Below are 111,515 nucleotides of genomic sequence, written 5' to 3' on the forward strand. Positions count from 1 at the left end.
GCGCCGACATACGTGGCGCCGAGGAGGATTATTGCTGTGGTCGGGTCCATCCCGTAGGTGAAAGGCAGAAGGAGAGCCAGCGCGATCGACGGAGAGATCCCCGGCAGCGCGCCGCCGACGATGCCCCAGGCCACGCCGGCCAGCGCCGCGAAGACCGCGGGGGTGGTCGTGAGGATGTCCAAGGCGATGGCAAGTCCGTCCATTTGGGTCTCCGGTGCCTCAAAGGCGAAGTCTCGAGGGATGCATCCGGGCGTCCGGCCGGGCCTGCGGTCGCGTCAGCCGATGAGCGAGGGCCAAATCCCCGCAGGAAGAGGGATGTCGAGGAACCTGACGAACAAAAGGTAGTAAGCCACCGCCAGCATGGCGCTGACGCCCAGCGTATACACCCCTGCCCTTGCGCCGATGTAGGCCGACATCACGAAGACAAGGAGCAGGACGCTCAGCAGGTAGCCGAGCAGCGGCAGGACCAGAAGGAAGACGATACCGATCGCCACGACACCGGCAGCCTTGAGATGCTGCGAAAGCGAGAACTCCATGCCGTCCAGCTTCGGTCGGCTGGAGGCCGCGCCTTCGACGCGCCGCGCTGCCCGCAGGTACATCGCCTCGATAGCCAGCGCCCGCAGGATCAGAAGGACGCTGAAGCCCATCATCGCGATGGCGAGCGACCTCGGGAGGGCCGCGGCGTTCACGATGCCGTCGAGCGGGCTGATTGGGATATCGCCGGCAGCCCGCCAGTACCATCCACCGAGCGCCAGAGCGGCGAGGCCGATCCAGACGTCGCGGGGAACACGGAAGCGGGGTGCCGACGACTGTTGCATTTCAGACCTAGGATCAGGGCTTCAGGATGCCGTATTCGATGAGGAAGGCCTTCTGCTCCTCCGCGAACTGCGTCAGGAAAGCCTCGTACTCGTCGGCCGGCATCAGGGTCGGGACAAGGCTTTGGGCCGTGTACCACTCCTTGAATTCCGGATCCTCGAGCACGCGGGCAATGCCTTCGGCCCACAGGTCCTTGATGTCCTGCGGCAAGCCGCGCGGGCCAGCGATGCCGCGGAACTTGGTGACGACGAGGTCGACACCTTCCTCGCGGGCGGTCGGCACGTCCGGGAAATTGTCCAGCCGTTCCTCGGTGTAGGTCGCGAGAAGCCTGATCTCGCCAGCCTCGATCTGTGCCGAAAGCTCCTGAATCTCGCCGATCGCCACGGCGACCGTTTCGTTGAGGACCGAGATCAAAAGCTCGCCGCCGCCGTCATGGGTGATGACCGGGGACGTAACGCCAGTCAGCGCCTTGAACTGCTCCATGACCTGGCGATCAAGAGACCCGGGCGTCGTGACGCCGAAGGGGACGCTGATCGGATTCTCCTTGGCCGCGGCGATTAGGTCGCCGAGCGACTGATAGGGGCTGTCGGACTTCACGAAAACGACCTGGGGATCCATGAAGACGTTCGCGACCCCTCGAGGTCGGTGAAGTCGTACTCGGGGTTCGAGAGCAGCGATGTGTTGATGTAAGTGGGCGTCGTCCCGTAGAAGATCGACCCGTCCGCGGGTGACGTCGCGAGCTTCGCCATTGCGTTGGCGCCCGAGCCGCCGGTGACGTTCTCGACCACGAAGTTCGCTCCCATGGCCTTGCCCAGGAACCCCACCATCTCGCGCAGGAACACGTCGGTTCCGCCGCCGGCGGACGAGTGTGTTACGAGCGTGACGGTATCGTGCGGGTAGTCCTGCGCCGCCGATGCTCCAGCCAAGCCGACTGCGAGTGCGGCCGACAGAGCGGCCGCGCCTGCGAGCCGTCGAATTTCGATACGCATGGGTCCATTCCTCCCTTGTCCCAGCACAGCCAGCAGGACGCGGTGCCAAGGGCAGGACCGGTCCGCATGGCTGTTGCCGCCAAGGATGACGCAAACTAGAAAGATGTCAATCGTCGACAATCTGCAATCGGAGGGCCCGATGACTTGCACCCAGACGACCGCCATCGCGCAGTATATCGCACAGGCTGCGGACCTCCCCCTGCCCGACGATGTCGTCGAGAAGACGCGGCTGCACCTGCTCGACACACTGGCGGCGGTAATCTCTGGCGCGCACCTGCCGGGAGGACTGGCAGGCACAAGGATGGCGCATCGGCTTGGGGGCCCGTCCGATGCCTTGGCCATCGGCGCTGGCAGACTGGTCGCCGCGCCCCATGCCGCATTGGCCAACGCGATGGCGGCGCATGCCGACGAGACCGACGACAGCCATGTCGGCGGCCGCTTTCATCCGGGCTGCGCCATTGTTCCTGCCGCGCTTGCGATGGCCGAGACCGCCGGCCTCGGCGGCACCGCTGTCTTGCGGGCCGTGGCGCTCGGCTACGACGTGGGGGCACGGGCGGTCATGGCCCTCGGCGTCCGCGGGGCAGACACGGCGCGGTTCTCGACCCACACCATCGGGGGCAACTTCGGTGCAACTGCCGCTGCCGCCGCTCTTGCCGGGATCGACACCAGGGGCGCCATGCACGCCCTGTCCTACGCCGTCCAACAGACTTCGGGTGTGCCCTACTGGCGGCGCGACAGCGATCACATCGAGAAGGCCTTCGACTTTGGAGGCGCGGGCGCGCGGAACGGGGTCATGGCCGCGCTGATGGTTCAGGAAGGCTGGACAGCGGTCGAAGGCGTGCTGACCGGAAGCCCGTCCTACCTCTCAGCCTTCGCAGAAGAGCCTCGCCCCGAAGCGCTCAGCGACGGACTTGGATCCCGGTTCGAGATCATGGGCGCCGCGATCAAGAAGTGGTGCGTCGGTTCTCCGATCCAGGCTGCACTCGATTCGCTCATGGCGCTCATCGAAACCCACGGCATCAGACCCGATGATGTCGCCCGCCTGACCGCAATCATGCCGGACGACCGGCTCCACATCGTCGACGACCGCGATATGCCGGACGTCTGTCTCCAGCACCTTCTGGCCATCGGCCTCATCGATCGCGGCGTGGGCTTCTCCGCCGCCCATGACGTGGCTCGCATGATGGACCCAGCCGTTCTCGACCTTCGCAAGCGCATTTTCGCCAGCCTAAGCAGGGATTTGACAGAGGCCCGTCCGCCACGCCAGGCCATCGTCGAGATCGAGACGACGGACGGGCGCAGCCTTCGTCATCATACCCGCGCGGTGCTCGGCACACCGGACAACCCGATGTCGCGGGAAGACGTCGCCGCCAAGGCGCGTGACCTCATGGACCCCATCCTCGGCAGCGACCGCTCAGCGCAGCTCGTCGAAACAGTCCTGGACATCGACCGCCTCGACGACGTGCGCGGCCTCAGGCCGCTGCTGACGCCGGCCTGAGCATCAGGGCATGTACATGCCGCCGCTGACGTGAACCGTCTGGCCGGTCATGAAGCGCGCCTCGGGCATGCAGAGCGACAGAATGACGAAAGCGGCCTCCTCGATCTCACCGTCCCGTCCGACAATTGGACGGCTGGCCATCTCCGGCGACTTGCCGGCCGTGGCCGAGCGCTTCCCGCCGATCTTGCCGGGTGCCACGCAATTGACAGTGATGTTTCTGTCCGCGAACTCCAGAGCCAGCGACTTGGTGAGGCCGACGAGGCCGGCCTTCGCCGTGGCGACATGCGCCCGCTCCTTGGCGCCCACATGCGCCGAGACACCGCCCAGGTTCACGATCGTTCCGCCTCCGCGGCCGACCATGCTGCGTAGCGCCGCGCGACTGCACAGGAAGGCGCCATCCAGGATGACCGCGGTGGTGCCGCGCCAATCGGCGAGAGTCATCTCGAGGAAGGGCGCCTGCGCGCGGATGGCGGCGTTGTTGACGAGGATGTCGACGCCGCCGAACGCATCGCTGGCGGCCTGGAAGATCCGCGAGACGTCTTCTTCCACGGTCACGTCGCCAAGGGCCACGACTGCCCTGGCGCCCAAGCCTCGGACCTCTTCCGCCACCGCCTCGACCTCCTCCCGCGACTGACGGGCGTGGACCAGCACGTCGGCTCCGGCCTGCGCCAGCCCAAGGGCGACCGCGCGCCCGATCCGGCGCGAGGCGCCCGTCACAACGGCAGCTTTCCCGGCAAGCGGCCTGTCGGTCCTGTTCAGCATTCTCGTCCTCCTCGAGAGATTGATCACGTCCCTGACGTTTGACGTCTCGACCGTGCCTTCGTATTGTCAACAATATGCAATGTTGAGACCTGAGGCAAACGTGGACAGGATCGCGAAACGACAGCCGATGGAAGGCTCGGAAGCTCTCGACCTTCTCAAGTCGTCCTCCCTCAGCCAGCTTGTGCAGAGCGAGATTCAGAAGATCATCCTGTCCGGACGCTACAGTGCCGGGGCGAAGCTGAACGAGAAGACGCTGGCGGATCAGCTCGGGGTCAGCCGCGGGCCCGTGCGCGAGGCCTTCCAGGCCCTGCACGCGCGCGGGCTCGTCGAGATGATTCCGAACCGCGGCGTCTTCGTGCAGCGCATCACCCGCCACGACGCCGTCGCGATCTATGACGTCCGGGCCGGCATCTTCGGCACCGCCTGCCGCCTTTTGGCCGAGCGCATCACGGCAGACATGGTCAACGAACTGAACGTCCTTCTTGCACAAATGGAAGTCGCAGGGCAGCGCCGGGACATCGACGCCTATTTCCCGCTGAATATCGAGTTCCACACGGCGATCGTCACGGGCACCGGAAACCAGGTGCTGGCGGACACCTACTTCGGGCTCATCTCGCGCCTGCAGCTGTTCCGCGCCCGCGGCCTCGTCCACGGCGGCGGATTCGAGAGCTCGAACATCGAGCATCGCGCCATCGTCGCAGCTCTCGATGCCCGCGACCCTCATGGTGCCTTCGAGGCAGGCTGGGCGCACGTGCAGGCCGGCAAGGCCCGCATCCTCGCGTCGGACGAGAACACCGCGGGGTCGACGTGACGGCCGACTTGCCGCCGCCGGGTGCGGCACGCGCGGAAGTCTATGCCGCCTGGCTCGCTGGCCTGGCCTGGGCGGATGTTAGCGAGCGGATGCGGCAGGTCGCCCTTCTCGATGTCACCGATGCGCTCGGTCTGTGCGTGGCCGCGCGAGGCGAGCCCTACATGGTGCAGATCGTCGGAGGTTGGGACAGCGAGGGACCCTGCACTGCTCTCGGCCACACACGCCGCCTCGATGCCGCCGGGGCAGCCCTTGCGAACGGCGTCGCTATCCACGGCGAGGATTTCGACGACACTCTCGAAGGGTCGCCGATCCGGGTCGGCGCGATGACGATCCCTGCGGCTCTGGCGGCGGCGGAACGGTTCGGTCTGTCCGGCGAACGTGCCGCCCTGGGAATCGTCGCGGGGCTCGAAACCGTGTGCCGGCTCAATCGGGTCGCGCCGGGCGCCATTCACCGCGCGGGCTTCCATCCGGTGGGCGTGATCGGCGCCATGGGAGCGGCGGCCGCCGCCGGAGTCGCTCTCGGACTCGATGTGCGTCAGCAGACGATGGCCTTCGGGCTTGCGGGGAGCATGGCGTCGGGGATCCTCGAGTATCTGTCAGAGGGCGCCTGGACCAAGCGGCTTCATCCCGGATGGGCTGCGCAATCGGGGCTTCGCGCGGCCGTCCTCGCGCGATCCGGCTTCTTCGCCCCTCGCACAGTATTCGAGGGTCCGCACGGCTTCTTTCATGCCTTCGCACCGTCCGCCGAGCCGGACTTCACACCGCTCGAGACGTCCCTCGGCGACGAATGGTATGCCGAGAGGATCCTGTTCAAGCCCTTCGCCTGCGGGACGATGATCCATCCTTACGTCGATTGCATGCGTCGCCTCGCCGCCAGCGGCGTGCGGGCCGCGGACATCCGAAAGATCACCTGTCCCACCGCCGAAGGTCTGATTCACCGGCTGTGGGAACCGTTGGCGGTCAAGCACCGTCCGCCCTCCGGCTATGCCGCAAAGTTCTCGATGCCCTACTGCATGGCCGTCGGGTTCTTCGACGACGACGCGGGCCTGAGCCAGTTCAGCGATACACGCGCGAGTGATCCCAAGGTTCTCGATCTGGCCGCGAAGATCTCTTACGAGATCGATCCCGCCAACGAGTATCCGCGCAATTACACCGGTCACATCCGGGTCGAGACGACCGACGGCCGACGCATCGCGATCGACCAGCCGCACATGCGCGGCGGCGTCCGCGAACCGCTGACTGCCGAGGAGATCCGCGCGAAGGCGGTGGCCAATTGCCGGCACGGCGGGTGGTCTGTCACGCAGGCCGAGGCGATGCTCGACTGGGTGTCCGGGCTGCCCAGCCAGCCCGACCTGTCCGGCTTCGCCGTGCTGGCCACCTGATGCATTGGAGAAGACGTCATGACTGAGCCCACGCTCTCGGAACGCCTGGCAGAGTGGATCCTCGATTTCGAGATCGACCAGGCGTCGGTTGCCGCGCGGCAGGGAGCGGCGGACACGATCCTCGATACCGTGTGTCTGGCCGTCGCGGCGCTTGACAGCGACTACGGAACTGCCGTCCGAACCGCTTTCTCCGATGAGGGCAAGGCTACGGTCTGGGGTCTTGTAGAGGGCCGGTCCCCTGAAGCCGCGGCCGCAATCAACGGGACCTGCGGCCATGGCGAGGACTACGACAACACGTTTGAAGGCTGCCCCGTCCACACAGGCGTCGTCATCGTCCCTGCCCTCGTCGCCGCGTCCGAGCGCCACGGTCTCGACGCCGCGGACACTGCCCGTGGAATCGTCGTAGGGCTCGAGGTCATGTGTCGCCTGGGCCTCGTGGCGGACAAGTCCGTCCACAAGGCCGGCTTCCATCCGACGGCCGTCCTCGGCGCGATGGCCGCTGCCGCAGGCGTTTCGGCAGCGCTGCGCCTCGAACGCGACGCGATCCGCAACGCGCTCGGGGTCGCCGGATCGATGGCCTCGGGCATCATCGAATACCTTGCCGACGGCAGCTCCACGAAACGCCTGCACCCCGGTTGGGCCGCGCAGTCGGGACTGCGCGCGGCAGCCCTGGGGGCGGCAGGGTTCACGGGACCTGCAACTGTATTCGAGGGAACGCACGGCTTCTTCAACGGCTTCTCCAACCCTCGGGCCACGGACTTCTCGCCCTTCATCGACGGCCTGGGCGAGCGATGGGAATCCGCCCGCCTTGCCTTCAAACCCTTCGCCTGCGGGACGATGACCCAGCCCTACGTGGACTGCGCCATCGACCTTCGGACTCGCGGAATCGCTCCCGAGGACGTGGTGAGCCTGACCTGCGACGTTGGCGAAGGCACGGTCCACCGCCTGTGGGAGCCAACCGAGTCGAAGAAGGCGCCCCCGACGCCCTATGCTGCCAAGTTCTCGGGCCCCTACTGCATCGCCGCGGGCTGGATTTGGGGGGACGCCGGCCTCGCGCAGTTCACCGAAACCGCGGTCCGCGATCCCCGCGCTCTCGATCTGGCCTCGAAGGTGCGCTTCCGCGTCGACCCCGAGAACGAGTATCCCGCAAACTATACCGGGCACATCCGCGCGACGCTTGCGGACGGAAGCCAAGTCGAAGCCTTCGTGCCCTGCATGCGGGGAGGCGCACGCGCGCCCCTCAGCCGCGAGGATCTTTTGGTGAAGGCGCGCGCGAACCTGTCCTTCGCGGGCCGCGACCCGGACCAGGCACAGGCCGTAGCGGATTGGGCGGACAGGCTGATGGCGGGCGGCGGCAAGGTCGAAACGCACGTCCTGAAGCTTTGCTGACCGGAGCGCTTCTTCAGGCGCTGTCTCCTGGCATGGTCGTGGCCGGGATGGCCGTCTGCTTCCTCGCCGGCATCCTCGGAGGCCTCTCCGGCTATGGGGCGGGCCTCCTTGTCACGCTGTTCATCGCTCCGATCATTGGTCCGAAGGCGCTGATCCCCGTCATCTCGGTCCTGATGCTGATCAACAACTTCAGCCGGGTCTGGTTCTATCGCAGCGGGCTTCACGTTCCGACGGTCGCGAAGATCTCGGCAGTTGCATTGCCCATGTCCTGGCTCGGCGCAGAGCTTTACGTCCAGATGGACTCGGCCCAGATCCAGAGCGTGCTCGGCGCCGTCCTTGTTCTGTCGGTGCCCGTGCGGCGACTGATCGACAGGATGAAGATCACGCCCGGACCAGTCGCGGTCTACGGAATCGGCGCGACATTCGGCTTCCTGTCCTCGCTGATCGTCGGAGCCGGAATGCTCATCATGCCCATGCTGATGGGGATCGGCTTCGCAGGTCCGGCCCTCCTGGCGACCGATGCGGCGATCGCCGTCAGCACAAACTTCTTCAAGACCATCGTCTTCGGCGCGCTCGACGCCCTCGACGCCGGACATTTTCTCCTCGCGCTGGCGATGGGTCTCTGCACGGTGCCGGGAACTGCATGTGCCGCCTGGATCGTCCGGCGCACGAGCCTCCACCTGCATACCGCGATCATCGAAACGCTGATCATTTTCGGCGGAACGATGATGCTCTTCGGCTTCCTGGGCTGAGATCATCAGTGTCGACGGCCTGAAAAGGATCGGGGAATGCTGGTCCTCCCCGCGACGGCAGAAGTGTGTAATCACCCCGGAATCCACTCCTTGATCGTCCAAGGGTGCCTCTGCGGTCCTCCTTGGGGGCTGCCGCCGGTGCTGTGCCCCTTCTGCATAACCCCCGAAACAACGGAAAGAACGTGCCAGAGCCAGATCGGGAGAGTGCCTGCGGGAGGCCAAGCGGCGGAGGGAAAGGGACCGGGATCAAACGTCACCTATCACGCGTCACCCTTGGTGTGACTGCCGCAACCGTTTGGATATATGCGCTTTTTATGAGTCTCTAATGGCGCGGCCGTAAGTTCCGCATGGAGACATTACGGGCTCCGGGTCCAAGTACAGGGTCCAACTCTGTATCTGGAGGACCCAAGACATGGGCTTCGAACTCGTCCTCGGCGGCCTCGTTGCCGCAGCGCTCCTCGTGTATATCCTGGCCGTGCTGATGCGGACTGAGCTGCTCCGAGGGGCGCATCATGGCAAGGCAACCGACACAATCCATCTTTGCGGCCGACCTCGTCGGCCCCGCACTGCGGCAGAGCTTCACCAAGCTGCATCCCCGTCTGCTCGTGCGCAACCCGGTCATGTTCACGACCGCGATTGTCGCGCTTCTGGCGACGATCCTGCTCCTTCGGACGGCCGTCACCAAAGGCGACGTCCTCTTCGAAGCGCAGCTCGTCTTCTGGCTCTGGCTCACGGTCCTCTTCGGAAGCTTCGCCGAGGCGCTGGCCGAGGGACGCGGAAATGCTCAGGCGGCGGCACTAAGGTCGACGAAGGCAGAGCTGAGAGGCAAGCGCGTCAGGGGCGACAGCACAAAAGACGTCCTGGCAAGCGAGTTGCGCAAAGACGACGTGGTGCTTGTCGAAACCGGCGACCTGATCCCGGGGGACGGCGAGGTGATCGAGGGCGTGGCCTCGGTCAACGAGGCGGCGATCACCGGCGAGAGCGCCCCGGTGATCCGCGAGGCGGGCGGCGACCGTTCGGCCGTGACTGCGGGCACGCGTGTGATCTCCGACTGGATAAAAGTGAAGGTCACGGCCGAGGCACGTGCGGGCTTTCTCGATCGGATGATCGCGCTCGTCGAGGGCGCGAGCCGGGCCAAGACGCCGAACGAGATCGCGCTCACGGTGCTGCTGACCGGGCTTACGCTGATCTTCCTCGTCGCCGTCGGCACGCTGCCCGCTTTCGCCGCCTATGCGGGCGGTTCCATCGCGGTGCCCGTGCTGATCGCGCTGTTCGTCGCGCTGATTCCGACGACGATCTCGGCGCTGCTGTCAGCCATCGGCATCGCGGGCATGGACAGGCTGATCCGGTTCAACGTGCTGGCCAAGTCTGGCCGCGCGGTGGAGGCGGCGGGCGACATCGACACGCTCTTGCTCGACAAGACCGGGACGATCACGCTCGGTGACCGACAGGCGACCGAGTTCCTGCCCCTGTCGGGCATCCGAGAAACCGAACTCGTCGAGGCGGCGCGGCTGTCGTCGCTCGGCGACGAAACGCCGGAAGGCCGCTCGATCATCGAACTGGCCGGAAACGGCGAAGCCGCCCCGGACGGCTCGGAAGTGGTCGGGTTCACCGCCCAGACCCGGGTGAGCGGTCTCGACATCGGTGACCGCAAGGTCCGCAAGGGCGCGGTCGACGCCGTCCTCAAGCTGCATGCCTTCGAGCCGGCGGCGGTGATTTTGCGTTGATCAAGCGCAGCATTTGCAGGGGATATTCGCCCTTTGTGGTGCCGGATCAGGCTGGCGCAGGTTCAATGAACCGCCGCACGCCTCGTTACCTGGGTTGGGGCGTGGATACGTTTGCGCTCTCCACTCAAGATGAGCACAAGTGCCTCCTCGGAGAAGATCCTCCATCTCGAATCGGGATTTCGACTCTGTTGTTAAGCTGCATAGCATTTGGTCAGAAGCGACTGGGCTTCCGAGGCACATCGTCTCTGAGGCCAACGGCCAATAAGCTCGCCACCAAGTGAAGGCAATAAACGGCGGCTGGCTGTATATCTACAAAATGGCTGAGTCCGGGAGGGACTGACTGCTGCAAGTCGTCCAGCACGCGTTCGAGCAACATTTGCTCGTAGCCAGTAATGACCAGCAAATATGGCAGTGGCTTGTCCCCGCCACGAAGGGACTGTTCGCGCGTCATGGGCGGAGGTGCAGAGGGACTGACAATGAACGCGCTCACCAGGCCTTCCAGACCGTCCATTCCGGGCGCGAAATGCTCGGCAAACCATTCAGCGACTTCGTCTCCAGAACCTGGATCGAAGCGCATCACAACGGCGGATGAACCCAGTCCCAATCCGACGCTCGCACTGATCCGACCGAAGCCCCGGGTCATTCCTCGGAACCTCGGCATCATGCGTTCGGTCCATGGCGAGGGGTCGTTCAGACGACCGAGATATTCCGGCGACGTTGCGACGTCGACGTCATCCACTTCGTAGAGCACCATGTAGCGAGGCGACCCCTTCGAGACCCAGCGGGACACGCCACGGAAACCCGGTACGGAAAGACGCTCACGGACATGTTCTTCCGTGTGCCAGGCATCATGGTCTGCGACGTCGCCCTCGATGTCGTAGAACAGAACCATCAGAGCGTTTGTGCTAAGCGCCATTCAGGGTCTCCCTCGGCTTGACCTTTATTCTTCTTCCGCCGCGCTTCTGTCAGATATAAACGTTTCTGTATGAACTTTCTCAGGTTTGAAACTGACGCCCAGGACGGTGAAACGATCGGGGACGTGGTCTATCGTCGGCTGCGATCCGACATTGTGAACGGTGCACTGAAACCGCTCGAGAAGCTCAAGCTCGACCACATGCGGGACACCTACGGCCTCAGCGTTCCGACGGCGCGGGAAATCCTCAACCGTCTCGTCGTGGAACAGCTCGTCACGGCGGAGGGACAGCGCGGCTTCAGGGTCGCGCCTATAAGCCGGCAAGAGCTGGCCGACCTCGCTGACCTCCGCAAACTCCTTGAGACCAATGCGCTGCGCCGGTCCATTGCCGCAGGCGACCTCGAATGGGAGGGCGCCGTCGTCTCCGCGCACCACAAGCTCTCGACCGTCGAGCAGGAGCTTGGCAAGGGCGCGTCGAGATCGGTGGCTCAATGGGTCCGTTACGACTGGGGCTTCCACCACGCAACGATCGCGGCCTGCGATCAGGTCGTGCTGATGCAGACCCACGCGACGATCTTCGACCGCTACGCGCGCTACCACATGCTCGTCCTCGATTTTCGTTCCGGAGTGGCTGCGGACCACAGGCAACTGCGGGACCACGTTCTGGCGCGCGATGCCGATGCCGCGGAAGCTCTGCTCGTTCAGCACATCGAGCGCGGGATGCAGCATATCCTCGGGACCGGGAAGGTGCCCTAGGCTTTTCGGGCCAGTTCGGCGAGCCGCGTGATGGCAAAGCCGTAGCCGCCGATACCGAACCCTTCGATCTTGGCGGTCGCCGCCTTCGAGACGTAGGACAGGTGACGGAACTCGTCGCGCCGGAAGAGAGGCGAGATGTGGACCTCGATGATCGGCCCGTCGAAGATCAGAAGAGCGTCGAGGATCGCAATCGAGGTCGAGGTGAACCCTGCCGGATTGATCAGGATGCCGGCCGCAGAACCGCGCGCCTTCTTGATCCACGCCATGATCTCGGCTTCCGAGTCGCTCTGGCGAAAATCTATGGTCACACCGCATTCGTCGCCCGTGTGACGACACAGCCTTTCGACGTCCGACAAGGTGTCGTGTCCATAGATCTCGGGCTGCCTTGTTCCCAGCATGTCGAGGTTCGGACCGTTGATGACGAGAATGGTGGGTCTATGCGGCATGTCAGTCTCCGTAAAGTCAGCCGCCGTAGCCGTAGAGCCGCGGCAGAAAGAGGACGAGATCGGGGAGGAACGTGATCATGCCGAGACCGAGGATCATGATCCCGAGGAACGGCAGGAGGTAATAGATCGTCTCCCCGATCGGGGACTTCGTGATGGAGGTCACCACGAAGAGCAGGAGGCCATAGGGAGGAGTGACGAGTCCGATCATCGTGTTCACGACGACGATCACACCGAAATGCACCGGGTCGACACCGAGCGCGACGGCCGTTGGCAGGAAGATGGGCACGATGACCAGAAGAATGGCGTTCGCTTCGAGGAGGCAGCCCAGGACGAGAAGGACGAGATTGACCAACAGAAGGAAGCCGATGCGCGAGAGCTCGGCATCCCCCAGTGCCCCCTGGATTACATTGGGGATCTGTTCGACCGTGACCACGTAGTTGAAGGCCAACGCACCGGCGATGAGAAAGCCGACGCTCGCTGTGGACTTGGCGCTGTGGCGCACGGTCTCATAGGCGGTTCTCAGGCTGACGGAACGATAAAAGACCGTGGAGACAATGAAGGCGTATAACGCCGCGAGGGCCGCCGCTTCGGTCGGGGTGGTGACGCCCCCATAGATGCCAACCAGGAGGATTACCGGCATCAACAGAGCGGGAACGGCCCGCAACGTGAGCATCGGCAGTTCGCGCAGCGGCACGGGGTCGTCGACGGGGTAGTCGTGAACACGTGCCTGCCACGCATTCATCGCCATGAGCAGAACGCCAAGGATCAGCCCTGGTGCGACACCGCCGAGAAACAGGTAGCCGATGGATGTGTCCGAGACGAGCGCGAACAATACCATGGGGATCGACGGCGGAATGATCGGTCCGATGACTGCCGAAGCAGCGGTGATGGCGCCGGCGTAGGCGGCGGGATATTTTCCGTCGCGGGTCATCAGGTTGATGATGATGCGGCCCATTCCGACGGCATCGGCAATGGCCGACCCGGACATTCCCGAGAAGATCAGCGACGAGACGACGTTGACGTGGCCGAGACCCCCTCGAAACCGCCCGACAAGTCCGCGGCAGAAGTTCAGGAGCTTGTCGGACAGGGTGCCGACATTCATCAGATCGGCTGCGAAGATGAAGAGCGGGATCGCCAGAAGCACGTAGGAGCCGTAGAGGCCGTTCAGCATCTGCTCGGCGGCGATGGACATGTCCCGCCCTTGAAGCAGAAGGTAGAGCGTGGACGCGCCCAGCATCGCATGTCCGATCGGAAGGCCGAGGATGGCCGTTGCGACGATCGCGGCGACTGTGACGCCGAACTCCCAGCTCATCCCGCGAGGTCTCTGTCGGACAGGGCGTCGTCTCCTGGCTCTCGTCCTCTGACGGACTGCCAGAAGATCACTAGGTAGCGCAGGATCGAGACCACCATGAAGATGATGAGGACCGAGAAAACCCAGCTGAAAGGGAGGTCGAGATAGGAGGTCTCCTGGATCTTCATGAAGGTCACGAAGTCCCAGTTAGCCGGAAGCGCAATTCCGTAGATTGCGACGAGCGCTGCGGAAAATACCACGCGGAACCAGCGGCGCACCGCGGGGCGGACCGAGCCGTAGATGATGTCGAAGCGAATTTCTTCGTCTTCCGACGTCGACACGGATTGACCCCAGAGGACAATCCACAGCCAGGCGATCACGCAGACTTCGACGGTCCAGCCCACAGGGCTGTCGACGACGTATCGCATGACGACCTGAATGATGAACGAGACGAACATTGCAGCCAGCAGAAAAGCCGGCACCGCGTCGGCCGCAGCGCGGACTGTTCTTTTCCAGCTGGCAAACGGAAAGCTCATGTCGTGGGCCCGCAATGAGAGCGGCGGCAGGCGTTCGACCGGCCCGCCGCCGTCGATGCCTTACTCGGCGAGGGCGTTGATCGCTTCCAGCATGCCGTCGGGCCAGCTTTCGGCAAACTCGCTTTCGAGGTAGCGGGCCTGCGCGTATTCCCTGAAGGCCGCACGGTCAGGCTCGTAAACCTTCAGACCTTCGTCCTTGAAGAACTGAACCAACTCCTCCTCACGCGCGAGATGGCGCTTGGTGCTCTCCTCGATGGCCGTATCTACAGCCGACTGGAGAAGTTCTTGCTGTTCTGGCGTCATGTTGTTCCAGACGTCATTTCCGACAGCCAGAACGTCGAAGCCAACAAGGTGGCCAGTCATCACGATCTGTGACGTCACCTCGTAGAACTTCATGTTGTAGTCGTTGGGCAGTGGGTTGTCCTGGCCGTCGATCGCCCCGGTTTGCAGCGCTGTGTAGACCTCGGCGTAAGCAAGGGGCGTCGGGTTTGCGCCGATGGCTTCGCCCAGAAACTGCCAGGCGTCGCCGCCGGGCATGCGGAGCGTGATGCCGTCTAGGTCTTCGGGCGTCTGCACTTCGAGGTCCGGAACCAGGTTCACCTGCCGAGTGCCGAAATAGACCGGCGCAAGAACGTGAACGCCGATTTCTTCGGCCATCGCGACGAGTTGCTCACCCACCTCGCTGTCGAAGGTCCGCTCGAGATGATCGACGTCGTCGAAGAGGTAGGCGGAGGTGACAATCGACCATGCCGGCAACTGTTCGGCCAGCGTCTGTGGGGCGATCAACCCGACTTCGAGGTTGCCGCGCTGGATCGCAGTAAGCTCCGAGCCTTGCGCCACAAGCGTGGCGCCATTGAACACCTGCAGATCGAACTGGTCCGCAACCGCTTCGGAGATCTTTGCAAAGGCCTCGGCACGGATGTCGTTGTCAGAGACCACAGAGGACAGCCTCAGGACCGGCCTTTCCTGTGCGCTAACGGCGCTAGCACCCAACACCGCACTCATAGCAAGGGCGGCGACCGTGACGGTCCGACGCTTGAACAGTTCCATTTCATCCTCCCAGAGATCGTCTGCTACCGACCCCATCCTTCACGGCACGCGAACTCCGTCAACCAAAACCTAAGGTGTAACGCAGAATATCTTACGTTCCTCGACAGAGGGACGCTCCACTGATCGATGCGAACGGCCCGCAAGCACGTCCGAACGACTTGAGGTCAGCATCAATTCGGTCCGGACGCAGCTTCAGCGCATCTTCGAAGAGACCGGCGTGCGCAGCCAGTCAGGCCTGATCCGAGCACTCCTGACCGTCCAGGCACCCTTGTAGCCGGGCAGACGACGCATCCGTGCTAAACTGGCCTCGTACGAAAAGCATCATACAATCGGAGTTCGGATACACCCGGTGGTCAGGGTCTCTTTGGGGAGCTTCAGTCTCGAGTCCTGATCGCCTCCTTCGGTTGCAAAGGCAACTTGCTGCTGCACGGTAGTCGGGGCCCGGGAACTTCCGTTTCCAACCGCGAATAGCTCCGAGCGGACGCTCGTCCACCTCCAGTTCGACGTCCGCCTCTCTCCCGGACTTCTCAGGCGGCAGGTCGAATGTTCTGGTTCTGACTGAAGAAGTTCCCCGGATCATAGCGTGCCTTTAGAGCCGTCAGCCGATCATAGTTGGACCCAAATGCCGCCCGGATTGCATCCTCTTCACCCGCAGACAGATAATTGAGAAGGTACCCTTCGGACGCGAACGGCTGGATCGCCTCCCAGGCGGACCGCGCCCAAGCGATATGCGACTCGTCTTCCGAAGGGTCGGTCCATTGAGGCATGAAGCCGATGCAGTAGTCGGAGCGCCGCTGCGCGAAGGCGTTTTCGTCCGCGGCCTTCCGCCCCCCTGCACCGCCGTAATATTCTACCAGCAGCCCCGACATCGGCGAGGTCATTCCCTTGGCCTGCTCCTCTACGATGTCGATGACTTCGTCCGGCAAGCCCTCGACGAATGCCGACTTCCAATAGTTCCTGGTGCCCGACGGGAAGGCGCCGTCCAGGATCGATTGCATGGCGGGAAACGGCATTGGCTCCACTGCAACCATCATCGGTTCGTCGAGCTGGGTGAGAGGCTCTATCCGCTTCTTCCCCTCATCCAGATCTGCTCCGCTCCAGCATGGGATGATCGCGGTCCCCGGGGTGCCGTCGGGTGTGCAGATCAGTCCTGCGTACACGGTGAGGTCTTCTGGCGCCGAGGCCATGAACTCCCTGTAACCTCTGAGCACCTTTCCGGCGGCCGCCCGCGGATAGACGATCAGGCCGCCCACGACGGTCGAGACCGGGTGGGCCTGGTAGAGAAACGAGGTGACAATCCCAAAGTTGCCGCCGCCGCCACACAGTGCCCAGTGCAGGTCCGCGTTTTCTTTCGGGTTCGCCGTGCGCACCGTTCCGTCGGCCTGGACGACCTCCATCTCGAGAACGTTGTCGCAGGTCGGACCGTATTTCCGTACCAGCCACCCGACGCCGCCTCCCAGTGTCAGGCCGCCGACGCCCGTTTTCGAGATCACACCGAACGGAACCGCCAGGCCGAACAGATGCGTCTCGCGGTCGACGTCGCCGAGGGTGGCGCCTCCCTGCACCCGGACCGTGCGGCTGCCAGGATCGACGTGAACGCCGCGCATGCGCGACAGGTCTATGACAAGACCATCGTCGCACAGAGCCCGGCCGCCAACGTTGTGCCCGCCGCCACGGACGGCAACGAGCACATCGTTCTCCCGCGCGAAATTCACCGCGGCGACGACATCGGCAGTCCCGCTGCATCTGACGATGAGCCCCGGACGTTTGTCGATGAGGGCATTCCAGATATGCCGGGCGTCTTCATAGGCGGCGTCAGACGGTCCGATCACCTCGCCTCGAATGTCGCCCGCCAGTCTATCGATCGCTTCACGCGGGACGTCCGTTCCAGCGCGGTCCTTGAGTGTCTTGGAAGCCATGTCGCTCTCTCCCCCTCTGTTGCCCGTCACGGCCGAAGAGACAACCTTGCTGCTTCGGCCAGGCGCGGCGATAGGCCAAGATACCATTCTACCATATTTGCAGCTCTCTGTCGCGGGGGCGACGTGCTGTGGTCGTGGCTGTTCTCGTGAGGGCGAGGGGGACGATGCCCTACAGAGCGCTCGCGCCTCTGGTGCTATTCGTGAGGGCGCTTCCTCACGCGGCCACCATCATGAGATCAATCTGTGACACGCGACTTGGAATACCAAGCGTCACGTCGCTTTCGGCCCGGAGCTGCCTGACGGTTCAATATACGGCACGCTCCAAAGCGGCCGCTCAGGCGCCGCGCAGCAGACACCCGCAGCCAGCCCATTCCTGCTGGTCGAGTACAATCACATCGTGAGGGTCAATTAGATCGTGGCCGCCGCCAGGGAGATTCTTTTCCAAGCCCATACTTTCAAAGCATTTTTACGCCCCTCTTATTCCCGCCCCCTGAACTTCACATGGCGGCTTTACGCCCATCAAGCGCAGATATCCAAGACGAAACGGTATCTGGAGGTTTGATACATGGGCTTCGATCTCGTGCTCGGCGGCATCGTTGCCGCAGCGCTCCTTGTCTACCTGCTGGCCGTGCTCCTGCGGCCGGAACGGTTCTGAGGGCGTGGCATGGCACAACACCAAAACACATCGATCTTTTCTGCCGAACTCATCGGGCCAGCGATCCGGGACAGCTTCAACAAGCTCGACCCGCGCCAGCTGATCCGCAACCCGGTGATGTTCACCACGGCGAGTGTCGCACTGCTTGCGACGGTTCTGCTGGTGCGTTCGATCATCTCGGGCGGCGACATTGCTTTCGAGGCGCAGATCGTCTTCTGGCTCTGGCTGACGGTGCTGTTTGGCAATTTCGCCGAAGCACTGGCCGAGGGCCGCGGCAAGGCGCAAGCGGCCTCGCTGCGCTCCACCAAGGCCGAACTGAAGGGAAAGCGGGTCAAGGGCGATACCGTCAAGGTCGTTCCGGCCAGCGAGCTGCGCGCGGGCGACATCGTGCTCGTCGAGACCGGTGATCAGATCCCGGCCGACGGCGAGGTTGTCGAAGGGGTGGCCTCGGTCAACGAAGCCGCGATCACCGGGGAATCCGCACCGGTCGTCCGCGAGTCGGGCGGTGACCGTTCCGCCGTCACGGCAGGCACGCGGGTTATTTCCGACTGGATCAAGGTCAGGGTGACCGCAGAGCCAGGCGAGGGGTTCCTCGACCGGATGATCAGCCTTGTCGAGGGCGCGAGCCGCGCGAAGACCCCGAACGAGGTCGCTCTGACGGTGCTGCTGACCGGCCTGACGCTCATCTTCCTGATCGCGGTCAGCACGCTGCCCGCTTTCGCCGCGTACGCGGGCGGATCCATTTCGATCCCGATCCTCGTGGCGCTGTTCGTGGCGCTGATTCCGACGACCATTTCGGCGCTTCTGTCGGCGATCGGCATCGCGGGCATGGACCGGCTGATCCGCTTCAACGTCCTGGCCAAGTCGGGCCGCGCGGTCGAGGCGGCAGGCGACATCGACACCCTGCTTCTGGACAAGACCGGAACGATTACGCTCGGCGACCGGCAGGCGACTGATTTCCTGCCGCTGTCGGGCGTGCGCGAAGGTGAACTGATCGAGGCGGCGCGCCTGTCCTCACTGGGGGATGAGACCCCCGAAGGCCGCTCCATCGTCGAGTTGGCGGGGGCTGGTGAGACTGCACCTGCGGGTGCGGAAATGGTATCCTTTACCGCGCAGACGCGCGTCAGCGGAATCGACATCGGGGACCGGAAGATCCGCAAGGGCGCGGTCGACGCGATCCTGAAGCTGCATGATTTCGATCAGGGTGCCGTCAGACAGATTCGCACCCTCACCGAAAAGATCGCGCGCACCGGTGGCACACCGCTGGCCGTGGCGGACGGCACCCGGCTTCTCGGGGCCATCGCGCTGAAGGACATCGTCAAGGCGGGCATCAAGGAACGCTTTGCCGAGTTGCGCCGGATGGGCATCCGGACGGTGATGATCACCGGGGACAACCCGCTGACGGCTGCAGCCATCGCGGCGGAATCCGGTGTCGACGACTTCCTCGCCGAGGCGACTCCGGAGGACAAGCTCGAGTTGATCCGCAAGGAGCAATCGGGCGGCAAGCTGGTCGCCATGTGCGGCGACGGGACGAACGACGCGCCCGCTCTGGCGCAATCCGATGTCGGCGTCGCCATGAACACCGGCACCCAGGCCGCGCGCGAGGCAGGCAACATGGTCGACCTCGACAACAACCCCACCAAACTCATCGAGATCGTGGGGATCGGCAAGCAGCTGCTGATGACACGTGGCGCACTGACCACCTTCTCGATCTCGAATGACGTCGCCAAGTATTTCGCCATCCTTCCGGCGATCTTCGTGGCGCTCTATCCGGGCCTCGACGCGCTGAACGTCATGGGGCTGTCCAGTCCGCAGAGCGCAATCCTGTCGGCGATTATCTTCAACGCCGTCATCATCCCGCTGTTGGTCCCACTGGCTCTGCGCGGGGTGACCTACTGCCCGCAGAGCGCATCGCGCCAGCTTGTCCGCAACCTCGGCATCTACGGCCTCGGCGGCCTGATCGTCCCCTTCGTCGGCATCAAGCTGATCGACTTGGTCGTATCCGGCCTCGGCCTCGCGTGAAGGGAGACGCACATGATCATTCTTACCTATGCACTCGGGATTGCGATCTTCGCCGCGCTGATCGGCGTCGTGACCCGGCTTTTCGAGGACTGAACAGATGGAACATGTCTTTATCGTCGCCCTGATCATCGGCGGAACGGCACTCCTGTCGTTACCGCTGGGGGCCTGGATGAAAATGGCCATGGACCCCGCTCCCGGCCAGATGACGGGCTGGACCAGCCTCTTCGGGCGGATCGGCGGCGCCACCGAGGAGCAGGGCTGGAAGCGCTACCTGGTCACGATGCTGATCTTCAACGCCATCATGTTCACAGTGACCTTCACGATCCTCGGGTTGCAGCAATACCTGCCGCTGAACCCGGACGGCATGGGACCACACGATCCGACGCTGGTGTTCAACACGGCGGCGTCCTTCACCACCAACACGAACCTGCAGCACTATTCGGGCGAGGCGTCGATGAGCTACCTCAGCCAGCTTGCAGGGCTGATGTGGCTGCAGTTCGTCTCGGCCGCCACGGGCATCGCGGCGCTGGCCGCGCTGGCGCGCGGCATTGCCGGGCGCGCGAGCCTTGGCAACTTCATGATCGACGTGCAGCGGGCCAGCTTTCTTGTCCTGCTGCCGCTGGCACTGATCGTCGCGATGCTGATGGTGCTTATGGGCATGCCGATGACGCTGCAGGGCTCTGCGGTGGCCACGACGCTCGAGGGGGTGACGCAGACCATCGCGCGCGGCCCCGTCGCGGCGTTCCTGACCATCAAGCAGTTGGGCACCAATGGCGGCGGCTTCTTCGGCCCCAACGCCACGCATCCGCTGGAGAACCCCAGCTTCTGGACCAACGGGTTGGCGATGATCGCTATCATGCTGATCCCGATGGCCTGCGTCTGGATGTTCGGCGGCATCCTTGGCCGGATGAAACACGCCACCGTCATCTTTGCCGTGATGGCGCTGTTCATCCTGGTCAAGATCACGGGTTCGGTGACCTTTGAATCCGCGCCGACCCCGGCCTTTGCCGAACTGCCCGTGTCCACGGACACCGGCAACCTCGAAGGCAAGGAACTGCGCTTCGGCGCCACCGGCGGGCCGCTCTGGGCGGTGCTGACAACCTCCACCTCGAACGGGTCGGTTGGTGCGATGCACGACAGCCTCAACCCGCTGACCGGCCTGATGCCCATGGCGGGCATGTGGCTGAACGCGACCTTCGGCGGCGTCGGCGTCGGGATGATCAACATGTTCCTCTACATCATCGTCGCGGTTTTCGTCGCGGGCATGATGGTCGGGCGCACGCCGGAATACCTCGGCCACAGAATCGAGGCAAAGGAGGTACGGCTGGCCATTCTGGCGCTGTTCTCTCACGCGTTCCTGATCCTTGGGCCCACGGCACTCTTCGCCGCGACATCGCTGGGCCAGGCCACTGTTCAAGACCCGGGCGCGCACGGCTTCTCGGAGATCCTTTACGAGTTCACGTCGGCTGCGGCCAACAACGGCTCGGGCTTTGAGGGCTTGGGCGACGGAACCTGGGCCTGGAATATCGCCACCGGCGTCGTGATGCTGCTGGGCCGTTACCTGCCGATCATCTTGCCGCTCGCCATCGTGGGCAGCCTGATGGCCAAGCGCCGAGCGGCGGAGAGTGCAGGCACCCTCGGCGTCGAGGATGCGACATTCGGCACGATGCTTGGCCTGACAGTCGTCATCTTCGGCGCACTCACCTTCCTTCCGGCGGCGGCCCTTGGCCCGCTTGCCGAACACTTCTCGCTGCCCTGACCGGCGCTGAAAGGAGACAGACCCATGAATGACATCATCTCGGGACTTCGCGTCACGGCCGCCACCATGGCGGTCTGCGTCGCAGGCTACACCACGGTCATCCTAGGCTTCGCGCAGGCGGTGACACCGGCCACCGCCAACGGGTCCTTGATCACGCAGGGCGATGGCAGCGTGATCGGCAGCCGCCTGATCGCGCAGGGTTTTACTTCGCCGGAATACGTCTGGCCGCGCCCATCGGCGGTTGACTATGACGCGGCGGGCGCGGGCGGGTCGAACCTGTCGCCCGCCAATCCCGAACTGGCGGAACGCGCGCTGGCGCTGATCGCGGCCCATGGTCGGGACGGCACCCCGATCCCTGCCGATCTGGTGACCGCCTCGGGCGCGGGGCTTGACCCCCACATCTCGCTTGAGGGTGCGCTGTTTCAGGTGGTCCGCGTGGCCGAGGCGCGCGGGGTCGAGCCTGCAGCCGTCCGGGCGATCATCGACCGGCTGGCCGAGCGGCCCGGGGGGGTCTTCACCCCGGCGCCCATCGTCAACGTACTGGAACTGAACCTCGAACTCGATGCGGAATTGGCAAGTCCCGCGAGCACAGAATAAAACTGTGCCCATGACAGATGACGCCCGCCCCTCGCCCGATGCCCTGCTGCGCGAAGCTGAGCGCGAGGGGCGCGGCACCCTAAAGATCTTTCTCGGCGCCGCCCCCGGTGTCGGGAAAACTTTCGAGATGCTTCTCGAAGGTGCGGAAAAGCTTGAGGCTGGCGCCGATGTGGTCATCGGCATCGTCGAGACCCACGGCCGGAAGGAAACCGAGGCGCTGGTCTCGCCCCTGCCGGTGATCCCCCGCAAATCCATCGACTACAAGGGCCAGACCCTGACCGAGATGGACCTCGACGCGGTCCTGGAGCGCCATCCGGAGATTGTCCTGGTCGACGAACTGGCGCACACCAACGCGCCCGGCAGCAGGCACCCCAAGCGCTGGCAGGATATCGAGGAACTGCTGGCTGCGGGCATCGACGTGATGACCACGGTCAACATCCAGCACGTCGAAAGCCTGAACGACGTCGTGGGCAGCTTCACGCATGTTCGGGTGCGGGAAACCGTGCCCGACAAGGTGTTCGAGAATGCCGAGATCGAACTGATCGACCTGCCGCCCGAAGACCTTATCAAGCGTCTGGATGCCGGAAAGATTTATGTGCCCGAACAAGCCCGCCACGCGCTTGAACACTTCTTTTCCAAGGGCAACCTGCTGGCGCTGCGCGAACTCGCCCTGCGCCATGCCGCGCAATACGTCGATGCGCGCATTCAGGAACACAAGAGCGTCACCGGCAAGGAGAACGGCTACGCCGCTGGGCAGCGCATCCTTGTCGCGATCTCGGAAGCGGCCGGTGGAGAGCAGGTCGTGAGGGCCGCCAAAAGGCTCGCCGATGCCCTGAAGGCGCCGCTCATCGCGCTTTACGTGGAGACACCATCTGCGGCACGGTTCAGCGACGCCGAGAAGACCCAGCTTGCCCGCAACCTGTCACTCGCGGCTTCTCTTGGCGCCAGCTTGCAATCCGTGCCGGCCACCTCGGTTCAGGAGGCCATGCTGGCCCAGTGCAAGGAACTGCGTGCCACGCAGCTGGTCCTCGGCAGATCGCGTGGCAAGGGCAGCTGGTTCGGGCGGCGCGATGGAATCGTTCAGGACATCCTCGACGGGACGACCGGCATCGCCATCCATGTCATCCCGTTTCAGGACACACCGCGCGGGCGAGACTGGCGGCGGCTGTGGCCCCGCGGCAGTTGGACCGGGGACGTGATGGCAATCGGGTCGGTGGGAGCATTGACGCTTGCCGCATTTCTTGCGCAGGGCTGGATCAGTCGCGGCCCGATCGATCTTCTCTACCTCCTGCCCGTCATCTTCAGCGCAAGCTTCTACGGCTTCCGTGCCGGATTGATCGCTGCCATCGCAGCAGGAATCGCCTACAACTTCTTCTTCCTTCCCCCATTCTACACATTCATCATTTACGGCCCGGTGAACATCATCACAGCGGCGCTGCTCGTGGTGGTTGCGATTATTACCGGACAGCTGGCGGCGCGCGCACGGGCTGCCGCCGCCCTTGCGATGCGCAGCGCGCGCGAGAACGCCGGTCTCGCCCGTTTCGCCACGCGCCTCGGCGCCGCAAGCACCACGGAAGAGACGGCACAGCTCATAAGAGATGAGCTGCGGTCGTTGTTGGCGGTGCAGACCATCGTGCTGCACCGCTCCGGGGATAGCGTCGAGATCAGCGCGTTCGGGCAGACAAAGCCGGACCTCACCCCCATCGATCAAGCGGCGGCCGAGTGGGTGATGGAGCATGGAGAGGACGCCGGTTTGGGAACCAACACCCTCACGGCTAGCGAATGGCAGTTCCGTCCCCTCAAGACGTCCCTCGGAACGCTTGCGGTCCTGGGCTTCCGTGGCCCGCCCGGCCGCGACCCCATTCCAACCGAGCGCGCGGCCCTCGCCGAAAGCCTGATCGACCAGGCCGCACTGGCGCACGAGCGCCTGAAGCTGGAAGCCGACATGCGGGACATGGAGGTGGTCCGCCAGCGCGATAGTTTGCGCGCGGCGCTGCTCGCGTCGCTCAGCCACGACCTGCGCACACCCCTGACCGCCGTGACCGCGGCGGCCGAGGCGCTCTCGGCGACAGGTGACGAGGCCGAGCTGGTCGATACGGTGCGCAGCGAGGCCCGCAGGCTGAACCGGTTCCTGTCCGATCTGCTGGACCTGACGCGGATCGAGGAAGGCGCCGTCACGCCCGATCTTGTGCCTACCGATCTGACCGACGTGATCGCCTCGGCGGTCGGCGATTCGGTCAAGACGTTGGCGGGACGAAAGGTGCAGACATCGATCGACCCGAACCTGCCTCTCGTGCGGGCTGACGCGGTTCTGTTGAACCACGCGCTTCTGAACCTCGTCGACAATGCGGCCAAGTATTCGCCGCAGGAGGAACCGATCGAGATTATCGCGCGGATGGGGCGGCGCGGCCCGGTGATCGACGTGCTCGATGGTGGCACCGGCATTCCCCAAGGCAGCGAACAGCGCATTTTCGACCGCTTCGCCCGCGGCGAGACGTCGGATCGTACCGGCGGATCGGGGCTCGGCCTTGCCATCGTCAAGGGCTTCGTGGAGGCGATGGGCTTCACGGTCGAGGCTGCGCGGCGTCCGGGCGGCGGATCGCGCTTCACGATCCGTATCCCGCATGATGCAACGGTGCATGTGTCGATGGAGGACATCGCGTGAGCGGGCACATCCTGATCGTCGACGATGAAATGCCGATCCGCCGCCTACTTCGTGTGGCCATCGAGCGCAGCGGATATGCGACCGTCGAGGCGGATTGCGGGGCGGCCGCGCTCGATGCACTTCGACGGTCTGTGCCGAAGCTCGTGCTTCTGGACCTGGGTCTACCCGACCGCGACGGGCTGGAACTGATCGGGACGTTCCGCGAGAAACTCGTGCCAATCATTGTGCTGACGGCCAGAGAGGCATCAAGCGAAAAAGTCGCGGCCCTTGACCTAGGCGCCGATGACTACGTCACCAAGCCGTTCGACAGCGAGGAGCTCATGGCCCGGATACGGTCGTGCCTGCGCAGGGCAGATCAGAGCCATGGACACCTGCGCAAGCTGACGGTCGGACCCGTCGCTATCGACCTCGATGCTCATGGCGTCTGGAAGAATGGCGCCGAGGTGAAACTCACGCCGAAGGAGTTCATGCTCCTGGCCGTTTTGGCCAGCCATCCGGGCAAAGTCCTGACCCATACGCACCTTCTGCGAGAAGTCTGGGGCCCGGCTCACTCCGACCATGTCGAATATCTACGCGTTACCGTCCGTTCCTTGCGCAAGAAACTCGAGGAAGACCCCTCGGCTCCGAGGCTGATCCAGAATGAGCCGGGGGTCGGGTATCGGCTGCGGGACCCAGGCAGGGCGTAGCATGATTGGGTTCGTGGCACAGTGCATGCACCCACCTTGGCGTTGTTGAAGGGCAATTTCGGTGGCGTAACCGCAGGGGCGTGCCGTCCCTGCGGGCACGAGATCTGAAATCAGGAAAACGCGCGGCACGCGAGACAGCTTCGGGAAGCCACTTTCCGCCAATGCGAGGGGAGCGAACGACAGCAAAGCGGCGGATGCATTTGGTGGCTTCGCTTGGCGACCTCAGCTTTACAAAGCACGCTTTCTGCACATTGCCGCCGGTTGAGGACGGCGGAGTGACTGGCCGCTTTCGTAGGATGCTGCGGGTGCACTGCCGCGGCAGCATCCGTCTGCTCGCCGCCCTTTTTGTCCTTCGTGCGTTGCGCAGCGGAGTCCTGCTTGCCGCCCTTCCACGATCTTCATCTATCGCCCAACGTACGCTGCCGACCGCCCATTCCGGCACTCGACGCCATTCCTGACTTTAGGCGACGCAACCCAGCAACGGTTGGATGCGGTCGCGGCTAGTCTAGCGCCCCTGAAATCGAATTGTTCAGGCTGCCCGCCTAATAAAGCTGACATTTCCTAGGACTACGGACTTCATGACGATTCTCCGTTCGAGGTTTCCGGCGGCCGGATTGGCGCACCGGTGTCCGGAAGTATATCACCAGAGACCTACACCCCAAAACACCGCCGCGTCACACCGCGCGACTCGTCCTTCGTGCCCGCTTCAATCCCTCAAGGAAGAGTTTGCAAGACGGTTGCGAGCAGGAAGATGGTCACGATCGCAAGGTATTTGCTTCGATTCAGTCTCGCCAGGCTCAGGCCGCCTTCTCCGTAGCCGGTGATCTCGACGCAGCCTGACAGCTGCCTCATGGCATCGGAGCGATCAGTTCTACGTAGCTGGGGAGCTTCCAGTGCCGGCAGGCTCACAGCCCTCGGCTTCGCATGCGTGGCAAACATCGCCACCTCTCGTTAACAGGCGGTCTACGCGGTCCTCCAACATGGAGGCCGATAGGCACCGCAACAGGATACACTGGCTCATCCTACCGGCAGTTCTGTCCCCCGGTCAAAGCGGCAGCGGCTTCTTCCTTCACTCGCGCAACAATGTCCCTCACCATCGCAAACCGTCTCGCCGCCCGGGCGGCGTCACAACTTATCCGCGAAGGTTTCAGCCCTTGGCCATGATGGCGGCGGCTTCGGCTGCGAGTTCGGGTCAGTCGTTTTCGAGTTCTCTGTTCAAGCAATGAAGCCACGAGGAGGCGCCACTGACGCCGCCCTGCGCAGAACATGAAAGACACTCGATGGACCTCTTCGTTTTCATTGGACTGACGTCTCCACTGGCGGCCTTTGCAGCCTTTGCGCTGCTGATCCGGATCCTGCGGAAGAGCCGGTTACAGCGTCAGGCCGTTAAGCAGGCGTATTTCAGCATCGAAGGCCTGAGAGCAGGTTCGGAGGTCATTCGACGTCGCAGCCGTGCCCTACTGCTCCACAGAACGTATTCGCGCAACGTCCTCTCCAGGGCTGCCTGACCTCACTCATTCTCCGCGCCCGGCGGCAACCGGATCATCGGTCGTCGACCGTCCGGAGCGGCGTCGATCTCTTTGCCTTCCATTCATAGACCGTCTTGAAGATGATCAGCGGCTCGTTGGCCTCGATACCTTCTGGCATGACCCTGCGCCGCGCCGACGGTGTCAGCCCAAGCTCCGCCATGTAGCGCGCCATCAGTTCCATCTGATTGTTGGCGATCGAGAGCCAGGGCGACTGCTGGACGTAGCCCGAGGGCGTCTTCAGGAGCATCGGCGTCCTCTGGAGCTGCTCCTCGGCCTCGACCCAACGCTCCCGGGCCTGGCAGTAAGCCGCGAAAGCGGGGCGGTCGGCGACGGTGACGATGCCGAGCTTGTGCAGGGGGGCAGCCAGCCTTCGCCATTCCTTGCGGGCGATGGGGCCAAGATGTGCCGGGCAGCGCGGCAGCGCGTCAGGCGAGACCGCGTGGGAGTCGTCCTGACCGACGAACCGCGCGGGTCTTGGCTTCGGACCCCTCATCGCACGATCTCCGCATCCGGTGTCTGCTCGATCACGAGCTGCCGCTCGCGCTCCGCGTCCAGCACGGCGTTCATGACGCGCAGGGTCTCGTCGAAGTTCGCGTCGCTCATGGCCTCGATGCTCGTGTGGGCGACCGCATGCTCAATCCGCTCGGTCTCGTGGATGGTGGTGGCGTCCTGGTCCCGGCTCGGGATGGACCAGAGGGTGGACTGCGTCCGGTCCCCGCTCCAGTGGCCCCTGCCCCCGCACCGCGTACCAGCAGGGCTTGTGCTGCCAGTGGTAATGACCCCGCGAGAGCACGTGCCATTCCTTTGCCCAGATGATCTGGCTCCGGATCTCGAAGTCGCAGGCGAGGAGGCTGTCGGCCACGGTGCCGGCGTGGAGCGCCCCGTGCCAGACGTTTGCCACCTCGCCAGGAAGAGCGCCCAGGCGTCGCGCCAGTCGGCCCTGTGGTCGTTCAGCCCGTACGTTTACTTTCGGAGGCCCGGCGTGGTTACGCCAGTCGGGGTCGCAGTTCACTCCAAACGGAGGATCTGTTGCCGTGAGATGCGGCCGCACGCCATAAGAGACGCTCGACCGTGGCCCTGTCCGTGGCATCGCCGCAGATGAGCCTATGCCTTCCCCAGCACCCAAAGGTCACCCGGACGCGAGACGGGAACCTCTGGCACCTCCGGTGTTGCCTCCTCCCGCGGGTCAGGAGCGCCGTGCTTTAGGAACGCGTCGAGCTCCGCCCCGTCGAAGCCGGGGCCGCCGAGCTCGAGCTCGAGAAGCTCTTGGTCGCAACCAGCCTGTTCGGCGATGCTGACCGTAAGGTCGTTGGCCTCGGGCATGCCGCAGACGTGGAACCTGACCCCGCTGTCTCGGAGGGTGAGCAGAAAGGCTGCGTTGCGGTCCCGACAGTCGAGCTTGGCGAACAGAAACGTCGCCCCGGTCAACTTCGCCAAGGTTAGCGTCTTGGTCAGCTCTGGTCTATCGTTCTTCCGCCCGCCTTCGACCTCGCAGAACTTCAGTACCGCTGCTGCCTGACAGCAGGAATTTCTGGCGCCGTGCGGCAGCGGAATATCGAGCTGGCGTCAAGCTATGCCTACTTTCGCCGAATCACATGATGATGCCCCCGATAGGAGTCGTTCCGGATGATCCTTCCTACGTCGTAGGTGACTTTTTCGGTGGTTGTCTTCCTCTAACCCGCTCCTTGGTGGGTTCCTAGCGAGGCTGATCACCTCAGAGAAGACCCCCTCTCCAGAGGGGGTCTTTTTTATCGCATAGGGCTCAGTGGATGACCTGGAGCCAGGGGTTCAGGGCAGGCGCGTGGAAGAGCATCTGTGGCCCGACCGAGTAGCCCAGGCGTCCCTCGTTGGTCACCGAGAGGAAGTTGTCGGTGATCGGCGATCCGACCGAGATCCCCGGCACGTCGGGCATGGCGCCAGCCGCGAAGGTGGTGAGCAGAGCCCTGAGCGGGTTGCCCCGGATCATCCTGTGAGCCTCTTTCATCGACCTGATCTTGAAAGCCCAGAACCAGGTGAGGCCCGACTAAAACCCGCCTAAAACCCTCGGGAGAATTTCGCAAAGTTCAGCACTCAATTTAAGATTGAACGAGAGAGAAAAATCCTCGCGACGCCGACTGTGATTTCAACTCGAGATTGTCCCAGCCCATTTGCGAGGCCAAACAGGCGAAAGTTCAACTTTAAAACCCTCGTTAGGATCTCAAGTCTATTTTCATCTATAGAGAGCCTAAAGGCCTACGGCGGCGGATTCCGTGCCCAAAATTGCCTTCGATCCGGCCGGCCGGCGGCGGCCAATGCCAGTCCAATTCTGCGCGCCCCGAGACGGGTTTTCCACCGACGCGGCCGTTGTCAGGACGCCGGCAGCTGTGTCCCTGCTCTGGGCGCAGGTGGCCCATGCTTGTCTGCATCCCGGTTGACACCGTTGCGCCTCTGGAGGCCCTATATTTGCGTCCGCAGTGCGCACTCCGCCTAGATTCAGGCGACGCTTCTTCCACAAGTGATCTGGGGGTTCTAACCCGCTCAGACCGACGGCGACCATCGCCCACACCCTGCTGACCCAAGAGTCACGGCGAGCGGCGCAGTCCCGTCAGACCTGGTTCCCAAAGCCGTAGCGGCCGGTCCTCGGCATGTGCGCTTCGGGAATCCATGCGGCTCAGAAACACTATCAGCACTTCGGGAAGGTCGAACCTGAATCGCGGAGGCACCAGACCGTGCTCAACTTACCCAGATCCCCATCCCTGGATCCTTCCGTTACGATCGGCGCGTCCGATCGCCTGCGGCTGGCGTCCCACATGCCCCGTCAGCCGGGAGGGCTTTTCCTCTACGGACTAACGCTGCATGGCATCGAAACGATTCCCGTTGAGGTCGCGACGATCCTCGCCTCGCTGCAAGGCTAATCGGGCAGCGGTCGGGGAGACCTTATTCCTCCCTTTCCAATTCCCGAACCACGCGGAAGCCTCGGCGGGACGATCTTGCGTCCTGTTCGCTCCGCGCGCGATACCCAGGGCGAGCCCTGTTCATCGACAAGATGTAGCTTCCCCCTTTGACCACGCGCCGACATTCAATGCCTTTATCCACCTCGAGGTAGCCGCTCGATGTGCGCCAACCCGGATGACGGCCGGTCCAGCAGGACTGTGTCATTTCCTCCAAGTTGCCAGCCATATGCCGGAACCCCCAGGCGTTGGCGGCATCCAGAGCATCGACTGTAACGGAATGACCGCGCGCCACAAAGGTCCCGCGAGGCAGCCACAGCAAATTGTCATCGGCGGACGCAGAAAAATTCGCCTGGTCGGTCGTGATAGACTCGCCGTGAGGGAAAGGTGTCTGTGTGCCGGCGCGGGCCGCATATTCCCATTCGGCTTCTGTCGGCAAACGGTATGCTTTCGTCCCTACCTTGGCGTTCAGCCATTGGAGGTAAAGCTGAATATCGTTGTAAGACACTCCGTGAACGGGATGGGCGTTCGTCGCCTCCAACTCGGACGCCCTTCGGTGGCAAAACCAGAGTCCGTCTTTATGTTCGCATTTCGAGAAAAGCATGAGACGGTCCGGTTCATACCCCCGCATTCACCATCGGCGACACAGGCTGACCACTCTCCGAAGGTCACCTCGTTCCTCGACATGGCTATGGGCAGGTCGATTTCGACCCGATGCACCGGACCTTCGGAGGTCGAGATGTGCGGGTCGTCCGGGTTCACGGGACGGATGTTCCCGAGCTCCAGGTGCAGGCTCTGCCGGGATTCTCCAGGCGGACCGCCCATGAGAAAATCGCCCAGGGGAAGAACGATCATTTCCGGACAGGCATCGCACTCCTGGAACTGCGCCAGCGGCTCAAGCTGGCTTGGATCAATGCGGGCCTCTTCGGCGGGGATCGGCCCGGGCATGCCGAGAAGCGTCACGAGCATCAGCACGAGAACCGCGTCGCGGCTCTTTCGAACGAAGGCTCGAAACGTCGAAACAGTGCCTTTTCCCACGCGCGCTTCCTCAGACAATCGAGATTGAAAACCCTCGCTCAGGTTGCGGGTTGCGAATGACGCTCTAACCATTGCACTCCTCGCAAAAGCCGCCTGAAATTCGTATAACCTGTTGAAGACATTGGTGGGCGATGAGGGACTCGAACCCCCGACATCCTCGGTGTAAACGAGGCGCTCTACCAACTGAGCTAATCGCCCGCCGTCGCAGGGTTTATCCTCTGACTGCGGGTGGAGCAAGTCAGTCCGCCCTCTCGTCGCGCGCGCCGATCCAGCGGCGGGGACCCGCACCGTTGGCAGCGAGACGGTCCTCGGCGTTGTAGAGCGGGCAATCCTCCAGCGAGAGGCAGCCGCAGCCGATGCAGTAGTGCATCTGCGTACGGAGGCGTGTCAGCATCTCGATCTTTTCGTCGAGGAGATCGGCCCAAGGTTGAGCGGCCTTGGCCCAGTCTGCCTTGCCGACGGCCCTGTCACGCGGGAGGCGATCAAGCACCTCCTTCACCTGCGAAAGCGGTATGCCCGCGGCCTGCGCCACGCGGGCGACCGCGATGCGGCGAAGTTCGCGGCGGTCGTAGCGGCGGTGGTTCGCGGGTGTCCGCCAGCTTCGGATAAGGCCCTCGGCTTCGTAGAAGTGAAGCGTCGAAACCGGGACGCCTGCGCGCTCGGCCATCTCTCCCACACTCAGGTCGTTCGGGTGCATCGCGTCCTCTTCTGCAAACTCGGGGCTTTACCTCAAGTGAACTTGAGGACGTAGGCTGCCTCCGAATCATCAACCTGACAAGGACTGACGTCATGTTCCGCCGCCTCTTCACCGCTCCGCGCCGCACGCCTCCCGAGGTGGCCGAGGAAATCGCCGCGCTCTGCAATGCGGCCAACCTCGACCGCCTGGCCTCCCTGCCCCGCAGCCTGATGCGGGACGTGGGGCTCGATTGCGGCTGCCTCTCCCTGTCCGACCCTGACGTCGGACCCAACCGAGCGAGGTGACGCAGATGCATGACGCCACTCTTCTTCGAAAGGCGGGCCTTCTCTATCTCGCCATCATCTTTCTGGGTCTTGGCGGCGAAGTCCTTGTCCGCGCGCCGCTTGCCGGGATGGCTCCCGAGGCGATGGCTGCGGCGATCCGCGACGGCGCCCTGCCCTTCCGTCTGTCGATCCTGTCGGACGCGGTCATGGTGACTTGCGACGTGGCCCTGGCGGTCGTGCTGTTCCAGCTGTTCCGGTCGACCGACGAAGGGCTGGCGGCAACGGCGGCGGCCCTTCGACTGATTCAGGCGGCGGTGATCGCGGCGAACCTGCCGGTTCAGCACGCGGCGCTCCTCTGGGCGCAGTCGAGCGAGGCCGGGATGGCGGCGCAGGCGATGGCGTCGCACGCGGCAGGCTATGACCTGGGGTTGATCTTCTTCGGGTTCAACAGTCTGATGACCGGCATCTTGATCCTGCGAAGCGGCCTTGTCGGGCGCTGGACCGGGCACATGATCCAGGCGGCGGGCGCGGTCTACCTCGTGGGCAGCAGCCTGCGCATAGTCGCGCCAGCCGCTTCCGAGGCATTCCTGCCCGCCTACCTGATCGCGATTGTGGCCGAGACGGGTTTCGCGGTCGCTCTCCTGCGCGGCGGGTTGCGCCGTCAGTCCGAGAGGCTGGCGTAATAGGACTGAAGCCGCTCGCCCATGTCGCCCAGGGTGGCGCGGCTCCAGATCAGCCAGCGGTCCTTGTTGTCCTTGACCTCGTCGCCCTCGCGGTAGGCGAGAAGCCGTTCGGGCTTGATGAGAGGGCCCGGCATGGTCACGGCGACAAGGTTCGCGCGCCGGCGCCTGACCCACGGCAGGCGCGCCTTGAGGCGGACCCAGGCCTTGAGAGGGAACATGTACTCGGTCGAGAATTTCACCGCGAAGCTCTTCGGCAGGCGCTTGACGTGCGCCTGCGCGGCCCAGGACATGAAACGCTCGTCTGCGATCATGGGGCGGATGCCGAGGCCGCCATGCGCCTCCCACAACTCGCGGAAGTGCGTGGCGATGTAGGTGCATTCGCGCGGGTGGTAGACGACGACCGAAGAGTTGCCGCGCGCATACTTGCGCTTGTCGGTGATCCGCCAGATCAGGCGGGCGAGCGGGCCGAACGGCAAGACGACGCTTTGCAGCATCATGAGCGTCTTTGGGCTGTCCATCATGGCAAAGATGGGCGTGACGTCGCCGAAGACCGCTGTGTCGAGGTCGAGGTAGATTGCAGGAAGGTCGTCGGGAACGAAGCCTGCCTCGAACATCACGAGCTTGGCCTGACAGCCGTCCTTCATCAACTCGGGCTTCAGGAACCACGGATCGAACGGCACGGTCGTCACCGCAGGATGCAGACCCGGGCGGTCGCGGTCCGTGATGAGGACGAAGCGCGGCGGCGTGGCCGCATGACGCAGGACGGCCTCGACGGTGTGGTTGACGATGCCGGGGCCGTATTTCTGGCCCCAGAGGATCATCACGCACTGCCATGTGGGTTGGGTCGTCGCGGCGTCCATCGTCGGGTCCTTGCCGTCGGGTCTGGCCTGTCTATCCGGCGGTCGGAATCGGGGTCAAGGGACCTCGCCGCCCCGAATGCGCGTTGCACCCTTTGATCGCGGTTGCGACGGCCCTTATATTTTGACGTCAGAGCAAGGGAAGACCGATGGCCGGAGGATGGGCGCGCGACGGCGCGGTGAACGATCAGATAGACGCCTCTATCGAGGACGAATTGGTGCGGATGCGCGCGAGGCGTGTCCCCGAGGGCGAAAGTCTGACTCACTGCGCGGAATGCGACGAACCGATCCCCGAGGCGCGTCGGATCGCGCTGCCCGGCGTCAAGCTGTGCATTGACTGTCAGACCGAACGCGATACGCGGCCCGTTTCGAGGGGCGGCATCAATCGACGCGGGTCGAAGGACAGTCAGTTGAAGTAGGGGATTTGTGTCTTGGGTCGCGGGAAGCGTTTCCGCTGCCCGCGATGACGGCCCGAGGCCTGTCAGTGGTGATGTTCGGGAAGCGACTTCAATTCGTCCTTCGTGAACGTCGTCGTCGCGTGAACGGTGCCGTCCTGATCGCGCATGAACGTCAGCCTCTGACCATTCAGGGCGACCGGCTTCGCGCCGATGCCGAGGAAGCCACCGACATCGACGATGACCGTGGATCCCGCTCCGCTGCCGTGAACATGGGACACCGTTCCGAGCGTCTCGTCATCGGTGCCGAGGATCTTGGCGCCTTCGAGATTGTCTTGCGTCCATTCCGTTTCCGACAGGCGTTGATGGTTCGTATGATCCATTATCAGGGTCTCCTCCATTGCTTCACTTTGGCAACGCCGGGACCACATGCGAGTTCCTGACCTGACGGTCGCGCTTGAAGACGCCGCGCCTGACCTGTCCGTGCAAATGACGTAACGCGCCTACCAACGAGCGCCTGAGGCACCGAGGCTGCATTCACGTTGGCAAAATTCACGACCCCGAGACGAATTCCTCGAACAGCTTGAGTGTTTTCTCACTGACGTGGTGCTCGATGCCTTCGGCATCACGCTCTGCTGTTTCAGGATCGAGACCCAGTTTGAGAAGGAAGCGCAGCACGATCTCGTGCCTATGCCGGCATTCTTCCGCCAGCGCGCGACCCTCTTCCGTCAGAAAGACCGATCTGTAACGCGCCCGCGTGACAAGCCCATCTCTTGCAAGCCGATCGAGGGTCTTCGCGACGGTAGGGGGCGTCACACCCATACGCGCCGCGATGTCCACCGGCCTCGCCTCTCCCTGTTCGAGCATCAGATCGGCGATCAGTTCGACATAGTCTTCAGCGACTTCGCTCCGGCGCGCGTCTCGGACCCCCTGGAAGGCTTCAGCGCGGCTTTCTACGGCGCGCGCCTCGACGGGAGAGGCTTTCTCGGAGTTGTCGTCATCCATCGAAATCAGTCTCGCATGCGGCGGATTGACAGGTAAAGGGTGAGCGTGAAATATTAGCCCAGTCTAACTTTATGCGCCACAGCTTGACGTCTTGGCCTCCCCAAAGGAGTTCCGCCTGTGCACAGCGACGCGAAGACCCCTCCTGGCTCCCCTTCGAATGGGCATCTTGCCATCGAGGCTCCGCGCACAATCGAGCCTACGCGCCGAACGTTGCTGGCAGGCGGATTGGCCGCCGCCGGCGGAGCGGCATTCGTCGCGTCCGGTGCAAGATCGCAGACGAGGCACGAGGGAATGGCGCACCCCGAGAGTTCACCGTTCGCGGCACCCATGCCCGGTATGGCGCATGGGAACATGACCATGGTCGGCCTCGTAGATCACGTCCGGAACGGGTTCGACCCGACGCACATGCTGACGGATTGGGACACCGGACAAACCGAGCTGCTTCCTGACGGCCGGACGCTTCGAACCTTCACCGTCGAAGCCATCGACAAGGAGATCGAGATCGCTCCCGGCCTGTTCTTTCCGGCCTGGACCTTCAATGGGCGTGTGCCCGGCCCGGCTCTCCGCGCCCGCGAGGGCGACAGGCTGAGGATCGTGTTCCGCAACCTCGGCTCGCATCCGCACTCCATGCACTTCCACGGAATCCATTCGGCCCGGATGGATGGCGTCCCAGGTGCCGGACTGATCGAACCCGGAGAGGAATTCGTCTACGACTTCGACGCGCGGCCCTTCGGATGCCATCTCTACCACTGCCATGCCCTGCCACTGAAAAGGCACATGCACAAAGGCATGTATGGCCTCTTCGTGATCGACCCCGACCCGTCACGCCATCCCGAGAATGTCGAGGTCGCAGCGTCTCGCGTTCTGGGCAGCCCCGAGAATGCCCGATGGCAGGAAATGGCGATGGTGATGAACGCCTTTGATACGAACTTCGATGGCGGCAACGAGGTCTATGCCTGCAACACGATCGGACAGGCGTACATGAACGTGCCGATTCCCGTCGACAAGTCGCGACCCGTCCGCATCTACCTGCTCAACGTGACTGAGTTCGATCCAATCAACTCGTTTCATCTGCACGCCAATTTCTTCGACTACTACGACACCGGGACGAACCTGACGCCGACCTTGCGCACCGTTGACGTCATCATGCAGTGCCAGGCGCAGCGTGGCATCCTCGAGTTCAGCTTCGCCGACCACGAACCCGGAATGTACATGTTCCACGCCCACCAGTCCGAGTTCACCGAGCTCGGCTGGATCGGAATGTTCGATGTTCGGGACCCCTCGGCATGACAGACCGGTCCGACCCTACGCACCCCGCGACGTTCCGGATTCTCTGGGTCGCGTTCCCGCTGGCGCTCATGCTCGGCGCCTTCGTCTGGATCGCCTCGCTCGATCCGCTGCGCGGCTTCGACAACGGTGCGCCGCCGGTCGAGGCCTTGACCGTCGAGAGAAGTATCCTCGACGAGACTGGCATAAGCCTTCTTGTCCGCGCCGGCGGCTCGGAACCGATGACCGTCGCTCAGGTCATGGTCGACGATGCCTTCTGGACGTTCACGCAGGATCCGCCCGGCCCGGTCGCGCGCGGCGGCGCCGTGTGGCTGCGGATTCCTTATCCTTGGGTTCTGGGAGAGGCGCACCTCGTCAACGTGCTGTCCAGCACGGGCGCGGCCTTCGAGCACGAGATCGCGGTCGCCGTGCCCACACCCAAGGCGTCGCTGGGGCAGATGCGTGGTCAGGCGCTGGTCGGCGCGATCGTCGGACTTCTGCCAGTTGTGCTCGGCCTGATGTTCTTTCCCGCCCTGCGCGGCCTCGGCCAGTCGGGGATGAATATCCTTCTGTCCCTCACCGTCGGTCTCCTCGCGTTCTTGCTCGTCGACATGATCGTTGAGGCGCTGGAGCTTTCGAATGAGGCTGCCGCGTTGTTTCAGGGCGCCGCCATGGTGTGGCTGGTGGCCCTGTCGAGCTTCCTGCTGCTCATGGCCGTGGGTCGGTCGCGCGGTCGACCGGAGGGCATAGCGCTCGCCTACTACATCGCCCTCGGGATCGGATTGCACAACTTCGGCGAGGGTCTCGCGATAGGAGCGGCCTTTGCTGCAGGCTCCGCAGGCCTCGGCACCTTTCTCGTTCTGGGCTTCGCCCTGCACAATGTGACAGAGGGGCTCGGCATCGCCGCGCCCATGCTTCGGTCCCAGCCTACCCTGTGGACCTTCGTACTGCTCACGCTTCTGGCAGGCGGCCCGGCGGTTCTTGGGATGTGGTCGGGCAGCCTCGCCCACGCGCCGCAATGGTCAGCCCTGGCATTGGCGATTGGCGCCGGTGCGATCCTGCAGGTGATCTTCGAGGTCGGCGCCTACCTGATGCGGCAGAACAGCGGGCGCCTCAAATCCGTTCTTGCGCCGTCGGTGCTGGGAGGCTTCCTCGCCGGGCTTGCTTTCATGTACGTCACGGCGGCACTCATCAAGGTTTAGGAACCCAGCCTGATCGGTGCATCGAGCGTCGCCTCGCGATGCACGAACTTCTGCGATTGGCGATCTCTCTGACCGTGTACAAACCTGCCTGACGTTGGTTGCGCAGGTCTGTACATCGCCCGACAGTCGCCGATCACGCAGCGGTTTCTCGCGGTCGCAAGGAGCCCGCTCTACACTCGGATGGACAACATCGAGGAGAAGGGGTCAGTCCTTGTTCTTCTTCAGTGTTCGCGAAACGACGAGATAAAGCACGGCAACGCCGCACAGAAAGGCTGCAATTGCGAGCGGGTTGGTCAGCAGGTCATTCATCGATTGTCCTCCAATTTCAGCTGAGATTGTTCGACGCCTACGAGCGCAAGATGGCTAGAGTGTGGCGAGCCTTGCAGACGCCGAGACCGCATGAAGGCATGTCGCGACTGACCGACGACGTTTGTCGGACGTTCTCGACGGCTTCGCGAAAGGCTTCAACTCAGACGGCCGGAAGATGTCGGTTTCGACTTCGCTTGGCACGACGCAGCTCTGCGACGGGCGAGGTTGTCGAGCATGGCGGCGAGTTTATCTGCGTTTCCTGCGGGCTTAATAGCGACCAATAGCCCATAGGCTTCGTCATCCGGGGCGTCCGTCATTGGCTTCTGCCAAGGCTCCAACTGGGGGGTGCAACCATCGTACAGCAGCTTTGTGCCCCTCCGCTTGTTGATCATTTGTCGCGCCGGTCGGAACAGTCACTGCATGCGGGCGTTCCGGTGATGTCCGTGCGCAGGATCTCTGTTCCCTGAAGAGACGTCCTTGTCCCGCACGGCGTCCTGGGATCAAACGAGAGGTCGATGTGTCGAATGTAGTCATTACAGGGGCGTCGGCCGGGGTTGGACGAGCTCTCGCACGTCGATTTGCGCAGGACGGCTACGACGTGGGGTTGATCGCTCGCGATGCCAGCCGCCTCGATGCGACTGCCGCCGAGGTTGAAGGAATGTCTCGTCGAGCGCTTGCCCTGCCCGCCGACGTGGCAGACGCCCAGGCGCTCACGCAGGCGGCGGAGAGGTTCGAGGCCGAGATAGGACCGATCGACATTTGGGTGAACTGCGCCATGGTCACAGTGCTTGCTCCAGTGGCTGAAACGACGCCCGAGGAGTTCTCTCGCGTCACCGAAGTTACCTATCTCGGAACGGTTCACGGGACCCGCACGGCACTTGCGCTCATGCGGCCGCGCGACCGCGGCCTTATCCTGCAAGTCGGTTCTGCTCTCGCATACCGCTCCATTCCCCTCCAATCCGCCTACTGCGCGGCCAAGTCGGCGATAGTCGGCTTTACGGACAGCCTGAGAAGCGAGTTGATACACGAAGGGTCAAATGTCCAACTGACGGTCGTTCATCTCCCTGCCGTGAACACACCGCAATTCGACTGGGCTCGCAACAAGATGGGGCGGCGTCCGCAACCGGTGCCTCCGATCTTCGATCCCGAGAAAGTCGCCGAGCAAATCGTCCGCGCAGCGCGCCGCCCCGCTCGGGAGTATTGGCTCGGGTTTCCGGCGGCGAAGGCGATCCTGAGCTACGAACTCGCGCCTTGGCTTGGCGACCGTCTGCTCTCGAAACAGGGCTACGACGGCCAGCTTACGGCAGAGGCCGAAGACCCGACCCGCGCCGATAATCTGTTCGACACCGTCCCCGGAGCGTTCTCCGCGCGCGGCCGCTTCGCCGACCGCTCAACCAGCCGACGCCCGCTTCTGATTTCGCCCGCAATGCGCCAGGGCGTTGCGCTGCTTGCGGTCTGCGGGGCGCTAGCGGCTACCTTCGCGCTTGGCGCGTTCCTATTCTGACGTCTCGGGCTGCGGTCTCAGCCAGAGGTATCCGTATGGCTGCAAAGTCAGCTTCGTGCAGTCGACGGACGCGACGTGTACCCCGTCCGACGTGAGCTCGGTCTTGGCATGGCGGACGGAAAGCGCCGTAGCCGGAAGGTCGACGACATGATCCGCAAAGTTCGCCAACACCACCAGGCTACGGCCTCGCCGCGAGTAGCAAAGCCCGAGCACGCTAGGCGGTAAATCCTCGATCAGTCGCCAGTCGCCGCAGCCGACTTCGGGACAGGATCGCCTCGTGCGGATCATCTCCTGGACCTTCTTGAGCAAGGAACCGGGTTCACGCTCGCTTGCTTCGACATTGACGGCGGCAGCCGCGAATGGCCCGTCGCTCACGACGGGCACGACTGTGTCGCCATCTCCTTCACTGAAACCGGCGTTGCGACCCGCCGACCACTGCATTGGAGTCCTGACAGCCCAGCGTTCGTCCAGGGCAAGGTCCTCGCCCATGCCGATCTCGTCTCCGTACCACATCACCGGTGTGCCGGGCAGTCCGTAGAGCAAGGCATGGGCAAGCTCGAGTCGCCGTTGGTCGCCGCCCAGCATCGGCGCAAGACGGCGCCGCACTCCCCTGTCGTAGAGGCGCATCGTGGGATCGGGGCCGAGCACGGAAAACGCCTCCTCGCGCTCTTCCTCCGTCAGTTTGTCGAGCGACAACTCGTCGTGATTGCGCAGGAAGATCGCCCATTGTGCCTGGAACGGCATGCCGTCTGGCCTCGATCGCAGTGCCTCGGCGACGGGCCCGGCATCCTTTCGCACAAAGCCGAGCCAGAGGTACTGGTTCAGGGGAAAATCGAACAGCATGTGCATACGCTCGTCTGCGCCGAACTCGCGACCTCCAAAGTATTCGGGCGTCTTTTCACGCTCCACATTCGCTTCGGCCAACATGATGGACGAAGTGCTGTGCCAGGCGAGGTAATCGTGCATCTCCGAGAGAAGCAGGAGCGGGTCGCGCTCGGGCTCTTCCTTCAGCCCTTTGTATTCGATCAGAAACGGTACCGCGTCGATGCGAAACCCGGACACGCCAAGTTCCAGCCAGAAGCCCATGACCTTCAAGATCTCGGATCGCACCTGGGGGTTGGCGATGTTCAGGTCGGCCTGATGCTCGTAGAAGCGGTGCATGTACCAGCTCTGTGCGGTGCGGTCGTAGGTCCAGACAGCCTCCTGCACGCCTGGGAAAATTACGCCCTTCGAGATGTCGTCAGGCTTCTTCTTCGACCAGACAAACCAGTCGCGATAGGGCGAATTCTGGGATGAGCGCGCAGACTGGAACCAAGGGTGGTCGATCGACACGTGGTTCACCACAAGATCGACGAGGACCCTCATTCCGCGGTCGCGCGCGCCGCGCATGAAGTCTACGAAGTCCCCAAGATGCCCGAGTCGCGGGTCAACCCCGTAGAAGTCGCTGATGTCGTAGCCATTGTCGCGGTTCGGACTGGGATAGAAAGGGTTGAGCCAGATCACGTTGACGCCGAGCGCTTCGAGATAATCAAGACGGCGGACCAGTCCCCCGAAGTCACCGACGCCATCGCCATTGCCGTCCATGAAGGTCTCGACGTCGAGACAATAGGCGACGGCGTTCTTGTACCACAGGTCGATCATATCAAGGATGATAGGACGATGAGCCGGCCTGCAAAGGCGAACCTTCGTCCGCGACTGGGAGCGGCCGTCCGCAAAGCCATTTGCGCCCGCCTCATGTTCTCTTGAGGACAAGAAATCGGAGATTCAGCAGAGTTTCGCCATCACCTAGACGAAGCCTGGCCGACGGGAACGAGGCCCCCTGCCACGGCGTTACGCCTTCACTCGCATTCACAGCTGAAGGACAAACCAAATGGCCAAGGAAAAGACGCTGAGCGACCTGTTCCACGACACCCTGCGGGACATTTACTTCGCGGAGAAGCAGATCCTGAAGGCACTGCCGAAGATGCAGCGTGCCGCGACGAACGAACAGCTTCAGAACGCCTTCGAAAAGCACAAGGAACAGACCGAGGAACACGTCGCACGACTGGAGCAGGTATTCGAGATCATCGGAAAATCTGCTCGGGGCAAGACATGTGAGGCGATCAAGGGCATCATCGACGAGGGTGAGGAGATCATCGACGAGTATAAGGGCACGGCCGCGCTCGATGCCGGGCTCATTTCCGCAGCCCAGGCCGTCGAGCATTACGAGATGACGCGCTACGGCACGCTTAGGAGATGGGCGCAGGAGCTAGGTATGCCCGACGCCGTGAAATTGCTGGACGCCACTTTGAAAGAAGAGTCGCAAACAGATAAGGACCTCACGTCTCTCGCTGAGAAGACGGTGAACCAGGCGGCTCAAACTGCGAAAGCGGCGTGAACTCGGACTGGGACGGAGCGGCCATAACAGGTCGCTCCTCTCACATTGGGCCGGTCAGCAGTGCGCAGGGTCATCGGCCCAAGGGAACCCCGACCGGCGCAGGCCACCCAAGTCCGCCGACACGTAGCCCGGAGGAAGGCTTGCGCTGATCCTGTCAGGGAGACCGAGCTTACAGATCTGCGACTGTCGGATCGTGCGGTCGGCACGACCAGCGCTCGATCCGCCAAGCCGAGTTGCGGTCAGCCCATGCTGCAAGTTCCGCTTGGCCATGCATCATGCACGCCATCAAAGAACCTTCCGCATAGAGCAGCTTCTCTTCCTTGCACTGCCCGTTATCCAACATCAGGCAAGCTATAAAAACGAGTTCAATCACGCCGGACCCCCGCCAAACGACGCACTCTGCGAGAGCCTACATCCGGGTCTCTGCTTGCGACCCGGAAATCTTGTGCAGCAATCGTTCAAGGGCCGCGTCTCCCAGCTTGAACGCGTAACTTGCGTCCGCGACGTGAAGCGGGCGGACTGAGCCTATGTTTGAGAGCGGGAGCGAGCCCTGCAGCGGCGCCTTCCCCACGTCGTAGCGCGTATTGGAGAAACCACGATGAACATCCAGCTTTTGCCGACGTTCCTGTGCGCCTTGACGCTCGCTGCGGTGCATGTCTTCACCCCCAGGCTAACCTGGGTGCGAGCCGTGCCACGAAGCAGATGGCTGTCCCTGGCGGGTGGTGTCGCCGTTGCGTACGTTTTCATGCATCTGCTTCCGGAGCTTGCAGAGCATGAGAGGACGTTGCGAGACGGGGCAGAGCACCCCGGCGCAGTTGTCTACGCACTGTCGCTGGCAGGCCTCGTGACCTTCTACGGCATGGAGCGGCTGATAAGAGGGGCGCGGGAGCGGATGCGGGAAGAGCAACGGGTCGACCGGGCCTCCAGGGGGGTCTTCTGGCTGCACATCTCTTCGTTCGCTGCCTATAATCTCTTGATCGGATACCTGCTGCTACATCGCGAAGAGACGGGATGGACACCGCTGCTGCTGTACTTCACGGCCATGGCGCTGCATTTCTTCACCAACGACTTCGGTCTGCATCAAGACCACGAAGAGCTATATGATCGCGGCGGCCGATGGGTGCTTGCGGCTGCCGTTGTGGTTGGTTGGGCTTTGGGAGCCAGCATAGATGTTCGCGAGATCGCGCTGATTGCGCTCTTCTCGTTTCTCTCGGGTGCGGTCGTGCTCAATGTTCTCAAGGAGGAGCTCCCGGAAGAGCGCAAGAGCCGGTTCCTGCCGTTCCTAGCGGGGGTCGCGGGTTATGGTGCTCTCCTTGTGGCGATCTGATCGCGATCGAAGGGTCACGGCGTGCAACTCTACCGGTGCGACCCTTCCCCTGTCACGCGCGCCCTCGCGGTCTTCACTCCATAGCGCCCTCTCTGCCCGGATCCGGCACAGGAGCGCCGCGCCAGAAGCACCATCGGAATGGGGTCGATCGTTTTGACGTCGCGAGATCATGTTGCGCAGCCCTCGGCCGATGCAAATGTATAGCCGTTCTTGTCGCCCCACTCCGTGTCTGCGTCTGCGGCCCGTTGCCTTTCACACACTGATCCATGTTGTGTCAGGCAGAGCGTCCAGAGAGTAACCTCAGTCAGCGTCTTTGCGGCCTCCGGGAAGGGCGGCTTCCCGACAGACCGCTTCTTCTGTCTCTTTTGCTCCCTGCCCGGATGCTTTTGAGCGACCTGAAACACCAAACCGTCCGCGTGTAAGCTCCGGCACTGTCTGGCGCGGGCGGCCTGCTCAAGGAGAGTGACAATGAAAGACCTGAAGCGTCAGATGATGGATACTGACTCTGCGGAATGGATGCTTTTCCAGGTGCTATCGGCCGTGTACGAAGATTTCCGGGACCTGGAGAAGAGACTTGGCAGACACCTCTCCGCCGACATCGTAACACGAGACGACGGATCAGCGTCGCCTGAAGCGAACGCCCTCACTCGGACGAGCGTTGTTCCAGAGGCTTACCGCCGGCCCCACACCGTCCTTTGACAAATGTCACTTGCGCTCCAAGGCACCTGTTTTCCTCGATCGACGTCGATTGCGGATCAAATTCGCGCCGCCGTTGTTGAAGCAACGACCGGCGGGCGGAACCGCCGACGTGCCAGAAACCGGGGGCCTGCCATGCCGACGACCAGAGATCAGACCGACGTCCTGCTTCAACCAGGCACGACATGCTGGCGCGTGGCGCGCGCCAGCCGTGCCGCTCTGATCGTCGACGCGGCCGCCTATTTTCAGCACCTGCGTGCGGCGCTGACCCGTGCCGAGCGCGCAGTCTACCTGATCGGCTGGGATTTCGACCTTCGCATCGAAATGCTGCCCGGCCAGAGCGACGACGACGGCAATGGGCCTGACGGCTGGCCCAACAAGCTGGGCGAGTTCCTCAAGGCGGTGGTGGACCAACGGCCTGGGCTGCGCCTGCACATCCTCAAGTGGGACGGCGCGATGCTGGCCGAGATCCGCACGCAGGCGTGGGAGACCCTGAGCCTGAAGCTGGCGTCCGACCGCATCCGCTTCGCGCTGGACAGCCACCACCCGGTGGGCGCCTGCCATCACCAGAAGATCGTCGTGATCGACGACCGCCTCGCCTTCTGCGGCGGGATCGACGTGACCACGGGGCGCTGGGACACGCGCAACCATACGCCCGACGACGAACGCCGGACCGACCCGAACGGCTCGCTGCACCAGCCCTGGCACGACGTCACCACCGCGCTCGAGGGCCCGGTTGCCCACGCCCTCGGCGATCTGGCGCGAACTCGCTGGCAGTCGGCCACGGACGAGGCGCTGCCTGCGCCGGAAGGCAGCGGCCCGATGCCTTGGCCGGACGATCTGGAACCTGACATCAGGGATGTCGAGATCGGCATCGCCCGCACCGAGCCGCGCTACCACGGCAGGCCGTTGGTGAACGAGATCGAGGAACTCTACCTCGCCGCGATCCGCGCCGCCCGGAACACGATCTATGTCGAGAGCCAGTATTTTGCTTCCGGCTCGCTCTGCGAGGCGATGGAGGCGCGACTGGCCGAGCCGGGCGGCCCGGAGATCGTGATCGTCAACCCGCAGGCGGCCCAAAGCTTCCTGGAGGACGAGGCGATGCATTCCGTCCGCTCGCGGATGATCGAACGTCTGCGTGAGGCGGACGAGCGAGGCGGTGGCGGGCGCTTCTCCATTCTCTACCCGTCGAACGCGGGGGGCATTCCGATCTACGTTCACGCCAAGGTGTTCGTAATCGACGATCGGCTTCTGAAGATCGGATCAAGCAATATCGACAATCGCTCGATGGGTTTTGACACGGAATGCGACATCGCGGTCGAGGCCACTTCCGAGGCGGAGCGCACCCTGATCCGCAGCTTCACACTCTCGCTGCTGGGCGAGCATCTGAATCTCGAACCGGACGAAGTCCAATCGGCGTGGCGGGAGCAAGGCTCGCTCATCAGCGCGATAGAAACGCTGCGGACGCCTGAGGGGCGGAGCCTCCATCCGATCGAGCCGCAGCCGCTCGACCCGCTTGAGCGGGTGCTGGCGGACAGCCGTATCCTTGATCCCCGGTATTGGCCGCAAAACCGCCCTCGTCCGAAGGAGCGCGCCAAGCACGCTGTCAAACGTGCCATCGAACCCTATCACCTCGAAGCAGCCGGCCTCGGCACGATCCTTCTGGCGGCGGGGGCCGCAGCGCTAGGCATCTGGGTCGGGCGCCGGACGTTGAGGTCCCGACGACCTCCCCTCGCGGCGCCTGCCATCATCACGGATCGGTCCTCCCGTATATCGTGGTCGCGCAAGCCGCACCGTTGAGTGTCCTTCGCGCGGCGTGGGTGGAGGCTAACGATAAGCTTCTGCACTGGGGTATCCGCGTGGGAATGGCAACTCCGGGCCCCCGAACTGATTGGGCCGCAACGCTTTCTTTGCTGAATCGGGGGAGGCGACGAGGCTGCAATCCTTCATTTTCCGGGCATGAGCCGGGCACTTGTGTGGCTTTGACCTCAACCGTTCAGGATCATATCGGCCGCCTTCTCCGCAATCATCACGACTGGTGACGCCGTATTACCCGAGACGATCTTCGGCATGATGGACGCGTCGACCACCCGCAACCCCTCGATGCCCCTCAAGCGCAGCGCGCTGTCCACAACCGCGGCTTCATCGGGGCCCATCCTGCAGGTCCCGACCGGATGGAAGATCGTGGTGGCAATGTCGCCAACAGCCTGTATCAGCTCTTCACGACTTGCGATTTCTGGTCCCGGCAAGACTTCCTGGGGCGTGTATGGCCTCAATGCCTTTGCGGTCATGATGCGCCGCGCCTGTCCGACAGAGGCGACGGCGACCTCTCTGTCCCTCTCTGCGGAGAGGTAGTTCAGGCGTATGTCGGGCTGCACATCGCTCTCGGCGGTCGTGATGTGACACGTTCCCGTACTTTCAGGCCTGAGATTGCAGACCGACACGGTGATAGCCGGAAAGGGGTGCAGCGGGTCTCCAAGCTTGTCGGTCGAAAGAGGCTGGACGTGGTACTCAAGATTGGGCGTCGCCTGCGTTTCGTCCGATCGGGTGAACATCCCGAACTGGCTGGGCGCCATCGAGAGGGGCCCCGAGCGGTTGAAGGCATATTGCACGGCCATCGCGGCCCGCCCCGCCCGGGAGTTGGCCAGTGTATTCAGCGTCGTTGCGTTGCTGACACGAAACACCGTCCGGATCTGGAGGTGATCCTGAAGGTTTTCCCCCACCCCGGGACTATCGTGCAGAACCTCTATGCCCAGGGGCGACAGCACGTCGCCGCGTCCGATCCCCGAGAGTTCGAGGAGCTTGGGCGAATTGATCGACCCTGCCGCGAGCAGCACCTCGCGCCGGGCCCGCGCCTCCATCGTGCGCCCGCGATGCCGGAACCGGACGCCCGACGCTCGCTTTCCGTCCAGGAGAAGGCGGTCGGTCACGGCGCCGGTCATCACGCGCAGGTTCGGCCGCTTCAGTGCCGGGCGCAAGAACCCGCGCACGGTGTTCCAGCGGAAACCTCCGGACTGGTTCACCTCGAAGAAGCCTGAACCCTCGTTGGAGCCGTCGTTGAAGTCCTCGCGCGGAAGGATGCCGAACTCGCGCGCGCCATCCTGCACCGCGTGGAGGATCGGCCATTTCAGGCGCTGCTTCTGGACCTTCCACTCGCCGCCGGTTCCGTGCAGCTCGCTCTTTCCTCCGTGGTGATCCTCGGACTTCAGGAAGTATGGCAACACGTCGTCCCAACCCCACCCGGCATTGCCCAGCTGCCGCCAGTGATCGTAGTCCGCCGCCTGCCCGCGCATGTAGATCATCCCGTTAACGCTCGAACACCCGCCCAGAAGCTTTCCCCGCGGGTAGGCGAGACTGCGGCCGTTCAGTCCTGGCTCTGCGGCGGTCTTCATCATCCAATCGGTTCGCGGATTACCGATGCAGTACAGGTAACCCACCGGAACTTGCACCCAGTGGTAGCGATCGGACATGCCTGCCTCGAGCAGCAGCACGCGGATTGTCGGATCGGCGGTCAGGCGATTGGCCAGGACGCAGCCTGCGGTGCCCGCGCCCACGACGATGTAGTCGTAGTCTCCCTCAAGGCGGTCGGTCGAAGTCATGGCTGTCCCGTCTGTCATTTCGAAAGACGCGCAAAAAACTCCCGCATCCGTTCGGTCAGGTCCAGATACGCATGATACCTTTCGTTGTAATGTGTTTTCATCTCAGGGTCGGGAGCAAGCTCCGCCCTTGTACGCGTCATCCGGTCGATCCCCTCCTCATAACCGGATACCTCGCCCACCGCGATGGCAACACCGATCGCGGCGCCGAGCGCGCCGGTCTCGGAGGCCTCGGCTACCCTGATCGTGACACCGAGGCCGTCGGCAAACATCTGCGGCCAATGAGGACTGCGCGAGCCGCCGCCCGAAAGAACGGCCCGATCGAAGGACAATCCGGCTTTTTCTAGGACACCGACATGGCGGCGGTGCTCGAACATGACGCCTTCGAAGAGGGCGCGGAGTACATGACCTTCCCCATGCCAGCCGGCCATTCCGACAAGACCTGCGCGATACGACGCGCCCTGCCCGGAGCCATAGAGAAATGGTAGGAAGAACGGATCGTCGGATTTGGGCGAGACCTGCGACAGGCGGGCATTCACGAAACCGAACGGATCCTCGTGATGCGCGCCGCGCTCGACGAATTCGCGCACATACCACTCGAGGTTTGCCGCCGACGTGGCGCTGTTGTCCATGTTCACAAAGCGGCCTGGCGCAAAGGCGGAGACCATGAAAACCGACGGATCCACGACGGGCATCTCCGAGAAGACCTGATTGATGCTCCAGCTTCCGGCGATGATTGAGGCTTCGCCGGGTCTGACCACACCAGAGCCCATGGCGCTTGAAACGACGTCGAAATAGCCGCCGATCACTGGCGTGCCCTCGGCCAGTCCCGTTGCCTCCGCCGCCGCGCGCGTGACTCTCCCGGCGATCTCGCAGGGCTCTATCAGGCGAGGAAACTTCTCCCTCGCGTCCTCGATGCCGTAGAGCGCGAAAAGAGTGTCGTCATAGGTGCATTCGGGCATCCGCAGGAGACCCGCGCCTGACATGTCCGAAATCTCGCTGACGCGCTCTCCGGTCAGCCTGTACGTGATGAAATCCTTGCAGAAGAGGACAGTGTCGGCTGCCTCGTAAAGCGCCGGGCGGTGCTGCCTGACCCACGCGAGAAGCGTCGGGGTCTGTGAGGGCCAGGGCCTCTGCAGACAGATCGAATGAAGTGCGTCGCCATTTTTCGCCGACAGTTCTGCTGCAAGAGCGGCAGCACGCGCGTCCAGCGACTGGATGCCGGTAAGGGGCGCGCCGGCGCGGTCCAAGAGGTAGAGACCGTTTCCGTGCCCGGCACAGCCTATCCCCGCGATGTCCTCCGGCGCGACACCCGCAGAGGCCACACAGCCTGCAATGGCCGTCCGCGCATTCGCCCAGAGCTCGTTCAGGTCGCGCTCAACATGGCCAGGCTCCGGCGTCGACGATTGCCCGTCCAGCGCGTGCACGGCGATCTGACGGCCATCGCTGTCGAAGAGCACCGCCTTGATGACGGTATTGCCGGCATCGAGGCCGAGGAAATAGCGGGACGGATCAGGCACGGCTGTAAACCTCCCAGGCCGCCTCGCCGTCGGCGCCGTCATGGATGATGGCCTTGAGCGCCGCGACCACCGCACTCGGCTTGTCGTGCTGATAGATATTCCGTCCGTAGACCATGCCCCTGGCACCCTGCGCGAAGATCTTCGCGGATTTCTCCAGAACGGTCCTCAGGTCCTCCTTGCCGCCACCCCGCACCAGAACCGGCACGCGGGCAGCCTCGATGACCCGGTGAAAGTCCTCCGGGTTCTCGGTCGGGTCGGCCTTGATGATATCGGCCCCCATCTCGGATGTCAGCCGGACCAGCGTCACGATCTTGTCAGCGTCGCCGTCCACCTGATACCCGCCGCGAACTTCGTTCGGGAGCATCACCAGCGGCTCGATCATCAGAGGCATCCCGTACTTGCGACAATCCTCTCGTACTCGGCTGATGTTCTCGATGCACTGGCGAAATAACTCAGGCTCGTCAGGCAGCATGAAGAGATTCACCACGACGGCGGCGGCATCCATCTCCAGCGCGCCGAGGATCGGCTCGCCGTGGTTCTGAAGCTGGGACCACATCACACGATGACGCTGATCGTTGTAGGGGTTGCCCATGTCGATCCGCAGGACCAGCGCGGGCTTGTCCTTCTCGGGTCGGGATTGCAGCAGGTCCGCCTGACCGTAGGCGCACTGGATCGCATCAGGTCGCGCGCCGATCAGCGTGTTCATCACGGCGGGCATGTCTTCCAGACCGTTCATGAAGCTCGGCTCGTTGCAGACCCCGTGGTCGACGGCGACATCCAGGCAGCCTCCATTCGTGAACAGACGGTTCATTCGTGCCTTGGTGTTTACCCGCATTTCAGCCTCCATTCGTGTTGCGCATCGCCAGCATCTGGGGCGTCACGCCGTGATAGTCGTTGAGTTCTGCGAACAGTTCAGCCATCTCCGCGCCCGCCGCATCGCAGGAAAGGCTCCGCTCAGTCGCCAAGATCCGGGCGATGGCCTCGATCAACTCGGTCGAGATGCTGCCGGCGATCGCGAGCGGGGTTCGCCTCAGCACGATGTCGGACAGCCGCACGACGAACTCGTGCCGGATCATCCAGCGGATGTCGCCTTCGGTCAGGGAGCTTCCGGGCAGCGGAGGGGAATCCATTCCCGCCACCGCAACCTCCTCGGCCTTGGCGCCGAAGAGATCGAACAGCAGCGCGGCCCGGTCGGCGTCGATGCCGCGCGCCTCGACGATTCTGCCCACCAGAGCGAACGGATCGGAAGGAAAGCCCGCTCCTCCACCGATGGGCAGGTCGCGGGTTGATCGCGTCCGGCTCCGCTTCAGTTCAGACAGCACCGCGTCGGTCGCATCCTCCGCGAAAGCGCGGAATGTCGTCCATTTGCCCCCGATCATCGCGAATTGCGGCACCCGTCCTTCTATCCTTCGCACTTCGTGGTCGCGCGAGATGCGCCCGGTGAAGCGGTGGTCGCTTCGTGGCAGGGGCCGGATGCCGCTGTAGCTGAAGACGACATCCTCCGGTCCGATTTCGATAGAGGGGAAGACCTGACGCAACGCGCCAAGAATGTAGTCGCACTCCTCCGGTTCGCAGCGCACCCGCCCTGCCCGGTCGACGCGAATGTCTGTCGCTCCCGCCAGCACTCTTCCGAGATAGGGAAAGACGATGCAGATGCGGCCATCCCCGTTCTCGAAATAGACCATGTGTCCGTCGAGCGCGTCGAAAAGCCTGGCGTTATCCAGGATCAGGTGGGAGCCCTTTGTGCCGGCCACGAGACGCTGGCCGTCGCCGCCTCCCAACGCGCTCGCGGTGTCGTCGAGCCATGCTCCCGTGGCGTTCACGACGGTTCGGGGTTCGACCCGCAGACGTTCGTCCCCAGCAACGAGAGTGAAAGTGCCGTCTGACACGATGACTTCGGCATAGTTGACGGCGACGGCGTCAGGTGCTGTGACCTCGGTGTCCCGCAGCATTTCGATGCAGAGGCGCTCGGGGTGCGAGATCCATGCATCGCTGTAGATCGCAGCGCGTCGGGCAGCCGGCAGGAAGTCGGGCCAGCGGTCCCGCATCTCCCATGATGTGAGAAAGCGATGTCGCGGCAGAACCCGGCCCTTGCGGGTCACCCAGTCGTAGAGCTCGAGCCCAATCTTTATCGGCAGCGCCCCGCGTCTTGCCGGCTTCCGCGACGCGCCGAGGAAACTCGCAGCGCCGTTCCACAGGCCGGAGAGACAGGACGTGATCGGGATGACAGTGGGCAGTGGCCTGACCATATGCGGCGCCAGTTTCAGCAAGATGTCGCGTTCCCGAAGACTTTCGCGCACCAGCGTGAACTCGCCGTTTTCAAGATACCGCAACCCGCCATGGATCATCCGCGATGGCGCCGCGCTGCATCCCGAGGCAAAGTCGTTGCGCTCGACGAGAAGGACACGAAGTCCCTGCAGCGCCAGATCGCGGAATACGCCTATGCCATTGACGCCACCGCCAACGACGAGCGCGTCGAAGGCCCCGTCTTGGCGGATCTTGTTCAGCGCTCTGGTGCGTTGGTCAGGCATGTCTTTCCTGTTCGCCGGAACAGGGTCCGGCGGCATTGCGGTCATCCTCTTCGTCCCGGATCAGGTATCGAGCCCGGTCAAATGCGTACGGGCCTGGGTTTCGATCTCGGTAATTTCTTCTGCAGACAGACGGATGCGACCGGCCGCGGCGTTCTCCTCGGCCTGCCGCCTGTCCCGCGCACCGCAGAGGGAGAAGGTGATCCCCGGCTGCTGAACCGTCCAGGCGATCACCACCTGCGCCAGCGTCGCGCCGTGGCGCTCGGCAACAGGTCCTATGGCCGCCATCAGCCGAGCCACCTTTTCTCGGTTGGAAAGCGAGAAGCGGGGATTGCCCTTGCGCAGGTCGTCGCCGGAGAACTCGCGCTCCGGTCCGATCTTGCCCGTCAGCAGGCCGAGACCAAGCGACGAATAACTCAGAACCGAGACGCCGTTCTGCCTGCACAGTGGCAGAATCTCGTTCTCCAGATCGCGTTTGATCATCGAGTACTCTTCCTGAACCGCGTCCAATTGACCGGCGGCAAGATAGGCACGCGCAATGTCCGTATCGGTGTTGCTAGCGCCGATGGACCGGATCTTTCCTGCATCCTTGAGGGCCTCGAGCGCCTCCATGGTTTCTTCGACCGGGGTGGTCGGGTCCTGCCAGTGGGTGATGTAGTGGTCGATACGGTCGGTGTTCAGCCGCCTCAGGCTCTGCTCCACCTCGTAGACGATCGACTCCTTGCCGAGGTAGCGGTGAACCGGCTTGCCGTCGTAGTCGAAGAAGTGGTTGCCCTTCTGCGTGTGCCAGACGATTCCGCACTTCGTGGCGAGCACCACCTTCTCGCGCCGGCCCTGAAGCGCCTTTCCGACAATGGTCTCGGACACGCCCTGCCCATAGGCCGGAGCGGTGTCGATCAGGGTGATACCCGCGTCGACCGCCGCCTGGATGGCCGCGATCGAGGTGGCCTCGTCGGTGCCGCCCCACATCCATCCGCCAATGGCCCAGGTGCCAAGACCGACTACCGAGGCCTCGATACCGGAATTCCCTATTTCTCGCGTCAGCATGTCATCCGGCATCCCCGGTCCCCTTCAGTTTGTTCAGCACCGTCAGCGCCGTATCCTCGTCGAGGATAAGCGAGTTGAGGAAACCACCGTTCAGCACGGACTGGATCGGCAAGGCTTTCTCCGGCCCGGCCGCCACGCCTATGACCCGTTTGCAATGCCTGAGGTCCTGTGGCGCAAGAGCGACGAGCCGCGAGTTCAACGCATAGTTCGCAATCGAGCCGTCGATATGAGTCAGATGCGCGAGAAACTCGCCGACGACTCCCATGGCCATCAGCATCTTCCGGTCCACTTCGGGCACCGGATAGAGGTCGTAGTAGCTCGATCCCTCCGGCTCGATCGATCCGATCCCGACAAGCGCAACCGAGGCTTGACGCGCGACGTCCAGAACCTCCCGGATCGACGCCACGCCCATGAGCATGTCCCTTTGCATCCGGTTCTCGGCGAAAAGGGGGGCGTGCATCAGCAGAGGGGTGCCGCCAAGCCGCTCCGCCAGTTGAATGGCGAGGTGGTTCACGTCCGTGTGGTACTTGCCCTGTACGCCTCCGGTCAGGGGCACGACTGTCACATCCATCGCCCTCTCGGAGGCGACATTCTGGACGATGGCGCTGACGGCTTTCCCTCCAGTAATCGCGATTACGTCGCCATCGCGCAGAGTGGAGACGAGTTCGTTCGCCGCCGCGCGCCCGACCCTGTTCAGCGTCGTCTCGGCGCTGCCGGAAACCGACGGCGTCACGACGGCGCCCTTTAGGCCGGTGACCTTCGTCAGCGCCGCTTCCAGTTCCAGAAGCGCCTGGAACGGGCTCTGGACGTCGATCCGGACCATGCCTTCTCGGCGGCCCTGCGTTATCAGCCGGTTCACCTTCGACGTCGAAAGGTTGAGCCGCTCTGCGATTTCGGACTGCTTCAGCCCCTCGATGAAATGGAGCACGAGAACGGCGTGAATCTGCCGGATCAGGTCGAAGTCCCTGCGTTCGTCCAACATCGCGCTACCTGCGCCTCTTGTTCAGAAAATGGTCGATCGTGACCGCCGCAAGAAGAATAGTGCCGCGTATGATGTCCTGCCAGTACACCGAGACGTCGAGAAGCGCGAGCGAGCTCGACACGAGAGACAGCAGGACAACGCCCAGGATCGCGCCGAGAATCGAGCCGGAGCCTCCATTGAGACTTGCTCCGCCGATGACGGCGGCGGCGATCACCGTCAGTTCCAGCCCGATCCCGAAGGTTGGTTGGGCCGAGCCAAAACGCGACATGTAGATGATCCCGGCGACCCCGCATAAAGTGGAACACAGCGTCGTCGTCAGAAAGATGACCTTCTTCGTCCGAATGCCGGAATAGGCGGCCGCCTTCTCGTTGCTGCCCGTGTAGAACACCTTCCTGAACATTACGGTATGGCGAAGCATGAAATCGAACGTGATGACGAAGGCGAGGAAGATCAGGATCACGACGGGGATCGGCCCCACCGACCCCTGACCGATGAACTTGAACTCGGGCGGCAGGGTGAAGAGCCCGATCGGGCGCCCGCCCGTTCCCAGCAGGCAGATGCCCCGCGCAATGACCATGATCGCAAGAGAGACGATGAAATGGTGCAGGCCCACCTTCGTCACGAAGAAGCCCATCACCGCGCCGATCCCGGCGCAGCAGGCGATCGAGATCAGCGAAGCCAGCCAGGGATCGACTCCGGCGTTCAGAAAGAGCCACCCGGCGATGACCATCGCCAGCGCCGTGACCGAACCGACCGACAGGTCGATCCCGCCAGAGATCAGCAAAATCGTCATACCGATCACGATGATGCCGTCGACGGCGAAGGCGACCGACATCGCGCGCATGTTGGCCCAGGTCAGGAAGTAGGGCGACGCAAAGGACATCGTGATGAAGAGAGCGAGAATGATGAGCACCAAACCCGTTTCCCGCATCCGAAAGAGACCGCGGAGAATGCCGTCACTTCTCCGGTTCGGGACAAGCAGCGCCTCCTCAACGTGAACGGTGTCGCTCATCTCGCCCTCGCCCTGAGCCTGTCGTCGGCGTCCACGATCGACGCCAGTCGCATGATTTCCCTCTCCGTCAGCATCTCGCCTGAAACCTCACCACTGATCCTGCCTTCCCGGACCACCAGCACCCGGTCGCAGAGACCGATCAACTCGGGAAGTTCGGAGGAAATGACGACTATTCCGACGCCTGTGCTCGCGAGGTCGCGCAGGATGCGATGAATCTCGGACTTGGCGCCCACGTCGACGCCCCGTGTCGGTTCATCGAGAAAGATCAGGCTGGGATCGACACTCAGCATCTTGGCGAGTGCGACCTTCTGCTGATTACCCCCTGACAGCAATGAGACCGGACCGGACAGCGATCCATACTTGAGGTTGAGCTTGGCCCCGAGTGTCTTTGCCTGGTGCGCTTCCTTGTTGAAGCGGATCAGCCCCAGCCCGTTCGCGACCTGCTCCACCCGTAGGGCCGAGATGTTCGCGGCGATGGCCATGTCGAGAAAAACGCCGTCGCCCTTTCGATCTTCGCTCAGATACACGATGCCGTGCTTCACACAGTCCCGGTACGTCTTCAGGTCAAGCTTTTGCCCGTTCAGAACGATCTCGCCTGTTGCCTTGCCTTCCAGCCGGCAAATTCCCCTCGCGATCTCGCTTCGGCCGGCGCCGATCAGCCCCGCAAGGCCAAGTACCTCGCCCTTGCGGAGCTGGAAGCTGACGTCGCTGAAGCGCGGTTCGTCGTTCAGGTCTCGTGCTTCGAAGATGATCTCTTCCGAAGGTCCGGTCTGCTTTTCGGGATAGAGCCCGTCGATGACCCTTCCGACCATTGCGTTAACCACGTCTGACGGGCTGATCTCTGCAACGTCGCGGGTCGTGATGTACTTCCCGTCACGAAGGACGGTCACCCTGTCGCAGTTCTCGAAGATCTCGACCATTCGGTGCGAGATGTAGATGATGGACATGCCCCGGTCCGCCAGCTTGCGCATGATGTCGAAAAGGACCTGCGATTCCGTCAGGGTCAGTGCGGCGGTGGGCTCGTCAAGGATCAGGATGCGGCAGTTGAGCGTAAGCGCCTTTGCTATCTCGACAAGCTGCTGGTTCGAAATCGACAGGTCGCGCACGACGACCGAAGGATCAATTCCGCTGAGTTGACGAAACACTTCCGCCGCGTCCTGCTCCAGCTTCCGGTAGTCCATGAAGAACGACCGGCTGGCGTTCGTCCGGGCCATGAAGATGTTCTCGGCCACCGAGACGTCGGGACAAAGCGCGATCTCCTGGTGCACGAAGCCGATCCCGTATCTTTGAGCCTCGGTCGGCGACGAGATCGTCACCTTCCGGCCATCGAGAATGATGTCGCCGCTGTCTGGCTGAAGGATCCCGTCGATGATGTTCATGAGCGTCGACTTGCCCGCGCCATTCTCGCCCGCGACGGCGTGTATCTCGCCTTTCCGAAGCTCGAACCGCACGTCGCTCAAGGCCCTCACGGGTCCGAAGGATTTGTTCAGGCCCGAAATCTGGAGAACCGTCTCGTCTGCCATCGGGGGATTGTCCGGTCATCTGGGTTGCGGTCGCCCCGCCCGCGTCGAAGCGGACGGAGCGGGAGACTGGCGGCCTCCGTCGGTCAGCTCGGATCGCGGCCGTCCATGTAGACGTTCAGGTCGAAGCTGTCTGCGTTGTCCTTGGTTATGACCGCGAAGCCGTTGTCCATGAACGGGATCTGCATCGGATTGAAGCCGGAGGTCTTCCAGTCGTTGAACGGGTCGAAGAGGTCGGACCGGTTCGCGAGATGGACCGCCATGAAGCCCATGAAGCCCTGCACACCCTGGTTCGGATTGAGCGACATGTGGATGTTGCCCGCGCGGATGTGCTCGAGCGTCGTGGGCGTGACGTCGGCATGCATGATGAGGACGTCCGAGCCAGCCTCCAGCTTCGCCGCGACGGCACCTTCCGCCGAACCGGCCTCCGGGATCCACATCGCCGCGAGGTTCGGATTGGCTTGCAGGATCGAGGCGGTTGCCTTGTAGGCCGCGTTGCTGTCCTGGTTGGTCGCCTGGCGGCCGACGAGCTTCATGTTCGGAAAGTTGGCTTCCATGTAATCTATGAGTGCGGTGACCCGCAGATCATGGTTGGACTGGCCCGGGTTCTCGAGGACCGCGTATTCCGCGCTGTCGCCAACCTGCTTCACGATTTCTTCGGCGGCGAATTTGGCCTCGGCAAGGTTGTCCGACGTGATGTAGGCCGTGCGCTTCGACTTGGGTGAGTCTGCGGCGAAGGTCACGACTTCCGTACCACCCTCGATAGCGGCGTTGATCGGCGCGATAAACGGATCGGACTGCATCGGATGGAGCAGAATTCCCGCCGGCTGCTTGATCAGATCCTGCTCGAACGACGCGATCTGCTTGGTGATGTCATAGTCCGGTGTACCCGAGAATACGGCCTCGCATCCGAAGGCCTCGGCTGCCTGCTTGAATCCCTGATAGACCGGGACCCAGTACGGATGGCTGGAAACCATCACGTTCATGACATAGGTCTCGCCAGGCTCGCACATGATGCCTGCGGCCGCGGCCGGAGCAGACGCTAGGGCCGTTCCCACGAAAAATGACGCGGCCAGAATCCTTGTACGCTTAACGTTCATCACTTCCTCCCTGTGCTCCTCGCGACCTTCCCTGCCCATCCTGAGAGGAACGATGGCAAGAAATTTCGCAAAGCGATTTTTGTTGCAGTGTGATTGGTAGAGGAGACGGGCTGTCGGCAAAATTGATTCTGCAATTTTTCTTGAAAACTGAAATTTTTTTCAAGGCGCACATCTAACGCGCCGCAGGCCGCCGTACGGGTCGACTCGATCACCCGCCGCGACGACGGCACGTGAATGGCAGGTCTGCTCCGATAGCCGCCAGCAAGCGGATCACACCGTCGCCCATAACCTCGACATCCGTCACAGGTCGCCCAAGACTGGTTCGATGCCACATCAGACCAAGCGGCGAGTTTACAGGGCCCTCCTCGCTCTTGCGGGGCTCGTTGCCGTCGCGATCGGGACCTTTGCCCTGCCCGTCAGAACCTGGCGGACCGGCGAGGTGGATCACGCCGGTTTCCCGGCCTCGCCTTCGGACGCCAAAACGCCCGAACGCCTGTGGATCGACACCGATCCCGCTTGCGGTCACGGATCCCGCAGCGACCCAGACGATTGCTTCGCCCTCTTCGCGCTGGCGCGGTCTGAGAGGATCGAGATCGCAGGCGTGTCGACGGTCTTCGGCAATGCCGGGATCGATGTGACCGATGCAATCGCCCGCGACCTGGCGGCGCGACTGGCGCCAGCGGGCCATCCGCTTCCGACTATCTTTCGTGGCGCCGGCGCAACTTCGGACGCGGAGTCCCCGGCAAGCGCGGCGCTCGCCAGCGCTCTGGAAAGCGACCCGTTGACGATCCTGGCGCTTGGTCCGCTGACCAATATCGCGGATGCGCTTCGCTCCGACCCGTCGCTCGCCGCCCGGTTGGAGCGGGTCATCGCGGTGATGGGCCGGCACCCGGGTCATCTCTTTCACCCGAGCGAAGGGCGCGGCGACGGCGTCCTCTTCGGTCATGGTCCGATCTTCAGCGACCTCAACTTCCGGAAGGATCCGAAGGCGGTCGACTTTCTCCTGTCGACGAGGGTGCCGCTCACCTTGATCCCCTACGAGGCGGCCCGAGACGTGATGGTGACGCAAGACGATCTCGGCTGGATCGCTGCATCCGGATCGGTTGGAGACTGGATCGTCCAAGGCGCGGCCGGGTGGATGGACTATTGGCAGGACGAGGTGGGCCTTGGCGGCTTCTATCCCTTCGACCTCGTGGCCGCGCAGTACGTTCTCAGCCCGGAGGCTTTCCAGTGCGGAGGCGGGACGGCGACCGTGGACTTCGGATGGGCGCCAGGTTGGCTTTGGGTGTTCGATGACGCGGGCCTGTTCGTGAGGCCGGGCGCCGTCTCGGGAAGCGGACGCCAGGTCACCTACTGTCCGACGCTCGATGGGGCCGACGTTTCGCTCCTTGCCGAGTGACGGCGTCTTTCAGGGGAGTGCCGGGACAGCGCCATGGCGAACTCTCGCCAGAAAACGCTCCATCTCGGCAGATGTCGGCTGCTCGCCGGTGAACGTCTTTACATAGTTGGAGATGCGCGCGAGCCGGACAGGCATGTCCTCCTGAACCTGCATCGATATGTAACCAATCTGGACCAGGTACATCGTGCGTGCCCGGACGTCGGCCTCGTCCGGATCGAAGCCAAATCGCGCGAACATGTGCCGGATCGCCGAAAGCCGCGTCTCGTCTTCGAGGTTCACCGCCTCTGCGACCGCATCCGATTGATGCGCCCAGCCCCGCACCGCAAGATCCAGTCCCGCCTCGAACCCGCCCCCGGGGAGGAAGACGCTTATGACGTTCAGGACGGCCTCGGTGATCGATTGCGCGAACCCGTCGGTGGCGTCGACGAGCCTGCTCGTGTTCGTCTCTCGCCAGTCGTCCAGAAGCGCCTGCAGAAGCTGGGCGCGATCCTCGAAAAACCAGTAGAAACTGGTGCGCGACAGCCCGAGCCGGGTGCCGAGCGGTTGAATCTTCACCGCGTCGATCCCCGAGGTGACGAAGGCGTCGCGGGCCGCGGCCAGCCAGACGTCGCGCGATCCGCGCCAGCCTTTCGTGGGTTCGTCGGATGAGCCCTTGTCCGTCATGCCCGCCCTTCTAATGTCGTCTCGCGCGGCAATCAACAAAACTCGACGCTCGTGAACACTAACTTGACACACATGAACATTTTGCGCATCGCTGAGGCGTAGCCGTTCAGGAGACGCGCATGTCCGGGGATCCCCTTCTGCAGCCCTACCGCCTCAAACACCTGACGCTGCGCAACCGCATCATGACCACGAGCCACGAACCGGCCTACCCCGAGGACGGGATGCCGAAGGATCGCTATACCGCCTATCACGCCGAACGCGCGAAGGCGGGCGTGGCGCTGGCCATGACAGCGGGGTCGGCAGCCGTGTCGAAGGACAGCCCGCCGGTCTTCAACAACGTTCTCGCCTACAAGGACGAGGTCGTGCCGTGGATCCGAAGGCTCACCGACGCCTGTCACGACCACGGTTGCGCCGTAATGATCCAGTTGACGCACCTCGGGCGACGCACGACGTGGAACAAGGGCAACTGGCTGCCGTCGGTGTCGTCTTCGAAGCATCGCGAACCGGCACACCGGGCATTTCCCAAGCTGGCAGAGGACTGGGATCTCAAGCGCATCGTCACCGACTTCGCCGATGCCGCCGAACGGATGCAGGCGGGTGGCATGGACGGGGTCGAGATCATCGCCCACGGCCATCTCCTCGACCAGTTCATGTCACCTCTGAGCAACGACCTCGACGGCCCCTACGGCGGCGCGGATATTGCGGACCGGGCGCGGCTGACGATCGACGTGCTTCGCGCGGTGCGCGAGCGTGTCGGGGACGACTTCGTCCTCAGCCTGCGCATGGGTGCGGACGAGAAGACGCCAGGCGGGATCACGCCGGACGAGGGCATTCAGCTTGCCCTGCACATCAAGGCCGCCGGACTCGTGGACGTGTTCAACGTCAACGGCGGGCGCATTCACACCGACCCGGCGATGACGACCACGATTCCCATCCAGGGCATGGCGACGGCGCCGCACCTGTGGCTCGCGGGCGCGATCCGCGCCGCCACCGGGATGCCGGTGTTCCATGCCTCCCGCATCCCCGACGTGGCGACGGCGCGGTTCGCGGTGTCGTCGGGACAGCTCGACATGGTCGGCATGACGCGGGCGCACATGGCCGACCCGCACATCGTCCGGAAGATCATGGAAGGCCGCGAGGACGACATACGCCCCTGCGTCGGCGCCACCTATTGCCTCGACCGCATCTACCAGGCGGGCGACGCGCTTTGCATCCACAACGCCGCCACGGGGCGCGAGCTGACGATGCCGCACACCATCGAACCGGCGGCGACGCGCAGGAAGGTCGTGATCGTCGGCGCCGGTCCGGCCGGCCTCGAGGCGGCGCGCGTCGCCGCCGAGCGCGGACACGACGTGACCGTGTTCGAGGCACAGGCCGATGCGGGCGGTCAGATCCGCCTGACCGCACTGAACCCGCGACGGCGCGAGATGATCTCGATCGTCGACTGGCGCATGGCGCAATGCGCGGCGCGCGACGTGGAATTCCGCTTCAACACCTGGGCCGAAGCCGCCGACGTGACCGCGCTCGACCCCGACGTCGTCATCGTCGCAACGGGCGGCCTGCCCAATACCGAGCTCTTCGAAAGCGGCGAGGAGCAACGCCATGTCGTCAGCGCCTGGGACATCATCGCGGGTGACGTAAAGCCCGCGCAGAACGTCCTCGTCTATGACGAAAGCGGCGATCATCCGGGCCTGATGGCGGCAGAGGTCGCCGCGACCGCCGGGGCGACCGTCGAGGTCATGACCCCCGACCGCACCTTCGCCCCCGACATCATGGCGATGAACCTCGTTCCCTACATGCGCGCTCTGCAATCGAAGGACGTGACCTTCACCGTCACCCGCCGCCTTCTCGACGTGACCCGCGACGGCAACCGACTGAAGGCCGTGATCGGCACGGATTACAGCGATCTCAGGACCGAACGGATCTACGACCAGATCGTGGTGAACTACGGCACCCTGCCGCTGGACGACCTGTATTTCGAGTTGAAGCCCTTGTCCTCGAACGGCGGCGCGGTCGACTACGACGCGCTGATCGAGGGTCGCGCTCAGGGCATCGCAAGCGGGAAAAAAAGCGGCTTCCAGCTGTTCCGCATCGGCGACGCGGTCAGCGCGCGCAACACGCATGCCGCCATCTTCGATGCACTACGGCTGATGAAGGATATCTGAAGACGCCCGCAGGACGACCCCCGGTCAGACGGCCTCGGCAGCCAATTCCCGGCACCCGGTTTCGAGAAGATGGAGGACGTGCGGCGCGAAGCTGTGCCAGACATCCATGCGATAGGCGCTGTCGGCGTCGCGCCAGATCGTGACGGTCACGCCGTCGAAGTTCGTCCGCCTCCCCTCGCCCACCGCGATGCTCTCGGGGTCGCGGGCCATGCCTAGGGTGAGCAGCTCCGTTGCGCGTGCGCCGTCGATCTGGAAGGTGACCTCGCGACCCGACACGTCGACGAGGCTGTGCGGCAGGGTTTCATAGACACCGGCGCAGGACGACAGGACGCCCTCGACCGTCCCCTCCGGCAGGTGAAGCATCCATTCGTCGGGACCGAGGCGCAGGGCCTCTAACTCGCCGCCGGTGCAACGCTCGCCGATCTTGCCGGGCAGCGACAGACCGAGAGCCGCTTCAAGCGGCGCCAAGTCGCCTCGCGCACGCAACGACAGCCGGGCGCAGGGCTTCGCCAGCCGAACGCGGACAGCGGCACTTTCCGCAAGAACCTCGGGTTCGGAGGACATCGGTTTATTCATGGCGGTTCCTCAGATCTTCAGCCTTGCGTTGTCGGGATCGACGAAGACCATGGGCGTGATCTTCGCGGCTATGGTGCGGTCGGGCATTGGGATGTGGACGGTCTCGCCCATGCGTCCGTGCCCGCCCTCCACCAGTGCCAGCGCGATCGGTCGTCCCACCGCGTCCGAGTGATAGGACGAGGTCACATGACCGACCATCGTCATGGGAAGCGCCTGCGTCGGATCGAAGACGATCTGAGCCCCTTCCTCCAGCCTGGAGTGGTCCTCGGTCAGAAGGCCGACCAGTTGCTTCCGGCCCTCGGACGTCAGGTCTGGACGAGCCATGCCGCGCTTGCCGACGAAATCGGGTTTCGACTTGCCGACCGCCCAGTCGAGCCCGGCATCCTTTGGCGTCACCGTTCCATCCGTGTCCTGGCCGACGATGATGTAGCCCTTCTCGGCGCGCAGGACGTGCATGGTTTCGGTGCCATAGGCGCAGATGTCGTATTGCCGACCGGCCTCCCACAGCACCTCCCACAGCGTCCGTCCCCTCGGCGCGGGCACGTTGACCTCGAACCCGATCTCGCCGGTGAAGCTGACGCGGAAGAGACGCGCGGGCATTCCAGCGACGGTGCATTCGACGCAGGACATGTGCGGGAAGGCCTCGTCGGTCAGGTCGACACCTTCGACGAGAGGGGCCAGCAGCGCCGCGGCCTTCGGGCCGTTCAGCGCGATTGTCGCCCATTGCTCGGTGGTGGAGGTCAGCCAGACGTTCAGGTCCGGCCACTCGGTCTGAAGGTAGTCCTCCATCATGTTCAGCACGCGCGCAGCGCCGCCGGTCGTCGTGGTGACGTGGAACCTGTCCGTCGTCAGGCGACCGATCACGCCGTCGTCTCGGATGAATCCGTCGTCGCCGCACAACAGGCCATAGCGGCAGCGCCCCGGCGCGAGCTTGGTCCAGGGGTTGGTGTACATGCGGTTCATGAACTCGACCGCGTCCGGCCCCACGACCTCGATCTTGCCAAGCGTCGAGGCGTCGAAGATGCCGACGGACTGGCGCGTCGCCACGCACTCGCGGCGGACGGCGGTGTCCATGTCCTCGCCCGGTTTAGGGAAGTGCCACGCCCGGCGCCATTGGCCGACCGGCTCGAACACCGCGCCGTTCTCCTCGGCCCAGCCATCGATCCGTGTCTTCCGCGTCACCTCGAAATGTGCGCCGCGATGGTAGCCTGCGAAGGCCCCGAACGAGGTCGGCGTATAAGGCGGCCGAAACGTCGTCAGGCCGACCTGAGGCTGTTTCTTTCCAAGGGCATCCGCGGCGATGTTCAAGCCGTTGATGTTCGACATCTTGCCCTGGTCGGTCGCCATGCCGTTCGTGGTGTAGCGCTTGACGTGCTCGATCGACCGCATGCCTTCGCGCACGGCCAGACGCAGGTCCTTGGCCGTCACGTCGTTCTGGTAGTCGACGAAGGCCTTGGCCTTGCCAGGATTCAGGTCGGTCGGCAGCTCCGTGTGGCTGACGCCAGTCCCGGTCCGGTCGGAGGCAACCGAACAGGCCGTCTCCCCGCCGGTTCCGCCAAGGTCGGCCGCCACGGCGCGGCCCTTGTCGGCGCCGTCGTTCAGCACCGCCTCGACGCCCCAGAGCCCCCGGCTCGCGCCCGCGATGACGCAGTTCTCCGGCGTGTCCTTCGGCAGGAACGTGGTCAGGTCCTCGTCCCAGGCGAGCGACCCCCTGGTGTGAGAGAAGAGGTGCAGCGACGGCGTCCATCCCCCCGACATCAGGACGGCGTCGCAACCGATCACATAGCCCGCCCCGACCTTGCCGTCCGTCACCGGATTGACCCGGAGCGACGTCACGCGCAGCCGCCCTTTGGTGGCGGTCGCGGTATGTCCGATCTTCAGCCTGATGCCTCGCTTCCCGGCCTCGGCGAGGAGGTCGTCGCGCACGCTTTCGCGCGTATCGACGATGGCCTGCACCTGCGCGCCCGCATCCGCCAGGTCGAAGGCCGCAAACCACGCGCTGTCATGCGAGGTCAGAATGACCGGCCGCTGTCCGACCAGCACGCCGTAGCGGTTGAGATAGGTCTGCGCCGACCCCGCCAGCATGACGCCAGGGCAGTCGTTGCCGTGGAACACGAGCGGCTTTTCGAGAGCACCCTGCGCCAGCACGACGCGCTTGGCGCGCACCCTCCACATCCGCTCGCGGGGCGTGTCGGCGGGGAGGTCGGACAGGTGGTCGGTGAGCCGTTCGACCATCCCGATCATGTTCTGGTGATAATAGCCGATGGCGGTGGTCCGGGTCATGATCCGGACGCCCGCCGCCTTCAACGCCTCTACCTCGGCGGCCAGCCAGTCCCAGGCCCGCTGGCCGTCGACAAGCGCCTGCGGTTCGGACAGAAGCGAACCCCCGACCTCAGCGTTCTCGTCGACGAGCACGACCTTCAACCCGTCGACGGCCGCAGCGCGCGCGGCGGCAAGCCCGGCGGGACCCGCGCCCACGACCAGCACGTCGCAGTGCAGGAAGCGCGAGGCGTAGGTGTCGGGGTCCTCTTCGGTGGGGCTGACGCCCAGTCCTGCGGCGGCGCGAATGAAGGGCTCGTAGACCCTGTGCCAGAAGCTCTTTGGCCACATGAAGGTCTTGTAGTAGAAGCCCGCCGAGAACAGCATGTAGGCCGCGTCGTTGACCGCGCCGATGTCCCACTTCAGGCTCGGGTACTTGTTCTGCGACGTGGTCTCCAGACCCTGCCAGATCTCCTGCACCGTGGCGCGCGTGTTCGGCTCGAAGCGGCCGGGCCCGCGGCGGGTACCGATCAGCGCGTTCGGCTCCTCCGACCCCGCTGCCACCGGCCCGCGCGGCCGGTGGTACTTGAATGACCGGCCCATCAGGTGGACGCCGTTCGCCAGGAGGGCCGAGGAGACGGTGTCGCCCTTCAGCCCCACGAACGGCTTTCCGTCGAAGGTGAAACGCACCGATTTCCCGACATCGACGCGGCCCTTGCCCGCAACGCGGTTTCCGCTCATTTCGCGTCTCCCCCCAGGCTGGCGAGGTCGGGACGCGGCGCGCCGGCCCTGTAGGTCGTCAGGAACTTGTCCGACACCGTGTCGCGCACGGCGTTGAAGAACCGCCCGCAGCCGTGGAGATGCCGCCACCGCTCGAAATGCGGACCTTTCGGGTTCTCGCGGATGAAGAGGAACTCCTCCCATTGCTCGTCCGACTGGCCGGATGGGTTCTCGGGTCGGATGACATGCGCCTGCCCGGCATAGGCGAACTCGGCCTCGGGCAGGGTCTCTTCGCAATAAGGGCACGTTATCAGAAGCATGCGCGTCGTCCTTCAGTGCGCGACGGCGGCGGCGGCCGCTTCGTCGATCAGCCGCCCGGTGCGGAAGCGCTCCATCGTGAACGGCGCGTTGATCGGGTGCGGCTCGTCCTTCGCGATGGTCCAGGCGAAGGTATGCGCCGCGCCCGGCGTCGCCTTGAAGCCGCCGGTGCCCCAGCCGCAGTTGACGTAGAGTCCTTCGACCGGCGTCTTCGAGATGATCGCCGAGCGGTCGGGGGTCACGTCCACGATCCCGCCCCACTTCCGCAGCATCCGCATCCGGTTGAAGATCGGGAAGACTTCCGCAATGGCGGCGACGGTATGCTCTATCAGCGGCAGGCCGCCGCGCTGGCTGTAGCTCGTGTATTGGTCGGTGCCGGAACCAATGACCAGCTCGCCCTTGTCCGACTGGCTGATGTAGGCGTGGACCGCGTTGGACATCACGACACAGGGGAAAACCGGCTTGACGGGCTCCGACACCAGCGCCTGAAGCGGATAGCTTTCCAGCGGCAGGCGCACTTCCGCCGTCTGCATCACGACCGAGGTGTGGCCTGCCGCCGACACGCCGACCTTCTTTGCCCTGATGAAGCCCCTCGCCGTCTCGACGCCCGCGACCGAGCCGTCCGCGTTGCGGCGGATCGCCGTCACAGGGCAGTTCTGGATGATGTCGACGCCGCGCGCCGCCGCGCCGCGCGCATAGCCCCAGGCGACCGCATCGTGCCGCGCGGTGCCCGCGCGCTCCTGCAGCGCGCCACCCATGACCGGATAGCGGGCGGATTTCGAGATCGACAGCGGCGGGCAGTAGGCCTTGCACTCCTCCGGCGTCAGCCAGCGGTTGTCGACGCCGTTCAGGCGGTTCGAGTGGATGTGGCGCTTGAAGCTCTGCACGTCGTGGACGTTGTGCGCGAGCATCAGAACGCCCCGCCGCGAGTACATGACGTTGTAGTTCAATTCCTGGCTGAGGTTCTCCCACAGGTCGACCGAATGGTCGTAGAGCCGCGCGCTTTCGTCGTAGAGATAGTTCGACCGGATGATCGTCGTGTTCCGCCCGGTGTTGCCGCCGCCGAGCCAGCCCTTGTCGATCACCGCGACATTGGTGATCCCGTGCTCCTTCGCGAGGTAATAGGCCGCGCCCAGCCCGTGGCCGCCCGCTCCGACGATGACGACATCGTATTCGGCCTTGGGCTGGCTGTCGGGCCACTGCTCGGTCCAGTTCTTGTGGCCGGTCAGGGCGTTCTTCAGAAGGCTGAAGGCACTGAAATGGGTCATCGTCGGCACCTTGCGCGGGAACACGATGCGTTGACCTATTCCCAATGCGAGGTCATGGGCGGTATATCAGCGCCAGACATGCAGTAGGATTGCGCCATGCCTTCACCCGCCGACCCAACGATGTCCGGCCGCAAGAAGCTGAGCATCGCCTTCCTTCTGGCGGACGACTTCACCCTGTCCGCCTTCGCGAATTTCGTCGATGTCCTGCGTCTGGCCGCCGACGAAGCCGACAAGTCCCGCCCCATCCTTTGCGAATGGACCGTCCTGTCCGAGACGATGACCCCGGTGCGTTCCAGTTGCGGCGTCAAGGTCACGCCCGCCACGACGCTTCGCAGTGCCGGCCGCTATGATTACCTCGTCGTCGTCGGCGGCGTGATGAGCGACCGCTCGGCGCTGAGCGTGGCGGAACGGGACTATCTCCGCGCGCAGGCCTCGGCCGGGGTGCCGGTCGTCGGTCTTTGCACCGGCGTCTTCATTCTCCACGAAACGGGGCTGCTCGACGGCTACCGCTGCTGCGTGAGTTGGTTCCATCACCAGGATTTCGTCGACCGGTTCGACGCGGTGCAGCCCGTGGCCGACCAGATCTTCGTCGTGGACCGCGACCGCCTGACCTGTTCGGGCGGACACGGCGCGGCGCATCTGGCGGCGTTTCTCGTCGCTCGCCATGTCGGGCAGTCCGCCGCGATCAAGAGCCTCAACATCATGATGATCGACCACGCGCTTCGCGGCGACGTGGCGCAGCCGGGCCAGCCTGTCGCGAGACGGCCCACCGACGACCTCGTCAAGCGGGCGGTCCTCAGGATGCAGCAGAACGTCGAGCTTCCGCTTCCCGCCGCCAGCCTCGCCCGGCAGTTGAACGTCGGCCGAAGGACGCTGGAGCGGCGGTTCCTCGGGGACGTGGGGCAGACGCCCTCGAAGGTCTACCTCGACATCCGACTCGACCGGGCGCTTCTGAAACTGCGCTCCACCCGCGACACCGTGGCCGACGTCGCGCTGGCCACCGGCTTTTGCGACGGGACGCATCTTGCCCGGACGATGAAGGCCGAGCGCGGGTTCTCGCCCGCCGAGTACCGCTCGGCACAAGCCGCCGTCGTTCCGGACGGCCCGGCGACCGGAGTGCTGTTGAACCAGCCCGACTGAGCCGGTCGGTCGCAAACCCGGCGGACCATGTCGCAATTCCGACGGTCCGCGACCTGTCCGCGTGCGATGACGCCCGCAAGGCATCGGTTGCGAGACATCGTAACCGACTTCAGGCCAGGAGTTCCCAATGCTTCGCGAATCCGACGTTCTGTCCACCCTCATGCGCCGCAGGCCCGATCATTCTCTGGCGCAGGAGCTTTACTGCGACTCAGGCGTCTTCGACGCGGACCTGTCCCACATCTGGTATCGCGAATGGCTCTTCTCGATTCCGGCTTGCGAGATCCCGAAGGCCGGGAACTATGTCGTCCACGACGTCGGCGCCTATTCCGTCGTCATCGTGCGCGGCAACGACGGCGAAATCCGCGCCTTCCACAACTCCTGCCGCCATCGTGGCTCGGTCCTGTGCAAGTCGAAGAAGGGGACGCACCCCAAGCTGGTCTGCCCGTACCACCAGTGGACCTACGAGCTTGACGGCAGGCTGCTCTGGGCGCGCGAGATGGGCCCCGACTTCGATGCCTCGAAGCACGGACTGAAGCACGTTCACTGCCGCGATGTCTCGGGCATGGTCTATATCTGCCTCGCCGACGTGGCGCCGCCCATCGAAGACTTCGCAGCCGAGGCGGCGCGCTACATGGCGCCCCACGACCTCGCGAACTCGAAGGTCGCCCACGAGAGCACCATCATCGAGCACGGCAACTGGAAGCTCGTGTGGGAGAACAACCGCGAATGCTACCACTGCGCCGGGAACCACCCGTCGCTCTGCCGCACCTTCCCCGAGGATCCGCGCGCCATCGGCAGCGACAACAGCGGCGAGTTGAGCGGCCTGCAACGGCAGCACAGCCAGCGCTGCGAGGCCGCCGGGGCTCCCTCGGCCTTCCTCGAATCGTCCTGGGGCGACTGGCGCTTCGTGCGCACGCCGCTGCTCGACGGCGCCGAGAGCTATACCATGGACGGCAAGGTCGCCAGCACGCGGCCGAACTCCACGCTGCCGTTCCGCGACGCGGGGTCGCTTCTGAAGTACAAGTATCCGGGATGCTGGAACCACTTACTGTCGGACCACGTCATCCTCTTCCGCGTCACGCCGATCGGCCCGATGGAGACTGAGGTCCGCACGACGTGGCTTGTCCACAAGGACGCGGTCGAGGGGCAGGACTATGACCTCAAGCGCCTGACCGAGGTCTGGATCGCGACGAACAACGAGGACCGCGAAGTGGTCGAGAACAACCAGCGCGGCATCCGCTCGCCCGCCTACGAGCCCGGCCCCTATTCGCCCATCCACGAAGGCGGCAACATCCAGTTCGTCGACTGGTACGCCTCGACCATGATCCGGTCGATCACCGGCACCGGCGCCGCAACCCTGGCGGCGGAGTGACCGGAGCAATGCTGCAACTCGACCTTCGCGCCTCCGAGGACGACGGGATCTGGACCGACGCCGAACCGCTCCTGTGCTGCGCCGTCGTGCCGGAGGCGCCGAACACGGCGACCTTCAGTTTCGTCGCGCGATCCGGGGCGCAGTTCCGCTACGAGCCGGGCCAGTTCCTGACGCTCGAGCTGCCGGTTTCCGGCGGCACCATCTGGAAGACCTACACGATCTCGTCCTCGCCCTCGCGACCGCTGACGATAGCCGTCACCGTCAAGGCGCAGGCCGGCAGCGTCGGCACGCGATGGATGCTCGACCACCTGAAGCCGGGGATGGAGATCAAGGCCACAGGCCCCGCCGGGATCTTCACGATGCCCCGGAAGGAGAGCAAGAAGTACCTCTTCATCTCCGCCGGGTCCGGCATCACGCCGTCGCTGTCGATGACGACCTACCTCTACGACCGCGGGACGGACACCGACATCACCTTCGTCCATTGCGCCCATCGGCCGCAGGACATCATTGCGCGCCAACGGCTCGAGCAGATGGCGTCTCGCGTGCCGTCGATCCGGCTGTTCTTCATCGTCGAAGAGGACGATCCCTACCGCGTCTGGACAGGCTTTCGCGGACGGCTGAACCAGTTGATGATCGGCCTCATCGCCGGCGACTATCTGGAACGCGAGGTCTATTGCTGCGGGCCTGAGCCCTTCATGGACGCGGTGCGCGAAATGCTGATCGCGCTCGGCTACGACATGGAGCACTACCACCAGGAAAGCTTCGCCGCGCCGGTCAAGAAAGAAGAGCAGCTTCCCGAGCACGACGACGTCATCCTCGACGAGGACAGCGCCGCGAGCGTCCTCTTCGCGAAATCCGAGGTGACGGCGGAGTGCAAGGAAACCGACACGGTTCTCGCCGTCGCACGCGGCGCGGGCATCGTCATCCCGTCCGGATGCACCTTCGGCGTCTGCGGCACCTGCAAGATCAGGAAGACCGGGGGCGAGGTCCACATGGTGCATAACGGCGGCATCTCGGACGACGACATCGCCGAGGGATACATCCTCGCCTGCTGTTCACGGCCCATAGGCGCCGTCGAGGTCGAGGTCTGACCCGCAGCGCGCTGCCTGAAATCACCGTTACGTCAATTCCTTCAACGCGCTAGAAGGGAAGACAGGCCGCCCGCACCGGGCGGCCGTCCGGTCGGGCATTCACCAGAGGGACGCGCTTGGCTTTCACCCTGAGGCACCTTCAGTTCTTCGTCGCCGCCGCCGAGCACGGCAGCATCACGAATGCGGCCAAGGCCCTGGCGATCTCGCAGTCCTCCGTGACCGAGGCGATCAAGGCGCTCGAGGCCGACCTGTCCGTCACGCTCTTCGAACGGCGCGCGCGCGGCCTCGAGATCACCGTCGCCGGGCATCAGTTCCTCCGTCACGCGCGCAAGATCCGGGACGACGTGTCGGACGCCCGGCGTGCCTTCATGATGGGCGCCGACGCGCGCGAGGGCGAGATCCGGCTTGGCGTCACCTCGCTCGTTGCCGGGTACGGCCTGTCGGATGCGCTCGGGCGGTTCCGCCGGACCTTTCCCGGCATTCGAATCTCGGCGGTCGAGGACACGGGCGAATATCTCGAGCACCTTCTAATCGGGGGCGAGATCGACGTGGCCTTCCTGATCGTCTCGAAGCTGCACAACCGCTCGGCCTTCGAGGTGGAAAGCATCGCGGCCTCCGCCATGCGCCTCTGGCTGCCGCTGGGCCATCCCTTGGCCGGAGAAGAGGCGGTGAGCATCGAGGATGTCGTCCGCGAGCCTCTCATCATGCTGTCGGTGGAGGAGATCGAGGAAAGCACCCAGACGCTTCTGCTGTCCCTCGGAGCGCGGCCGGAGGTCGCCTTCCGCACGCGCTCGGTCGAAGCGGTCCGGTCGCTTGTGGCGACGGGAATGGGCGTGGCGATCCTGCCGGACCTGATCTACCGGCCCTGGTCCCTCGAAGGCGACAGGATCGAGATCCGCGATGTTTCGGGCGACCTGCCGACGGTTCAGGTCGGCATGGCCTGGCGCCGCGGCGCGCCTCTCTCGGCCAACGCGCGCGATTTCGTGCGGCTTGCGCGAAGCTCGTTCCAGGCCGGGACCTGAAGCATTCGGTTTTTCCGATAATGCCGATCAGGATTTTGGCATTGCGAAAGCGCGACCCGCGACCAATCCTGCGCGCAATCCCGGCGACCACTCTGCGAGTGGGATGATCGGGGCGTAACAACACCAACGGGAGAATACAAGATGTCTGCACGCTTCCTTTTGTCGGCCGCGGTCTCGGCGATCCTCGTGGCCCAGCCGGTCCTCGCCCAGGTGTCCGAGCTTGGCGATGGCGAGGGCCAGGTCGATATCGTGGCATGGCCCGGCTACATCGAACGCGGCGAGACCGACGCCGCCTTCGACTGGGTGACCAAGTTCGAAGAGGCCTCGGGCTGCAAGGTCAACGTCAAGACGGCCAACACCTCGGACGAGATGGTGGCCCTGATGAACGAAGGCGGCTTCGACCTCGTCACCGCCTCGGGCGACGCCTCTCTCCGTCTTGTCGCCGGCAAGCGCGTCCAGCCGGTGAACACGGCGCTCATCCCGTCATGGTCCACCATCGACGAGCGCCTGCAGAACGCGCCCTGGCACACCGTCGACGGCGTCCATTACGGCGTCCCCTACCAGTGGGGTCCGAACGTGCTGATGTATTCGACCGAAGCCTTCGGCGACACGCCGCCCGATAGCTGGAGCGTCGTCTTCGAGGAGACGACCCTTCCGGACGGCCAGTCCAATTCGGGACGGGTGCAGGCCTATGACGGCCCGATCCACGTCGCCGACGCCGCCAACTACCTCATGCACCACAAGCCCGAACTCGGGATCGCCAACCCATACGAACTGAACGAGGACCAGTACAAGGCAGCGCTCGACCTTCTGCGCCAGCAGCGCACGCTGGTCAGCCGCTACTGGCACGACGCCTTCATCCAGATGGACGATTTCAAGAACGAGGGCGTCGTCGCCTCGGGGTCATGGCCGTTCCAGGTCAACATCCTGAAAAGCGAAGGCGCGCCCATCGCCAGCGTCATCCCGGTGGAGGGCGCGACAGGCTGGGCCGACACGACGATGATGCACGTCGACGCCGCCCATCCCAATTGCGCCTACATGTGGATGGAGCACACGCTGTCGTCGAACCTGATGTCCGATCTTTCCGCCTGGTTCGGGTCGGTCCCGGCGGTGCCAGCGGCCTGCTCGGACGGCTCGGGGATGCAGACCGCCGAGGGCTGCTCGGCCAACGGTCTCGACGACTTCGACCGGATCCGGTTCTGGACCACGCCCGTCAGCGCCTGCGAAAGCCAGGGCGAGTGCGTGCCCTACTATCGATGGGTCAGCGACTATATCGGCGTCATCGGCGGCCGCTGAGACCTTGCCCCTTCGCATGACCTCTCCGGTGGCGCGCCCGCGCCGCCGGACCGGAGCCAATTACCGATGACCGACGCCGTCGCCTTCGATCACGTCTCGCGCCATTTCGGCAGCATCCGCGCGGTGGACGACGTCTCGATCTCCATCGCCGAGGGCAGCTTCTTCGCCATGCTCGGTCCCTCGGGGTCGGGCAAGACCACGTGCCTGAGGCTCATCTCGGGCTTCGAAAGGCCGACATCCGGCCGTGTCCTGATCTTCGGCGAGGACTCGGGCGCGGTACCGCCGAACCGAAGACCCGTCAACACGGTCTTCCAGGACTATGCCCTCTTCCCGCACCTCGACGTCCGCGACAACGTCGCCTACGGATTGATGGTCAGGGGCGAGGAGAAGGCGCGCCGCCACGCTGCGGCCGAAGAGATGCTGTCGCTCGTCAAGCTCGACGCCTTCGGCGACCGCAAGCCCGGACAGCTCTCCGGCGGTCAGCGGCAGAGGGTCGCGCTGGCCCGCGCGCTGGTCAACAGGCCCAAGGTCCTGCTGCTGGACGAACCGCTCGGCGCGCTGGATCTGAAGCTGCGCGAGGCGATGCAGGACGAGTTGAAGGCGCTCCAGCGGTCGCTCGGCATCACCTTCGTCTTCGTCACCCACGACCAGGGCGAGGCGCTGTCGATGGCCGACCGGGTCGCCGTCTTCAACGAGGGCCGCATCGTGCAGGTGGGCACGCCCGAGGAGATCTACCAGCGTCCCCGGACCCGCTTCGTCGCCGATTTCGTCGGCTCCGCCAATGTGCTGTCTCCCGACATTTGCGTGCGTGCCGGCGCCGGCAGTGGCTGGGCGAGCCTGCGGGCCGAGGCGGTGCGGCTGGTTCCGCCCGGCGAGGGTGTCGTACAGGGTACTGTCGCCTCGCGCCGCTACCTGGGCGCGGTCAGCCGCGTCCACGTCGACATCGGGGACGCCGTCATCGCCGCCGACCTCGCCGCTGGCACGCCCTTGCCCGAGCCGGGCGCCACCGTCGGGCTGACCTGGGACGCGACGGCCCTCCACCGGATGGAGGAGGCCTGAGATGGCCACCGCCGCGGGCGACCGGCTTTCGGACCTGTTCTGGCGGCAGCCCCGCGTGCTGCTGGCGGTGCTGCTCGTCCCGCCGCTCCTCTGGCTCGGCGTGGTCTACATCGGCTCGCTGGCCGCGCTCCTTCTCCAGAGCTTCTTCTCGATCGACGAGTTCTCGGGGCTGATCGACTACGAGTTGACGCTCAAGACCTATCGCGAGCTGTTCCGCCCCGCGAACTTCGACATCATCCTGCGCACCACGCTGATGGCCGCCGCCGTGACGGTCGCCTCCGCCGTGATCGCCTTCCCCATCGCCTATTACGCCGCGCGCTACGCGAAGGGCCGGATGAAGGCGTTCTTCTACCTCGCGGTGATGCTGCCGCTCTGGTCGAGCTACCTCGTGAAGGTCTACGCCTGGAAGCTGATCCTCGCGAAGGAAGGCATCCTGACCTGGGCCGTCGACGGCATCGGAGCCAGCGCCATCCTGAACGCGGTCCTTTCGATCCCGGTCATCGGGGGCAACTCGCTGTCGGTCAGCTACATCGGGACCTTCCTCGTCTTCCTCTACGTCTGGCTGCCGTTCATGATCCTGCCGGTGCAGGCGGCGCTCGAGCGGGTGCCGCAGAACCTGATCGAGGCCTCGGACGACCTCGGCGCGCGGCGCGGGCAGACGATGCGCTACGTCATTCTGCCGATGGCACTGCCGGGTTTCATCGCGGGCTCGATCTTCACCTTCTCGCTGACATTAGGCGACTACATCATCCCCCAGATCGTGGGCTCGTCGCGGAACTTCATCGGTCAGGCGGTCTATGCCCACCAGGGCACGGCGGGGAACATCCCGCTCGCCGCCGCCTTCGCCGTGGTGCCCATCGTCATCATGGGGTTCTACCTCTGGATGGCGAAGCGCCAGGGGGCCTTCGATGCACTCTGACCGCGCGCCGCTCGGCCTGAAGATCGCCGCCTTCGCGGGGCTCGCATTCCTGCACCTGCCGATCCTCCTGATCTTCGCCTATGCCTTCACGACCGAGGAACGGACCTATCAGTGGCCCCTGCCCGGCCTGACGCTCAAGTGGTTCGCGGTCACCTGGAACCGGCCCGACGTCTGGCAGGCGCTCGGGCTGTCCGTCCGGGTGGCCGCGATCTCGACGATCCTCGCACTGATCCTGGGAACGCTCTGCGCCGCCGCCGTCAGCCGCGCGCGGTTCTTCGGACGGGAAGCTGTGTCGCTCCTGGTGATCCTGCCCATCGCGCTCCCCGGCATCATCACCGGCATCGCGCTCCGCTCGGCCTTCAACATCGCGGACATCCCGTTTTCCACGCTGACGATCGTCCTCGGCCACGCGACCTTCTGCATCGTCGTCGTCTACAACAACGCGGTCGCCCGATTCCGGCGCCTGTCGCGTTCGATGCTCGAAGCCTCGGCCGACCTGGGCGCGAACGGGTTCCAGACGTTTCGCCACATCGTCCTGCCCAACATCGGCACCTCGCTTCTGGCGGGGGGCATGCTCGCCTTCGCGCTCAGTTTCGACGAGGTCATCGTCACCACCTTCACGGCAGGCCAGCAGCAGACGCTGCCGATCTGGATGCTGGAAGAGCTGGTGCGCCCGCGTCAGCGCCCGGTGACCAACGTCGTCGCGATGGTCGTGGTGCTGGTGACCTTCCTGCCGATCCTCGGCGCCTACTATCTGACCCGCGGCGGTTCCGAGACCGCAGGCGGCGGCAAATGAACACCCTTCTGAGGAGGACCCCATGGACACCCAGCTTCTGATCGGCGGCGCATTCGCCGCGGGAACGGAAACCCCGGAAACGATCCTCAACCCGCGCACGGGAGAGACCATTCTCGAGCTGCCCGAGGCGTCGCTCGATCAGGTCGAAGCGGCGGTCGCGGGCGCGCGCGACGCCTTCGCCGGCTGGTCCCGCACGACACCCGCCGAGCGGTCGGCCGCCCTTCTTCGCATCGCGGACCGGATCGAGGCCGAGGGCGACGCCTTCGGCGCGCTCGAGGCGCTGAACTGCGGCAAGCCGATCAACGCCGCGCGGGGGGACGAGATCCCCGCCATCGTCGACACCTACCGCTATTTCGCCGGGGCCGCGCGCAACATGCACGGGCCGCTCGCAGGCGAATACCTCGCCGGCTACACCTCGATGATCCGGCGTGACGCCATCGGCGTCGTCGCCTCGGTGGCGCCCTGGAACTATCCGATGATGATGATGGCCTGGAAGCTGGCCCCAGCCCTCGCGGGCGGCAACACGGTCGTCTTCAAGCCGTCCGAGCAAACGCCCCTCACGGCGCTCAAATTCGCCCGCATCCTCGCCGAGGAGCTACCCAAAGGCGTCGTCAACATCGTCACCGGACGGGGCGAGACCGTCGGCAACGCGCTTGTCACCCATAAGGGCGTCGACATGATCTCGCTGACCGGCGACGTGGCGACGGGCAAGAAGATGCTTCAGGCCGCGTCGAAGACCGTCAAGCGCACGCATCTGGAACTTGGCGGCAAGGCCCCCGTCATCGTCTTCGACGACGCCGACGTCTCGGAGGTCGTCGAGGGCCTGCGCGCCTTCGGTTACTACAACGCCGGTCAGGACTGCACCGCCGCCTGCCGGATCTATGCATCGAAAAAGACCTACGACAATCTCGTCGCCGACCTCAGCGCTGCGGTGTCCGGGATCGTCTACGACGACGCCGACGACACGCTGAACGAGATCGGGCCGCTGATCTCCTCCCGCCAGCGCGACCGTGTCGCAAGCTTCGTCGAACGCGCGCGGGAACTGAACCACGTCGAGATCACGACCGGCGGCAGCGTTCATGGCGACCGGGGCTTCTACTATGCCCCCACCGTCATCGCCGGCGCGCGCCAGCAGGACGAAATCGTCCAGCGCGAGGTCTTCGGCCCGGTCGTCTCGATCACGCCCTTCAGCGACGTGGACGAGGCGGTGTCCTGGGCCAACGACAGCGACTACGGGCTGGCCTCATCGGTCTGGACGAAGGACATCGGTCGGGCGATGTCGACGGCGGCGCGGCTGCGCTATGGCTGCACCTGGATCAACACGCATTTCATGCTGACCAACGAGATGCCCCACGGCGGACTGAAATCCTCGGGTTACGGCAAGGACATGTCGATGCACGCGCTCGAGGACTATACGGTCGCGCGCCATATCATGGTGAAGCACTAGCCCGGCCCCGCGACGCTCGACGCATCGCGCCCGTCGGGTAACAGCGGACGCAGACGAGGCCGGAGCAACCTCCGGCCTGTCGATGTCATTGGGGATGGTCAGGTCCCGACCCTGCACGGGCCGGCGCTGCGATCACGCGGCTTCGGCCAGGGCATCCAGGCGCAGCGTTGCCAGAAGCTGCGACATGCGCAGGCCGATGAGGCCGGTCTGGGCACAGAACTCCAGCTCTTCCTCGAGGCCGAGAAGCTCTTCATCGGAGAAGGTCCCGACGGAGATTTCAAGAAGGACCCGCGTGAACTGCGTGCCGGCTTCTTCAAGCTGCGTGGCCGAGACGGAACGGAAGCGGATCGAATGGTCAAACATGGGTCACACGTACTTTCTCGCGGGGTCTCTCTGACTGAGGTGGAGGGATCCCCACATCCCTCCACCTTCGGCCGACCGCACCGGCCTTGAGTCAGAACTCACTCTTTCACTCGTAAACACTCCGGGCCGAGGCGAAACACTCACACTGAATTCGCTTTGTGGTCCGGTCACTCATCTCACTCGTCACACACACACCGAACTACATGTCCGATGATTTGAAGATGCCTGCGAAGGCGATTCCCTTCAATTCGACAAAATTCAACTTTGATAAGATGAAGATTCACACGGTCATGGATGATGGATCATACAGTGCCGATTCCTCCGGGACGGCCTCAATAATCCGTCGGCGCGCCGCCCTCGGCCTTCCGCCGGGCCACGAACTCGGCCAACTCCTCGCGGATCGCCACATCCATCGGCGGCTCCTCGAACTCCTCGACGATGCGCCGGAACAGCCGGTGCGCGCGTTCCTGCGTCCAGACCCCGCCATCCGCCGACCAGGCCTCGAAATTGCGCCAGTCGCTCACGAAAGGCGTATAGAACGCCGTCTCGTAGCGCGCGCGGGTATGCTCGGCCCCAAAGTAATGCCCGCGCGACCCCACGTCCCGGATCGCCTCGACGGCGATCTCGTCCGGACCCGTGGCACAGATAGCCGGGTCCATGTAGCGCTGGATCATCTGCACCACCTCGCAATCCATCACGAACTTCTCGGGACAGGCGATCAGCCCGCCCTCCAGCCACCCTGCCGCATGATAGATCATGTGCGTGCCCGACTGCACCGCCGCCCAGAGGCTGTTCGAGGTCTCCCACATCGCCTGCCCGTCCGGCGCGTTCGAGGTGCAGACCCCCGAAGAGCGCAGCGGCAGCCCGTAAAACCGCGCCATCTGGCCCGTCATCTGCGTCGCGCGCATGTATTCCGGCGTCCCGAAGGCCGGCGCGCCCGAGGTCATGTCGACGTTGGTGGTAAAGGTCCCCAGCACGCAGGCCGACCCCGGCGCCACCCACTGGAAGAGTGCGATCGCCGACAGCGCCTCGGCGATGGACAGCGTCACCGCGCCCGCCATCGTCACCGGCGCCATCGCCCCCGCCAGAGTGAAGGGCGTCACGATCACCGCCTGCCCGCGCCGGATGCAGCGCAGGCAGCCGTCGATCATCGGCGTGTCGTGCTTCAGGGGCGAGGTCGAGTTGATGTTGGTGTACATCCGCGGGGTCGCGCGGAACGCCTCCTCGGTCAGCCCTCCCGCGATCCGCACCATCTCGAGCACGTCCTCGACCCGCTCGGCCCCCAGCGAATAGGCGTGCGGGACCTTGTCGGTGATCGTGAGCTTGTCGAAGAGCACGTCGAGGTGCCGGACTGAGGGGTGGATATCCACCGGCTCGACGGGATAGCCGCCGGCGAAGTGCATGCAGTTGAAGTGCTGGGTCAGCCGAAGAAGGTCCGCGCACTGCACCCGTGTGCCCGGAGACTTGGTCCTCATCGTCATGTCCCAGTAGGCGGGAGGCGACGAGACGTTGCCGAAAAGAAGCGAGCCGTCCCCCACGGTGATGACACGGTCCGGGTTGCGCGGGGTCAGCGTGAACTGGCTCGGGGCGCGGGCCAGCATCTCCATCACCCAGTCGCGGCCCATCCGGACGTTCGTCCCCTCGACCGTGCAGCCTGCCTGCCGGAAAAGGGCCAGCGCCTCGTCGTTCAGGAACTCCACGCCGATCTCCTCCAGCACCCGCATCGCGCCGTCGTGGATCGCCTGCACGCCCTCTTCGCCTAACGGCTCGACGGGCCGGTCGATGTTCTTCACCGGCCCCCAGGGCTGCTGACGGAAGATCTCGCCGCCGCGCCTGTCGCGGTTGCCTGCGCGTCCCCCGCTCCGCCGTCTGACCGCCGCGTCCGTCATGCGCCGTCCCTCCGTTCCACGGGACTGTCCGCCAAAGGCGTGCGGCTTGAAACGCGGTTCCCGACAGGTTGGGTCGCTTTCAGGCCGGCTCCGCCTCGCGCGCCGCGATCCATGCCTCGAGATGCCCGATATCGGGCAGGACCGCGTCGGCCAGATCCCGAAGCTCGTGCGCTTCGGCAATTCCCGTCAAAACGGCCACCGTCCCCATGCCGGCCGCCCGCCCCGCCGCGAGGTCATGGCGGCTGTCGCCCACCATCAGCGTGCGCGCGGGATCGAGACCCGTCGCCGCTGCAAAGGCCAGAAGCTGACCCGGACCCGGTTTGGCGCCATGCCCGGAATCGTAGCCCGCGACGAAGGCGAAGAGATCACCGATCCCGGCCCGCTCCAGATGCGCCCGTGCAGGCGCCTCGGAATCGTTGGTGACAAGTCCCAGTGCATGACGTGCCGACAGAACTTCGAGGCAAGGGCGCAGAGCCACGACGGGCACCTGCTCGGCCTGCGTGGCAAGCCCGTCGGCGATAGCCGCGATCTCGTCCGCATCTCGCCCCGTCACGCCCGCCAGCGTCAGCGCGACTTCGGCCGTCGTGCTCGCAATGACCACGCTGTCCTTCCGGAACCGTCCCGTCGCCTCGTCGATGCCCAGCGCCTCGGCCGAGGGCGCCCGCAGACCGCCCGGCGCCACGCGGTCGAGAAGCGTCAGGATCACTTGGCCCCAGGTCGCCTGAAAGTCGAAGAGGGTGCCGTCCTTGTCGAAAATGATCGCCTCTACGCGTCGCACGGTTCTACTTCCAATTGACTCCCCCTCGCATGTCCCCTGACATGCCTGCATGACTCCTTACCGCCTGCACGCCTCGCTCGGCTACAACCTTTCGCTGGCCGCCCGCCTCCAGGAACGACGGCTCGATGAAGCGCTGAAGACGCTGGACCTGACCCGCACCACCTGGTGCATCCTCCTCGCCGTCGGGAACGAGGGGCTGACGCAGCCCTCGGACATCGCCACATTCGTGGGCATCGACCGCACCGCCACCTCGCGCGCGCTTCGCACGATGGAGACGGCGGGCCTCATCGAGCGCGAGGCCGGCCGCCGCGACCGCCGCACGACCACCGTCTCGCTGACGGACCTCGGCGTGCAGCGGATCGCACAGGGCACGCCCTACGCGGTGCAGAACAACGCGCTCATGCGCAAGAAGCTCGGCAAGGACGACTACGCCCACCTCGTTACCCTCCTCGAGCGGCTGACCGAAGGCGAAAGCGCCGGGCTCTCGGTTTTCTGAAGGCGTCCACTCAGGCGTGCGCCGCCGCCAGCGCCCTGATCCGCTCCGCCAGGTCCGGCCCCGGAAGGCTCGACCGCCGCGTCCCCAGATCGACATGCACGAGCAACTGCTCGCAGGTCGCAAGGACCGAGCCGTCAGCCTCGCGCTCCATCTCGTGGAACAGCCTCAGCTTCTTGCCCTCCGCCCCCATCACGCGCGTCGCGACCCGGATCCGCTCGCCGGCGCGCGTCTCCATCAGGTATGAAATCCGCGTCTCGACGGTGAAGAACGACTGCCCCGACGCGACATAGTCCGGCCCCGCGCCCAGATGCGCCATCACCGCGTCGGCGGCGTCTGAGAAGACCTGGCCATAGCGGCTTTCGTTCATGTGGCCGTTGTAGTCGGTCCAGTCCGACGGCACGACGCGCCGCACCGTCTCCAGCGGGACACCCTCGCCCGGCGCATCGAGCGTCGCGTCATGCTCCAGCAGAACCCGCCCCGCCCCGCTGCCCTCGCGCTTCAACGCGCGCAGGATGGCGACGAGGTTCTTGTCCCGCAGCCGTTCCAACTCGCGGATCGACAGCGCGCCCGACTGCGCGTCCGACTGCGCGCCGATCTCCGCCGCGAAGTCGTCCGTCATCTCGGGCACGTCCATCAGCTTCGTCCAGGGCCAGGCGAGACACGGCCCGAACTGCGCCACGAAATGCGCCATGCCGCCCTCGCCGCCCGCGATGCGATAAGTCTCGAACAGCCCCATCTGGGCCCATCTCAGGCCGAACCCCATGCGGATCGCCTCGTCGATCTCCCCGGTCGTGGCGATGCCGTCCTTCACCAGCCACAGCGCCTCGCGCCACACCGCCTCCAGAAGGCGGTCGGCGATATGCGCGTCGATCTCGGCGCGGATCACGAGCGGATACATCCCGATCCCGCGCAGCACCTCGCAGGCCCGGGCGATCACTCCCGCGTCCGCCCCCTCGCCACCCACGATCTCGACCAGCGGCAGCAGGTAGACCGGGTTGAACGGATGCGCGACGAAAACGCTCGCGTCCGTCGCCATCCCCTCGCGCAGCTCCGAGGGCTTGAACCCGCTCGTGGACGACCCGATCGGAGCCTCCGCATTCGCCGCTTCGATCTCGGCCAGAACGCGGTGCTTCAGATCCAGCCGCTCGGGCACGCTCTCCTGCACCCAATCGGCCCCTGTCACCGCCTCGGCCACCGAAGACGCGAAGCTCAGCCGCCCCTCCTTCGGCAACGAGCGCTCGTAGAGCATCGGCAGGGCCGCCCGCGCGTTCGCCAGCACGGCGTCCAGCTTCCGCTCCGCCTCGGGGTCGGGGTCGAAGACCGCCACGTCCCACCCGTTCAACAGGAAGCGCGCCACCCAGCCCCCGCCGATCACGCCGCCCCCGATCACCGCCGCCCGCATCGCCTGCCCCTTCATCTTGCCTGAAATACGCATCATCCGACCGCGCCGCCGGACGCCGTCACCCGAGGCCGCGCACCACGTCCGCCACGGCCCGCCCCAAAGCGTCGTGAGACGCGGCCGACCAGTGGATGCCGTCCGCTTCGTCCGTCTCGATCACCGATCCGGCGTCGAACACCTCGGCCCCCTCGCGCGCTGCGAAGCGCGCCATCTCGGCGGCCAGCCCCCGGCCGCGCGTCTCGGCGCCCCGGAACATCTCGCGGAAGTCTCCCCGCTCCTTCACGGGCGGCGGCGTCACCACCAGCACCCGGCCCACCCAGCCGGTCAGCATCGCGGCACGCACCAGCCGGGCCGCCCCCATCGCCACGTCCTGCGCCGTCAACCCGAAGCGGTGCTTCTGGTCATTGGTCCCAAGGCAGATCGCCAGAAGGTCGATCGGCCGATGCGATCCCAGGATCGCCGGCAGCACCGTCAGCCCGTTCAGGTGAGCGCCCTCCACCGGGTCGTCGTGGACGGTCGTCCGGCCCGGCAGCCCTTCGACGATCACCTCCCAGCCATCGCCCAACTCGCCCGCCATGACGTCGCCCCAGCGCACGCCCTCCTGGTGGATCGGATCCTCGTCGAGCGTCCGCATCGGCCCGGTGCCGAAGCTGTTCGAATCGCCATAGACCAGCAGCCGCCGCGTCACTCGTAGGTCCTCGTGTCCTCGATGACGACGCCGTCGCGGGGCAGGCCGCCGGGGGCCACGACCTCGACCTCGCCCGACAGCTTCAACACCTCCCTGACGCTCGCCGCGACCGCGGCGGCGTCGACGCCCTCGCCCTCGACCCGGACCCTCAGCGTGTCCGCCTCGTCGGCCCGTCCCGCGACGACGCGCGCGCGCGCGACCTCCGGATGGCGCGCCACCAGCGCCGCCACCTGCTCGGGACGCACGAACATGCCCTTGATCTTCGTCGTCTGGTCGGCGCGTCCCATCCAGCCCTTGATGCGCATGTTGGTCCGTCCGCAGGGGCTGACCCCCGGCAACACGGCCGACAGATCGCCCGTCGCGAAGCGGATCAGCGGATAGTCGGGATTGAAGCTCGTCACCACGACTTCGCCCACCTCGCCGTCCGGCACCGGATCGCCCGTGCCCGGCGTCACGATCTCGACGATCACGCCCTCGTCGACGATCATCCCCTCCATCGCCTCGCTCTCATAAGCGACAAGCCCAAGGTCGGCGGTTGCGTAGCATTGGGTGCAGGCGATGCCGCGGTCGGCGTACCACTGGCGCAGCGACGGAAACAGCGCCCCGCCCGACACGCCCGCGCGGCGGATGCCAAGCGTCACGCCCATCTCGTCGGCCTTTTCCAGGATCACCTTCAGATAGTCCGGCGTCCCGGCATAGACGGTCGCCCCCAGCGCCGCTGCGGCCTGCACCTGCAACTCGGTCTGCCCGGTGCCCGCCGCGATGACGGTCGCCCCCACGGCCTCGGCCGCGCTTTCGAACATGTGACCCGCCGGCGTCAGGTGATACCCGAAGCAGTTCTGGACGATATCGCCCCGCCCGACGCCCGAGGCGTGAAGAAACCGCCCCAGCCGCCACCAGTCGCCGCCGCGCCGTCCCGGTTCGTGGATCGGCCCCGGCGACTGGAAGACATGGTCGAAGTCGCTCGCCGCCCGCGTCGTCAGCCCGCCGAAGGGCGGCTCCTTGGCCTGAAGACGCATGAGGTCCGACTTTCGGAGGACCGGCAGCGCGGCCAGCGCCTCGCGCGTCGTCACCCCGGCCGCCGCGATACCACCCAGCGTCTCCCGGTAGCCGTCGAGAAGTGCTGCGCGTGCGACGGCCTCGGGCAGGTCCCGTCTCAGGTCGTTGGCGCGGGCCTCGGGCGAGCGGATTTCCCGCGCGTCATAGGGGTCTCTCATCGGCTGGCGTCTCCGGGTCGCGGTCGTAGAGATACAGCGTCACCATGCCGTCCAGCCGCTCGGCCCACAAGACCGCGTCACGCACCGACAATCCGTCGCGTTCGGCATAGTCGATCTCGACCCCCAGCTTCGAGTGGATGACGTCGGCGTCCTCGGCCACGTTGTCCTTCGTCGCGGCCTGCACCACGGCAAGGACGTTGCTCCAGCGATAGGGCCTCTCGCGCAGATCGAGGACGTTCACCAGCATCAATCACCTTCCCAGCATCCAATTCGATAGACCGGGCCGGTCGAAGTCGCTTCAACCCGGACGGGACCTGCCAGCGAAGCCTTGGGCGCACGAAAACGGGATGGGCGCCAAAGGGCGCCAGGCTGCCCCCGCGCCCCTTTTGACCAGCAGGTGACCAGGGGGAAATACGACCTTGGTCGTAGAGGTCAGCTCAACCAGCGCTTGCGGCGACGGTAGGACCTGACCTCGCGATAGGATTTGCGTCCCTCGTCCGACATGCCGAGGTAGAATTCCTTGACGTCGGGGTTCTCGCGCAGCGCCGCCGCCGGTCCGTCCATCACGACGCGCCCCGACTCGAGGATATAGCCGTAATGCGCGAACCGCAGGGCCACGTTGGTGTTCTGCTCGGCCAGAAGGAAGCTCACGCCCTCGTTCTCGTTCAGGCTCTTCACGATCCCGAAGATCTCCTCGACCAGTTGCGGCGCGAGGCCCATCGACGGCTCGTCTAGCAGGATCGTCTCGGGCCGCGACATGAGCGCGCGGCCGATGGCGCACATCTGCTGCTCGCCGCCCGACGTATAGCCCGCCTGGCTTTTCCGGCGTTCCTTCAGGCGAGGGAAATAGGCATAGACCATCTCGAGGTCCTCGGCGATCTTGGCCCCGCTCTCGCGCCGCGTGTAGGCGCCGGTCAGAAGGTTCTCCTCTACCGTCAGATGCTCGAAGCAGTGCCGCCCCTCCATCACCTGGATGACGCCCCGCTTGACCAGCGCCGAGGGGTCGAGATCCTGCACCCGCTCGCCGCGATAGAGGATCGAGCCCTTCGTCACCTCGCCCCGCTCGGACTTGAGCAGGTTCGAGATCGCCTTCAGCGTCGTCGTCTTGCCCGCGCCGTTGCCGCCCAGAAGCGCCGTGATTCCGCCGTCCGGCACCTTCAGGCTGACGCCCTTCAGCACCAGGATGACGTGGTTGTAGATCACCTCGATGTTGTTCACCTCGAGAAGAGGCGTGGCGGTCTTTCCGGCGTCGAGCATGTTTCTCTCCCTCATCCCGCCCCCGGACTCCCCGGGGACGGTAGGGCGGGGTTCACCCCACCTTCGGTCACGCCGCTAGTTGCAGCGCTCGGTGATGCCCGCCTCGGCGGCATAGGCCGCGCTGTCCTCGGCGATCAGCGCGTCGATCACCTCGGAATCCGACTGGATGTAGTCGGTCAGCACGTTCCACTTCTTCGCCGCCGCGTCCCACTGCTGGACGATGGCCATGCCCTGCCCGCCGTGGTTCTCGCACGACGCCTCGACCGCGGGGCCGAAGTTCGGGATGCCAAGCTCGGTCAGCCGGTCCTGGGTGATGACAAGCTGCTCCATCCCGTCGCGCAACTGCGCCGGCGTGATGGCCGTGGCACCGGACAGCTCCTGCGCCTTCCGGATCGCTTCCGCGATGATCATGGCGTTGTACATGCCCCGGTTGTAGAGAACCGTGCCCGCCTGGTCGCCCGCGCCAGCCGCAAGACCCTTGTCGTAGAGATAGGTCTTCAGCTCGTCGTAGATCGGGAAATCCATGCCCGGCATGTGCATGTTCAGCGACTTGTAGCCGTCGGCGCCGTCACCCACGGGGATCACGTCGTTCTCGGACCCGGACCACCACACGCCGATGAAGTTCTCCATCGGGAAGCGGATGTTGGCGGCTTCCTGGATGGCGACCTGGTTCATCACGCCCCAGCCCCACATCAGCACATAGTCGGGACGCTGCTGCCGGATCTGAAGCCACTGCGACTTCTGCTCCTGCCCCGGATGGTCGACGGGGATCTCCATGAATTCGAAGCCGTGCTTCTTCGACAGCTCCTGAAGCGTCCGGATCGGCTCCTTGCCGTAGGCCGAGTTGTGATAGACCAGCGCGATCTTCTTGCCCTCGAGGCTGCCGCCGTTGATGTCGAGCAGGTGCTTCACCGCGATGGACGCCCCATCCCAGTAGTTGGCCGGGTAGTTGAAGATCCACTCGAAGACCTTGCCGTTCTTGGCCGAAGTCCGGCCATAGCCCATCGAATGCACCGGGATCCCGTCGGCGCTGGCCTTCGGGATGATCTGGTAGGTGATGCCGGTCGACAGCGGCGCATAGACCAGCGCGCCCTCGCCCTTCGTCGACTCGTAGCACTCGACGCCCTTCTCGGTGTTGTAGCCGGTCTCGCACTCGACCACCCGGATCGGCTCGCCGCCGATGCCGCCGTCCTTCTCGTTCAGAAGCTTGAAGTAGTCCTGGTAGCCGTCCGCGAAGGGAATGCCGTTCGCGGCATAGGGTCCGGTGCGATAGCTCAGGGACGGGATCACCAGCTCGGCCAGAGCCGGCGCCGCCGCCATGACCGCCACCACGGTCGCCGTCAGAAGTCGTCTCATCGGTAGTCTCCTCCCATTGGTTCTTGTCCGATGTCGTGGATGCCCCGCCCTAGTGCGGAAAGGGCCAGAGTCTCAATTTCTCCTTCAGAAGCCGCCAGAGCTGCGCCAGCCCGTGCGGCTCGAAGATCAGGAACGCCATGATGAGCGCCCCGACGATCACGAGGTTGAAATGCGCCACAAGGTCCGTGGGCCATCCCAGCCAGTCCGAGCCGATCACCTTCAGCACCACCGGCAGAACGACGAGGAACGCCGCCCCCGCGAAGGCTCCGAAGATCGAGCCCAGGCCCCCGATGATGATCATGAAAAGGACCAGGAACGACTTCTGGATGCCGAACACCTCGCCCACCTCGACCGCGCCCAGGTAGACCGAGAAGAACAGCGCCCCCGCGACCCCGATGTAGAAGGACGACACCGCGAAGGCCGTCAGCTTGGCCTTCAGCGGATTGACCCCGATGATCTCGGCCGCGATGTCCATGTCGCGGATCGCCATCCAGCGCCGCCCCACAGATCCCCGCGTCAGGTTTCGCGCCATCAGCGCCAGGACAATCGTGAACACGAGGCAGATCATGTAGGTCGCCCAGGCGTCGGTCGAGGGGCCTGTGACCGCCACGCCGAGGACGGTGCGTTCGGGCGCGCTGATCTGGCCCGAGGCCGAATAGTTGTAGAACCACGGCACCTTGTTGAAGAGCCAGACCAGGAAGAACTGCGCCGCCAGCGTCGCCACCGCGAGGTAGAACCCCTTGATCCGCAGCGACGGCAACCCGAACAGCACGCCCACGGCGGCCGTGACGAGGCCCGCGAGCAGGATGTGGATGACGATGCTGACGTCCGGGAAAGACGTCATCAGCTTGTAGCAGGCATAGGCGCCCACCGCCATGAAGCCCCCGGTCCCGAGGCTGACCTGCCCGCAGTAGCCCGTCAGGATGTTCAGCCCGATGGCCGCGATGGCGTAGATCAGGAAGGGCACCAGGATGGCGTTCGCCATGTAGTCGGTGATGAAGAAAGGCACGACCAGCACCGCGACGGCGAGGATGACGAAGTAACCCCAGCGGTCCAGCTTGATCGGAAAGGTCTGCGCGTCCGCCGCGTAGGTCGTCTTGAAGTCGCCCGCCTCGCGATAGATCACGGCTGCCCTCCCCGTCCCGTCGTCCGCCTCATTTCGCCGCCTCCAGGATGCCCGACAGCTCGCAGCTCATGCCGTGGTAGAAGGTGCAGCCCGGCCCCTCCATCATCTCGATGCGTCCGTCGTCGCCGCGCGTCAGGCTGAGGACGCAGGGCGCCTCGGGCACCGATCCCAGGATCTCCCACCGCCCCACCGCGACTTCCGTCACCCCGCCCTCAAGGTAGCCGAGGCAGGCGCCGGACGAGACCTCGGCCACGGCCTTGCCCTCCGTCACCGACAGCGTCAGCTCGTTGAAGACGCCCCGGAACGCGCCGTCCAGCGGCTCCGCCCCGGCCGGCGACACGAGGAAGACAAGGACAAGCGCCAGTCGCGTCATGTCGGGTCCTCCGCGTTCACCGGCCCCGCGCCCGTCACCTCCGCCCGCTTCTGCGGCGGCGCATAGCCGGTCGCCTCGGCGTGCCGGACAAGCTGGAGATAGGCCCAGATCCCCACGGCCGCGCCCGCGAAGGCCAGAAGCGAGGCCACGACCGCGCTGCCGCCCCCGCCGGTCATGGCGAGATAACCGAAGGCCCAGAAGCCGGACCAGGCGACGACGTTCAGGATGGCAATCAGCTTGGTCATTTCCCGTACCGCCTTTCGTCCGCAATTACCGACAGCCAGTGTACCGCCGCGGCCCAGCCCAGCAGGATCGACGGCTGGTAAAACGCGTTGAAGAGCGCGACTAGCAGGTATCCAAGCCCACCACCCCCATAGTCCTCACTGCGCATGAAGGTCGCGTACGTGTAGAAGGCGTTCAGGATCGAGCCGACAAGGAACGCGCCGGCGACTATCAGCAGGACCAGCGGCGCCCGGTGGAGCATCCTCATGGTGAAATCGTCCATCACACCCTCTCGATGATCTTCTCGCCGAACAGCCCCTGAGGCCGGAAGACGAGGAACAGAAGCGCCAGCACGTAGGCGAACCAGTTTTCGGTCGCGCCGCCGATGTGGACGCCGATCAGGAACTCGAACAGCTTCTCGCCCACCCCGATGATAAGTCCGCCGACGATGGCCCCAGGGATCGAGGTGAAGCCGCCCAGCATCAGCACCGGCAGCGCCTTCAGCGCGATCAGCGACAGCGAGAACTGCACGCCCGACTTCGCCCCCCACATGATGCCCGCGACAAGGGCCACGAAGCCCGCGATGGACCATGTCAGCACCCAGATGTAATTCAGCGAAATGCCGACCGACAGAGCCGCCTGGTGGTCGTCGGCCACCGCCCTCAGCGCCCGGCCCTGCTTGGTGTACTGCGAGAACAGCACCAGACCCGCCACCAGCACCACCGCGATGACCGTCGCCACGATGTCGAGGTTGTCGATGAAGAAGCCGTATCCGAACGCCTCATAGGTGACCCGGTCGATGGTCTCGTTCAGCCCCTGAGGCAGGCCAACGTTCAGCGTCTTGATGTCCGACCCCCACATCAGGTCGCCCACGCCCTCGAGGAAGTAGGCAAGCCCGATGGTCGCCATGAAGAGGATGATCGGCTCCTGGTTCACGAGGTGACGCAGCACGAAGCGGTTCACCGCCCAGGCGAAGGCGATCATCAGCACCATCGTCAGCACGATCGCCGCGAGCGCCGGGACGTGCCAGCCGAAGTGATGGATGTCGGTCCCGAAGACGCTGTTGATGAGATGCGCGAAGGGCACCTGCCCCTCCATGATCCCCACCAGCGTCAGCGCCGCGAAAAGCGCCATCACGCCCTGCGCGTAGTTGAAGATTCCGCTCGCCTTGAAGATCAGCACGAAGCCCAGCGCCACGAGCGAATAGAGCACGCCCGCCATCAGGCCGTTCAGCGTGACCTCCATCGCGAAGAGAAGCTGGTCAGGCATCATTCACCCCCGAGGTCCCCGCTTTGACTTGACGCGGTCCGTTCGATGCGCCCGACCGACACAAAAAACCCGCCAGAAGCGGCGCACTTCCTAAGAGGACGACGTACCTGATGTCGGGGTCCGCCTTCGTCACCACCATGATAAAAGCGAGCGGCGCGAGCAGGACGATCGCGGCGCCACGCTCTCTCCGGGCCCAGCGTCCGCGCTTCCAGAGCACGGTCATCAACCATCCGGCAACGCCGATCCAAATCGCCGTCAGTGCGCCGACGGCGCTCTGCACAACCCATCCGTCGGGATGATAAAATAGGCCGACGCCGAGAAGGATCAGCATCAGGAGCGCCATCAGCGCGAAAAAGACGAAACCGATGACCGTGACGACCCTGGCACCCCACATCACTCACCCCCATGCTCCCGGCTTCCGCCCGGAAACCTCCGACGACGCACCTACGCAATACCGACGTGATACCGACCCGCGTTTCAGTCATGCGCCACCCCCAGATAGGCGTCGATGACCTCCTGGTTGTTGCGCACCTCGTCGGGCGTGCCGTCACCGATCTTCTTGCCGTAGTCCATCACCACGACCCGGTCCGACAGGTCCATGACGACGCCCATGTCGTGTTCGATCAGCGCAATGGTGGTGCCGAATTCATCATTCGTATCAAGGATGTAACGGCTCATGTCCTCCTTCTCCTCGACGTTCATCCCCGCCATGGGTTCGTCGAGGAGAAGAAGTTTCGGCTCCGCGGCCAGCGCCCGCGCCAGCTCCACCCGCTTCTTCAGCCCATAGGGTAGCCGCCCCACCGGCACTTTACGAATGTGCTGTATCTCAAGGAAATCAATGATCTTTTCGACGATCTCGCGGTTCGCTACCTCTTCCCGCTCGGCCTTTCCCTTCCAGATCGCCTGCGCCAGCATCCCCGTCGTCATGTGGGTCAGCCGTCCGGTCATGATGTTGTCCAGCACGCTCATCCCGTCAAAGAGCGCGATGTTCTGGAATGTCCGGGCAATTCCCAGCCGCGCCACCTCGTAGGGCTTCATCGGAGGCCGCTTCTCGCCCCGGAACCACACCTCGCCCACCTGGGGATTGTAGAAGCCCGATATCACGTTGAGCATGCTCGATTTTCCGGCCCCGTTCGGACCGATGATCGCGCGCACCTCGCCCTCGAGAATGTCGAACGAGATGTCCTTGATCGCCTCGACGCCGCCGAACCGCAGCGTGATGTTCCGCATCTCCATCAGGACGCCGCCGATCTTGCGGCCGTCGGCGGTGGTGGTGTTGCCGGACATGGCGTTCATTTTAAGCCCCGCAGCCTCACTCCGCCGCCTCCATCCGCTTCGCCTCGACCGGCACCACGGCGGCGTCCCTGATCTCCAGCGTCGCCTTGATCGAACCCTTGCGCCCGTCCTCATAGGTCACTTCCGTCTCGGTCGTGACCGTCTTCGAGCCGTCGTACAGCGCGTTAACAAGATCGTCGTACTTCTCGTTGATGATCTTGCGGCGGACCTTGCGGGTTCGTGTCAGTTCGCCGTCGTCCGCGTCCAGTTCCTTGTGCAGCACCAGAAAGCGCCGGACCTGGCAGCCAGACAGCATCTCGTCCCCGGCGATGGACCGGTTCACCTCCTCGACGTGGGACTGGATGGTATCCAGCACGTCCTGGTGCCCCGCCAGCTCCTGGTAAGAGGAATAGGCGATGTTCTTGCGCTCGGCCCAGTTGCCGACGGCGCTGAGGTCGATGTTGATGAAGGCGGTGCAATAGTCCCGGTCGGCGCCGTGGACCACGGCTTCGAGGATGGCGGGATAGAACTTGAGCTTGTTCTCGACGTACTTTGGCGCAAACAGCGCTCCTGACGCCAGCTTGCCCACGTCCTTGGCGCGATCGATGATCCGAAGGTGCCCCGTGCCTTCCTCGATGAAGCCCGCGTCGCCCGTTGCCACCCAGCCGTCAGCGTCCTTGGTGTCGGCGGTCGAGGCCGGGTTCTTGTAATACTCGACGAAGACGCCCGGCGAGCGGTAGAAGACCTCTCCCGTCTCGGCGATGCGCAACTCGACGCCGGGCGACGGCACGCCCACGGTATCCGCCCTCACCTCGTGATCGGGCTGCTGCGTGATGAAGACCGACGCCTCGGTCTGGCCGTAGAGCTGCTTGAGGTTGATCCCGAGCGAGCGCCAGAAGTCGAAGATCTCGGGGCCGATCGCCTCGCCCGCCGTATAGGCCACGCGCACGTTCGACATGCCCGAGCGGTTGCGGATCGGCGCATAGATCAGGACGTCGAACAGACGATAGAGCCAGCGGTCCCGCCCCGACACGGGTTTGCCGTCGAGGATCGACGGTCCCACCTTCCGCGCATGGGCCATCGCGCGGTCGTAGATCCGGCGCTTCAGGGCCGAGGCGTCCTCCATCCGGATCGTGATGGTGGTGATGCGCTCCTCGAAGTATCGGGGCGGCGCAAAGAAATAGGTCGGCCCGATCTCGTTCAGGTTCTCGTGCATCGTGGTCGTGCTCTCGGGGCAGTTCACGCAGAAGCCGCACCACATGGCCTGTCCGAGGGAGAAGATGAAGTCGCCGACCCAGGCCATCGGCAGGTAGGCCAGCACGCTTTCGTGCTCGGTCAGCCTGTCGAATTCGGCCGAGGCGCGCGAGGTCTCGATGATGTTGCGGTTCGACAGGACGACGCCCTTCGGCCGGCCCGTGGTGCCGCTGGTATAAAGCATGACGCAGGTGTCGTCCGGCCCGGCCGCGTCGCGCCGCCGTTCCAACTCGGCGATCATCTCGGAGCGCCGCGCGCGGCCCGCGGCCTGCACCTCGGCAAAGGGCTTCAGATGCGCGTGGGTATATTTCCTCAACCCCCTCGGATCGAGGTAGATGACATCCCGAAGGTTCGGCAGCCGGTCCTTGATCTCGATGGTCTTGTCGACCTGCTCCTGGTCTTCCACCACCGCCATCCGCGCGCCGCAGTGGTCGAGGACATAGGCCATCTCCTCGGCCACGCTGTCCTGATAGACCGGCACGGGAACGCAGCCTGCCATCTGCGTCGCCACCATCGTCCAGTAAAAGCGCGGTCGGTTGCGACCCGCGATTGCGACGTGGTCGCCCTTCTCGAGGCCAAGCGCCAGAAGCCCGAGCGCCAGCGCTTCGATCTCGTCCGCGACCTCGGCCCAGGTCCAGCTTTGCCAGATGCCCAGCTCTTTTTCCCGATAGGCCGGACGGTCGCCGTGACGCCGGACATTGCGCGCGAGAAGCCCCGGAATGGATCTCGGCTCATCCGACAGATGCGCGTCTGTCAATGTTCTCCTCCCTGTCGGCCCCGTTGTGCCCGGGGTTCCGTCTGCCGAAGGATGGCGGGCAGATCCCCGCTGCGTCAATTGGTTTTTTTGAACGCTCGTTCAATAAAACGTATCACGCCCGTCTCAGCTCTCGGCCGCCAGTTCCTCGGCCTGCCGGCGGGAGATGGCGCGCTTCGAGACGACCGAGGCGATCAGCACGCCCACGGTCACGATGCCGATGAAGATGGTGGACAGGGCGTTGATCTCGGGACTGACGCCAAGGCGTACCGAGGACCAGACCTTCATGGGCAGCGTCGTGGCCGAGGGGCCCGAGGTGAAAGAGGCGATGATGAGATCGTCGAGCGACAGCGTGAAGGCCAGAAGCCAGCCCGACAGGACGGCAGGCGCCACGATCGGGATGGTGACCAGCCGGAACGCCTCGAAAGGGGTCGAGCCAAGGTCCAGCGCCGCCTCTTCCAGCGACTGGTCGAAGCTGACGAGGCGCGACGAGACGACGACCGAGACATAGCACATGGCGAAGGTCGTATGCGCCAGCACGATGGTCAGCACACCCCGGTCGAGCCCGATGGCGATGAACAGAAGCAGGAGCGACAGGCCCGTGATGACCTCGGGCATGACGAGGGGCGCGTAGATCATGCCGGAGAACAGCGTCCGCCCGGCGAAGCGTCCGCGCCGCACCATGACGTAGGCCGCCATGGTGCCGAGGATCGTGGCCAGCGTGGACGAGAAGAACGCCACCTTCAGCGTGACCCAGGCGGCTGCAAGGAAGGACTCGTTGCGAAGCAACTCTCCGTACCACTTGGTCGAGAAGCCGGCCCAGACCGTGACCAGCTTCGACTCGTTGAAGCTGTAGATCACAAGGATGATCATGGGGATGTAGAGAAACGCGAAGCCGAGCGTCAGCGACACGATGTTGAAGGACGAGATGCGGTTCATTGCTCGGCCTCCCGCGCCGCCTGCTGCTGACGCTGGAACAGCACGATCGGCACAACCAGGATCAGAAGCAGGATCGTCGCCACCGCGCTCGCCACCGGCCAGTCGCGGTTGGAGAAGAACTCCTCCCACAGGATCTTGCCGATCATCAGCGTGTCCGAACCTCCGAGGAGCGACGGGATGACCACCTCGCCAACCGCCGGAATGAAGACGAGGAAGCAGCCCGCGATGACGCCGGGGCGCGACAGCGGCACCGTCACGGTCCAGAAGGCTGTCGTTCGCGAACAGCCCAGATCCTCGGCCGCCTCCAGAAGCGACGGATCCAGCCGATCGAGCGCGGCATAGATCGGCAGGATCATGAAAGGCAGGTAAGTGTAGACGATGCCGATATAAACCGCCGTCGGCGTGTTCAGGAGACCGAGCGGGGCGTCGATGATCCCGATCCAAAGCAGGAACTGGTTCAGTAAGCCCTCCGTCGCGAGGATGCCGATCCAGGCGTAGACGCGGATCAGGAACGAGGTCCAGAACGGCAGGATCACCAGCATCATCAGCGTCGGCCGCCAGGCCTCGGGCGCCCGCGCCATGCCGTAGGCGATGGGATAGCCGACGAGAAGCGTCAGGACCGTCGAGATGGCGGCGATCTTGAGCGACGACAGGTAGGCTTTCCAGTAAAGCGCGTCCTCGGTCAGGAAGACGTAATTCTCGAAATCGAGCTCGCCCAGGAAGTCCTTCACGGCCTGCCACCCGCCTGCGATGTCGAGCGTGGGAGCGTAGGGCGGGATCGAGACGGCGTAGTCCGACAGCGAGATCTTGAAGACGATGGCGAAGGGGACCAGGAACAGGACGATGAGCCAGGCATAGGGGATGACGGTGAAGAGCCGTTTCATGTCCGCGTCTCCTCGCCCGCCCCGGCCGCGCGTCTCATGACGGCAGCACCAGCCCGGCGGTGTCGGTCCAGGACAGCCAGACCTCGTCCTCCCAGGTGTAGTCGCGGCGCGAGACGCGACTGCGATTGCCGACCTCGCACTTCATGTAGCTGCCGTCCGGAAGCTGGACGTGATAGACGGAGAGGTTCCCCAGGTAACCGATGTCGACGATCTTGCCGCGCACGCGGTTCCGCGCCTCGGGCTCCTCGCGCGAGATGGCGATCTTCTCGGGGCGGATGGCGAAGACGGCCTCGTCGCCCGCCTTCAGCGACGCGCCCGACTGCCCGATGAGAGGCGCCTTGCCCTCGGCCCAGGTCAGCTCGGCCAGCTCGCCCACGGACGCCACGAGGCCCTCGATCAGGTTCACGTCGCCGATGAAGTCCGCGACATAGACCGATTTCGGCGCTTCGTAGATGCGTTCGGGCGTGTCGACCTGCACGAGTTTGCCGTGGTTCATCACCGCAACGCGGGAGGCGACCGTCATCGCCTCTTCCTGGTCGTGGGTCACGATCACGAAGGTGGTGCCGGTCTTTTCCTGGATTTCCATCAGCTCGAACTGGGTCTCTTCCCGCAGCTTCTTGTCGAGCGCGCCCAAAGGTTCGTCGAGCAGAAGAAGCTTCGGCGCCTTCGCCAGCGAGCGCGCAAGCGCCACGCGCTGCCGCTGACCGCCGGAGATCTGGTGCGGCTTGCGTTTGGCGAACTTCTGAAGCTGCGTCAGCTTCAGCATCTCTTCCACCCGCGCGGCGACGCGGTCCTTGTCCATCCGGTCGCGGCGCAGCCCGAAGGCGATGTTGTCCCAGACCGTGAGGTGCGGAAACAGCGCGTAGGACTGGAACATCATGTTCACGGCGCGCTTGTTCGGCGGCACGCCGGCCATGTCCTTGCCGTCGATGGTGATGCGCCCCTCGCTCGGGGTCTCGAACCCCGCGAGCATCCGCATCAGCGTGGTCTTGCCGCAGCCCGAAGGGCCGAGAAGGGCGAAGAACTCGCGGGTGTAGATGTCGATCGAGACGTCGTCGATGGCGGTGAAATCGCCGAAGCGCTTGGTGACGTTCTCGATGCGGATCAGCGGCGTCTGGCCGGGATCTTCCCACGGCGCGAAGACGGTGGAATTGACCAATTTTTTGCCCCTCGAGAGATGGCCCGGCGGCACCGCCGCCGGGCCGGACCGGCCTCAGGTGCCGGATTTCACTTTCGTCCACAGCCGGGTGACGGTCCGCTGCACCTTCGCGTCGTAAGGATCGACGGTGTAAAGGTTTTCAAGCGTCTCCTCGCTCGGATAGATTGCGGTGTCGCCGATCACGTCCTCGTTGAGATACTGCTGCGACGCCTCGTTTCCGTTGGCGTAATACACGTAATTCGATGCCGCAGCCATGTTTTCGGCGTTCATGATGAAGTCCAGGAACTTGTGGGCTCCCTCGGGGTTCGGCGCGTCGACGGGGATCGCCATCTGGTCGAACCACATCAGCGCCCCTTCCTTGGGGATCGTATAGGTGATCTCGACCCCGTTGTCCGCCTCGGCCGCACGGTCCCGCGCCTGAAGGATGTCACCCGACCAGCCGAAGGCCACGCAGATCTCGCCGTTGGCGAGCGCGTTGATGTATTCGGACGAGTGGAACTTCTGGACGTAGGGCCGGACCGCCATCAGGACCTCTTCGGCCTTGGCGATCACCTCCGGGTCCTGGCTGTTCGGGTCTTCGCCGATGTACTTCAGCGCGGCCGGGATCATCTCGGTCGGTGCGTCGAGGAAATGCACACCACAGGAGGCGAGCTTCTCCATGTTGGCCGGATCGAACACAAGAGCCAGGCTGTCCGTCGGAGCGCCTTCGCCCAGGACTTCCTTGACCTTGTTCACGTTGGCGCCGATCCCGGTGGTGCCCCACATGTAGTTGATAGAGTACTCGCCGTTCGGGTCGTACTTGTCGGTGCGGCTCGACACCACATCCCACATGTTCTCGCGGTTCGGCAGTTGCGCGTCATCGAGTTTCTGGAACGCCCCGGCCGAGATCTGACGCTGCAGGAAGGTCCCGGTCGGAACCACGACATCGTAGCCCGAACTTCCCGCCAGCATCTTGGTCTCGAGCACCTCGTTCGAGTCGAAGACGTCGTAGATGAGGTCGATTCCCGTTTCTTCCTCGAACTTCGTCAGCAATTCCTCGTCGATGTAGTCCGACCAGTTGTACACCCTGACTTCTTCCGCGATCGCGGCCGTAGAGGCCATCGCGGCAAGGGCAAGAGTCGTGAAAAGTGTGCGCTTCATTTCGGTCTCCCCATTGGCACCTCGCCGGTCATTTGATCAAATGACGAGGCATTCTCAAGCGATTCGTATGGCAGACGGCGGCACGGCCCGGAATATGACCAATTCATTGGCAAAACTCCCCGAGCATCAGGCCATTTACCGGCAGATCAGGAACATGATCCTGTTTGGAACCCTAGCGCCTGGACAGTCGGTGACAATCCAGGGGATCGCGGATGCAATCGGGGCGGGCATGACCCCGGTGCGCGAGGCGATCCGCAGGCTTACGGCCGAAGGCGCGCTGGAGCTGGGCCGGAACCGTCGCCTCCACGTCCCCGAGATCGACCGCGACCGGCTGGATCAGATCGCCTTCGCCCGCCTCGCGGTCGAGCCGCGCCTGGCCGAAGAGGCGGCGCTCCGAATGACCGACGCCTGCCTTTCGGATCTGACGGCCTTCGATGCCGAGGTCGACCGCGCCATCGCGTCGGGCGACGTCGAGCGGTATCTCGAGTTCAACTACCGCTTTCACTTCCGCCTCTACGACCAGGCCGAAGCGACCGTCCTGCGCAAGATCGCCTCGTCGCTCTGGCTTCAGATCGGACCCTCGCTGCGCATCGTGTGCGGCCGGTTCGGCACCTCGAACCTGCCCGACAAGCACGCCGCTGCCCTCGACGCCTTCCGCGCGGGCGACCCCGAAGCCGCGGCACACGCGGTCGCGGACGATATCCGCCAGGGCATGGGTCAGGTCCGCCTGACCCTGTCCGACACGGCCACCGCCTCAGGCGCCGATTGACCGGTCCCCGAATTTGATCATATTTGCGGCATCACCTCACAGGAGGCCGACATGCCCTTGACCAACGTCCGTCCGACCGCCGAACTCCAGGCGCTCGACGCCGCCCACCACATGCATCCCTTCACCGACCAGTCGAGCCTCGCGAAGAAGGGCGCGCGCATCATCGTGCGGGGCGAAGGCTCGTGGCTGACCGACAGCGAGGGCGAGCGCATCCTCGACGGCATGTCCGGCCTGTGGTGCGTGAACGTGGGCTACGGGCGCGAGCGTCTGGTGCAGGCGGCCGACCGGCAGATGCGCGAGCTTCCCTACTACAACACCTTCTTCCAGACGACGCACATCCCGGCCATCGACCTTGCCGCCAAGCTCGCCGAGATCTGCCCCGGCGATCTGAACCACGTCTTCTTCGCGGGCTCGGGCTCCGAGGCGAACGACACCAACCTTCGCATGGTGCGGCATTACTGGGCGCTGAAGGGCAAGCCGTCCAAGTCCTGGATCATCTCGCGCAAGAATGGGTATCACGGCTCCTCCGTCGGCAGCGGCTCGATGGGAGGGATGGCCGGCATCCACGCGCAGGGCGGTCTGCCGATCCCCGGCATCCGGCACATCGACCAGCCCTACTGGTATCTCGAAGGCGGCGACGCGAGCCCCGAGGACTTCGGCCGCGCCCGCGCGCGCCAGCTCGAGACCGCCATCGACGAGATCGGCGAGGACAACGTCGCGGCCTTCATCGCCGAGCCGATCCAGGGCGCGGGCGGCGTCATCATCCCGCCCGAAAACTACTGGCCCGAGATCCAGCGCATCTGCGACGAGCGCGAAATCCTCCTGATCTGCGACGAGGTCATCACCGGCTTCGGCCGCACCGGCCACTGGTTCGGCCATCAGGCCATCGGCGCGCGGCCCGACATCATCACCATCGCCAAGGGCCTGTCCTCCGGATACCTGCCCATCGGCGGCTCGGTCGTGTCCGACGAGGTGGCCGAAGTCATCGGCTCGGACGAGTTCAACCACGGCTATACCTATTCCGGCCACCCGGTCGCGGCGGCGGTGGCACTCGAGAACCTGGCGATCATCGAGGAAGAAAAGCTCGTCCAGCGCGTCCACGACGACGTCGGGCCGTATATCCGCGAGAAGTGGCTGTCGCTTGTCGACCATCCGCTTGTCGGCGAGGCGACCATCGTGGGCCTCATGGGCTCCATCGCCCTCACCCCGCACAAGCCGTCGCGCGCGCGCTTCGCGTCCGAGGCGGGGACGGTGGGGTACATCTGCCGCGAGTTCAGCTTCGGCAACAACCTCATCATGCGCCACGTCTACGACCGGATGATCATCGCCCCGCCACTCGTCATCACGCGCGAAGAAATCGACATCCTGATCGAGCGCGTCTGGAAGACGCTGGACCAGACCCATGCGCGGTTGAAGGACGAGGGGCTGCTGAAGGCGGCGTCCTGACACGACAAGACCGCCGCATTTCTGCGACGGCCAATTCTCTTCGTTCGGACCTCAAGCCGCCAGCGCGGTCTCCTGCCCCGGACCCTGCCTTTCCGACAGGTAGCGGTTCAATCGCCACATGCCCCAGGCCAGCGGGATCAGGGCGAGGCCGCCCAAGGCCCAGGCCATCGGCTCGTCGCCCATGGTCTCGAAGACCTGGGTATAGCCGTGGATCGCGCCGAAGGTGATCGCAGCGTTGAAGAGACCTCGCCGGTTGGCGTGCGCCGCCCAGAAGGTCCCGACCGCCAGAAGCGCCGCCCAGACCAGGCTGAACACGTTCTCGGAGATGTAGAGGAACTGCGCTTCCCAGGCCTCGACCTGGGTCTGGTAGTCGCTCCACTCCATGCCCTCCGTCCAGGTCGGCCCGTCCAGCGCTAGCGAGGCACCCACCTGGTCGCCCCAAAGCGAGCCGACGAGGAAGGCGAGGTTGCCGACCACGACGGCTAGGATCGCGAGGATCCCGGCATGCCGCGCGAAGCGCTCCCGTCCCTGACGCATCACCACGATGCAGACCGCCGTCAAAGCCATCATCTGAAGGATCGTCAGCGTGCTTTCCGGCGAATAGAAGACATACATCGCGTGGAAGTAGTCCGTCCCGGTGTCGAGCATCTGCGCAAAGGGTACGATGGCCAGCGCCGTCACCAGCCGCACGTCCAGAAGGACACCGGCCGCCAGCAGCAGAAGGAAGGCATAGCCGTTGACTGCCGCCGCCTCGAGCCCCGAGGCATCCGACATGGCGAAGCCCACGCCCGCGAGGTGCATGGCACCCCCCAGAAGCATCGTCGCGCCCGAGACGAAGCGCAGGGTCGCCGACCCCTGGCGGAAGACGACGAACGCGCCGCCCGCAACGGCCGCTCCGGCGATCATCAGGAAGACGTCCGCGTTTTCGGCGTAAAGGCGCGCGGCCTCGACCCCTGCCCCGCCGATCATCATTCCGGCCCCGATCAGCGCCGAGGCGTTCCCGAGCATCCGGTAGATCTCGCCGCCCTTCAAAAGGACGGCAGCCCCGGCGATCAGGAAGATCGTCCCGGCGAAGGCGACCGCCCCCGCGCTGCCTAGCCAGAAGATCAGTCCAAGCGTCGCCGCGACGATGCCGACGCAAAGCACCGAGTTGACCACGAGCGCCACCATCGTCTCGCGCGAGCGGCGCGCGATCTCAGCGGCCTGCGCGGCGTCGATTACTCCCTCCCGCAGAAGCCGCTCGGTATGCACGACGTGTGTCATTAAAGTGTCCTTTCCCTATCCCGCATGAACATCGTTCACGCAGCTTCATAGCACACGCCTGAACGTCGTTCAACGAAAAACTTGAACGCCGTTCAGTGGAGGTCTACCGACCACCGGCGCGGCCTGATCGCGCCCTGGAACCAGTTCACGAAGGTGACCATGGAAAAGACAGGAAGACCCGTCGCGCTTCGGATCGCCGAGGCGTAGGGCGTCATGTTGGTGCATTCGAGAACGATCGCGCCGATCTCGGGATTGGCCCGGACCAGCGCCATCGCCGCCGATACGTTGTCTTCCTCGGCCAGGGCCGGATCCAGATCCGGTGCATCGCCAAGGATCGCCTCGGTGAAGTGTGCCCCACCCTCTGTCGTCCCGATGGGCGTCCCCTCGGGCACCCCCGCCGCCGCGAGGTGGCCCGGCGTCAGCGTCGAGCGCGAGATGGTCAGCACCCCCGCCCTCTTCCCTTTCGGCAGCATCGCATTGACCGCCCTCACCTGCATCAGCGAGGAGGTCAGGACCGGGATCGACACCGAAGACGCAAGCTCCTCCTGGAACAGGGCCAGAAACCCGCAATTCGTCGTGATCCCGTCCGCCCCGTCCGCCTCCAGCGACCGCGCCGCCTCGATGAACGCGGGCAAGAGCCCCTCGCCGCCCTTGCGCACCACTCGGTCGGGCGAGGCGTCCCGCACGACCCGATACAGCACCGGGAAGTCCCAGGTCCCCGCGTTCCCCATGTCGCCCAGGATGCGGGGGAACCGCGCCTCCAGCATCAGGATCCCCACCGATGCCCCATAGACCGCCTTGCCGCCCGTGATCCGCATATGCGCCTCCCTCGTCGGCGCGAGACTGCCCCAAGCCCTTCCCGCTTAAAAGGAATTGTCGCGGCCCGTGCGATGGGGCAGGCTCGCCGCCGGGGGACAGATGAATCAGGGCAACACACCGTCGGAGAAGCGGACCGTCGCGATCGTGGGCGCGGGCATCGTCGGCGTCTCGACCGCGATCTGGTGCCTCCGCGACGGGCACGACGTGATCCTCGTCGACCGCAAGGGTCCCGCCGAGGGCGCGAGCCACGGCAACGGCGGCGTCCTCGCCTCCTGCTCGATCATCCCCGTCACCGTTCCGGGCCTTCTCCGCAAGGCGCCCCGGATGCTCCTCGACCCCAATCAGCCTCTGTTCCTGAAGTGGGGCTACCTGCCCCGCCTCGCACCCTGGCTGCGCAGCTATCTCTCGAACGGCACCGTCGCAGGCGTCGAGCGCCGCGCGGCGGCACTGCACCCGATCATCGGGGACAGCCTCGCCGACCACCAGGCGCTCGCGCAGGGCACCGGAGCGGAAGGCTGGATCGTCCCGTCGGACTACGTGTTCCTCTACGACACCCGCGCCATGTACGAGGGCGACGCCTTCGGCTGGAACATCCGCCGCCGTCACGGCATCGAATGGGAGGTGTTGGAAGGCGACGCCCTTCGCGCCTACGACCCCGCCCTCGGTCCGCGCTTCCAGCTTGCCGCACGCTGCGGCGATCACGGCCGGATCGCCGACCCGGGCCGCTACGTAAAGGACCTGGCACAGCACGCCGTCGCCCAAGGCGCGCGTCTCGTCATCGGGGACGCCACCGACGTCGCCCGCGAAGACGGCCGCGTCGCAGGCCTCCGCGTCAGCGGCGAAACGATCCCCTGCGACGCCGTCGTGCTGGCGGCTGGCGCATGGTCCAAGGGCCTCGCGCAGAAACTCGGCGTCACCGTCCCCCTTGAAAGCGAGCGCGGCTATCACCTCGAGCTCTGGGAGCCCTCGGTGATGCCCCGCGCGCCCGTGATGGTCGCGAGCGGAAAGTTCGTCGCCACCCCGATGGAGGGCCGCATCCGCCTTGCCGGCGTCGTCGAGTTCGGCGGCCTCGACGCGCCCGCCTCCCGCGCGCCCTTCCGCCTGCTGGAAAGGAACATCCGCGCCGCCATGCCCGGCCTGACCTGGAAGCGCACCGTCGAATGGATGGGCCACCGCCCCTCGGTCGCCGACTCGATCCCGCTGATCGGCGAGGTTCCCGGCACCGAAGGCGCCTACTTCGGCTTCGGACACGACCACGTCGGCCTCACCGGAGGCCCGAAAACCGGGCAGATCCTGTCCCGCCTGATCTCGGGACGGCGGCCCAACATTGACCTTTCGCCCTATTCGCCTGCACGTTTCACCTGAACCAACAAGAACCAACCGGGAGACACCAAGATGAAGACATTCGCCACAATGACGGCGGTGACGGCACTGACAGCCGGCGCGGCCTTTGCCGAGACCTGGGACATGCCGCTGGCCTATCCCGCGACCAACTTCCACACCGAGACCGCCCAGGGCTTCGCCGACTGCGTCCGCGACGCGACGAGCGGAGAGATCGACATCCAGACCCACCCGAACGGCTCGCTCTTCCCGGGCGGCGACATCAAGCGCGCGGTCCAGACCGGACAGGCCCTGATCGGTGAGCGTCTCCTGTCGGCCCACGCCAACGAGAACGCGCTCTTCGGCTACGACTCGATCCCCTTCCTCGCCACCTCCTTCGACGACAGCGTCAAGCTGAACGAGGCCGCGCAACCCGCACTGGAGGAGCTTCTGGCCAGCCAGAACCTGCACTACCTCTACTCGGTGCCGTGGCCGCCGCAGGGTCTCTATGCGAAGAAGGAGATCAACTCCGCCGCCGACCTCGAAGGCGTGAAGTTCCGCGCCTACAACGCCGCCACCGCGCGGCTGGCCGAGCTCGCCAAGATGCAGCCCGTCCAGATCGAGGCCGCCGAACTCAGCCAGGCGCTGGCCACGGGTGTCGCGGAAAGCTTCGTCTCCTCCGGCTCGACCGGCTACGACGAGAAGGTGTGGGAGCACCTGACCCACTTCTATCAGGTCGACGCCTGGCTTCCGCGCAACACGATCTTCGTCAACCTCGACGCCTGGAACGGCCTCTCGGAAGAGAACAAGACCGCCATGTCCGACTGCGCCGCGACCGCGGCCGAGACCGGCCTCGCCAAGTCGAAGGAACTGACCCAGTTCTACCTCGACGGCCTGGCCGAGGGCGGCATGACCGTGGCGCCTCCGGGCGACCAGCTCCGTACCGACTTCATGGGCTTCGGCGAGACCATGACGACCGAATGGCTCGAAGCCACGGGCGAGCAGGGCCAGTCCATCGTCGACGGCTTCAAGAACTGATCGCCAACTTTCCCGGGCCGGCACGTCCCGGCCCGGGAACACCGCAGCACACGCCTCGAGAGGGTCCGCCCGTGCTTCATCTCGTCCCAAATACGCATGGCGCGTCCCTGATCGCGAAGACCGCCGGATGAAAACTCTCCGCCGCGCCCTCGACGGGCTCTACCTCGGCTGCGCGATCCTCGCTGCGCTTTTCCTCGTCGCGATGCTCCTCATCATCGTGGCCCAGATGGTCGCGCGCTGGACCGGCGTCACCTTCCCCGGCGCGGCCTCATACGCCGGTTACTGCATGGCCTCGGCCTCGTTTCTCGCCTTCGCGAACGCACTGAACCGGGGCGCGCACATTCGCGTGGGGCTTCTCCTTACCGCCGTCGGACGCTACCGTCGCTGGCTCGAGCTCTGGTGCTTCGCCATCGGCGCGACGGCGGCCTGGTTTCTCGCCCGCTACGCCGTCAACCTCGTCCTGTGGTCGCACCAGCTTGGCGACGTGAGCCAGGGCCAGGACGCGACACCCCTGTGGATCCCGCAATCCGCCATGGCGCTCGGCGCGGTCGTCTTCGCCATCGCGCTGACCGACCACCTCCTGCGCATCATCTTCGCGGGTGACCACGGTATCGCCGCCGAACTCGCCGGAGAAGGATCGACCGAATGAGCGACCTCTACGCCATCGGCATCTTCCTCTTCGTCCTCTTCCTCCTCCTCGGCTCCGGCGTCTGGGTCGGTCTCGCCCTTCTCGGCGTCGCCTGGGTAGGCATGGAGCTTTTCACTTCGCGTCCCGTCGGCGACGCGATGGCGACCATCATCTGGACGGCCTCGTCATCCTGGACTCTGACCGCGCTGCCGCTCTTCATCTGGATGGGTGAAATTCTCTACCGGACAAGGTTGTCCGAGGACATGTTCCGCGGCCTCAGCCCCTGGATGGCTCGCCTCCCCGGAGGCCTCGTCCACACCAACATCGTCGGCTGCACCGTCTTCGCCGCCGTCTCGGGCTCGTCGGCCGCGACGCTGACCACCGTCGGCAAGATGTCCATCCCCGAGCTTCGCGCCCGCGAATACCCCGAGCGCATGATCATCGGCACGCTGGCGGGCGCGGCGACGCTCGGCCTGATGATCCCGCCGTCGCTCACGCTGATCGTCTATGGCGTGACGGTGCGGGAATCGATCTCGAAGCTCTTCATGGCGGGTGTCTTTCCGGGCCTCGTCCTGGCGCTCATGTTCATGGTCTACGTCGCCGTCGCCTCGTCGCTCTCGTCCAACTTCAACCCGAAGCCCGAGCCCTACATGAGCTTCATGGCCAAGGTCCGGAACTCGCGCTTCCTGATCCCGGTGGTCTGCCTGATCGTCGTCGTCATCGGCTCGATGTACATGGGCTTCGCCACCGCGACCGAGGCAGCGGCCTTCGGCGTCATCGGCTCGCTCGTTCTCGCCGCGACGCAGGGCTCGCTGACCTGGAGCACCTTCACCGAAAGCCTCATGGGCGCCACCCGCACCTCGGCCATGATCGCGCTGATCCTCGCGGGGGCGGCCTTCCTGTCGCTGTCGATGGGCTTCACCGGCCTGCCGCGCGGCCTCGCGGACCTGATCGGCTCGTGGGAGCTGACGCGCTTCCAGCTCCTGATGGCGCTCCTCGTCTTCTACATCGTCCTCGGCTGCTTCCTCGATGGCATCTCGTCCGTGGTCCTGACGATGGCCGTCGTGGAACCGATGATCCGCGAGGCCGGCATCGACATCGTGTGGTTCGGCATCTTCATCGTCGTGGTGGTCGAGATGGCGCAGATCACGCCGCCCATCGGTTTCAACCTCTTCGTCCTGCAAGGCATGACCGGCCACGAGATGAGCTTCATCGCCCGCGCCGCAATCCCGATGTTCTTCATCATGGTGCTGATGGTCTTCATCCTCATCGCCTTCCCCGAACTGGCCACCTGGCTGCCCGAGAACATACGCCAGCGGCCCGGGGGGTGATCCTCGTACCCTTGCATCTGGCGGCCCGGCACGGCCGTCTCCTGCTGGTGGCCGGCCTCCTTGCCGGGCTGACGCTCCCCGCTCTGGCGAGCGAGGTGCGTGACGTTCTTCCTGCCCTCGTCGGCGGCATCCTCTTCCTCGCCGCGCTCCGCATCGGGCCGCGCGCCGCCCTCGGCAACTTGGGCGACATCCGCCGGACGCTCGCCCTCTCGGCTGTCTTCCAGCTCGTCCTGCCGCTCACCGCCCTCGGCCTCGCCACCGCCCTCGGCGTCGCGGACCGGCCCCTCGCGCTCGGCCTGATCCTGATGCTGACGGCGCCGTCCATCACCGGCAGCCCGAACTTTTCGGCCCTCATGGGCTACGACCCTGCCCCCCCGATGCGGCTCCTCGCCCTCGGCACGGCGCTCTTCCCCCTCACGGCGCTCCCGATCCTCTGGGGCCTCCCCACGCTCGGAGACCCTTCCGAGGTCATCGCCGCCGCCCTTCGCCTTCTCGTCGTGATCTTCGGCGCGACCGGGGCGGGCTTCGCCCTCCGCGCGCTCCTGCCGCCGCTCGCGCCCGACAGGATCCGCGCCCTCGACGGTCTCAGCGCCATCGCCCTCGCCGTCCTCGTCGTGGGGCTCATGTCCGCCCTCGGCCCGGCCCTTCTCGACACGCCCGCGCGGGTTCTCGGCTGGCTCGCCATCGCCACCGCCGCCAACCTCGGCCTCCAGGTCGCGGCTTGGGCGCTTGGCCTCAAACCGGGCGAAAGCCTCGTGGCCGGCAACCGCAACATCGCGCTCTTCCTCGTGGCGCTCCCACCCGAGACGACCGCGCCGCTTTTGATCTTCATCGGCTGCTACCAGGTGCCGATGTACCTCACACCCTACCTCATGGCGCCGCTCTATAACCGCGCCAGAGCTTCTTCTGTCTGAAAATACTCCGGGGAGCGCGAGGGGCAGCGCGTCCCTCGTCTCAGACCCGCGTCTGCAGCGCCTCCAGCACCGAGGCCAGAACATCGCCCGCCGCCTCATCGCTGTCCGCTTCGACGTAGGCGCGCAATTCGGGCGCGTTCCCCGAAGGCCGGATGTGGACCACGCGCCCGTCCGCGAAGGTCAGCCGTGCGCCGTCCGTCGTGTCGGTCGAGACCGGCGCGCCCAGCCCGCCCGGCAGCACCGACAGGTCGCCGCCCAGCAACGCCTCCACGATGCCCCGCGACACCTCGGGGTCCACGTCCTGCAATCGGTCCGTCGCCGTCCGCCGCGCAGGCAGGTCGGCAATCAGCTCGCTGACCGAACGCTTCTCCTGCGCCGCCGCCGCCAGCGTCGCCACGATCGGCAGCACCGCGTCGCGCGTCATCAGCGAGGGCAGCGATATGCCCGACCGCCCCACGTCCCACCCGAGCAGGAACCCCCCGTTCGGCTCGTACCCCGCGACCCGATGCGCGTGCGCCGCCATCCGCGCTTCCATCGCCGCGATGACGTGGGGCGAGCCGATCTTTGTTCGCTGGATCCGATGAAAGGCGCCCATGAGATCGACCATCGAATTGGCGGACACGGTCGTCACCACCTCGTCCGCTCCGCACCAGCGCGCAGCTATCGGCCCCAGGATGTCGCCCGGCACGATCCGCCCCCGGTCGTCGACGAAGAGAGGCCGGTCCGCGTCACCGTCGGTCGAGACCACGGCGTCCAGCCCATGCTCCGCGACCCATCCCGCCAGCCGCGACCGCGTCTCCGCGTCCACCGCCTCGGTATCGACCGGCACGAAGGTCTCCGACGCGCCGAGGCTGACGACGGCGGCCCCGAGCCCCTCGAGAATGTCCGGCAGCACCTCCGACGCAGTCGAGGAATGGACCCAGACGCCGACCCTCCGCCCCGCCAGCACGCCGTGCGGCAGTCCCGAGACATAACGTGCGACATAGGCCTTGCGCGGCGCATCGGTCACTTCGACCTCCGCCTCGCCCCCCTCGACGCTCCGCCGCGCCGCGACGGCCGCCGCCAGCGGAGCCTCGTCCGCCTTGGTGAATTCGCCCCGCGAGGTATAGAACTTCAGCCCGTTCCGATCCCCCGGGATATGGCTCCCGGTAACCATGATCGACAGCGTGCCCGCCTCCAGAGCCGCCCCCGCCAGAGCCGGGGTCGGAAGAACGCCGCAGTCGATGACCCGCAGCCCCTCGGCCGCCGCCCCCCGTGCCACCGCAAGCGCGATCCGGGGCGAACTCTCGCGTCGGTCCCGGCCCACGTACAGCGTCCCGTTGTGGTCGTGCTGCGCAACGAAGGCCGCCGCATAGCGGGCCACAAGGTCGTCGGTCAGCTCCGTCGCGAGGCCGCGCAGACCGCTCGTGCCGAACTTGGGAGCCATGCCGACCTCAGCCGTTTAGGGACTTGCACTCGACCACGGGCGTGCGCACCCGCCCCGTCGTGCGCCAGTCGTCCAGGTTGTCGCAGACGAGGTTGCCCATGGCCGCCCGCGTCTCGACCGTGGCGCTTCCGACGTGCGGCAGAAGAACGACGTTGTCCATCGTCTTCAGCGCCTGCGGGATCCGCGGCTCCTCCTCGAAGACGTCGAGCCCCGCCGCGCCCAGCTTGCCCGCCTGCAAGGCTGCAACCAGCGCCGCCTCGTCGACGACCGATCCCCGCGCCACGTTGATGAGCGTGCCCTCGGGCCCAAGCGCCTCCAGTACCTCCTTGCCGATCAGGTGCTTCGTCTCGTCGCCCCCCGGCGTGATGACGATCAGAACGTCCGCATCCCGCGCCATCTCGACGAGGTCGGGATAATAGCGATAGGGCGCGTCCTTCTTGCTGCGAGAGTGATAGACCACCTCGGCGTCGAACATCCCGACCTGCTCGGCGATGGTCGTCCCGATCCGCCCCAGCCCCACGATGCCCACCGTCCGTCCGCGCACGCTGCGGGTCAGCGGGAAGGCGCCCTTGGCCTCCCAATCGCCGGACCGCGCCCAGCGTTCAGCGGGAACCGCGCGGCGGCTGACCATCAGCCACAGAAGGACAGCCGTGTCTGCCACCTCGTCGTTCAGGACGTCGGGGGTGTTCGCCACGAGGATGCCGCGCTTGGCGGCCGCCTCGGCGTCGATGCCATCGTAGCCCACGCCGAAGCTCGAGATGACCTTCAGGTCCGGCAGCCCGGCCATGACCTCGGGCGCCACACCCTTCGTCGTGACGACCGCCTCGATGCCCGCGCCATGCTGCGCCAGGAAGTCTGCCTGCCCGCTCTCGGGCAGATGCATCACCTCGAATCCATCCGCGAGGCGACCATCCATGAAGTCGAGAAGCTTGCCGATCTGGAGAACCTTCGGACGATCAGACATCTTCGCGCACCCTCTGCTTCTGGGTGCCGAGACCCTGGATCGACAGCTCCACCTCGTCCCCCGCCTTCAGGTAGACCGGCGGTTTCATCCCGAGGCCCACGCCCGGAGGCGTCCCGGTCGAGATCACGTCGCCCGGATGGAGAGAGCCAAGCTGTGACAGGTGCGAGACGATCTCGGCCACGCCGAAGATCATCGTCCGCGTGTTCCCGGTCTGCATCCGCTTGCCGTTGACGTCGAGCCACATGTCCAACTCCTGCACGTCCGCGACCTCGTCGCGGGTGACGAGCCAGGGCCCGGTCGGCCCGAAGGTGTCGCAGGACTTGCCCTTGGTCCACTGGCCGGACAGGTGCATCTGGAAATGCCGCTCGGACACGTCGTTGATGACGCAGAAGCCCGCGACGTACTCCATCGCGTCCTCGACGCTGACGTATTTCGCGGTCTTGCCGATCACGACGCCCAGTTCGACCTCCCAGTCGGTATGCGTCGAGCCGCGCGGCATCACGATGTCGTCGTCCGGCCCCACGACCGCCGAGGTCGCCTTCATGAAAAGGATCGGATGCTCGGGGATCGGGTTGCCCGTCTCGGCGGCATGGTCGGTGTAGTTCAGGCCGATACACAGGTATTTGCCGATGCCCGCGACGCAGGGACCGAAGCGCGGTGTGCCAGACACCGCAGGCAGACTCGAGGGATCGAGCGCGCGGAGACGGTCCAGACCCTCATCCGACAGCGTCGTCCCCCCGATGTCGTCGACATGGGCCGAGAGGTCGCGCAGCGTGCCGCCCTCGTCGATCAGACCGGGCTTCTCTTCGCCGGGATTGCCGTAGCGAACCAGTTTCATCGCGTGTTTTCCTTCCTGTTCGTCAATGCCTTGCGGCGCGTTCTTCAGATCGTCCAGCCGCCGTCGACCGCCAGCGCCTGCCCTGTCGTGAACCCGGCCTCGTCGGAGGCCAGATAGACCGCCAGCGCCGCGATTTCCTCGGCCTTGCCGATGCGCTGCATCGGCTGGCGCTGGATGAAGGCGGCGCGCGCCGCGTCGTAGTCGCCTGTGGCCCTCAGCCGGTCCTGAAGCGACGGGCTGTCGACGGTGCCCGGGCAGATCGCGTTGCAGCGGATGCCCTGCGTCACGAAGTCCCGCGCGACCGATTTGGTCAGCCCCAGGATCGCCGCCTTCGACGCGCCGTAAAGGCAGCGGTTCGGCACTCCCGTGATCGACGAAGCCACCGAGGCGATGTTGACGATGGCGCCCGCGCCCCGCTCCAGCATCCCCGGCAGCACCGCCCGCGTGGTGCGGAAGATCGAGCGCACGTTGAGGTCGAAGGCGAAATCCCATTCCTCGTCCGTCGCTTCGAGGATGGTCCCGTTGTGGACCACGCCCGCGCAGTTGAAGAGGATGTCCGGCCGCGCCCGCGCCACCGCCTCCTTGACCGAGGCGTCGTCGCGCACGTCCATGCGGAAGGTCTCGATGGCACCCTCCGCCTCGTCCTTCAACGTGCCGAGAGCCGCCTCGTTCACGTCGCTGGCAAAGACCTCCGCCCCTTCGGCGGCGAAGGCCAGCGCCGTCGCGCGACCGATTCCCTGCCCCGAGGCCGTCAGAAGAGCCCGTTTTCCTTGAAGTCTTCCGGCCATGCCGCGTCCCCCCTGCGTCGACTTGTTTCGAATTGCCCTAGTGGAAGCCACCCCGGAATTCTAGTGTCGCCGCGAACAGGGAGACAGGCAATGACCTCACCGCTCTTCGATCTGACCGGCCGCCGCATCCTCGTCACCGGGGCTTCGAAGGGCATCGGGCGCGCCCTGGCCGAGGGCCTGGCCGAGCACGGCGCGCATGTCGTGCTGAACGCGCGAAGCACCGACACCCTCGACGCCGCCGCAGACGAACTGCGCGCTCAAGGCCGCACCGTTTCGACCGCCGCCTTCGACGTGACCGACGCCGCCGCCGTGGCCGAGTCCGTGGCGCGCATCGAGGCCGACGGCCCTCTCGACGGCCTCGTCAACAACGCCGGGATGCAGTTCCGCGCGCCGCTCGAGGACTACCCTCTCGACAAGTGGGAACAGCTCTTCGCCACCAACGTCCGCAGCGTGTTCCTCGTCGGCCAGGCGGTGGCGCGCGGCATGATCGCCCGCAAGCGCGGCCGCATCGTCAACATCGCTTCGGTCCAGTCCGAACTCGCCCGCCCCTCGATCGCGCCCTACACGGCGACGAAGGGGGCGGTCCGCAATCTCACGAAGGGCATGGCCACCGACTGGGCGCGGCACGGGCTCCAGGTCAACGCCCTTGCACCCGGCTACTTCAAGACGCCGCTCAACGCCGCGCTCGTCGCCGACGCCGACTTCTCGGCCTGGCTCGAAAAGCGTACCCCCGCCGGGCGGTGGGGCGACGTGGGCGAACTGAAGGGCGCTGCGGTCTTCCTCCTGTCCGATGCGGCCAGCTTCGTGAACGGCCAGACGCTCTACGTCGACGGCGGCATCACCGCCTCGATCTGACCCCGGGGTTTCACTGGTCGTCAAATATCCCGGGGGCGTGGGGGCAGAGCCCCCACCCGCGTCGCCGCCGCTGGCGGCGATCCGCAGTGAAGCCGGTCCTCGTCTTGACGCCCAAGCCCCCCGGCCCCACACCTGAGACAACGCAAACGGGAGGCGCGGCATGAAAATCCTCATCATCGGCGGCGGCGGCATGGTCGGGCAGAAGCTCGCGGCCTCGCTCGCGAAGGACCCGCTGAGCCGGGGCGACGAAGTCACCCTCTTCGACATGGCCTTTCCGGGACACGGCGGCGCGTCGGCTGCGCAGAAGATTCCCGGCAACGTCACCGATCCGGGCGCCATCCGCCGCCTGGCGGCAGGGCGGCCGGACCTCGTCTATCACCTCGCCTCCATCGTCTCGGGCGAGGCCGAATCGAACTTCGACCTCGGCTGGACCGTCAACATGACGGCCTTCCGCGACTTCCTCGAAGCCTTCCGGGCCGAGGTTCAGGCATCCAAGGGCGCCTACAAGCCGCGGATCATCTTCACCTCCTCCATCGCCGTCTTCGGCCCGCCCTTCCCCGACAAGATCGGCGACGAATTCCTGTCGGCGCCGCAGACCAGCTACGGCACGCAGAAGGCGATCTCGGAACTGCTGCTGACCGACTTCATCCGCAAGGGCTTCTTCGACGGCATGGCGATCCGCCTGCCCACAATCTGCGTCCGGCCGGGCAAGGCCAACCTCGCCGCCTCGTCGTTCTTCTCGGGCATCATCCGCGAGCCCCTGAACGGCAAGGAGGCGATCCTGCCCGTCCCCGACAGCGTCCGGCACTGGCACGCCTCGCCCCGTTCGGCGGCCGGCTTCCTGCGCCACGCCGCGACCCTCGACACCGATCTCCTCGGGACGCGCCGCGCGCTCAACATGCCGGGCGTCTCCTGCACGGTGGCCGAGCAGATCGAGGCCCTGCGCGAGATCGCCGGCGACGAG

110 protein-coding genes and 1 tRNA gene (1 of these 111 running past the window's edge) are annotated in these 111,515 nt (G+C 64.9%); 45 read left to right on the plus strand and 66 right to left on the minus strand.

Annotated features, from left to right (window positions below; genetic code table 11):
• The 4 genes from C8D95_RS14630 to C8D95_RS22295 all read right to left on the minus strand — a co-directional run.
• Window positions 1-203: tripartite tricarboxylate transporter permease (locus C8D95_RS14630; protein WP_211312652.1), on the minus strand; the 203-nt coding region annotated here is incomplete at its 3' end.
• A gap of 72 nt (window positions 204-275) precedes the next feature.
• On the minus strand, window positions 276-818 hold the full coding sequence (locus C8D95_RS14635; protein WP_109759952.1) for a tripartite tricarboxylate transporter TctB family protein: 543 nt from the start codon (window positions 816-818) through the stop codon (window positions 276-278).
• 13 nt (window positions 819-831) lie between these two features.
• Window positions 832-1,434 carry a tripartite tricarboxylate transporter substrate binding protein gene (locus tag C8D95_RS22290; protein WP_206508468.1) on the minus strand — a complete coding sequence of 201 codons (603 nt, stop codon included), beginning with the start codon at window positions 1,432-1,434 and terminating at the stop codon, window positions 832-834.
• Window positions 1,410-1,805 (minus strand): type 2 periplasmic-binding domain-containing protein, encoded by a 396-nt coding sequence (locus C8D95_RS22295; protein ID WP_206508467.1) that lies wholly within the window; start codon window positions 1,803-1,805, stop codon window positions 1,410-1,412. Before C8D95_RS22295 ends, C8D95_RS22290 begins: the two co-directional genes overlap by 25 nt.
• 139 nt (window positions 1,806-1,944) lie before the next feature.
• On the opposite strand from C8D95_RS22295, the gene C8D95_RS14645 reads away from it, so the two are divergent.
• Entirely contained in the window at window positions 1,945-3,303 is a 1,359-nt protein-coding gene (locus tag C8D95_RS14645) for an MmgE/PrpD family protein (RefSeq protein WP_164721615.1), read from the plus strand.
• Between the two features lie 3 nt (window positions 3,304-3,306).
• On the opposite strand, the gene C8D95_RS14650 is transcribed toward C8D95_RS14645, so the two are convergent.
• Window positions 3,307-4,065 (minus strand): SDR family NAD(P)-dependent oxidoreductase, encoded by a 759-nt coding sequence (locus C8D95_RS14650; protein WP_109759954.1) that lies wholly within the window; start codon window positions 4,063-4,065, stop codon window positions 3,307-3,309.
• A gap of 100 nt (window positions 4,066-4,165) precedes the next feature.
• Between C8D95_RS14650 and C8D95_RS14655 the strand changes: the two genes are divergently transcribed.
• From C8D95_RS14655 to C8D95_RS14680, 5 genes are all read left to right on the plus strand, one after another.
• Entirely contained in the window at window positions 4,166-4,876 is a 711-nt protein-coding gene (locus tag C8D95_RS14655; RefSeq protein WP_164721614.1) for an FCD domain-containing protein, read from the plus strand.
• Window positions 4,873-6,258: an MmgE/PrpD family protein gene (locus C8D95_RS14660; RefSeq protein WP_206508464.1), complete on the plus strand. Its 1,386-nt coding sequence runs from the start codon at window positions 4,873-4,875 to the stop codon at window positions 6,256-6,258. Before C8D95_RS14655 ends, C8D95_RS14660 begins: the two co-directional genes overlap by 4 nt.
• Before the next feature lie 18 nt (window positions 6,259-6,276).
• Complete coding sequence (locus tag C8D95_RS14665; protein ID WP_109759956.1) at window positions 6,277-7,647, plus strand: MmgE/PrpD family protein; 1,371 nt, start codon at window positions 6,277-6,279, stop codon at window positions 7,645-7,647.
• A complete protein-coding gene (locus C8D95_RS14670; RefSeq protein ID WP_109759957.1) occupies window positions 7,641-8,399 on the plus strand; it encodes a sulfite exporter TauE/SafE family protein in 759 nt (252 codons plus the stop codon). The genes C8D95_RS14665 and C8D95_RS14670 overlap by 7 nt, the downstream gene beginning before the upstream one ends.
• A 512-nt stretch (window positions 8,400-8,911) precedes the next feature.
• Window positions 8,912-10,126: an HAD-IC family P-type ATPase gene (locus C8D95_RS14680; RefSeq protein WP_428842851.1), complete on the plus strand. Its 1,215-nt coding sequence runs from the start codon at window positions 8,912-8,914 to the stop codon at window positions 10,124-10,126.
• A 211-nt stretch (window positions 10,127-10,337) separates the two neighbouring features.
• Here the strand turns inward: C8D95_RS14680 and C8D95_RS14685 are convergent, their stop codons facing one another.
• Window positions 10,338-11,018, minus strand: coding sequence for a hypothetical protein (locus C8D95_RS14685; protein WP_146203004.1), 681 nt, complete (start codon window positions 11,016-11,018; stop codon window positions 10,338-10,340).
• Between the two features lie 93 nt (window positions 11,019-11,111).
• Between C8D95_RS14685 and C8D95_RS14690 the strand changes: the two genes are divergently transcribed.
• The gene (locus C8D95_RS14690; protein WP_109759959.1) at window positions 11,112-11,795 is read left to right on the plus strand and encodes a GntR family transcriptional regulator; all 684 of its coding nucleotides are present in this window, start codon (window positions 11,112-11,114) and stop codon (window positions 11,793-11,795) included.
• On the opposite strand, the gene C8D95_RS14695 is transcribed toward C8D95_RS14690, so the two are convergent.
• The 5 genes from C8D95_RS14695 to C8D95_RS14715 form a co-directional block, all read right to left on the minus strand.
• Entirely contained in the window at window positions 11,792-12,241 is a 450-nt protein-coding gene (locus C8D95_RS14695) for a type II 3-dehydroquinate dehydratase (protein WP_109759960.1), read from the minus strand. The two genes, C8D95_RS14690 and C8D95_RS14695, sit on opposite strands and share 4 nt — an antisense overlap.
• A gap of 16 nt (window positions 12,242-12,257) precedes the next feature.
• Window positions 12,258-13,553, minus strand: a complete 1,296-nt coding sequence (locus tag C8D95_RS14700) for a TRAP transporter large permease (protein WP_109759961.1) — start codon at window positions 13,551-13,553, stop codon at window positions 12,258-12,260.
• Complete coding sequence (locus tag C8D95_RS14705) at window positions 13,550-14,068, minus strand: TRAP transporter small permease (RefSeq protein WP_109759962.1); 519 nt, start codon at window positions 14,066-14,068, stop codon at window positions 13,550-13,552. The genes C8D95_RS14700 and C8D95_RS14705 overlap by 4 nt, the downstream gene beginning before the upstream one ends.
• Window positions 14,069-14,128: 60 nt before the next feature.
• Window positions 14,129-15,118, minus strand: coding sequence for a TRAP transporter substrate-binding protein DctP (gene dctP, locus C8D95_RS14710; protein WP_109759963.1), 990 nt, complete (start codon window positions 15,116-15,118; stop codon window positions 14,129-14,131).
• A 527-nt stretch (window positions 15,119-15,645) separates the two neighbouring features.
• Entirely contained in the window at window positions 15,646-17,037 is a 1,392-nt protein-coding gene (locus C8D95_RS14715) for an FAD-binding oxidoreductase (protein WP_109759964.1), read from the minus strand.
• Between the two features lie 565 nt (window positions 17,038-17,602).
• Between C8D95_RS14715 and kdpF the strand changes: the two genes are divergently transcribed.
• From kdpF to C8D95_RS14750, 6 genes are all read left to right on the plus strand, one after another.
• Window positions 17,603-17,692: a K(+)-transporting ATPase subunit F gene (gene kdpF, locus C8D95_RS14720; protein ID WP_080517485.1), complete on the plus strand. Its 90-nt coding sequence runs from the start codon at window positions 17,603-17,605 to the stop codon at window positions 17,690-17,692.
• A 9-nt stretch (window positions 17,693-17,701) separates the two neighbouring features.
• Window positions 17,702-19,714 carry a potassium-transporting ATPase subunit KdpB gene (gene kdpB / locus C8D95_RS14725; protein WP_109759965.1) on the plus strand — a complete coding sequence of 671 codons (2,013 nt, stop codon included), beginning with the start codon at window positions 17,702-17,704 and terminating at the stop codon, window positions 19,712-19,714.
• 97 nt (window positions 19,715-19,811) lie between these two features.
• On the plus strand, window positions 19,812-21,473 hold the full coding sequence (kdpA, locus tag C8D95_RS14735; RefSeq protein WP_109759967.1) for a potassium-transporting ATPase subunit KdpA: 1,662 nt from the start codon (window positions 19,812-19,814) through the stop codon (window positions 21,471-21,473).
• 24 nt (window positions 21,474-21,497) lie between these two features.
• On the plus strand, window positions 21,498-22,070 hold the full coding sequence (locus C8D95_RS14740; protein ID WP_109759968.1) for a potassium-transporting ATPase subunit C: 573 nt from the start codon (window positions 21,498-21,500) through the stop codon (window positions 22,068-22,070).
• Window positions 22,071-22,080: 10 nt separating this feature from the next.
• Complete coding sequence (locus C8D95_RS14745) at window positions 22,081-24,735, plus strand: sensor histidine kinase (protein WP_109759969.1); 2,655 nt, start codon at window positions 22,081-22,083, stop codon at window positions 24,733-24,735.
• Window positions 24,732-25,421, plus strand: a complete 690-nt coding sequence (locus C8D95_RS14750; RefSeq protein WP_109759970.1) for a response regulator transcription factor — start codon at window positions 24,732-24,734, stop codon at window positions 25,419-25,421. Before C8D95_RS14745 ends, C8D95_RS14750 begins: the two co-directional genes overlap by 4 nt.
• A gap of 714 nt (window positions 25,422-26,135) precedes the next feature.
• Here the strand turns inward: C8D95_RS14750 and C8D95_RS21770 are convergent.
• The gene (locus C8D95_RS21770; RefSeq protein WP_126918538.1) at window positions 26,136-26,360 is read right to left on the minus strand and encodes a hypothetical protein; all 225 of its coding nucleotides are present in this window, start codon (window positions 26,358-26,360) and stop codon (window positions 26,136-26,138) included.
• A gap of 341 nt (window positions 26,361-26,701) precedes the next feature.
• On the opposite strand from C8D95_RS21770, the gene C8D95_RS14755 reads away from it, so the two are divergent.
• Entirely contained in the window at window positions 26,702-26,929 is a 228-nt protein-coding gene (locus C8D95_RS14755) for a hypothetical protein (RefSeq protein ID WP_109759971.1), read from the plus strand.
• Between the two features lie 34 nt (window positions 26,930-26,963).
• Here the strand turns inward: C8D95_RS14755 and C8D95_RS14760 are convergent, their stop codons facing one another.
• The 8 genes from C8D95_RS14760 to soxR all read right to left on the minus strand — a co-directional run bounded on the left by C8D95_RS14760 (window position 26,964) and on the right by soxR (window position 31,615).
• Complete coding sequence (locus C8D95_RS14760) at window positions 26,964-27,443, minus strand: phage terminase small subunit P27 family (protein WP_109759972.1); 480 nt, start codon at window positions 27,441-27,443, stop codon at window positions 26,964-26,966.
• 141 nt (window positions 27,444-27,584) lie between these two features.
• Window positions 27,585-27,851 (minus strand): hypothetical protein, encoded by a 267-nt coding sequence (locus tag C8D95_RS22970; protein ID WP_206508463.1) that lies wholly within the window; start codon window positions 27,849-27,851, stop codon window positions 27,585-27,587.
• Between the two features lie 203 nt (window positions 27,852-28,054).
• Window positions 28,055-28,387, minus strand: a complete 333-nt coding sequence (locus tag C8D95_RS22975) for a hypothetical protein (protein WP_206508461.1) — start codon at window positions 28,385-28,387, stop codon at window positions 28,055-28,057.
• A 325-nt stretch (window positions 28,388-28,712) separates the two neighbouring features.
• The gene (locus tag C8D95_RS14770) at window positions 28,713-28,916 is read right to left on the minus strand and encodes a hypothetical protein (RefSeq protein WP_109759973.1); all 204 of its coding nucleotides are present in this window, start codon (window positions 28,914-28,916) and stop codon (window positions 28,713-28,715) included.
• 950 nt (window positions 28,917-29,866) lie between these two features.
• Window positions 29,867-30,388: a formylglycine-generating enzyme family protein gene (locus C8D95_RS14780; RefSeq protein ID WP_249033324.1), complete on the minus strand. Its 522-nt coding sequence runs from the start codon at window positions 30,386-30,388 to the stop codon at window positions 29,867-29,869.
• Window positions 30,349-30,990 carry a hypothetical protein gene (locus C8D95_RS22570; RefSeq protein ID WP_249033325.1) on the minus strand — a complete coding sequence of 214 codons (642 nt, stop codon included), beginning with the start codon at window positions 30,988-30,990 and terminating at the stop codon, window positions 30,349-30,351. The genes C8D95_RS14780 and C8D95_RS22570 overlap by 40 nt, the downstream gene beginning before the upstream one ends.
• A 50-nt stretch (window positions 30,991-31,040) precedes the next feature.
• Window positions 31,041-31,116, minus strand: a tRNA-Val gene (locus C8D95_RS14790).
• A gap of 40 nt (window positions 31,117-31,156) precedes the next feature.
• Window positions 31,157-31,615, minus strand: a complete 459-nt coding sequence (gene soxR / locus C8D95_RS14795; RefSeq protein ID WP_241239846.1) for a redox-sensitive transcriptional activator SoxR — start codon at window positions 31,613-31,615, stop codon at window positions 31,157-31,159.
• 92 nt (window positions 31,616-31,707) lie between these two features.
• Here soxR and C8D95_RS14800 point away from each other — a divergent pair, with 92 nt between their 5' ends.
• Together C8D95_RS14800 and C8D95_RS14805 are read left to right on the plus strand one after the other, a co-directional pair.
• Window positions 31,708-31,899, plus strand: a complete 192-nt coding sequence (locus C8D95_RS14800) for a hypothetical protein (RefSeq protein ID WP_109759977.1) — start codon at window positions 31,708-31,710, stop codon at window positions 31,897-31,899.
• Window positions 31,900-31,904: 5 nt separating this feature from the next.
• Window positions 31,905-32,561, plus strand: a complete 657-nt coding sequence (locus C8D95_RS14805) for a DUF4386 domain-containing protein (protein WP_126918537.1) — start codon at window positions 31,905-31,907, stop codon at window positions 32,559-32,561.
• Here C8D95_RS14805 and C8D95_RS14810 read toward each other — a convergent pair.
• Window positions 32,540-33,421 carry a hypothetical protein gene (locus tag C8D95_RS14810; protein ID WP_109759979.1) on the minus strand — a complete coding sequence of 294 codons (882 nt, stop codon included), beginning with the start codon at window positions 33,419-33,421 and terminating at the stop codon, window positions 32,540-32,542. The two genes, C8D95_RS14805 and C8D95_RS14810, sit on opposite strands and share 22 nt — an antisense overlap.
• Before the next feature lie 146 nt (window positions 33,422-33,567).
• Here C8D95_RS14810 and C8D95_RS14815 point away from each other — a divergent pair, with 146 nt between their 5' ends.
• Window positions 33,568-33,837, plus strand: coding sequence for a DksA/TraR family C4-type zinc finger protein (locus C8D95_RS14815; protein ID WP_109759980.1), 270 nt, complete (start codon window positions 33,568-33,570; stop codon window positions 33,835-33,837).
• A gap of 62 nt (window positions 33,838-33,899) precedes the next feature.
• Here the strand turns inward: C8D95_RS14815 and C8D95_RS14820 are convergent, their stop codons facing one another.
• A complete protein-coding gene (locus tag C8D95_RS14820) occupies window positions 33,900-34,196 on the minus strand; it encodes a PRC-barrel domain-containing protein (RefSeq protein WP_109760121.1) in 297 nt (98 codons plus the stop codon).
• Between the two features lie 169 nt (window positions 34,197-34,365).
• Complete coding sequence (gene mntR, locus C8D95_RS14825) at window positions 34,366-34,818, minus strand: manganese-binding transcriptional regulator MntR (protein WP_109759981.1); 453 nt, start codon at window positions 34,816-34,818, stop codon at window positions 34,366-34,368.
• 351 nt (window positions 34,819-35,169) lie between these two features.
• Here mntR and C8D95_RS14830 point away from each other — a divergent pair, with 351 nt between their 5' ends.
• The 3 genes from C8D95_RS14830 (at window position 35,170) to C8D95_RS14840 (ending at window position 39,099) form a co-directional block, all read left to right on the plus strand.
• A complete protein-coding gene (locus C8D95_RS14830; protein ID WP_249033326.1) occupies window positions 35,170-36,108 on the plus strand; it encodes a multicopper oxidase domain-containing protein in 939 nt (312 codons plus the stop codon).
• Window positions 36,105-37,286, plus strand: a complete 1,182-nt coding sequence (locus tag C8D95_RS14835; protein WP_109759983.1) for a ZIP family metal transporter — start codon at window positions 36,105-36,107, stop codon at window positions 37,284-37,286. Before C8D95_RS14830 ends, C8D95_RS14835 begins: the two co-directional genes overlap by 4 nt.
• An 826-nt stretch (window positions 37,287-38,112) precedes the next feature.
• Entirely contained in the window at window positions 38,113-39,099 is a 987-nt protein-coding gene (locus C8D95_RS14840) for an SDR family oxidoreductase (RefSeq protein ID WP_109759984.1), read from the plus strand.
• On the opposite strand, the gene C8D95_RS14845 is transcribed toward C8D95_RS14840, so the two are convergent.
• A complete protein-coding gene (locus tag C8D95_RS14845; protein ID WP_109759985.1) occupies window positions 39,091-40,740 on the minus strand; it encodes an alpha-amylase family protein in 1,650 nt (549 codons plus the stop codon). The two genes, C8D95_RS14840 and C8D95_RS14845, sit on opposite strands and share 9 nt — an antisense overlap.
• Before the next feature lie 229 nt (window positions 40,741-40,969).
• Between C8D95_RS14845 and C8D95_RS14850 the strand changes: the two genes are divergently transcribed.
• Window positions 40,970-41,476, plus strand: a complete 507-nt coding sequence (locus tag C8D95_RS14850) for a YciE/YciF ferroxidase family protein (protein WP_109759986.1) — start codon at window positions 40,970-40,972, stop codon at window positions 41,474-41,476.
• A gap of 169 nt (window positions 41,477-41,645) precedes the next feature.
• Here C8D95_RS14850 and C8D95_RS22310 read toward each other — a convergent pair whose 3' ends face one another.
• Window positions 41,646-41,849: a hypothetical protein gene (locus C8D95_RS22310; protein WP_164721610.1), complete on the minus strand. Its 204-nt coding sequence runs from the start codon at window positions 41,847-41,849 to the stop codon at window positions 41,646-41,648.
• Between the two features lie 225 nt (window positions 41,850-42,074).
• Here C8D95_RS22310 and C8D95_RS22575 point away from each other — a divergent pair, with 225 nt between their 5' ends.
• From C8D95_RS22575 to C8D95_RS14865, 3 genes are all read left to right on the plus strand, one after another.
• Entirely contained in the window at window positions 42,075-42,803 is a 729-nt protein-coding gene (locus tag C8D95_RS22575; protein ID WP_109759987.1) for a hypothetical protein, read from the plus strand.
• A gap of 468 nt (window positions 42,804-43,271) precedes the next feature.
• Window positions 43,272-43,502: a hypothetical protein gene (locus tag C8D95_RS14860; protein WP_109759988.1), complete on the plus strand. Its 231-nt coding sequence runs from the start codon at window positions 43,272-43,274 to the stop codon at window positions 43,500-43,502.
• A gap of 132 nt (window positions 43,503-43,634) precedes the next feature.
• Window positions 43,635-45,299, plus strand: coding sequence for a phospholipase D-like domain-containing protein (locus tag C8D95_RS14865; protein ID WP_109759989.1), 1,665 nt, complete (start codon window positions 43,635-43,637; stop codon window positions 45,297-45,299).
• 188 nt (window positions 45,300-45,487) lie between these two features.
• On the opposite strand, the gene C8D95_RS14870 is transcribed toward C8D95_RS14865, so the two are convergent.
• The 9 genes from C8D95_RS14870 to C8D95_RS14910 all read right to left on the minus strand — a co-directional run bounded on the left by C8D95_RS14870 (window position 45,488) and on the right by C8D95_RS14910 (window position 56,690).
• Window positions 45,488-47,098: a GMC family oxidoreductase gene (locus C8D95_RS14870; RefSeq protein WP_109759990.1), complete on the minus strand. Its 1,611-nt coding sequence runs from the start codon at window positions 47,096-47,098 to the stop codon at window positions 45,488-45,490.
• Between the two features lie 14 nt (window positions 47,099-47,112).
• A complete protein-coding gene (locus tag C8D95_RS14875) occupies window positions 47,113-48,615 on the minus strand; it encodes an FGGY-family carbohydrate kinase (protein ID WP_241239844.1) in 1,503 nt (500 codons plus the stop codon).
• Window positions 48,608-49,426 (minus strand): class I fructose-bisphosphate aldolase, encoded by an 819-nt coding sequence (locus tag C8D95_RS14880; protein ID WP_206508460.1) that lies wholly within the window; start codon window positions 49,424-49,426, stop codon window positions 48,608-48,610. The genes C8D95_RS14875 and C8D95_RS14880 overlap by 8 nt, the downstream gene beginning before the upstream one ends.
• A gap of 25 nt (window positions 49,427-49,451) precedes the next feature.
• Entirely contained in the window at window positions 49,452-51,146 is a 1,695-nt protein-coding gene (locus C8D95_RS14885; RefSeq protein WP_109760122.1) for a glycerol-3-phosphate dehydrogenase/oxidase, read from the minus strand.
• 60 nt (window positions 51,147-51,206) lie between these two features.
• The gene (locus tag C8D95_RS14890; protein ID WP_109759993.1) at window positions 51,207-52,202 is read right to left on the minus strand and encodes an aldo/keto reductase; all 996 of its coding nucleotides are present in this window, start codon (window positions 52,200-52,202) and stop codon (window positions 51,207-51,209) included.
• A complete protein-coding gene (locus tag C8D95_RS14895; protein WP_109759994.1) occupies window positions 52,192-53,172 on the minus strand; it encodes a sugar-binding transcriptional regulator in 981 nt (326 codons plus the stop codon). Before C8D95_RS14895 ends, C8D95_RS14890 begins: the two co-directional genes overlap by 11 nt.
• Window positions 53,173-53,176: 4 nt before the next feature.
• Window positions 53,177-54,184: an ABC transporter permease gene (locus C8D95_RS14900; protein ID WP_109759995.1), complete on the minus strand. Its 1,008-nt coding sequence runs from the start codon at window positions 54,182-54,184 to the stop codon at window positions 53,177-53,179.
• Complete coding sequence (locus C8D95_RS14905; RefSeq protein WP_109759996.1) at window positions 54,181-55,707, minus strand: sugar ABC transporter ATP-binding protein; 1,527 nt, start codon at window positions 55,705-55,707, stop codon at window positions 54,181-54,183. Before C8D95_RS14905 ends, C8D95_RS14900 begins: the two co-directional genes overlap by 4 nt.
• An 83-nt stretch (window positions 55,708-55,790) precedes the next feature.
• Entirely contained in the window at window positions 55,791-56,690 is a 900-nt protein-coding gene (locus C8D95_RS14910) for a substrate-binding domain-containing protein (RefSeq protein WP_241239843.1), read from the minus strand.
• A gap of 439 nt (window positions 56,691-57,129) precedes the next feature.
• Between C8D95_RS14910 and C8D95_RS14915 the strand changes: the two genes are divergently transcribed.
• Entirely contained in the window at window positions 57,130-58,203 is a 1,074-nt protein-coding gene (locus C8D95_RS14915; RefSeq protein WP_109759998.1) for a nucleoside hydrolase, read from the plus strand.
• A 9-nt stretch (window positions 58,204-58,212) separates the two neighbouring features.
• Here the strand turns inward: C8D95_RS14915 and C8D95_RS14920 are convergent, their stop codons facing one another.
• Window positions 58,213-58,866: a TetR/AcrR family transcriptional regulator gene (locus C8D95_RS14920; protein WP_109759999.1), complete on the minus strand. Its 654-nt coding sequence runs from the start codon at window positions 58,864-58,866 to the stop codon at window positions 58,213-58,215.
• A 119-nt stretch (window positions 58,867-58,985) separates the two neighbouring features.
• Here C8D95_RS14920 and C8D95_RS14925 point away from each other — a divergent pair, with 119 nt between their 5' ends.
• Window positions 58,986-61,031 (plus strand): NADH:flavin oxidoreductase, encoded by a 2,046-nt coding sequence (locus tag C8D95_RS14925; protein WP_109760000.1) that lies wholly within the window; start codon window positions 58,986-58,988, stop codon window positions 61,029-61,031.
• A gap of 24 nt (window positions 61,032-61,055) precedes the next feature.
• Here C8D95_RS14925 and C8D95_RS14930 read toward each other — a convergent pair whose 3' ends face one another.
• The 4 genes from C8D95_RS14930 to C8D95_RS14945 are packed head-to-tail and all read right to left on the minus strand — an operon-like array spanning window position 61,056 to window position 66,172.
• Window positions 61,056-61,607, minus strand: a complete 552-nt coding sequence (locus tag C8D95_RS14930) for a sarcosine oxidase subunit gamma (protein WP_109760001.1) — start codon at window positions 61,605-61,607, stop codon at window positions 61,056-61,058.
• 9 nt (window positions 61,608-61,616) lie between these two features.
• Entirely contained in the window at window positions 61,617-64,607 is a 2,991-nt protein-coding gene (locus tag C8D95_RS14935) for a sarcosine oxidase subunit alpha (protein ID WP_109760002.1), read from the minus strand.
• Complete coding sequence (locus C8D95_RS14940; protein WP_109760003.1) at window positions 64,604-64,906, minus strand: sarcosine oxidase subunit delta; 303 nt, start codon at window positions 64,904-64,906, stop codon at window positions 64,604-64,606. Before C8D95_RS14940 ends, C8D95_RS14935 begins: the two co-directional genes overlap by 4 nt.
• 12 nt (window positions 64,907-64,918) lie before the next feature.
• Complete coding sequence (locus tag C8D95_RS14945) at window positions 64,919-66,172, minus strand: sarcosine oxidase subunit beta family protein (protein WP_109760123.1); 1,254 nt, start codon at window positions 66,170-66,172, stop codon at window positions 64,919-64,921.
• A gap of 96 nt (window positions 66,173-66,268) precedes the next feature.
• Between C8D95_RS14945 and C8D95_RS14950 the strand changes: the two genes are divergently transcribed.
• The 9 genes from C8D95_RS14950 (at window position 66,269) to C8D95_RS14990 (ending at window position 76,314) form a co-directional block, all read left to right on the plus strand.
• Window positions 66,269-67,312: a GlxA family transcriptional regulator gene (locus C8D95_RS14950; RefSeq protein ID WP_164721609.1), complete on the plus strand. Its 1,044-nt coding sequence runs from the start codon at window positions 66,269-66,271 to the stop codon at window positions 67,310-67,312.
• A gap of 127 nt (window positions 67,313-67,439) precedes the next feature.
• Complete coding sequence (locus C8D95_RS14955; protein WP_109760005.1) at window positions 67,440-68,684, plus strand: aromatic ring-hydroxylating oxygenase subunit alpha; 1,245 nt, start codon at window positions 67,440-67,442, stop codon at window positions 68,682-68,684.
• A gap of 8 nt (window positions 68,685-68,692) precedes the next feature.
• Complete coding sequence (locus C8D95_RS14960; protein WP_109760006.1) at window positions 68,693-69,775, plus strand: FAD-binding oxidoreductase; 1,083 nt, start codon at window positions 68,693-68,695, stop codon at window positions 69,773-69,775.
• Window positions 69,776-69,891: 116 nt separating this feature from the next.
• Window positions 69,892-70,797, plus strand: coding sequence for a LysR family transcriptional regulator (locus C8D95_RS14965; RefSeq protein WP_109760007.1), 906 nt, complete (start codon window positions 69,892-69,894; stop codon window positions 70,795-70,797).
• Between the two features lie 141 nt (window positions 70,798-70,938).
• Window positions 70,939-72,093, plus strand: a complete 1,155-nt coding sequence (locus C8D95_RS14970; protein ID WP_109760008.1) for an ABC transporter substrate-binding protein — start codon at window positions 70,939-70,941, stop codon at window positions 72,091-72,093.
• Window positions 72,094-72,159: 66 nt separating this feature from the next.
• Window positions 72,160-73,152 carry an ABC transporter ATP-binding protein gene (locus C8D95_RS14975; RefSeq protein WP_109760009.1) on the plus strand — a complete coding sequence of 331 codons (993 nt, stop codon included), beginning with the start codon at window positions 72,160-72,162 and terminating at the stop codon, window positions 73,150-73,152.
• 1 nt (window position 73,153) lies between these two features.
• Entirely contained in the window at window positions 73,154-74,071 is a 918-nt protein-coding gene (locus C8D95_RS14980; RefSeq protein WP_109760010.1) for an ABC transporter permease, read from the plus strand.
• Entirely contained in the window at window positions 74,061-74,867 is an 807-nt protein-coding gene (locus tag C8D95_RS14985) for an ABC transporter permease (RefSeq protein ID WP_109760011.1), read from the plus strand. The genes C8D95_RS14980 and C8D95_RS14985 overlap by 11 nt, the downstream gene beginning before the upstream one ends.
• A gap of 22 nt (window positions 74,868-74,889) precedes the next feature.
• Window positions 74,890-76,314, plus strand: a complete 1,425-nt coding sequence (locus C8D95_RS14990) for a gamma-aminobutyraldehyde dehydrogenase (RefSeq protein ID WP_109760012.1) — start codon at window positions 74,890-74,892, stop codon at window positions 76,312-76,314.
• 132 nt (window positions 76,315-76,446) lie between these two features.
• Here the strand turns inward: C8D95_RS14990 and C8D95_RS14995 are convergent, their stop codons facing one another.
• From C8D95_RS14995 to C8D95_RS15005, 3 genes are all read right to left on the minus strand, one after another.
• Window positions 76,447-76,677, minus strand: a complete 231-nt coding sequence (locus C8D95_RS14995) for a hypothetical protein (RefSeq protein ID WP_109760013.1) — start codon at window positions 76,675-76,677, stop codon at window positions 76,447-76,449.
• A gap of 332 nt (window positions 76,678-77,009) precedes the next feature.
• Complete coding sequence (locus C8D95_RS15000) at window positions 77,010-78,566, minus strand: trimethylamine methyltransferase family protein (protein ID WP_109760014.1); 1,557 nt, start codon at window positions 78,564-78,566, stop codon at window positions 77,010-77,012.
• 79 nt (window positions 78,567-78,645) lie between these two features.
• Window positions 78,646-79,344, minus strand: a complete 699-nt coding sequence (locus C8D95_RS15005; protein ID WP_241239842.1) for an HAD family hydrolase — start codon at window positions 79,342-79,344, stop codon at window positions 78,646-78,648.
• Between the two features lie 49 nt (window positions 79,345-79,393).
• On the opposite strand from C8D95_RS15005, the gene C8D95_RS15010 reads away from it, so the two are divergent.
• Complete coding sequence (locus tag C8D95_RS15010) at window positions 79,394-79,840, plus strand: MarR family winged helix-turn-helix transcriptional regulator (protein WP_109760016.1); 447 nt, start codon at window positions 79,394-79,396, stop codon at window positions 79,838-79,840.
• A gap of 10 nt (window positions 79,841-79,850) precedes the next feature.
• Here C8D95_RS15010 and C8D95_RS15015 read toward each other — a convergent pair whose 3' ends face one another.
• The 18 genes from C8D95_RS15015 to C8D95_RS15100 all read right to left on the minus strand — a co-directional run bounded on the left by C8D95_RS15015 (window position 79,851) and on the right by C8D95_RS15100 (window position 96,152).
• Complete coding sequence (locus C8D95_RS15015) at window positions 79,851-81,278, minus strand: carnitine 3-dehydrogenase (RefSeq protein ID WP_241239841.1); 1,428 nt, start codon at window positions 81,276-81,278, stop codon at window positions 79,851-79,853.
• A gap of 22 nt (window positions 81,279-81,300) precedes the next feature.
• Window positions 81,301-81,927 (minus strand): GDSL-type esterase/lipase family protein, encoded by a 627-nt coding sequence (locus C8D95_RS15020; protein ID WP_109760017.1) that lies wholly within the window; start codon window positions 81,925-81,927, stop codon window positions 81,301-81,303.
• Complete coding sequence (locus tag C8D95_RS15025) at window positions 81,924-83,144, minus strand: phenylacetate--CoA ligase family protein (RefSeq protein ID WP_109760018.1); 1,221 nt, start codon at window positions 83,142-83,144, stop codon at window positions 81,924-81,926. The genes C8D95_RS15020 and C8D95_RS15025 overlap by 4 nt, the downstream gene beginning before the upstream one ends.
• Window positions 83,128-83,391, minus strand: coding sequence for a hypothetical protein (locus C8D95_RS15030; protein WP_109760019.1), 264 nt, complete (start codon window positions 83,389-83,391; stop codon window positions 83,128-83,130). The genes C8D95_RS15025 and C8D95_RS15030 overlap by 17 nt, the downstream gene beginning before the upstream one ends.
• Window positions 83,392-83,576: 185 nt before the next feature.
• Window positions 83,577-84,401 (minus strand): ABC transporter ATP-binding protein, encoded by an 825-nt coding sequence (locus tag C8D95_RS15035; protein WP_109760020.1) that lies wholly within the window; start codon window positions 84,399-84,401, stop codon window positions 83,577-83,579.
• A 75-nt stretch (window positions 84,402-84,476) separates the two neighbouring features.
• The gene (locus C8D95_RS15040; protein ID WP_109760021.1) at window positions 84,477-85,757 is read right to left on the minus strand and encodes an ABC transporter substrate-binding protein; all 1,281 of its coding nucleotides are present in this window, start codon (window positions 85,755-85,757) and stop codon (window positions 84,477-84,479) included.
• 49 nt (window positions 85,758-85,806) lie between these two features.
• Window positions 85,807-86,883, minus strand: coding sequence for a branched-chain amino acid ABC transporter permease (locus tag C8D95_RS15045; protein ID WP_109760022.1), 1,077 nt, complete (start codon window positions 86,881-86,883; stop codon window positions 85,807-85,809).
• 28 nt (window positions 86,884-86,911) lie between these two features.
• The gene (locus tag C8D95_RS15050) at window positions 86,912-87,256 is read right to left on the minus strand and encodes a hypothetical protein (protein WP_109760023.1); all 345 of its coding nucleotides are present in this window, start codon (window positions 87,254-87,256) and stop codon (window positions 86,912-86,914) included.
• Complete coding sequence (locus C8D95_RS15055; RefSeq protein WP_109760024.1) at window positions 87,253-87,501, minus strand: hypothetical protein; 249 nt, start codon at window positions 87,499-87,501, stop codon at window positions 87,253-87,255. The genes C8D95_RS15050 and C8D95_RS15055 overlap by 4 nt, the downstream gene beginning before the upstream one ends.
• On the minus strand, window positions 87,498-87,761 hold the full coding sequence (locus C8D95_RS15060; protein WP_109760025.1) for a hypothetical protein: 264 nt from the start codon (window positions 87,759-87,761) through the stop codon (window positions 87,498-87,500). The genes C8D95_RS15055 and C8D95_RS15060 overlap by 4 nt, the downstream gene beginning before the upstream one ends.
• A complete protein-coding gene (locus C8D95_RS15065) occupies window positions 87,761-88,747 on the minus strand; it encodes a branched-chain amino acid ABC transporter permease (RefSeq protein WP_109760125.1) in 987 nt (328 codons plus the stop codon). The genes C8D95_RS15060 and C8D95_RS15065 overlap by 1 nt, the downstream gene beginning before the upstream one ends.
• The gene (locus tag C8D95_RS15070) at window positions 88,740-89,090 is read right to left on the minus strand and encodes a hypothetical protein (RefSeq protein WP_146203005.1); all 351 of its coding nucleotides are present in this window, start codon (window positions 89,088-89,090) and stop codon (window positions 88,740-88,742) included. Before C8D95_RS15070 ends, C8D95_RS15065 begins: the two co-directional genes overlap by 8 nt.
• Before the next feature lie 134 nt (window positions 89,091-89,224).
• Complete coding sequence (locus C8D95_RS15075; RefSeq protein ID WP_109760027.1) at window positions 89,225-90,043, minus strand: ABC transporter ATP-binding protein; 819 nt, start codon at window positions 90,041-90,043, stop codon at window positions 89,225-89,227.
• A 16-nt stretch (window positions 90,044-90,059) separates the two neighbouring features.
• Complete coding sequence (locus tag C8D95_RS15080) at window positions 90,060-92,033, minus strand: AMP-binding protein (protein WP_206508459.1); 1,974 nt, start codon at window positions 92,031-92,033, stop codon at window positions 90,060-90,062.
• A gap of 123 nt (window positions 92,034-92,156) precedes the next feature.
• The gene (locus tag C8D95_RS15085) at window positions 92,157-92,969 is read right to left on the minus strand and encodes an ABC transporter permease subunit (protein WP_109760028.1); all 813 of its coding nucleotides are present in this window, start codon (window positions 92,967-92,969) and stop codon (window positions 92,157-92,159) included.
• Entirely contained in the window at window positions 92,966-93,853 is an 888-nt protein-coding gene (locus C8D95_RS15090) for an ABC transporter permease subunit (RefSeq protein ID WP_109760029.1), read from the minus strand. The genes C8D95_RS15085 and C8D95_RS15090 overlap by 4 nt, the downstream gene beginning before the upstream one ends.
• 34 nt (window positions 93,854-93,887) lie before the next feature.
• Complete coding sequence (locus C8D95_RS15095; protein ID WP_109760030.1) at window positions 93,888-95,012, minus strand: ABC transporter ATP-binding protein; 1,125 nt, start codon at window positions 95,010-95,012, stop codon at window positions 93,888-93,890.
• A 54-nt stretch (window positions 95,013-95,066) separates the two neighbouring features.
• Entirely contained in the window at window positions 95,067-96,152 is a 1,086-nt protein-coding gene (locus C8D95_RS15100; protein ID WP_109760031.1) for a polyamine ABC transporter substrate-binding protein, read from the minus strand.
• A gap of 94 nt (window positions 96,153-96,246) precedes the next feature.
• On the opposite strand from C8D95_RS15100, the gene C8D95_RS15105 reads away from it, so the two are divergent.
• On the plus strand, window positions 96,247-96,921 hold the full coding sequence (locus C8D95_RS15105) for a GntR family transcriptional regulator (protein ID WP_109760127.1): 675 nt from the start codon (window positions 96,247-96,249) through the stop codon (window positions 96,919-96,921).
• A gap of 51 nt (window positions 96,922-96,972) precedes the next feature.
• A complete protein-coding gene (locus C8D95_RS15110) occupies window positions 96,973-98,367 on the plus strand; it encodes an aspartate aminotransferase family protein (RefSeq protein ID WP_109760032.1) in 1,395 nt (464 codons plus the stop codon).
• A gap of 51 nt (window positions 98,368-98,418) precedes the next feature.
• On the opposite strand, the gene C8D95_RS15115 is transcribed toward C8D95_RS15110, so the two are convergent.
• Window positions 98,419-99,630: a hypothetical protein gene (locus C8D95_RS15115; protein WP_109760033.1), complete on the minus strand. Its 1,212-nt coding sequence runs from the start codon at window positions 99,628-99,630 to the stop codon at window positions 98,419-98,421.
• Window positions 99,631-99,722: 92 nt separating this feature from the next.
• Window positions 99,723-100,448, minus strand: coding sequence for an aspartate/glutamate racemase family protein (locus tag C8D95_RS15120; RefSeq protein WP_109760034.1), 726 nt, complete (start codon window positions 100,446-100,448; stop codon window positions 99,723-99,725).
• 100 nt (window positions 100,449-100,548) lie between these two features.
• Here C8D95_RS15120 and C8D95_RS15125 point away from each other — a divergent pair, with 100 nt between their 5' ends.
• The 5 genes from C8D95_RS15125 (at window position 100,549) to C8D95_RS15145 (ending at window position 105,680) form a co-directional block, all read left to right on the plus strand.
• Window positions 100,549-101,814: an NAD(P)/FAD-dependent oxidoreductase gene (locus tag C8D95_RS15125; RefSeq protein ID WP_109760035.1), complete on the plus strand. Its 1,266-nt coding sequence runs from the start codon at window positions 100,549-100,551 to the stop codon at window positions 101,812-101,814.
• A gap of 30 nt (window positions 101,815-101,844) precedes the next feature.
• Complete coding sequence (locus C8D95_RS15130; protein ID WP_109760036.1) at window positions 101,845-102,807, plus strand: TRAP transporter substrate-binding protein; 963 nt, start codon at window positions 101,845-101,847, stop codon at window positions 102,805-102,807.
• A gap of 127 nt (window positions 102,808-102,934) precedes the next feature.
• Window positions 102,935-103,456 (plus strand): TRAP transporter small permease, encoded by a 522-nt coding sequence (locus tag C8D95_RS15135; RefSeq protein WP_109760037.1) that lies wholly within the window; start codon window positions 102,935-102,937, stop codon window positions 103,454-103,456.
• Complete coding sequence (locus C8D95_RS15140) at window positions 103,453-104,766, plus strand: TRAP transporter large permease (RefSeq protein ID WP_109760038.1); 1,314 nt, start codon at window positions 103,453-103,455, stop codon at window positions 104,764-104,766. Before C8D95_RS15135 ends, C8D95_RS15140 begins: the two co-directional genes overlap by 4 nt.
• On the plus strand, window positions 104,763-105,680 hold the full coding sequence (locus C8D95_RS15145; RefSeq protein ID WP_338143056.1) for a hypothetical protein: 918 nt from the start codon (window positions 104,763-104,765) through the stop codon (window positions 105,678-105,680). Before C8D95_RS15140 ends, C8D95_RS15145 begins: the two co-directional genes overlap by 4 nt.
• Window positions 105,681-105,720: 40 nt before the next feature.
• On the opposite strand, the gene C8D95_RS15150 is transcribed toward C8D95_RS15145, so the two are convergent.
• The 4 genes from C8D95_RS15150 to C8D95_RS15165 are packed head-to-tail and all read right to left on the minus strand — an operon-like array spanning window position 105,721 to window position 109,696.
• Window positions 105,721-107,106, minus strand: coding sequence for a phosphohexomutase domain-containing protein (locus C8D95_RS15150; RefSeq protein WP_109760039.1), 1,386 nt, complete (start codon window positions 107,104-107,106; stop codon window positions 105,721-105,723).
• A gap of 7 nt (window positions 107,107-107,113) precedes the next feature.
• Window positions 107,114-108,070 (minus strand): 2-hydroxyacid dehydrogenase, encoded by a 957-nt coding sequence (locus C8D95_RS15155; RefSeq protein ID WP_109760040.1) that lies wholly within the window; start codon window positions 108,068-108,070, stop codon window positions 107,114-107,116.
• Window positions 108,063-108,908, minus strand: a complete 846-nt coding sequence (locus tag C8D95_RS15160) for a fumarylacetoacetate hydrolase family protein (RefSeq protein ID WP_109760041.1) — start codon at window positions 108,906-108,908, stop codon at window positions 108,063-108,065. Before C8D95_RS15160 ends, C8D95_RS15155 begins: the two co-directional genes overlap by 8 nt.
• A gap of 44 nt (window positions 108,909-108,952) precedes the next feature.
• The gene (locus C8D95_RS15165; protein WP_109760042.1) at window positions 108,953-109,696 is read right to left on the minus strand and encodes an SDR family oxidoreductase; all 744 of its coding nucleotides are present in this window, start codon (window positions 109,694-109,696) and stop codon (window positions 108,953-108,955) included.
• Between the two features lie 90 nt (window positions 109,697-109,786).
• On the opposite strand from C8D95_RS15165, the gene C8D95_RS15170 reads away from it, so the two are divergent.
• Both C8D95_RS15170 and denD read left to right on the plus strand, forming a co-directional pair.
• Window positions 109,787-110,551 (plus strand): SDR family oxidoreductase, encoded by a 765-nt coding sequence (locus C8D95_RS15170; RefSeq protein ID WP_109760043.1) that lies wholly within the window; start codon window positions 109,787-109,789, stop codon window positions 110,549-110,551.
• 160 nt (window positions 110,552-110,711) lie between these two features.
• Window positions 110,712-111,515 carry the 5' portion of a D-erythronate dehydrogenase gene (gene denD / locus C8D95_RS15175; protein ID WP_109760044.1) on the plus strand. Its footprint extends 168 nt past the window's final position, so 804 of the gene's 972 nt are visible here — the first part of the coding sequence; it begins with the start codon at window positions 110,712-110,714; its stop codon lies off the right edge, out of view.

It is taken from the genome of Silicimonas algicola, from assembly GCF_003148765.1.
In the GTDB taxonomy this organism is placed as follows: Bacteria; Pseudomonadota; Alphaproteobacteria; order Rhodobacterales; family Rhodobacteraceae; genus Silicimonas; species Silicimonas algicola.

What these genes read in the sequence shown, in the direction of transcription:
- C8D95_RS14635 (WP_109759952.1), bottom strand. Translation starts at nt 818, where the DNA reads ATGCAACAGTCGTCGGCACCCCGCTTCCGTGTTCCCCGCGACGTCTGG.
- C8D95_RS22290 (WP_206508468.1), bottom strand. Translation starts at nt 1,434, where the DNA reads ATGGATCCCCAGGTCGTTTTCGTGAAGTCCGACAGCCCCTATCAGTCG.
- C8D95_RS22295 (WP_206508467.1), bottom strand. Translation starts at nt 1,805, where the DNA reads ATGCGTATCGAAATTCGACGGCTCGCAGGCGCGGCCGCTCTGTCGGCC.
- C8D95_RS14645 (WP_164721615.1), top strand. Translation starts at nt 1,945, where the DNA reads ATGACTTGCACCCAGACGACCGCCATCGCGCAGTATATCGCACAGGCT.
- C8D95_RS14650 (WP_109759954.1), bottom strand. Translation starts at nt 4,065, where the DNA reads ATGCTGAACAGGACCGACAGGCCGCTTGCCGGGAAAGCTGCCGTTGTG.
- C8D95_RS14665 (WP_109759956.1), top strand. Translation starts at nt 6,277, where the DNA reads ATGACTGAGCCCACGCTCTCGGAACGCCTGGCAGAGTGGATCCTCGAT.
- C8D95_RS14680 (WP_428842851.1), top strand. Translation starts at nt 8,912, where the DNA reads ATGGCAAGGCAACCGACACAATCCATCTTTGCGGCCGACCTCGTCGGC.
- C8D95_RS14685 (WP_146203004.1), bottom strand. Translation starts at nt 11,018, where the DNA reads ATGGTTCTGTTCTACGACATCGAGGGCGACGTCGCAGACCATGATGCC.
- C8D95_RS14690 (WP_109759959.1), top strand. Translation starts at nt 11,112, where the DNA reads ATGAACTTTCTCAGGTTTGAAACTGACGCCCAGGACGGTGAAACGATC.
- C8D95_RS14695 (WP_109759960.1), bottom strand. Translation starts at nt 12,241, where the DNA reads ATGCCGCATAGACCCACCATTCTCGTCATCAACGGTCCGAACCTCGAC.
- C8D95_RS14700 (WP_109759961.1), bottom strand. Translation starts at nt 13,553, where the DNA reads ATGAGCTGGGAGTTCGGCGTCACAGTCGCCGCGATCGTCGCAACGGCC.
- C8D95_RS14705 (WP_109759962.1), bottom strand. Translation starts at nt 14,068, where the DNA reads ATGAGCTTTCCGTTTGCCAGCTGGAAAAGAACAGTCCGCGCTGCGGCC.
- dctP (WP_109759963.1), bottom strand. Translation starts at nt 15,118, where the DNA reads ATGGAACTGTTCAAGCGTCGGACCGTCACGGTCGCCGCCCTTGCTATG.
- C8D95_RS14715 (WP_109759964.1), bottom strand. Translation starts at nt 17,037, where the DNA reads ATGGCTTCCAAGACACTCAAGGACCGCGCTGGAACGGACGTCCCGCGT.
- kdpF (WP_080517485.1), top strand. Translation starts at nt 17,603, where the DNA reads ATGGGCTTCGATCTCGTGCTCGGCGGCATCGTTGCCGCAGCGCTCCTT.
- kdpB (WP_109759965.1), top strand. Translation starts at nt 17,702, where the DNA reads ATGGCACAACACCAAAACACATCGATCTTTTCTGCCGAACTCATCGGG.
- kdpA (WP_109759967.1), top strand. Translation starts at nt 19,812, where the DNA reads ATGGAACATGTCTTTATCGTCGCCCTGATCATCGGCGGAACGGCACTC.
- C8D95_RS14740 (WP_109759968.1), top strand. Translation starts at nt 21,498, where the DNA reads ATGAATGACATCATCTCGGGACTTCGCGTCACGGCCGCCACCATGGCG.
- C8D95_RS14745 (WP_109759969.1), top strand. Translation starts at nt 22,081, where the DNA reads ATGACAGATGACGCCCGCCCCTCGCCCGATGCCCTGCTGCGCGAAGCT.
- C8D95_RS21770 (WP_126918538.1), bottom strand. Translation starts at nt 26,360, where the DNA reads ATGTTTGCCACGCATGCGAAGCCGAGGGCTGTGAGCCTGCCGGCACTG.
- C8D95_RS14755 (WP_109759971.1), top strand. Translation starts at nt 26,702, where the DNA reads ATGGACCTCTTCGTTTTCATTGGACTGACGTCTCCACTGGCGGCCTTT.
- C8D95_RS14760 (WP_109759972.1), bottom strand. Translation starts at nt 27,443, where the DNA reads ATGAGGGGTCCGAAGCCAAGACCCGCGCGGTTCGTCGGTCAGGACGAC.
- C8D95_RS14770 (WP_109759973.1), bottom strand. Translation starts at nt 28,916, where the DNA reads ATGATCCGGGGCAACCCGCTCAGGGCTCTGCTCACCACCTTCGCGGCT.
- C8D95_RS22570 (WP_249033325.1), bottom strand. Translation starts at nt 30,990, where the DNA reads ATGGTTAGAGCGTCATTCGCAACCCGCAACCTGAGCGAGGGTTTTCAA.
- soxR (WP_241239846.1), bottom strand. Translation starts at nt 31,615, where the DNA reads ATGCACCCGAACGACCTGAGTGTGGGAGAGATGGCCGAGCGCGCAGGC.
- C8D95_RS14800 (WP_109759977.1), top strand. Translation starts at nt 31,708, where the DNA reads ATGTTCCGCCGCCTCTTCACCGCTCCGCGCCGCACGCCTCCCGAGGTG.
- C8D95_RS14805 (WP_126918537.1), top strand. Translation starts at nt 31,905, where the DNA reads ATGCATGACGCCACTCTTCTTCGAAAGGCGGGCCTTCTCTATCTCGCC.
- C8D95_RS14810 (WP_109759979.1), bottom strand. Translation starts at nt 33,421, where the DNA reads ATGGACGCCGCGACGACCCAACCCACATGGCAGTGCGTGATGATCCTC.
- C8D95_RS14815 (WP_109759980.1), top strand. Translation starts at nt 33,568, where the DNA reads ATGGCCGGAGGATGGGCGCGCGACGGCGCGGTGAACGATCAGATAGAC.
- C8D95_RS14820 (WP_109760121.1), bottom strand. Translation starts at nt 34,196, where the DNA reads ATGGATCATACGAACCATCAACGCCTGTCGGAAACGGAATGGACGCAA.
- mntR (WP_109759981.1), bottom strand. Translation starts at nt 34,818, where the DNA reads ATGGATGACGACAACTCCGAGAAAGCCTCTCCCGTCGAGGCGCGCGCC.
- C8D95_RS14830 (WP_249033326.1), top strand. Translation starts at nt 35,170, where the DNA reads ATGACCATGGTCGGCCTCGTAGATCACGTCCGGAACGGGTTCGACCCG.
- C8D95_RS14835 (WP_109759983.1), top strand. Translation starts at nt 36,105, where the DNA reads ATGACAGACCGGTCCGACCCTACGCACCCCGCGACGTTCCGGATTCTC.
- C8D95_RS14845 (WP_109759985.1), bottom strand. Translation starts at nt 40,740, where the DNA reads ATGATCGACCTGTGGTACAAGAACGCCGTCGCCTATTGTCTCGACGTC.
- C8D95_RS14850 (WP_109759986.1), top strand. Translation starts at nt 40,970, where the DNA reads ATGGCCAAGGAAAAGACGCTGAGCGACCTGTTCCACGACACCCTGCGG.
- C8D95_RS22575 (WP_109759987.1), top strand. Translation starts at nt 42,075, where the DNA reads ATGAACATCCAGCTTTTGCCGACGTTCCTGTGCGCCTTGACGCTCGCT.
- C8D95_RS14860 (WP_109759988.1), top strand. Translation starts at nt 43,272, where the DNA reads ATGAAAGACCTGAAGCGTCAGATGATGGATACTGACTCTGCGGAATGG.
- C8D95_RS14865 (WP_109759989.1), top strand. Translation starts at nt 43,635, where the DNA reads ATGCCGACGACCAGAGATCAGACCGACGTCCTGCTTCAACCAGGCACG.
- C8D95_RS14870 (WP_109759990.1), bottom strand. Translation starts at nt 47,098, where the DNA reads ATGACTTCGACCGACCGCCTTGAGGGAGACTACGACTACATCGTCGTG.
- C8D95_RS14880 (WP_206508460.1), bottom strand. Translation starts at nt 49,426, where the DNA reads ATGAACCGTCTGTTCACGAATGGAGGCTGCCTGGATGTCGCCGTCGAC.
- C8D95_RS14885 (WP_109760122.1), bottom strand. Translation starts at nt 51,146, where the DNA reads ATGCCTGACCAACGCACCAGAGCGCTGAACAAGATCCGCCAAGACGGG.
- C8D95_RS14890 (WP_109759993.1), bottom strand. Translation starts at nt 52,202, where the DNA reads ATGCCGGATGACATGCTGACGCGAGAAATAGGGAATTCCGGTATCGAG.
- C8D95_RS14895 (WP_109759994.1), bottom strand. Translation starts at nt 53,172, where the DNA reads ATGTTGGACGAACGCAGGGACTTCGACCTGATCCGGCAGATTCACGCC.
- C8D95_RS14900 (WP_109759995.1), bottom strand. Translation starts at nt 54,184, where the DNA reads ATGAGCGACACCGTTCACGTTGAGGAGGCGCTGCTTGTCCCGAACCGG.
- C8D95_RS14905 (WP_109759996.1), bottom strand. Translation starts at nt 55,707, where the DNA reads ATGGCAGACGAGACGGTTCTCCAGATTTCGGGCCTGAACAAATCCTTC.
- C8D95_RS14910 (WP_241239843.1), bottom strand. Translation starts at nt 56,690, where the DNA reads ATGAACGTGATGGTTTCCAGCCATCCGTACTGGGTCCCGGTCTATCAG.
- C8D95_RS14915 (WP_109759998.1), top strand. Translation starts at nt 57,130, where the DNA reads ATGCCACATCAGACCAAGCGGCGAGTTTACAGGGCCCTCCTCGCTCTT.
- C8D95_RS14920 (WP_109759999.1), bottom strand. Translation starts at nt 58,866, where the DNA reads ATGACGGACAAGGGCTCATCCGACGAACCCACGAAAGGCTGGCGCGGA.
- C8D95_RS14925 (WP_109760000.1), top strand. Translation starts at nt 58,986, where the DNA reads ATGTCCGGGGATCCCCTTCTGCAGCCCTACCGCCTCAAACACCTGACG.
- C8D95_RS14930 (WP_109760001.1), bottom strand. Translation starts at nt 61,607, where the DNA reads ATGAATAAACCGATGTCCTCCGAACCCGAGGTTCTTGCGGAAAGTGCC.
- C8D95_RS14935 (WP_109760002.1), bottom strand. Translation starts at nt 64,607, where the DNA reads ATGAGCGGAAACCGCGTTGCGGGCAAGGGCCGCGTCGATGTCGGGAAA.
- C8D95_RS14940 (WP_109760003.1), bottom strand. Translation starts at nt 64,906, where the DNA reads ATGCTTCTGATAACGTGCCCTTATTGCGAAGAGACCCTGCCCGAGGCC.
- C8D95_RS14945 (WP_109760123.1), bottom strand. Translation starts at nt 66,172, where the DNA reads ATGACCCATTTCAGTGCCTTCAGCCTTCTGAAGAACGCCCTGACCGGC.
- C8D95_RS14950 (WP_164721609.1), top strand. Translation starts at nt 66,269, where the DNA reads ATGCCTTCACCCGCCGACCCAACGATGTCCGGCCGCAAGAAGCTGAGC.
- C8D95_RS14955 (WP_109760005.1), top strand. Translation starts at nt 67,440, where the DNA reads ATGCTTCGCGAATCCGACGTTCTGTCCACCCTCATGCGCCGCAGGCCC.
- C8D95_RS14960 (WP_109760006.1), top strand. Translation starts at nt 68,693, where the DNA reads ATGCTGCAACTCGACCTTCGCGCCTCCGAGGACGACGGGATCTGGACC.
- C8D95_RS14970 (WP_109760008.1), top strand. Translation starts at nt 70,939, where the DNA reads ATGTCTGCACGCTTCCTTTTGTCGGCCGCGGTCTCGGCGATCCTCGTG.
- C8D95_RS14975 (WP_109760009.1), top strand. Translation starts at nt 72,160, where the DNA reads ATGACCGACGCCGTCGCCTTCGATCACGTCTCGCGCCATTTCGGCAGC.
- C8D95_RS14980 (WP_109760010.1), top strand. Translation starts at nt 73,154, where the DNA reads ATGGCCACCGCCGCGGGCGACCGGCTTTCGGACCTGTTCTGGCGGCAG.
- C8D95_RS14985 (WP_109760011.1), top strand. Translation starts at nt 74,061, where the DNA reads ATGCACTCTGACCGCGCGCCGCTCGGCCTGAAGATCGCCGCCTTCGCG.
- C8D95_RS14990 (WP_109760012.1), top strand. Translation starts at nt 74,890, where the DNA reads ATGGACACCCAGCTTCTGATCGGCGGCGCATTCGCCGCGGGAACGGAA.
- C8D95_RS14995 (WP_109760013.1), bottom strand. Translation starts at nt 76,677, where the DNA reads ATGTTTGACCATTCGATCCGCTTCCGTTCCGTCTCGGCCACGCAGCTT.
- C8D95_RS15000 (WP_109760014.1), bottom strand. Translation starts at nt 78,566, where the DNA reads ATGACGGACGCGGCGGTCAGACGGCGGAGCGGGGGACGCGCAGGCAAC.
- C8D95_RS15010 (WP_109760016.1), top strand. Translation starts at nt 79,394, where the DNA reads ATGACTCCTTACCGCCTGCACGCCTCGCTCGGCTACAACCTTTCGCTG.
- C8D95_RS15015 (WP_241239841.1), bottom strand. Translation starts at nt 81,278, where the DNA reads ATGATGCGTATTTCAGGCAAGATGAAGGGGCAGGCGATGCGGGCGGCG.
- C8D95_RS15025 (WP_109760018.1), bottom strand. Translation starts at nt 83,144, where the DNA reads ATGAGAGACCCCTATGACGCGCGGGAAATCCGCTCGCCCGAGGCCCGC.
- C8D95_RS15030 (WP_109760019.1), bottom strand. Translation starts at nt 83,391, where the DNA reads ATGCTGGTGAACGTCCTCGATCTGCGCGAGAGGCCCTATCGCTGGAGC.
- C8D95_RS15035 (WP_109760020.1), bottom strand. Translation starts at nt 84,401, where the DNA reads ATGCTCGACGCCGGAAAGACCGCCACGCCTCTTCTCGAGGTGAACAAC.
- C8D95_RS15040 (WP_109760021.1), bottom strand. Translation starts at nt 85,757, where the DNA reads ATGAGACGACTTCTGACGGCGACCGTGGTGGCGGTCATGGCGGCGGCG.
- C8D95_RS15050 (WP_109760023.1), bottom strand. Translation starts at nt 87,256, where the DNA reads ATGACGCGACTGGCGCTTGTCCTTGTCTTCCTCGTGTCGCCGGCCGGG.
- C8D95_RS15055 (WP_109760024.1), bottom strand. Translation starts at nt 87,501, where the DNA reads ATGACCAAGCTGATTGCCATCCTGAACGTCGTCGCCTGGTCCGGCTTC.
- C8D95_RS15060 (WP_109760025.1), bottom strand. Translation starts at nt 87,761, where the DNA reads ATGGACGATTTCACCATGAGGATGCTCCACCGGGCGCCGCTGGTCCTG.
- C8D95_RS15065 (WP_109760125.1), bottom strand. Translation starts at nt 88,747, where the DNA reads ATGCCTGACCAGCTTCTCTTCGCGATGGAGGTCACGCTGAACGGCCTG.
- C8D95_RS15070 (WP_146203005.1), bottom strand. Translation starts at nt 89,090, where the DNA reads ATGGCGCTCCTGATGCTGATCCTTCTCGGCGTCGGCCTATTTTATCAT.
- C8D95_RS15075 (WP_109760027.1), bottom strand. Translation starts at nt 90,043, where the DNA reads ATGAACGCCATGTCCGGCAACACCACCACCGCCGACGGCCGCAAGATC.
- C8D95_RS15085 (WP_109760028.1), bottom strand. Translation starts at nt 92,969, where the DNA reads ATGAACCGCATCTCGTCCTTCAACATCGTGTCGCTGACGCTCGGCTTC.
- C8D95_RS15090 (WP_109760029.1), bottom strand. Translation starts at nt 93,853, where the DNA reads ATGAAACGGCTCTTCACCGTCATCCCCTATGCCTGGCTCATCGTCCTG.
- C8D95_RS15100 (WP_109760031.1), bottom strand. Translation starts at nt 96,152, where the DNA reads ATGAAGCGCACACTTTTCACGACTCTTGCCCTTGCCGCGATGGCCTCT.
- C8D95_RS15105 (WP_109760127.1), top strand. Translation starts at nt 96,247, where the DNA reads ATGACCAATTCATTGGCAAAACTCCCCGAGCATCAGGCCATTTACCGG.
- C8D95_RS15110 (WP_109760032.1), top strand. Translation starts at nt 96,973, where the DNA reads ATGCCCTTGACCAACGTCCGTCCGACCGCCGAACTCCAGGCGCTCGAC.
- C8D95_RS15115 (WP_109760033.1), bottom strand. Translation starts at nt 99,630, where the DNA reads ATGACACACGTCGTGCATACCGAGCGGCTTCTGCGGGAGGGAGTAATC.
- C8D95_RS15120 (WP_109760034.1), bottom strand. Translation starts at nt 100,448, where the DNA reads ATGCGGATCACGGGCGGCAAGGCGGTCTATGGGGCATCGGTGGGGATC.
- C8D95_RS15125 (WP_109760035.1), top strand. Translation starts at nt 100,549, where the DNA reads ATGAATCAGGGCAACACACCGTCGGAGAAGCGGACCGTCGCGATCGTG.
- C8D95_RS15130 (WP_109760036.1), top strand. Translation starts at nt 101,845, where the DNA reads ATGAAGACATTCGCCACAATGACGGCGGTGACGGCACTGACAGCCGGC.
- C8D95_RS15135 (WP_109760037.1), top strand. Translation starts at nt 102,935, where the DNA reads ATGAAAACTCTCCGCCGCGCCCTCGACGGGCTCTACCTCGGCTGCGCG.
- C8D95_RS15140 (WP_109760038.1), top strand. Translation starts at nt 103,453, where the DNA reads ATGAGCGACCTCTACGCCATCGGCATCTTCCTCTTCGTCCTCTTCCTC.
- C8D95_RS15150 (WP_109760039.1), bottom strand. Translation starts at nt 107,106, where the DNA reads ATGGCTCCCAAGTTCGGCACGAGCGGTCTGCGCGGCCTCGCGACGGAG.
- C8D95_RS15155 (WP_109760040.1), bottom strand. Translation starts at nt 108,070, where the DNA reads ATGTCTGATCGTCCGAAGGTTCTCCAGATCGGCAAGCTTCTCGACTTC.
- C8D95_RS15160 (WP_109760041.1), bottom strand. Translation starts at nt 108,908, where the DNA reads ATGAAACTGGTTCGCTACGGCAATCCCGGCGAAGAGAAGCCCGGTCTG.
- C8D95_RS15165 (WP_109760042.1), bottom strand. Translation starts at nt 109,696, where the DNA reads ATGGCCGGAAGACTTCAAGGAAAACGGGCTCTTCTGACGGCCTCGGGG.
- C8D95_RS15170 (WP_109760043.1), top strand. Translation starts at nt 109,787, where the DNA reads ATGACCTCACCGCTCTTCGATCTGACCGGCCGCCGCATCCTCGTCACC.